Below are 90,000 nucleotides of genomic sequence, written 5' to 3'. Positions count from 1 at the left end.
GGAGCAGAAGATATGACATATACTGCTTTTTATTTAGGATATCCACTTAGACTTTTAGTAACACTCTATATTAAAAAAGGAGCCACATGAAGTGACTCCAATAAATATAATAATAATTAACGTTTTGAGAACTGTGGTGCACGACGAGCTGCTTTAAGTCCGTATTTTTTACGTTCTTTAGCGCGTGAATCACGAGTTAATAATCCGATTGGTTTTAATGTTCCACGGTATTCAGCATCAACTTGTAATAATGCACGTGAAATCCCTAAACGGATAGCTCCTGCTTGTCCTGTTAATCCTCCACCGTTAACATTTACTAAAACATCATATTGATTAGTAGTTTCAGTTAATGTTAATGGTTGCATGATATCTAAACGAGTTGCTGCAGAAGGAATATAATCTTCAAATTCGCGACCGTTGATAATTACTTTACCAGTTCCAGGTACTAAACGTACACGTGCAACTGAACTTTTACGACGACCAGTTCCTAAGTATTGTACTGTCATATAGTGTTACCTCCCTCTTGATTATCCACGAAGTTCGTAAACTTCAGGTTTTTGTGCTGCATGTGGATGCTCAGATCCAGCATAAACAAATAATTTTTTACCCATTGCACGTCCTAAACGTCCTTTTGGTAACATACCTTTTACAGATAATTCTAACATACGCTCAGGTGTTTTCTCGCGCATTTCTTTTGCAGTACGCACTGTTAATCCACCTTGATATCCTGAATGACGGTAGTATAATTTGTTTTCTAATTTATTTCCTGATAATGTGATTTTATCAGCATTGATGATGATTACATAATCTCCACAGTCTACATGTGGTGTGAATGTTGGTTTATGTTTTCCACGTAAAAGTGTTGCAACTTCTGTAGATAAACGCCCTAAAGTTTTATCTGCAGCGTCAACAACATACCATTTACGATCTACTTCATGAGATTTTTGCATAAATGTTGTACGCATTGTCCTGCCTCCTACTTCTTTCGCTATAATTATTTTTCATATTGAAAATTCGCTGGGGCTCGAATTTTCTTGTGAAAATAAAGAAAATGTACCGTTAGATATTTTACCCCATAGTCATACTTTTTTCAAGTGGTTTTAAAAATAATTATTCTTTTTTATACATTTTTTTTTGAATTTTCATCGTTGTCAAAAGAATAACTATCTAAATCCCCCATGCTCCTTAATTCACCTACTGATTATACCATCATAATGGATAGATATGAACAATCAAATTTTGGTTGTAAAAAAAAGAGGTCTTCGACCTCTCAAATTAAAACAATTTTTGTTAAAACATAAACTAAGATAAATCCTGGAATTCCGAGTGTTCCTGTTATAAATGATGTAATGTAATTGAGAGGAACAGATACACTAAAATATACCCCGACGATGTTAAATAGATATAGTGCAAATACCCCTATGATAAATCGTTTAATAAGCCAGCCCATAATTTTCATATGTATGTTATAAAGCCCTTTGACCTTATAACAAGTCACCTCCCTTCATATTGTCCATTTTATGTCTCCTTAAAGAGTGATATAACCTATCTATTTATTTTTTTCATTAGATCATTTATATCTTTACTATTCCATGGTTGTATGCAAAGAGGCTTTCATCAATATCATAGGATATTTATAGGTTAGACATACACATTAGGTGAATCTAGATTCCGGTTAAGATTCGTATTATGTTTTATTATTAAATTCGCTGTCCTATATATGACTTATCTATAAAAAAGGAGTTGTCCCCCGTGACCATTCATTTCTAATCATGGAGAGACAACTCTTCTTAAAACAGTTCCCTTCGACCTTCTAAAGCTCGAATTAACGTTACTTCATCTGCATATTCAATTGAACGTCCCATTTCAAGACCACGGGCAATACGTGTTACTTTGACATCAGTATTTTTTAATAACCGTGCGATATACTGTGACGTAGCATCACCTTCTAGGGTTGCACTTAACGCTAAAATCAATTCCTTAACACTTTCATCTTTTAGGCGTTCTATAAGGGCCGGGATTCCAATGTCTTCTGGACCCATCCCATCTAACGGTGACAGTACACCATTTAATACGTGATAAAGACCCTTAAATCCACGCATTCTTTCGATGGCAATCACATCTTTTGGATCCTGAACGACCGCAATAACTGATCGATCGCGGTGAGTATCCGAGCAAATAATGCATGGATCTGTGTCTGTAATATGGCCACATACAGAACATTTAAATAGTTGGCGTTTGCTATCTATAAGGGCCTTCGCAAAAGTTGTCGCATCATCTTCTTTCATCGTACTAATGACATGGAATGCTAATCTTTCAGCCGTTTTATTTCCTATACCAGGTAACTTACTAAAACTTTCAATTAATTTTGTAATGGGTTGTGGATATTGCATGATTTCTCCTTAGAATAATCCAGGAATATTCATTCCTTTTGTAAATTGTCCCATTGTTGATTCCGTTTTCTCATCAACTTGGCGTAATGCATCATTTAAAGCTAATAAGATGACATCTTCTAACATCTCTACATCTTCAGGATCAACAACAGATGGATTAATATTAATTTTATTAATTTGCTTTGTTCCCGTCGCTTCAACCGTCACCATTCCACCCGCTGCACTTCCTGTAAACACTGATTGTTCAATCTCTTGTTGTGCCTTCATCATATCACGTTGCATTTTTTGAATTTTCTTCATCATCATTGGGTTCATACTCTTCACTACTCCTATTCATCAATTATATTAACTAAATCGGCTCCAAACATTTGAATCATGTTATCTACTAAGCTATCATCTTTAGTTTGTTCTTCATTATTATAATTTATCACATTTTTTAGGTCCTGACTATATTGTTTTAAGCTCGGCTCAATCCCGCTTTTTTTCTGTTCAATATAGCTTTGTCTTTGTTCTAACCAAAATGATTCTGGCATGACACTAAATGAATAGGGGTGTCCAAAAAGATAAGCGACGATTTGCTCCGCCACCTTCTTATTATCTTCCCTCAACAACCTCTTACAGCCAGGTTCATGCTTATAGGTTAAAATAAACCCTTCTTCGGATGCCGCAACAACGTGACCATCCTTTAAAAGTACAATGACATCCCGGTGTTCTGGCATAATTAATGGATTTAGTTGAGTCCACTTTTGTAACACATGATCCCTTGCTTCCCGAGTGGCTTTGGATAAAACTCGCTCAATGGTTAGCATCGTTTGTGGCACATGTTCAGGTAAAATGATGGGATCCGGTTCTTTTGGAAGATGAATTTCAATAGGTTCTGATTTATTAAATAAGTCCATCTTAAATTGTGATTCATTTTTATTAATCCGCGGTTCCCTTAATCCACTACCTCCGGTTGATTCCACCTTTTTAATTAAATTTTTTAAAGTTTTAATCTCAGCTTTTAATTCTTCAATTTGAATCTGATATTCATTCTTGTTATCTACATCCGATGAAGGCTCCTCATCTGCTAAACCAAGTAGCCCAATTTCAAGAATCAGTTCAGGATGATTAGAGTACTTCAATTCTGACTGAATTTTATTTAATTTAAATAGGTATTCTACGATATGAGTTGAAATCAACTGATTTGCAAGTTGTGTAAACGTAGAGTGATTGACTAAACTGTCTGAAACACTCTTTTGTGACTTTTGATAAACAAGGATATCCCGATAAACCATAATCATCCCATCAATAATACGACTTGGTTCTTTTCCAACCTCGATCAGTTCTTTTATCAAGTCAATCGCCGACGAAAAATCACGTTCATAGATAGCGTGAATAAGTTGCAATAATTGATGATTAGAGATCGTCCCGCTAAGCGCATGGACATCTTCTAATAAAATCTTTTGATTCGAATAAGAAATAACCTGGTCTAACAGACTAAGGGCATCTCGCATTCCCCCCTCAGATAATTGGGCAATTAATTTAATAGCCTCTTCGTCGTAATCCATGTTTTGCTGTTTAGTAATTTCAATCAAGTGATCTGTAATTTCTTGAATGGAGATTTGTTTAAAATCAAAACGTTGGCATCGTGAAATAATCGTTGGTGGAATTTTATGTGGTTCAGTTGTCGCTAAAATAAAGATGACATGTTTTGGAGGCTCCTCTAACGTCTTTAGTAGTGCATTAAATGCCCCTGTGGATAGCATGTGAACTTCGTCAATAATATATACTTTATAACGCCCCGTTGTCGGCGCATATTTCACCTTGTCTCTAATTTCACGAATTTCATCCACACCATTGTTACTCGCGGCGTCAATTTCAAAAACGTCAGCATTGGATCCATTCGTAATCGTCTGACAATTTGCACACTCATTACAAGGTTCATCCGTTGGAAAGTGGATACAGTTGACTGCCTTGGCAATAACTTTCGCAATCGATGTCTTTCCCGTTCCCCGTGGACCGCAGAATAAATAAGCGTGTGATAATCGATTATGTTTTAAAGCGTTTTGAATCGTTCTAACAATATGCTTCTGCCCCACAACGTCGCTAAACTTTTGTGGGCGGTAAGCACGATATAGGGCATGATATGACATAAAAAGACTCCTAACTTTCTAGTTTAAAAATAATTTTGATTATATCATACATTATTAACAATGTCTGAGCACTTGTTGCACTTTTCTAAAAATAAAGTAAAGATTTATCCACAACTTGGTACTACACTGGTTATACATTTAATAGAAAAGAAGTTCCTTTTAGATGAAATTAATAACTTACTGTAGTTCCGGAGCTTTAATCGGATTTCTTACCGCCTATCTGAGGCCATTTTCTCCAAATACATTTTGGAGTTTATCTGATATTGTTAATTGTAGGGGATTTTGGATTACTTCTGTTTTTGTGATTATTTATTTGAGTAAAGGTAGGTTACAGGCCAGAATCCATGTGCTTCTCTATCTACTCTTTATGGGTTTGTCCTATTACCCCAGTTTATTTTTAGGGAGCTTTATTAATATCCTTTGTTATTTTGGGGCTCAACTCGTGTTTATCGGAAAACTAGACACCAATTACTCAGCCCTTATAAATGTACTCTCTCTATCAGGATTACTCTTAAAGACGCTCTCTTTAATACCTTCACAAACACACTTTTTACAGCTAGCATTTGATCGATTCTCTCTTATTTTTCTTTACTTCCTGTATAATCACCCCCCTCAAAAGAAAAGGGACAGCGCATTGTGATGGGTTTCAAGTGCTCTTTACTTCTCATCAATCAACTCCCCTTAGGAATTTAATGTCCCCCGCAGATGTCCCTCCAAAGTCGAACCGGTAAACAAGAAAATTCCCGGATATTCTCCTAAATGACATAAAGTGAAATAATTTAAAGTCAATAAAGCCCCTCCTTGATAAACTTTAACATCCTTCTGATAAATTCTCCTTAAACCCGATGCAAACATTTAATCTACTAATACCTCTCCCCGTGTTTAGGTTGAATATTTGACACGTAGTTTTCTAAGATGAAACAATCCTTTATTATATATTCGCCAAAATATTATGATGAAAATCTCCGTCGTCTCCATAATGAAAGGCAGTTCAATTTAATTGAACTGCCTTTCATTATTTAGTTCAGATGGTAACGATGCCCCTTAAGCGCATATAAAACTTCTTCAGCAATATTGGTCACATGGTCCCCCGCACGCTCAATATATTTATTGATTAAAATAGCATACGCAGTTCCGAATACTTTTCCGTCGACCACTTGAATATGAGTAATCAACGAAGCCATCAACTCATTATAAACCTCATCCACCTTTTTATCTAAATCCGCCGCTTCCTTGACTTTTGTTTTATTTTCTTCTTTTAATCCTTCAATAACGAGCGTTAACATTTTAATTACCAATTCTATCATATAAACAAGTTTATCCACATTTTTTTCGTAATGTTCTAATGATTCCTTTTGTTTAATTAAAATAATGTATTCTGCTAAATTTTTCGTATAGTCTGCAATTCTCTCATATTCAGTCGCTAATCTCATAATCATTAAGATTTTTCGTAAATCACTGGCTACAGGCTGTTGACGAATAATAACAATCGTGGCCTCTTCCACGATTTCTTCTGATAAATTATCAATCTTTTGATCCTTTTTAAGAATCGTCAGGGCGATTTCTAGGTCTAATGTCTTTAAAGCTAATAGTGTTTGTTCATAAGCCTGAATAGTCAACTGTGATAATTGATTCACCTCTTGCAGTAGTACCTCGTAATCTGTCTCAAGTCTTGTCTTTTTCATTCCAAATTCCCCCTCTTATCCAAAACGTCCAGTAATATAATCTTCTGTTCGCTTATCCTGTGGATTTGTAAAAACTTTATTCGTATCATCAAATTCAATTAGTTCCCCCATCAGGAAAAATGCCGTCTTATCTGAAATACGTGCCGCTTGTTGCATAGAGTGAGTGACCAATAACAATCGTATACTTCTCTTTTAATTGTTCCATTAACTCCTCTACCTTTTTGGTTGCAATCGGGTCCAGCGCCGATGTCGGCTCATCCATTAGAATTACTTCTGGCTCCATTGCAATCGCTCGCGCGATGCAAAGACGTTGTTGTTGTCCCCCAGACAATCCCATTGCTGATTTGTTTAGCCTATCCTTAACCTCGTCCCATAGCGCAGCCCCACGTAAAGACTTCTCAACGATTTCATCAAGTCGATTTTTATCCTTAACCCCTTGGCATCGTGGACCATACGCAATATTATCATAAATACTCATTGGAAACGGGTTTGGCTTTTGAAAAACCATCCCCACACGCGTTCTTAACTTCATCACATCAATATCTGAATAAATATTTTCTCCATCTAATTGAATCTCCCCAGTAATTTTCGCCGTATCTACAAGATCGTTCATTCGATTTAATGTTCTTAAAAAGGTTGACTTCCCACAACCTGAAGGACCAATTAGGGCCGTTACTTGGTTTGAGGGAATTTCTATATTAATTTGATGTAAGGCCTGAAAGTTTCCATAAAATAAATTTAAATCCGATACACTGAATTTTGGCTTCATCTTTCTTCACACTCCTAGTCATTAACTTTACTAAATTTCTTCGCAACTAATCTCGACAGTATATTAAGGGTAAACACAACAATAAGAATAACAATTCCAATGGCTGCTGCCATTTCGACATTTCCAGATTCCTTGACTTCGATATACGCACGAACAGTGAGTGAAGTCCCTGTTTCAAACAGCGAGAAGCTTCCAGTTGAAGGATTTACCGGTAACTTTGCAAATGTCCCAATTGTAAATAATAAGGCCGCAGATTCCCCGATAATTCGACCAATTGATAAAATAATCCCAACCAAGATTCCCGGAATTGCACTCGGTAAAACAACTTTAGATAAGGTTTGAATTTTATTCGCTCCTAGTCCGTAAGAAGCCTCACGATAACTCATTGGCACAACCTTTAAAGCCTCTTCTGTTGTCCTCATCATCGTCGGTAATAATAAAATTGTAAGGGTTAACCCTCCCGCTAAAATGGACATACCTAAATTCAGGGTATTTACAAACATAAGCATTCCAAACAATCCATAAACAACCGACGGAATTCCTGCTAAGATCTCAGTTGCAAATCGAATGGTATTCACTAACCTTCCTGGTTTTGCATACTCCACTAAATAAATCGCTGCTAAAATTCCAATGGGTGCAGAGAAAAGGAGGGCTACGAACACTAAAAGTAAGGTTGAAATAATCATTGGGAAAATTCCACCCCCGGTAGACATGACTTTCATCACCAACGTATTAGCATCGCCCAAAAATTGAATAACCTCTTCCTTATCCACCGTCTCATCTAATGTTAAGCTTTTTCCCGGAACCTTAATTTGTTGGATGTGGTCTCCCTTATTAATTCTCACCTTCTCATCCGCATTATTAGTTGCCTCTTTTAATGGTGATTCCTTATCAATCCAAACAACCTCGTAATGATCGCCATTTAATTCAAGTGCTGCCCCTAAGTTTTCTAAAAACAGTGCATCCGCTGAAAGGGAAGATGGAGCGATATATACCTGATTACTTTCAAGATTAACGTACTGAGTCTTTGACTCATAGTCATTAAATAAGAAATCTACCGAAATCTTAGACCAACCTTTAGAGAAAATAAAACCAACCACTAAGACTAAGACCCCTACTGAAAAAGTAGCCGCTAGCCAAATAAGCATTGTGCATAACTGATCCTTTATTTTTCGAGACATTAGCAATCACCTCCTTTTTTTTGAATACGCGCTAAAACTAAATTGATAATCATGATAAAGATAAATAAAACAACCGCGGTTGAAAATAACATTTGTTCATGAAGCTTCGCCGCATAACCTTGCTCTAAAGCAATATTTGTTGTCAATAAACGGACGCGGTCAAAAATGGTTGTCGCAATTCCCGACTCAGGATTTCCCGCGACTAAAATAACCGCCATTGTTTCCCCAATCGCACGTCCTACTCCTAAAATGATCCCCGTTAAAATTCCTGATCGCGCAGCGGGTAATGTTACCTTAAAAATGGTTTGTATTTTTGATGCACCTAGCGCTAATGATCCTTCTTTATAACTTTTAGGAACCGCTCGAATCGCCGTCTCAACGACTGCCACAATCGTTGGCAAAATCATAATTGTCAAAACAATAATAACGGCTATTAGAGAATCTCCTGTTGGATATGGTGAAATCTGTTTTACAAGTGGTGTGATCACTGCAAAACCAAACACCCCATATAATACCGATGGGATAGCTGCCAATAACTCAATCGCTGGTCGCACCATTCCCGCAATACGTTTAGGAGCAATTTCAGCAATAAAAACAGCCGTTAATAAGGCAATAGGTACTCCTAGTAAAATGGCACCGAAAGTCGCAAAAATAGAGTTAACAATCATATATCCAATGCCGTATTCTCCACTTTGCGGCGTCCATTTAAGCCCCCTTATAAAATCAATAAATGAGTAGGTTCCATATTCATTCCCACTAAAGAATGGAGCCAACCCCTTCCCAAAAATAAATATAATAATTAATGCGACGCTCAATACAGCAATCAGTGCCGCCAGTAAAAACAACCCATGGAAGAATTTTTCAACGAACACTCTTCGCCTATTTAAACTCATATCCTTTTTCACGTTTCAACGCCTCCACCCAGTTAAATTAAAATTTAACGCTTTTTCTCTACACGGACATTGTAACATCATCCTTCTATTTTTCTTATTTTGTTAACATAAAGTTAACGCTTGTTAACAATTCCTTAACATTTCTAGTTAACAAATAACCCCTGGATTATTTCTACAAAAAAGGAATTACCCCTCGCTGAGTAATTCCTTTTTTAATTATTTTGTTAATACCGACCACTCTGTAATCGTTCCTGTATACACGTCTTTAATTTGCTCCGTTGAAATATCTTCTACATCATTTTCTGGATTTACAACTAATGCAATTCCATCCATACATAAAGTTGTTGTTTGAATTCCTGATTCTAACTCTGAATCTTTAATTTCACGTGAAGCAAATCCTAATTTATAAGTTCCATCAATGGCATTTTTTACCCCAGCACTTGAACCCGTTGCGTTGTATTCATAGGTCACTTTTGGAAATAAGGCACAAAACTCATCTGCCAATGCTTTAACAACAGCCTCCGTCGACGTTGATCCCCCCATCATTAAATTTCCAGATAATTGATTGTATTTTGTCATATCAAAAGCCTCTGCCGCTGATTTATCCACAATAGTTCCATTAGCATCTAAAATTTCTAGTCCCTCTTGTGAAGCAGCAAACTCAATAAATGCACGTTCCACTTCTGTTAAATTTTGATCCATATACACCATTTCAAAAGGTCTAGCTACCGCATATGCTCCACTTAAAACATTTTCCGGCGTCGCCTCTACCCCATCCACTGTTAATCCTTCAATCTTTCCTTCATTTTCTTGTAAGGTAACAAAGGAAATATATCCTAGTGATTGCTCATTTTCTGATACATATGTTGCAACAACTCCATTTCCATCCTTAATTGTTGCACTTTTCGTTAACGGTGTCTGACCTTCGCCATTAAAACCGATAATTTCTTCGAAAGCCTGACGCGTTCCTGACCCCGCCTCACGACTAACGACATCAATTGCCCCTTCCTTCAATGCTGGTGTTTCAACTGATTCGGCAGGTTTTTGCCCCTCGCAAGCAACTACTGTTAAAGATACCGTTGCAACCGCAACTAAAGATAATAATTTTTTCAAATTCATCACGCCTCCATTTACATCTCTTTTGATAGATCCATTGTAATATAAATAAACATGTGAAATATTAATTTTCTGTTAAGAGTTCGTTAAAACTCCATGAACAAAAAAAAGCAACCTCCATTGGTCGACTTTTCCCTGTTAAATAAAGATTTATCAGAAAAAAACCGTAAAGGTTACTTCAAAAGTTTAGGTAACTGAACCGTAAAACAACTTCCCTTATTTAATTCACTCTGCACTTGAATCGCTCCATGATGGGCTTCGATAATGGACGCCACAATAGACAGGCCAAGTCCTGTCCCGCCTGTATGGCGAGACCTTGCTTTATCCACACGATAAAAACGTTCAAAAATATGCGGAAGATCCTCCGGTGGAATACCAATTCCATGGTCAATCACGCTTATCTCTATAAAGGTTGACTTTTCGGATACCTTAATTTGTATTTGCGTCTCATCAGGAGAATAATGAATGGCATTCGTTAAAAGGTTTAAAAAGCAATGCTGTAGCTTCGTATAATCCCCCTCGACCCAATATTTTTTTTCCTCAACAAAATCAATCGTCTGATGCTTAAGATTAGCTATTGTTTGTACATTTTGGATGCAATCATTTAATAGATAGTTTACTTCTAAACGCTGTGTTTGATGTTTAATTTGATCGTGTTCATATCGGTTAATTAATAGAAGATCTTTAACTAATCGTTCAATTCGCAAATTTTCATTTTGAATAATGGTTAAAAACTCTTCACAAATTGCTTGATCTTTTAACCCACCATTTAAAAGAATTTCACTACACCCTTTAATAGCGCTAATCGGAGTCTTTAATTCATGCGAAACGTTACTAAAGAATTCCTTTTGTAAATTTTCGTATTTTTTCAAATCAGAAATATCATAGAATAAAACAACAACCCCATTAAAATCCCCTTGTTCATCAAAGATTGGATGTGCGACTGAACTATAGTACTTATTATGAATCTTAAGTTGCTTTTTTCGAGTTTTTTCACAAATAAGCGCATCCTCGAGAATTTTTCGAATAGGCTCATTTTTTACATCATAAAACGACAGTTTCTTTAACGCAGTCATATGAACCCATTCCTTAAATTGATTGTTCGCGTACTCTAACTCCCCATGAATATTTAAAATAACAATGGGATCTTGAATATTATTAGTAATAATATTCAGAATTTGCATATTCCTTTTATTTCTGAATTCTTGTTGATGAATAAACCGCATCAATTGATTATATTGAACACCGACAACCTCCTGTTGCTCAATCACAAGAGGACGAATACTACTATAATCATTCTTCTCCTGAACTAATAACGCCACCTCATCATATCGCTTCAATTGCTTTAAATAAATCATCGAACGACGATATTGGGAAATCATAACAATCAGTAACATCATTAAAAAGACAAAGGTAATCTGTCCATCATTAGACGTTCCAATATTTACAAAAAGCAAAATTGTACACAATAAATAAAATGAAAGTAATTCATGGCGAGTCTTAATCATTTTTCTCATCCTCTAGCATATATCCAATTCCACGTATGGTTTTAATTTTAATCCCATAAGGTTTTAATTTTTCCCTAATTTTAAAGATGTGAACATCAACAATACGTGTATCTCCATCATACTCATATCCCCAAAGTCGGTCTAATAATAAATTACGTGATAAAGCTTGCCCCTGATGGTGAATTAAAAATTCTAACAATTCGTACTCTTTAAGCGTAAAATCGATAACCTCTTCATTGATTAAGACTTCAAAACGGCGTTGGTCTAAGATTAGTTGTTGATAACTTAAACGTTCTGTACACGCCTTCTGATGATGCATTCCCTTTCTGCGCATAATAGCTTTTACCTTTGAAACTACCTCACGAGACGAAAAGGGCTTAGTCATATAGTCATCGGCTCCAACATCAAGTCCCATTACCCGATCAAATTCATCATCGCGTGCAGATAACATGACAATATAGACTGGATTTTCCTCTTTTCTTAATTCCTTGCATACTGAGAAACCATCCCGTTTAGGTAGCATAACATCTAATATCATCACATCATAGGAATTTCGACGTGCCTTTTGTAGCCCCTCTTCTCCATCTGATGCTAAATCAACTATAAAACCTGACTGCATTAAATCGTATTGTAAAATTCTCTGAATAGAAAGTTCGTCCTCCACTACTAATACCCTTTTTCCCATCACGCATACCTCCAAGGTTCATTTCTTCCCTTTATTCTATCATACACCCAACGAACGGTTTGTTAAAATTCTGTTAAGATACCAAGGTTGAGCTAATAAAAAAAACTCTCCTTTGGTACCCTCACCCACATAAAACTAAATGCTTAAGGCTGCTACATTCCTGTCCTGACCTGGTTCACACCGTCCTATTGAATAAGGGTACCAAAAGAGAGTTTCAATTGATACACATTTAGTATATCAATTAGTCTCTTGCTTGTCAATCTTATTTCGTTTTTTTTTCTGTCTTAATTCTTTAAAAAAAGTCGTGAGTAACTGACCGCACTCCTCTTCCATTACACCAGAAATTACTTCACACTGATGATTGAACTGCTGCTCTTCTAACAAATTATAAATAGTCCCACAGCATCCACCTTTCGGATCCTTTGCGCCATAAACAACTTTCGGAATTCTCGATTGAACAATTGCCCCCGCACACATGGGGCAAGGTTCCAATGTCACATAAAGTGTACATTCTTCCAACCGCCATGACCCTAAAGCTTTATTCGCTTCATGGATTGCCAATAATTCAGCATGGGCTGTAGATAACTGACTTGTTTCACGTAGATTATGCGCTCGCGCTATAATTTTATCATCTTTGACAATAACCGCACCAATTGGTACCTCTCCAATGGTTTGCGCTTTCTTTGATTCTTCAATTGCCTGTTGCATAAACTCAAGATGCTCCATATAATCACCCGTTATTAGTTCTTTTTTAATTTATTCTATGATAAAATAAAGAGGTTATCAAGACTAAGTGATAAAGAAAGTCTGAGGTGAGGATGATGGCTAAAACTTTTATGTTAAACGTGGATAACTTAAGTTCGAATGAGGATGAAAAAAAAATTAGAGATTATTTTGAAACTAATTTAGACGGGGTGGAGAAATTAGATATTAATTTATCTTTAAAATTAATTTCTGTTCATTACAATGAGGGGATTGGATCGCCTAAATATATTTTAGATGCTTTTAATCATCTCGGTTATACCGTTCGCTAAACTTATTTTTACACTTTCGTTACTAGGTTTGAGCTCTCACTTCGTGGGGAAGTAGAGTAAAATCAATGATACTTTAATATCAAAAGAGCAAGAATGACCGTTCCATCATTCTTGCTCTTTTTAATTATTCTTTTTGAAATAGACGTTTCATCTGCTCAAATGTTTCATCACTTATAACATGTTCAATTCGACAGGCATCCTTATCAGCTAGATCATCACTAATCTGAAGGGTCTTTATTAAAAAATCTTTAATCAAACAATGACGTTCATAAATCGCTTTGGCTCGATGATAACCCGCTTCGGTTAAACGAATTTGACCATTTCTTTCAATCAAGATAAATCCTGCTTCCTTTAAGATTCGCATTGCCCGACTAATACTCGGTTTAGAAAAATTCAATTCATTAGCTACATCGATTGAACGAACAAAGCCATTTTTTTCATTTAATAGGTAAATAGTTTCTAAATAATTTTCACCCGATTCTTGTAATTTCATATGCCCCCCTAATTAATAAAATCTAAATATCGTTATAATCTTAGCATAATATTCCTCATTTCTTCAACTTTTATACTTCTTATCAGATGAATAGGTAATGGAATATATCATTATTACTCGACATATACTGAATTATCTCAGTTAGCACTTGCTAACCATTTCCTAATTATGTTAACATAAAAGAAAAGAGCTCGGTTAACACTGTCTAACTCGTAAAAACGAGAAGTGCGTATTAACAGATAAATTCTGTTTATGCACAGGTTAAAATCTTTTCAATCATTTTGTGTCCACTGTAAGAAAAGATTTTCTTCTTAATGATTAGGTATGAATACTTAGACTAACATTAACTTCTAATTCACGTGGACCCCAAAAAGTATTTTAGGAGGAATGAAAATGAAAACTTTAAAGGATGTAAAAATAGGTGAGACAGCCATTGTAACAAAATTAAATGGTATGGGAGCCCTTCGACGTCGAATTATGGATATGGGAATTACAAAGGGAACCTCTATTTATTTAAGAAAAGTAGCTCCACTAGGAGATCCCATCGAGGTCACTGTTCGAGGGTATGAACTATCTTTACGTAAGGAAGACGCCGAAAATATTATCGTTAAATAGTTAATAGCCATTAAAAAAGGGGGAATTTTTATGTCATTGACAATTGCTTTAATCGGGAATCCAAACTGCGGAAAAACAACGATCTTTAATGCTTTGACTGGAAGCAACCAATATGTTGGAAACTGGCCCGGAGTTACTGTAGAAAAAAAGGAAGGAAGAGTACGAGATAACAAAAAAATTAAAATTGTTGATTTACCCGGAATTTACTCTCTATCTCCTTATACACCCGAGGAAATTATTACTCGAAATTTTTTATTGAATGGACATCCGGATGTTATTTTAAATATCATCGATGCGTCTAATATTGAGCGTAATCTTTATTTAACAACACAACTGATGGAGTTAAACATTCCAGTCGTCATCTCTTTAAACATGATGGATTTGGTAAAAAAACAAGGGACTCAAATTAATATTTCAAAACTTATCCACACATTAGGGTGTCCTATTATTGAAACATCTGCGTTAAAACAAACAGGACTAACTGAGTTAATAGAGGCAATAGAAATAACAAAGATGCCACCTAAAATGCCTCTTTTTGATACAAATTTGGAATCTTCCCTAAAAGAAATTCAGAATGAATTAAAAAATATAACCGAAGAACCACTCCAACGATTTTACAGTATCAAATTATTTGAACGAGATGTTCATATGATGAAGCAGTTAGAATTATCCACAGATATTCATCAAAAAATTGAAACGATTATCTCAACACATGAATCTTCATTAGAGGATGACAGTGAAAGTATCCTAACGAATGCACGCTATGAATTTATTGAAAGTATCGTTCAAGAATGTGTTAAAAAAGCAAAAGATTCTCAACTAACCATTTCCCATAAAGTTGATTCTATTTTAACTAATCGATGGCTTGCATTTCCTATATTCGCTCTAATTATGTGGGGAATTTATTATATTTCGGTCACTTCCCTCGGTTCTATCGCCACCGATTGGATTAATGATGTTTTCTTCGGAGAGCTCGTTCAAGGAAACCTCTCTTACTTTTTAAAAAGTATCAATACTGCCGATTGGTTAATCGGTCTTATTGTCGATGGAATGGTTGGCGGAGTAGGCGCTGTTTTAGGCTTCGTCCCTCAAATTATAATTTTATTTCTCCTTATTTCTATTCTAGAAGACTGTGGATATATGGCCCGCGTTGCCTTTATTATGGATCGCCTTTTTAGAAAATTCGGGTTATCTGGAAAATCATTCATTCCTATGTTAATTGGATCAGGATGTAGCGTTCCTGCAATTATGGCGAGCCGTACGATTGAAAATGAAAAAGATCGCCGAATGACAATTATCTTAACCCCATTCATTCCTTGTGGGGCTAAGTTGCCTGTTTTCGCCCTTATCGCCGGGGCCTTTTTCCCAACGAAGTCTTGGATTGCTCCATCGATGTACTTTTTAGGAATAGCAATGATTATTTTCTCAGGAATCCTTTTAAAACAAACTCCTTTATTCAAAGGGAATCCAACTCCATTTCTGATGGAACTGCCACCTTATCACCTGCCAGCACTAAAAAATGTGTTGTTACATATGTGGGATCGAGCAAAGGGATTTATCTATAAAGCTGGGACTGTTATTTTTGTTGCCTCAGGTTTCGTTTGGTTCTTACAATCCTTTAACTGGTCATTCGAGATGGTTGATGCAAGAGATAGTATTTTAGCCTCTATCGGTCACGCAATTGCCCCTATTTTTGCTCCACTTGGATTTGGTAATTGGCAAGCAACAGTTGCAACAATGACAGGATTTTTAGCAAAAGAAAATGTAGTTGCTACCTTCGGAATTTTATTTGGCCTTGGTGATGCGATGACGGAAGAGTCGACTGAATTAATAAACAGTTTACCTACTCTTTTCACTCCCTTAAGCGCCTACTCATTTATGGCCTTTACACTCCTAGCCGCTCCATGTTTTGCTGCTATCGGCGCTATTAAACGAGAAATGATGTCGTGGAAATGGACATTAACAGCTATTTTATATCAGACTGGTCTAGCTTATGTTGTTTCATTCATTATTTATCAAGGGGGAATTTTCTTATTAAGACATCAAATTTCTTTAGCTACCTTAGTCATTTCCTTGATTTTACTCGTTATTTTCCTTTTAATTATTAAAAAGCTCATTCGTAATCAGACATCTGGTGGATGTGGTTGCGGATGCAACGGTTGCAAAAAGATATCAAATTGTCGTAAATAAACAAAAAGCCTTCTCCAGATTTCGAGAAGGCTTTTTGTTTCCTCTTTATAGACACGATCGATTTCTTTTTTTATAATAGGTGAATTTAAATAACAGATAGCCCATAAATGTTCCCAAAGTATTTAAAATCAAATCATCCACGTCTGCACTTCGATAGACATAACCTAAGGATAAACTTAATAAAAATTGAACCGCTTCAACACACAAGGACGTGAAGAATCCGCACCAAACAACAGATTGAACGCTCATTTTTTTACTCCAGATAATGGGGACGAGAAAGCCAAGGGGGATAAATAATAAAACATTTAAGAATAGATGCATCAGGGATAAAATTCCTATGTCACCCATTTCGTTAAACGAACGAAGGAGTGTGCTAAACGGAATGAAATTATGATACTGCTCCATCCCATATCGAATACTATCCTCAATTAATTCTCGCTGAATTGGAAATGGGAAAAATACAATTCCAATCAGCGCAATCACATAACAAACAAAAAGAGTTAACCGTGTTAGCTTTTGTCTTGAATAACTCTTATACTTCTTCGTCATGACAAGAAAGAATAAGTATCCTATCAATAAAATAATCGTTGGAAAAAATGCTGTAACCAAATAAATTTCCTCCCTATAACTAATTATAAACGACAACTTTACCTACCATTGACTCGATGCCTGATGTTTTCCATAAATCGTCAGTTTACCGTGCAAATTCCCCCTTATTGTATGGTCTAGCTCATTTTTCTAAACAAAAAACCTTCACAATTAATTGTGAAGGTTTTTTTACCCTACTACTAAGCGTTTATAGTTTGCGACAAAGAATAAAAAAAAATCACACACTTGTGTGAATTATTATCTTTTTATGGCGGAGGAAGAGGGATTCGAACCCCCGCGACGCTTTCACGCCCTGTCGGTTTTCAAGACCGATCCCTTCAGCCGGACTTGGGTATTCCTCCGTATCAACAATATTAATTATACATGCGTACAATCATATTGTCAACATTTTATCTAAACTTTTTTTATTATTTTAAATTTAATGTCGTTGGGCGATCTTTTACTTCATGGCAATGGCGACAACGAGGTTCATAAGCCTCTTTCGCACCTACTTGAATAATAGGATCAAAGTACGAAGCAGGTTTTCCATCGATTAATCGTTGTGATCTTGTCGCTGATGCCCCACATACACTACAAATTGAAGTTAATTTAGTAACAAACTCAGCCTTCGTTAATAAAGCTGGCATATTTCCAAACGGTTCCCCTCGGAAATCTTTATCTAATCCCGCTACAATGACACGAATTCCACGATCAGCTAAGTGTTCAATAACCTCCACAATATTTTCCCCGAAAAATTGAACCTCATCAATAGCAACAGCATAGGTATCTTCTTTAATATAATCAAAAATCTCAATTGGATGCTCAATCGCAATTGACGGCATTTTCAATCCACTATGTGAAACGACTTCATCATCACTATAACGATTATCAATAACTGGTTTAAATAAACAATATGAACGTCGCGCAAAGTCTAAACGCTTTAAACGACGGATTAACTCCTCAGTCTTTCCAGCATACATGCTACCACAAATGGCTTCTACCCAGCCTTCCTGTCTGATATCATACATTTTATCAAAACCACCTTTCATCTTCCTTTTAAAGCAACTTGTCCATTATATCAAACCTCGCCTTTAAGATTCAAGATGTCCCTTTAATTTTCAAATTATTTCCCGGGTATTAAAAAAGAGATAAAATCAACGAAGATTTTATCTCGTTCTCTTATAAACACGTTTTTTTTCCACGGATAGCGATGCGATTTAAGTGAGGAATTAAGGTCACCTCAGCCCCCATTGGTAAAGTGATCATTGGTCGACAATGGCCACTCGGTATATGATGAGCCACCGGCTTTTTATAATCTTTAAAGGTGCGCTCAAGTAATTGTTGTGTTTCTTCTTTATCATGAACGTTAAAGTCACCTAAAATAATCCCTTCTGCTTCCTCCAACTTCCCACTCTGGCTTAACTGCGTTAATAGCCGATCCACCGAATAGGTCGGTTCATCAACTTCCTCGATAAATAAAATTTTCCCTCGCGTTTCAATTTCATAGGGGGTCCCCAATGTCGTACAAATCATTGTTAAATTTCCACCCACTAGTGTCCCAGAAACAGGACGTAAGGTCTCATTGTAGTAAGGAACATCGATAATATCAAAAGTTGTCTCACCCATAATTGTTTCCAAACAGTGACAGGTTGTCAATTCGTCATTTAAAAGTAGGTCTTTAATCATCGGTCCGTGATAAGTCATGAGTTGGTGAGATTGATTAAAGAATAGATGTAAATACGTCACATCGCTATATCCGATAAATGGTTTTGGATAATTTTCAAATTTAAAGTCTTTAAAATACGGAACAATTCGGGCTGATCCGTAACCACCTCTCATACACAAAATAGCGTCAACTCCATCGTCAGCGAACATCATCATAATATCTTCAGCACGCTCCTTATCTGAATGGCCCGCCAAATAATTAATTCGCTCAAAGCAACTTGGAGTCACAATAACTTCAAACCCCATTCGTTGTAACAATTCTTCCCCCTGAAAAATAATGTCTGAATCAAGCGGCCCAGCTGGAGCCACAATCGCTATCGTTCCACCCTTTTTTAATGGTTTTGGTTCAATCATCTTTTCTCCCCCAATTATTAACTATGATAATAGATGAAGTGTCGCTAAAACCTGCAAACAAACCCCTACTTTGATTGCATCCTCATCAATATCAAATGTATTTTCATGTAACATCCCCTGGATTCCCTTTTGTGGATTTGCAGTTCCTAAATTATAAAAACACGATGGGACGGCCTCAGCAAAATAAGCAAAATCCTCGACACCTAGACTCGGATGTTCCATCATGATAACATTGTCGTCCCCTACGACCTGTTTAGCAACATGAGCAACTGCATCCGTGATTGCATGTGCATTAATAAGCGGTGCGTATCCTTCCTCTAAGTAAACATCAGCTATTCCTCCGAATGCCTCTGCGGTATGAATCGCAACTTCTGTCAAACGTTTTTTCATGAAGGCACGCGTCGTTTGATCAAGCGTTCTTAATGTCCCCCTAATTTTAACTTGATCACAAACAACATTCCCCGCTGTTCCTCCTTCTATCATTCCTAAGCTTAAAACTGCAGACTCAAATGGTGAAAGATTGCGACTAACTAAACTCTGTAATGCAGTTACAACATGAGATGCAATTAAAATAGCGTCAATTCCATCCTGTGGGTAAGCCCCATGTGCCTGTTTACCATGAATGTTTAAAAAAATCGTATCGCTCGCCGCATGACATTTCCCATAATGAAAGCCTACCTCACCAACATTCAAAGTTGGGCGAACATGAAGTCCGAGAACGTGATTCACATGTGGATGTTCTAAGCACCCCGCTTGAATCATCTGTTTCGCACCGCCTACTGTCTCCTCCGCAGGTTGAAAAAATAATTTAACATTCCCTTTAAAATCATGTTGTAATTGTTTCAGAATATAGGCTGCTCCTAGTAAAATAGTCGTATGCACATCGTGACCACACGCATGCATTTTACCAGGAACTAAAGAAGCATATGAGGCCCCCGTTTTTTCATCAATCGGTAATGCATCCATATCTGCCCTTAATCCAATTGTTTTATCCCCATATTCACCTTCGATCAATCCCACGATAGCAGTTTCACCAATCAATTGGGAAACTGTAATTCCCCACTCATTCAAATAGTCTAAGACGATCTGTGAAGTTCGATATTCTTCCAAACCTAGTTCAGGATGTTGATGTAAATCACGACGAATAGCCACAAGTTGTGGGTAAATGGTATCAACCATTTCTTTTACTTTTTGATACATCCTAAATCCCCCTTATCTATGATAAGATACTCCATTATATGAATGAAGCCTTCAAAACATTACACCCAAATAATCCTTTTATCCACATAAAAAAAGTAGAAAATATCCGCTGTATTTTCTACTTTACGCTCATATTAAAAATTATTTATGCTCTAGTTGCCCAGTATAACATCGAATGGCCTCGGATAAAAAGGTCGTCGCTCCCTGTTTAACTGCCTGATCATAATAAGCAATAAATCGCTCATCCGCTAAATACATCATTGCTAATCCAGCATGCGCCTCTTTACTATAACTTGACCACGTATACTCCAACCATTGACGATGAAGTTGGGCGACTTCTAACCCTTGTTGTCCACAAGGATTCCCCGATTCCATGGCGTGAGCTAACTTATCTAAAATCTCTTCCTCTAAGTCCTTCATTTGATGAAATGATTTTTCATCTAAGTTATTAAATTTTTGGTACGATTGATTAATTACATCCTCACCGTATGTTTGACGAATTTCTTTTCCATACTGTTGTTCATTTTCCTCTAATAGTTGTCTTTTTAGTCCTTTAAATTTTTCACCATCTGACATTTTAATCTCTCCTTTTTTAGCAGCTAATGTTGATACAATATTTTCAATCATTAACTCCAGTTCATCTTTTTGTTCGAGAAGCTTATGATAATGATTTTCCAGCGCTTTAAGTTCATCATAATTCGGATCGAGTAAGATGGATTTAATCTCATGTATACTTATCCCCAACGCTCGATAGAATAAAATTTGTTGTAGCCTATCTACCTCTGCCTCTGAATAAATCCGGTATCCTGTTGGACTGATCCGACTAGGAGATAACAACTTCACCTCATCATAATAGCGAAGTGTTCGTGTACTAATTCCAGCTAGATCGGCAAGTTGACGAATACTATATTCCATCAAAATCATCTCCTTCCTAAACCTATCATATGGGTTGACGTAACGTGAATGTCAACTGTATTTTATTAAAAATAAATAAAAAAAACACCACACATAAGGTGGTGTTTTAAAATCAAAACTATTTTGCATTGATTCCGTATTTTTTGTTGAAACGTTCGATACGTCCATCAGCTTGAGCGAATTTTTGACGTCCTGTGTAGAATGGATGACAGTTTGAGCAAGTGTCAACACGAATTTCTTTCTTAACAGATCCGCTTTCGAACTCGTTCCCGCAAGTTGTACATACGACATTAATACGGTTGTATTGTGGATGAATTCCTTGTTTCATTCTAGTTCACTCCTTCGGCCCTGATTAATTCTTTAATCAGAGAAAGTCTATATAACAATAGAATTATACTAAATTTAAGGAATAGACGCAATAAAATTTTTTATGTTTTCTCAAATTAAAATTTAACAATTGTTATAAAATTAGACAATTCATACAGATTTATTATTCTGTAACATCTTCTCGCCAAACCTTGGCTCCAATATTATTTAACTTATCCTCGATATTTGAATAACCACGATCGATATGGTAAGTGTTTCCGATTTCTGTCACACCATCAGCAATCAGTCCAGCAATCACTAATGACGCACCTGCACGTAAATCAGTCGCTTTTACACGAGCGCCCGATAACTTAGACGGTCCCTGAACAATAGCTGAATTTCCTTGAACCTTAATATTAGCTCCCATTTTATTTAACTCAAAACAATTTTTAAAGCGGTCGGAATAAATTGTATCTGTTACCATCCCAACCCCTGTAGCTTGAGTTAGTAATGTCACTAAAGGTTGTTGTAAATCAGTCGCTAATCCCGGATATGTACTTGTTTTGAAGTCTACAGCTTTCATTTCTTTACGTCCACGTACAATAACATGATCTGTATGCACTTCAATATCGACACCCATCTCACGTAATTTTGCAATTAAAGCCTCTAAATGATGGGGAATGATATTGTCAATTTTAACTTCATCTCCAGCAACTGCCGCCAATGTAATATAAGTTCCTGCCTCGATTCGGTCAGGAATAATAGCATGACGTGTTCCATGAAGTTCTGTTACACCCTGAATTCGAATCTCACCTGTTCCAGCTCCTTTAATATTAGCCCCCATGCTATTTAAAAGGTTGGCTAAGTCAATAATTTCTGGTTCTTTTGCGGCATTTTCAATTACCGTCATTCCCTCAGCTTTAACAGCAGCCAACATAATATTAATCGTTGCCCCAACTGATGCAAAGTCTAAATATATTTTAGCACCTGTTAATTTTTCAGCTTTTAAATGGATAGATCCCGCTTCTTGCGTGATTGTCGCCCCTAATGCTTCAAAGCCTTTTAAATGCAAATCAATTGGACGTGGCCCCAAATAGCATCCTCCAGGCATCCCAATCACAGCTTCTTTAAACTTTCCAAGTAAAGCTCCCATAAAATAATATGAAGCTCGTAATTTATTTACAGCACCTTCTACTAACGGTGTATTGATCAAATGAGTTGGATCTATCGTTAATTCGTCATTATCTATTTCATATTTACCATTTAATTGTTCAATCATCATTCCTAGATGTTCAACATCCACAATCTGTGGAACACCTTCTAAAATAACTGAAGAATCCGCTAAAATGGCCGCAGGAATTAAAGCAACTGTACTATTTTTAGCACTATCAATTCGGACTGTTCCCTTTAACGGGCGCCCTCCTTCTATTTTAATCACTTCCATCGACGCTCTTCCTTTCTGTTTGTACACGAATACCTATTGTATTATATCAAACTTTAGCCTAAGTTGTGAAAGATATTTTATTGTTTTATAGTCTTCAGGACATAATTTATATTAAAATTAATAAAACTTACGTTATCCCAATACAATTCGACAATAAATACCTTTTTTTATTAGAATTTTTTCGAATTTTATCTCTTTTTTAGACATAAAAAAAGGTCCTTCTTCTTCTGTTTATTCTTTTGGGATTAAAAATATCCCCTTTTAGTTGAATTTAATAAAATTAATTAGGTTAATTCGCCCTATTTTTCTATGTCATTCTTACGCCCCAAAAAGGAAGTCCCCCCCACTTATAAAGGACAAATAGACATGTCATTATTTAGTTGATACTGAAACAACTAAAAAAAGGTTCTATAATATTTAGTGTTGCTGATTAAGCAGCACTTTTTTCATAGGATAAAAAAAAGAGACTTCAAGTCTCAATCCTGTTACAATGTTATCGACTAAAACAATATTGAAAGGATAAGATTTAATGTCTCACTCATATTTTACTAGAAAACTTTTAAATATTAAAGATAAAAATATTACATTTTCAGAAGATTATCTTGAGGAAGTGAAGTTGAACGGAATTACTAGCTTTATCTTTAAAGGTATTCTTACGTATCAACCGACTCATTGTCAAAAATGCGGAACCCTATTTGATTCAAAATTTAAGAAGCATGGATTTAAAACCTCTCGAATTGTCATTCCAAAAGTCTCTCTTCACGATACCTACTTAGACCTAAAAAAACAGCGTTATTATTGTGGGCATTGCCAGTCTACTTTTACACTAAGTACTTCAATTGTTGAAAAGAACTGTTACATTTCTTATCATACGAAACACGCCATTGCTTTAGAGGCCCAAAATAAAATTTCTGAATGTGATATCGCACGTCGCCATCAGGTCTCTCATTCAACCGTCAATCGAATCATCCATAGCTTTTATGAATCTCAAACCTTAAACCTTAATTATTTACCTGAAAATCTCTGTTTTGATGAATTTAAATCCGTTAAGTCTGAAGTAGTACCTGTCAAGTAGACAGTTAATAAAAAGCGAATTTATGCGGTATGAAGTCTATATTCAACTGGACTCATACCGTATTTATTTTGAATACGTTTTGTATTATAATAGTGGATGTAGTTTGATAAGGATTGTTTAACTTCCTCTAAGGTTTGTGGTGAACTAAAGAATGGCATCTCTGCTTTGAGGTGGCGGAAGAAGTTTTCAATACAGGCATTATCCCAGCAGTTGCCTCTGCGGGACATTGACTGTATGAGTCCTATATCAGCTACTTTTTTTATGTAATTTTTATTAGTAAACTGATAGCCTTGATCGGTATGAAGAATCGCGTTTTCTTCTAAAGGAAGTTGTTTCAACTGATCAAGTACTCGATAAACTTGCGCCATATTTTGAGATTCACAACTATCGTAAGCAACAATTTCCTGATTATACACATCTTTTACCGCACATAAATAGGCCCATTTAGGATAAGGGGCTTTAACTTTGATATAGGTAATGTCCATACATAACTTTTGAAGAGGTTTGGTGGCGTGAAATTCGCGATTTAAAACATTAGAAATATTCCCGTGAGGTTGCGGGCGACGTTTGAATTTAGGCTTAGGCAGAACACAAATTAAATGATATTTATGCATGATACGACGAATACATTTATGATTAACGATCCATCCGTATTGGTTAAGGAGTGCCTGTTTAATTCTTCTCACACCATAAGTACCATTCGATTCGTTAAACACCTCTAAAATTAGATGATAAAGCTCCTCATCACGATTAGTTTTAGACGTAGGGCAGCTTTTCTCCCACTTATAGTATCCGGCTCGTGAAACAGAAGTAAGTCTAAATAAGACAGACAAAGAAAACTCCTTTGAATACTCCTGAATGAATTCAAATTGTTGTTGCTTATTTAACACCCCCTTTTTTTCTCGATTGACTTTTTTAATAATAAATTTTGAGCACGTAAATATTCGACCTCTTCTTCGAGACTCATAAATTTTGTTTTAGGACGCCCCGTGGCTTTTTTACCACGCCCGTCAATAAAAGCTGCTTCTCCCTTTTCATGGAAATCTTTCGCCCAAACATAAATCCGTTTGGGATCTTGAATTTTCAATTGTTCACAAATAGAGGAACAAGATTGCCCCTTCAAATAGAGCTGCACCGCTTGAGATTTTAACTGTGCGGAATAAGTAAAATTACGATTAATACGTTTTGATTGCATAAGAAAAGTACCTCCTTAGTAGACCTTAAAGCGATTCTATCATAACTGATGATAGTGTCGCTTTTATTTTTTTGTCTACCATGAAGGTACTATACCAAGTCTGCTGAGGGGCATATGTCTTTTATTTTTTGCGATGCTGACTCAAAACAAATCATCGATATCGTTGAAGATCGTCGTTTAAACTCCCTTCAAGCTTATTTTAAACGATACACAAAGGAAGCACGTCATCGAGTAAAAAATATTGTGATTGATATGTACGCTCCTTACATCAGCCTCATTAAGGATCTTTTTCCTCATGCCCAAATTATCATTGATAAATTTCATCTCGTTCAACATCTCTCTCGTGCACTGAACAAAACTCGAATCCGATTCATGAAAAAGTTCAAAAAGCATGGTCGTAAATTCAAACGTTATTGGCGCTTATTTTTAAAATCTCACGCTTTACTTAATACCACCACTTATCGATCAGTTTACTGCTTTAAACAACCCATGCGTGAAATTGATATCTTAAACTTTCTACTTGATTTATCTCCTGAATTAAAAGCAACCTATGATTTATATCAAGAGTTACTTTTCGCTCTTCAGACAAAAAACTTAAAACGATTTAATCATTTACTCGAAACGGAACATCCGCTTGTTTCTCCTGAGTTTCAAACGGCTTTCCAAACCTTTAAAACTTATCAATCCTATATTAAAAATACACTCTCAACTCATTACACAAATGGTCCCATCGAAGGAATTAATAATAAAATTAAGGTCATTAAGCGTATTGCCTTTGGATATCGTAGTTTCTATCACTTTAAATCTCGTATTCTCATGGTTCAAAATCTAACAAAGCCTAAAACGAAAATCCTAGCAGCATAGCTACTAGGATTTCGATTTGAATTTTCGTTGTAACAGGTTACAAATTAATCAGCAACACTATTTGACAAAGAACCTAAAAAAAGAAACTAGCTTAACAACGTAAGCTAGTTTCTTCAAAGAGGTGTGTAATCGTAACTATTAATTTAAGGCTTTCTAAACTAAGAGCCTCATGTTTAGTATGGACAAACTTTATTTTCTAACTCTTAAATCATCTCATTTCAGCGATGTTTTAGGTTAATTGAAGTTGTCGATAAATCTGGCCGTCCAATGTCTTGACCTCAAAATGATTATCTTCTAAAATTGCATAAGTCTGTGGATGATTCTCCTTAGGTAAAGTAGCCGATCCAGGATTTAAATAATAAATTCCTTCCTTCTCTTTTAAAATGGGAATGTGGATATGTCCGAATACTAGTGCATCTCCTTTTTGTAAAAACTGAGAAAGTTTGTTCTCGCTATAGAGATGTCCATGGGTAATCATTAATTTTCTATCCTCTAAGGGAATAAAATTATAGTCTGCCATCATCGGAAACTGTAAAACCATTTGATCGACCTCACTATCACAGTTTCCTCGAATAGCTATAATCTGATGTTTTATCTGATTTAATAGTTCGATAACCTTTTGTGGATTATATTCTTTAGGAAGAGGATTACGTGGGCCATGATATAATAAATCCCCCAGTAATACGAGGTAATCCGCTCGCTCATCCTTAAATCGGTCAATGACTTTTTGAGTCCAATAATAAGATCCGTGAAGATCCGAAGCAAACATTAATTTCATTTTATCACTCCTAAAATGTATGTGAATATCTAGTGATTGTTTTAACACTCAGTGAAAAATATTCCATCTCCACTAGGATACGTTTCCTTGCTTTATTCCTATATATGCTCTTTAATTAGGCGACAGTTAAATGTTATTGACACTATAACAACTAATCCAAACTGATAGGGTATTTTCTTTAAGTTTTATCTCATCTAGAGCACTAATTTTTACGATGCTTAATAATTGCATCCGTCGTTTTTAACCTTCTGCTTAATGACTCGTTATACGTCTGTTTAATAATCTCCGTATAGATTAAATCTAACATAAAAATTTGAGGTATTTTAGAAGTGATGGATCCAGTTTCAAATAAGGTTTCCGTAGAATGATATTCTAAATTAATATGTGAGATTCTTTTCAACGTGTTGTCCCCATCCGCAGTAATAGAAATAATAGTTACCCCCTGTTCTTTAGCCAGTTGAATAGTTTGAATCAACTCTTCAGTTTCACCCGAGTTGGAAATAGCAATAATAACATCCTGTGGCCCCATAATAGAAGCTAGCATTAACATCATATGACCATCACTCACGGAAAGGGTATTCAATCCAATTCGTATGAGTTTATAGTGAAAATCCATGGCAATAACCCCTGAATGACCAATTCCCATAATATATATTCTCCGACCATCCAAAATGGCGTTCTTACATTTTAGCATCACATCGGAATCCAAATCATCCATCGTTTTTTGTAACACTCCCATCGTTGAATGCAACAGATTTGAGGCAGTGTCAAATATACTTTCATCACAACTGATATTAGAATGGACAATCCCCTTTTCTTCAGAAGTGGACAATTCCTGTGCAAATGTTATTTTAAAGGATTGGAAGTTGTTAAATCCTAACTTTTTTACAAATCGCGTTACCGTTGCCTCCGCAATTCCAGATTCCCTGGCAATTTCAGAAATAGATTTAAAAACAAATTTTTCTTTATTTTTTCGTACATAATCTATTAAAATTCCATCTGATTTTGTTACTTTAAACTGTGGATGCTCTAACTGTTCTAAAATCGCCATCTCTATCACCACTCGAATTTTTTAATACAAGTATACCATAGTTTCTCTAGCCCTGACAGATTTAATACTGATAAAGTACATCTAACATCTCCGTTAGATTGTCGGCCTTCATGCAGATAATTAACGTTAATTTCTGCTCATAAGATAGAGGATGGTTTTTAAAATTCTTCTCTTATGCAGACCCTAATCACTTTTTTTCTAAAACTCTCACTTTCGGATTAAACATATAGATAATCTTAGACCTATCATCAATAAATGATTAAATGATGGTTCCCCTTATACAGTAAGAAGAAAAAGATTTTTTATTTAAACTGATCACCCTAACTTTTTGATTCGGATAAGATCACGTATACCGATTTCTCTCCTAATAATTTTTCTAAAGAAAAAATTATTTACTTTGATGACCCCTAAAAGGATATACAAGAAGTTTCAATTGAGTCAAAAAAAAACAATGAAGTAGGTACCATTAAGTAACCACTCCATTGTTTTTCTTAATCCTTCCGTTTCCCCCCGGAGGGATTAAGACTAAAACTTATATGAAAACTCCCTATGTTTACCATTTAAAATTGAAACAAATTATAACAAGCTCATATAACGACGTAATTCCCATTCATGAACCGATAAACGATACTCGTCATACTCCGCATGTTTAGCAGCAACAAATTTTTCAAAAATATGATGACCAAGTGCAGCTTTAACCACTTCATCGTCTTCTAATAATTGAAGAGCCTCAGATAATGAACCTGGTAAAGATGTAATGTGGTGTGCATCTAATTCCTCTTGGTTCATTTCAAAAATATTTTCCTCCACTGATGCTGGTGGTGTTAATTTATTTTTAACTCCGTCTAATCCTGAAGCTAAAATTGCAGCTAGGGCTAAGTATGGATTTGCCGATGGGTCAACTGAACGAACTTCTAAGCGAGTTCCAAGTCCTCGAGATGCAGGTACACGTACTAACGGTGAACGGTTCGATGGTGACCAAGCCACATAAACAGGTGCTTCATATCCTGGAACTAAACGTTTGTACGAATTAACCGTCGGATTGGATACAGCCGTAAAGTTACGCACATGCGTTAAAATTCCGGCTAGAAAATGATAGGCTGTTTCACTTAACTGTAATTCACCTTCTGGATTATAGAAAGCATTTGTTCCATCTTCATGGAATAAAGAAACGTTACAATGCATTCCTGACCCATTAATTCCCGCAATTGGTTTCGGCATAAATGTCGCATATAGTCCGTGTTTACGGGCAATCGACTTAACAACAAGTTTAAATGTTTGAATTTTATCACATGCTGATAAAACATCGTCATATTTAAAATCAATCTCATGTTGTCCCGGCGCTACCTCATGATGAGAGGCCTCAATTTCAAATCCTAATTTTTCAAGTTCAATGACGATATCTCGGCGGCAATTTTCAGCTAAATCTAATGGAGCAAAGTCGAAATATCCACCATTATCATTTAACTCACGAGTTGGTAATCCATTCTCATCTAACTTGAATAAGAAGAACTCTGCCTCTGGACCTAAGTTAAATTGGGCGAATCCTAATGCCTTCATCTCATCTAACACACGACGTAAATTAGATCGGGGATCCCCTGCAAATGGTGTTCCGTCAACATTATAGACATCACAAATTAAACGAGCAATTTTAGCTTCCCCTGGCGTCCAAGGGAAAATTAACCATGTATTTAAATCTGGATGTAAGTACATATCGCTTTCTTGGATTCGAGCAAATCCTTCAATCGAAGAACCGTCAAACATCATTTGATTATTCAACGCTTTCCCTAATTGTGATAATGGAATTTCAACATTCTTTACCGTTCCGAATAGGTCTGTAAACATTAAGCGAATAAAGTTAACTCCCTCTTCAGTTGCAATACGCAAAATTTCTTCTTTTGTTAAAGTTGCCATTTAAAACTCCTCCTCATCATTTTCATGATAATTATTCTCTCAACTTCATTTGTTTTCCCATGACGGATAATGAACTTCCAATGACTAGGATGTTAATCTTATCTACTTTGATCAAAACTAACAAAAAAGGGGTTCACTAAACTAGTGCCTATAAAAACGCACCGTTTAACGAACCCCATTGTTCATCATCTTATTATTCGATTACTACTTCTTAAAGACGCCCTTGTCTATATTTCCATTATATGAAAGTTATCCTCGAAAATCAACCTTTTTTCTCACTTTTTTTAAAATTATTTCTGCTACCTCTAATTTACTTATCCGAAGTTCCATACTCCTTTTTTGAATATACCGATGGGCCTCATCTTCACTCATCCGCTCATTTTGCTGTAAAGCCCGTTTGGCTAAACGAATCGTTTTTTCCTCTTTTTGAAGTTTCTCTAGATGGTTAACCTTCGATTCTAATTGCCTTACTGTTTGTCCATACTTAACTAAAACACGTAACATCGTTAAAAGGACAACGGGCTGTACAGGTTTCTCGCAAAACTCAAAATAGGGATCTTGACGGTAATAAAACTTCTGATAAGACATACCGACTAATAAAACGGCTTGACGTTGTTGAATTAGAATCTCTACGAGTGAGATAACACTCATTCCTGGTAACTCTTCATCGACAATCACAACTGCGGGTGCTAATGCCTTGCAGCGACGAATCAAATCATATCCATTTGATGCCATCCCGACAACTTCATATCCTGAACTCGTAACCTGGGATCTAATACTTGAAACTAATTTTTCCGATTGCGAGGCAATCATAATACGTTCTCCCATGAATTCACCCTTTTCTTAATCAATAACCCTTTTTTCACCTCTTGAGATAAGGTTATCCTTATTTTTCTCATTCTCTAGATAATCATTTATCTACTATTATCATGCCTTCCCTTGAATTTATTGTCAATAGTTTCCATAAATTTGCAATCATTATTCTAGACTTCTTTGATGAAAAAAAGGAATCGTGCATACGATTCCTAACACACTATTTTGTTAGCCAGCTTTCATCACTTGGATTTTGACGCCATGCCGTTAATTTTTCCACTGACTCTTTTGAGATTTCTCCCATTTCCACCGCTACTTCAACTAATGTTTGATAATTACAAAGAGAAACATTTTTACACGCTGCTGCCTCTAAATTTTTTAATCCAGTTTCAAGCTCATATGAGAAGATTGAAACGATTCCTAAAACATCGCATCCTAATTCTCGTAATACCTCAACCGCTTCAATTGAAGATTTTCCTGTAGAAATTAAATCTTCAACAACAACAACTTTCATCCCCTTTTCAACTAACCCTTCAACTTGATTTCCTCGTCCGTGCTTTTTAGCCGATGAACGAACATATCCCATTGGTAAATCTAATTTATCTGCCATAATAGCCGCATGTGGAATCCCTGCTGTTGCCGTTCCCATTAACATTTCACAATCTGGATAATATTGTTTAACAAGATCACATAAGCCTGCTTCAATATCACGACGAACTTGTGGATAAGATAAAGTTAAACGATTATCACAATAAATTGGTGATTTAATTCCTGATGTCCATGTAAATGGTGTTTCTGGGCGCAATAATACCGCGTGAATTTCTAATAAATGTTTCGCAATTGTACGTTTCATAAATAATCTCTCCTCTATGTTTTGTATAAAAATATACCGATAGTTTCTCTAAGCAATGCCCTATATTATTTAAATTTATTTAATGCTTTGAGCTCCTCTTTATCCTAAGAACTCCTCTTTAATTTGACGATACGTAGCTACTGGATGAACAGATTTCGTAATTGAACGACCAACAACAATGTAGTTTGACCCAAGTTCCTTAGCCTTTGTTGGAGTAACAACTCGTTTTTGGTCATCTAAACTATCACTTGCTTGACGAATCCCTGGCGTACAAGTAATAAAGTCTTCACCTAATTTATCATGGATTTCTTTTGTTTCTAATGCAGAGCAGACAATTCCGTCTAATCCTGCCTCTTTTGTTAACTGAGCATATTTTAAAACCGTGTTTGGTAATGTCTCACTAATTAGGATTTGTTGTTGCATCACTTCCTCTGTGGTCGATGTTAACTGAGTGACTGCAATACATAGTGGTCGTTTTGCACCAGGAGCAGTTCCTTCATTTAAACCTTCAACCGCCGCCTTCATCATCGGAAGTGTCCCGGCTGCATGAACATTCACCATGTCAACCCCAAGCTTAGCTAAATTTTTCATCGCACTTTTAACAGTATTCGGGATATCATGTAACTTTAAGTCTAAGAAAATTTTATGGTTCTTTTCTTTTAAGTATTTAATAATTTGAGGCCCCTCTGCATAAAACAGTTCCATCCCTACTTTAACATATAAAGATTCATCAAATTGTTCAATAAATTGACGTGTTTCCTCAAAATCTTTAAAATCTAATGCAATAATAACTGCCTTCTCCATCTAATAGACCTCCTCATACTTCCGATATCACATTAACTTTATATCAAACTCATATCATCACTCTAATTCTAAGAACAGTCAAAGCCTTTTTACGGCTTTCTAACAAAAAAATCCTCTTTTAGCTTTTACATCTAGGCTAAAAGAGGATACACGAATTCCATAAAATGATGGTTTACTTCTTTATTAACGTGTTCTTCTCAGCCTCACAGGACCGAATTAAAGCTATCTTCATTATTATAAAATATTTGACTTTTTGTGTCAATAACTATCTCTTTCTATTTGTTCTACGTTATCCACAACTCCATTAAAAAAGAGAAACCTATTGACTAGACTTCTCTCCTATTTATTTTATAAACCAAATACAATATTCATTTTATGCATTAATTGATTCGCCTCTTCTTGGCTACTAATTGGATGATACTTAAAAATATTTAATGTTTTTAATTGGGCTTCATTAACAAGACGATCGATGGGTCCACAGGCTTCTAAATTTCTTTGAAATTTTTCCTCTAACTCTGCAATTCTAAATAAAATATGATTCATATCTTCCACGTCCCTTTCTCCTAACGAATTACCTTAGTATTGGATAGTTACCTGAATTCTATTCATCAATTTATTACTTTTATAAAAAAAATCTTGTTTGATTCATTTCTCGATGGATGGAGGAAGAATGTAAGTACTCAAAGACTCCGTTTATAGATAGTAACTTCTGTCCCCTTACACACCACTTAGTAAAATAAAAAATATAGTAAAACCTCAGTATAATAAAGTCGAACATGGATAGAAGCTTTAACTAAAGTGGGTTTATCCGCTAATACAATTGCTAAGAGCCTTAGACGCCCTTTATCGACCATGACTCGTGAAATGAAATGCTGGTCAGTAGAGAAGTATATGACACACTCGAAATGTTAGTATTTTCTATACTGATTTTCGATAACGTCAATACCTTGCAAGATATTAAACCATCAAACATCTGAAAAATCATTTGAACGCTACTTCGATCACATTTACCACATAAGTTCACAGTTCACCTATACCGATTTCACCAATTTTTCATTTAATGTTAGTATTGGGTTATTAAAATTAAAATAGGGAGGGACCTATTATAAATAAAAAATGATTATATTAAATGATGTTTATAAATTTCCAACTGCGATCATTGAAGACAATTCATCCTCTCTAACACTAAAATTGAAATACGATAGTCGAAAATATTCTGATTTTAGAAATTTTTGTGGCAGAAGTTTTTTTCAACAATCCGATATATCCATAAAATCAGATAAAAAGTGCTATACCACTCTGATTGAAAGCTCCTCATTCAGTTTAGGATCAATAGATTATAACGAAAAGGAAGAGATACAACAGTTCAATCCATTGGCAGAGGCAATCATCCGTTTTAAAAAAGAAACACTTCAATCCATCGCGAAGATAAAGAGCAAAGAAAAAAGAGCCTTTTATTTAGACTCTTTTTCTTTGATTTATTTATTAACATTAATTTCATTGCTTAAAAAATAACACCCGATAAAGTAATTTTCATCGCTTCTCTTAAAACATGCCCCTTCAGATTTTATCCTTGATGTGCAAATCCTGTTGCATCGCTTAATTTTTCAAATCCATATTTATCTAATACTTCTGGTAGGCGATCGATAATATCCACACAAGCATAAGGATTGATAAAATTCGCCGTTCCAACAGCCACCGCACTTGCCCCGGCATAGAAAAATTCTAGGACGTCTTCTGCTGTTTCAATCCCTCCCATCCCGATAATTGGGATATTCACTGCTTTATAGACGTCATGAATCATACGAAGGGCCACCGGTTTAATCGCTGGACCTGACAGTCCACCCGTTCCATTTGCTAAAATAGGTTTTCCTGTCTTCATATCAAAGCGCATTCCAAGTAACGTATTAATCATCGTAATTCCATCGGCACCCGCTTCCTCAACGGCCTTTGCGATCTCTACGACATTCGTGACATTTGGGGATAACTTAATATAAACTGGAACAGTCGAAACTTCTTTAATCGCTCTCGTTAGCTGTGCAGCAACTGTTGCATCGGTTCCGAAAGCAATTCCACCTTCTTTAACATTCGGACATGAAATATTAATTTCTAAAGCGGCAACATTTTTAGCTCGCGAGATTTTCTTAGCGACTGCCACATACTCTTCTAATGTTTTTCCTGCCACATTAGCGATAATCGGTAGATCATATTGTTCTAAAAAGGGTAATTCATGCTCCATAATCTTATCCACACCTGGATTTTGCAAACCAATCGCATTTAACATTCCACCCGGTGTCTCAGCGACGCGTGGCGTTGGATTTCCAACACGGGCCTCTTCAGTGGCCGCCTTGATCATAATTGATCCTAAACGTGACAAATCATAGTATTCAGCAAATTCTCGCCCAAATCCGAAACATCCTGACGCTGGGATGACTGGGTTTTTCAAACTTAATCCCGGTAATTCAACGGCTAAACGATTCATTATAATGCAACCTCCCCAAGTTTAAAGACTGGACCTTCTTTACATACACGTGCCATTTTGCCATTATTAAGTTGACATACACATGCATAACATGCACCGATCCCACATGCCATTCGTTCCTCAAATGATAAATATCCTTTTTTAGTTTGCCCAAACTGACGATCAATCGCCTGTAACATCACTTTAGGACCGCAACCAAAGACCTGATCAAATGCTATATTTTTATTTAAAATTAACTCCACAACATTACCGTGATAACCATAACTTCCATCCATTGTTGCAATATGAACATCGGCATATTGACTAAATTGTTCCTCGTAAAAAACGTCTTGCTTTGAAGCAAATCCTAATACGGCAATAACTTTATTCCCTTTAGCATGCAAACGTTTGGCCGTTTCATACATCGGTGGAACTCCAATCCCACCACCTACTAACACAACTGTTTCATCATCCAAAACCTCTGAAAGATCAAAACCAGTTCCTAACGGACCTAACACATCTACTTGCTCTCCTGATTGTTTTAAAGAAAGTAACCTCGTTCCTTCTCCTTCAGCACGATAAATAAGGGTTACCTGCTTTAAATCTTGATTAATTTCACAAATAGAAATAGGGCGGCGTAATAAGGGATAGGCCACTTCGTTAACCTTAATATTTACGAACTGCCCTGCCTGAAACATTCCCTGAACTAATTCACCACTCAATACTAACTCGTAAACATTTTTTGCAATTAATGTTTGACGTACAATCGTCATCCTCTGTACTTTACGCATGGGTAGCCTCCTACGGTTAAAAATCTATCTTAATCTCCTACACAAGACGATGTAAAAGTGCATTTCTATACTCTTTCATTCACCTGTATATACGTAGATGAGTATCCTCCACGCTTGATTAGAGCGTGAAGCATACTCATTTTTAAACTTAAACATTATTTGGATTGTGACTATTAAATAGCGGCATCAATAGCGAAGCTCATTGACTCAAGAACTTTATATACAGCGCGTGCTGTATCTAATGACGTTAAACATGGAATGTTATTTTCTACAGCCTCGCGACGAATTAAAAATCCATCTGTAATTCTGTCTTTCTTACTTACTGAGAACGTATTAATAACAAATTGAACCTGTTGCCCACGAATGACATCAAGTACAGTCTTTCCTTCTTCACCTATTTTGGCGATAGAAACAGCCTTAATTCCATTTTCCTTTAAGAACTCACATGTTCCTTTTGTAGAAATTAATTCGTAACCAATCTCAGTTAATTGACGAGCAAGTTCAACTGACTCTTCCTTATCTTTATTTCCAATTGTAAATAAAATGCGTCCATGAGTCGGCATCTTCATTCCCGCTGCCACTAACGCTTTGTAAAGTGCCTTTTCAAGCGTACGATCCTTTCCAATTGCCTCCCCTGTTGATTTCATTTCAGGGCCTAATGAAATATCAACTTTTCTCAATTTAGAGAATGAGAAGACAGGTGCCTTAACATAAACACCTTCCGCATGTGGATGGTATCCTGTTCCATATCCTTGTTCAATTAAGGATTGTCCTAAAATCGCCTTTGTCGCAATATTTGCCATTGGTACATTTGTAATCTTACTTAAAAACGGAACGGTACGAGATGAACGAGGGTTGACCTCTAACACAAAAACCTCTTCGTCTTTCGTGACAACAAACTGAATATTTAAAAGTCCGATAATCGTTAATCCACGTGCAATTCTTGTCGTATAGTCGATGAGTTTATCCATCACTTCTTTTGATAAGGTCTGAGGTGGATAAACGGCCATCGAGTCACCTGAATGGACACCCGCACGTTCAATATGTTCCATAATCCCCGGAATATATACATTTTCACCGTCAGAAATCGCGTCAACTTCGACTTCTTTTCCAGTTAAATATCGGTCAATTAAAATTGGATTATCTCCGTTTTCTTTTAATGCCTCTTTCATATAGCGTTCAATTTCTACATCATTATCAATGATTTCCATTGCACGTCCACCTAATACATAAGACGGACGAAGTAACACAGGATATCCGATACGATTCGCAATTTCTTTTGCGCCTTCTACTGATTGACACGTCGCTCCAAGCGGTTGAGGTACCTCTAAATCCTTTAATAATTTTTCAAATTGATCACGATCTTCCGCACGATCAATATTTTCTAATGATGTTCCTAAAATTTTAATTCCACGTTCTTGTAATTTTGATGCTAAGTTAATCGCTGTTTGTCCTCCAAACTGAACGATAACCCCTTCTGGTTTTTCTAAATCAATAACATGCATTACGTCTTCAATTGTTAATGGCTCAAAGTATAATTTGTCCGAAATTGAGAAATCAGTTGAAACCGTTTCTGGATTGTTATTAATAATAATTGCTTCATAACCTGCTTGTTGAATAGCCATCACGCAGTGTACCGTTGCATAGTCAAATTCAACCCCTTGTCCAATACGAATAGGACCTGATCCAAGAACAACTACGCTTGGTTTATCTGTACGATGTGATTCATTTGCTGTTTCATAGGTTCCATAATAATACGGTGTTTTTGATTCAAACTCGGCACTACATGTATCAACCATTTTATAAACTGGAATTAATCCATTTTCTTTACGGAATTGATAAACATTTAATTCTTGCGTATTCCAGTAATTTGCAATGGTAATATCGGCAAACCCCATTTTTTTAGCTTGACGTAAAATATCTAAATTCCATGCGTTTTCTTTAATGATTGCTTCAAAATCGATAATTCCTTTTAACTTCGTTAAGAAAAATAAATCAATTTTTGTTACCTGATGAATCTCTTCAATTGATGTTTTGCGGCGAATCAATTCGCTAATCACGAATAAACGCTCATCGTCTGCATGCTTTGTTCGTTGCCATAATACGTCATTTTCTTCATTTTTTAAAGCTGATAATTCCACGTGATAAACTTTTGTTTCAAGTGAACGTACAGCTTTTAATAATGACTCTTCGAAGTTACGTCCAATTGCCATAACTTCCCCTGTCGCCTTCATCTGTGTTCCTAATCGACGATTCGCTGAGTTAAATTTATCAAATGGCCAACGTGGGATTTTAGCGACAACATAATCTAATGCAGGCTCAAAGCATGCGTAAGAAACTCCTGTTACAGGGTTGATAATTTCATCTAATGTCAGACCCACCGCAATCTTTGCCGCAATCTTTGCAATTGGATAACCAGTTGCCTTCGATGCTAACGCTGATGAGCGTGAAACACGTGGATTTACTTCGATTACATAGTAATTAAAGCTATTTGGATCTAATGCTAACTGAACGTTACATCCTCCCTCAATTCCTAATGCACGAATAATAGTTAACGAAACATGGCGGAGCATATGATACTCACGATCGGCTAATGTTTGGGAAGGAGCTACAACGATTGAATCTCCCGTATGAATTCCAACTGGATCAAAGTTTTCCATGTTACAAACAACAATCGCGTTATCATTTTTATCGCGCATTACTTCATACTCAATCTCTTTATATCCAGCAATTGATTTTTCAATTAAACATTGTGTCACAGGTGATAAATTTAATCCATTTTCAACCGTTGCACGTAGGCTGGCCTCATCTTCTACAATTCCTCCTCCAGTTCCTCCTAGCGTAAACGCTGGACGAACAATTAATGGATAACCAATCTCGTTAGCGAAATCAATCGCCTCATCAATCGTATTAACGATGACTGATTCTGGAATCGGTTGATTTAATTCATACATCAAATCACGGAACATATCGCGATCCTCTGCCTTTTTAATTGCTTTTAAATCAGTACCTAAAATTTCAACACCACATTCAGATAAAATTCCATCTTCAGCCAATTCCACGACTAAGTTTAACCCTGTTTGTCCACCTAACGATGGTAACACCGCATCTGGTCGTTCTTTGCGAATAATCTTACTTAAAAATTCTTTTGTTAAAGGTTCCATGTAAACCTTATCAGCAATTTCCGTATCCGTCATAATAGTGGCTGGATTTGAGTTTACTAAAATAACTTCATATCCTTCCTCTTTTAATGATTGGCACGCTTGAGTTCCAGCGTAATCAAATTCTGCAGCTTGTCCGATAATAATTGGACCTGATCCGATAACTAAAATACGATGAATATCTGTACGTTTTGGCATAGGGATTCCTCCTAATTCTCTCTTATCTCTTAGATGTCACAACATTTTTTATGTAAAAATAACTAGTTTAAATTTTCAATAAAACGATCAAATAAATAACTTGCATCATCTGGTCCTGGAGATGCTTCCGGATGATACTGTACCGTAAAGGCTTTATAATGTTTGTGTTCAAGACCTTCAACCGTATTATCATTTAATGCTACGTGCGTAACATTTAATGGTGTATTTTCAATCGACTCTTTACAAACCTCATATCCATGATTTTGCGAAGTAATATGAACTTTATTTGTTTTTAGATCTTTAACAGGGTGGTTACATCCACGATGCCCAAATTTCATCTTCTTCGTATCCGCCCCATTTGCTAAGGCAAATAATTGGTGCCCTAGACAAATTCCCATTAAAGGATATTTTTCTTGGATTTCACGAATCATTGGTAACGCCTCAACCACATCTTTTGGATCACCAGGTCCATTACTTAAAACAACGCCATCTGGATTAAGTTGGTCAATTTGTGAAGCCGTTGTATTAAAAGGAACAACGATCACTTCACATCCACGTGCCGTTAAATCGCGGATAATTCCTTTTTTCACTCCGAAATCAACTAAAACAACGCGGTGTCCTTTACCTGGAGCTGAATAGACCATTTTGGTTGAAACATGTTCCACATGTCGGTTTAAAACTGGGATAGTGGCCAATTTTTCTAATACTTCTTCATCACTCATGCTAATATCTGCAATCATCCCTCTAATCGCACCATGCTCACGAATCTTAATTGTTAACGCTCGCGTATCTACATTACATAAACCTGGAACCTTCTTCGCTTTTAATAACTCGTCTAATGTTTTTGATGCGCGCCAGTTTGATGGAACCTCGCAATACTCTTTTACAATCAAGGCTGAAGCTGACGGAGAAAATGACTCAAAGTCTTGATCATTGATTCCATAGTTCCCGATTAGTGGATATGTCATCGTCACCATTTGTCCAAAATATGAAGGATCAGACAAAATCTCTTGATAACCTGTCATTCCGGTATTAAAAACTACCTCTCCAGCTACTGGGTCTAAACATCCGAAAGCCGTTCCTAAAAATACTGTTCCGTCTTCTAAAACAAGTTTACGATTGTACATTAATTATCCCTCCTATAAATTCATCGCCTGATAAACTATTTTTCCGTCTACTAATGTCATCACTGGCCAACCTGATACGCAATATCCCGTAAATGGAGTATTTTTTCCTTTAGAGACAAAGTGTTGCGGATCAATTTTCATTTCTTTTTCCAAATCAATGATCGTCAAGTCAGCTATCGCACCCACCTCTAACTTTCCGTAAGGTAAATTAAAGATATCTGCTGGCTTTCGACTCATACAATTAACTAACTGGTTTAAGGTCATGATTCCCGTTTTAACGAAATGCGTGTACATGAGTGGGAATGCTGTTTCTAATCCAACAATTCCAAATGGAGCTTCATAAAGATTTCTAGCTTTTTCATCTTCATGGTGAGGGGCATGATCAGTTGCAATCACATCAATTGTCCCATCGAGTAATCCTTCAACACACGCTAATCGATCGCGTTCTGAGCGAAGTGGTGGATTCATTTTATAATTAGTATCGTCATTTTTGATATCCATGTCACAAAGTAATAGATGATGTGGCGAAACTTCCGCGGTTACATGAATTCCTTGTTGTTTTGCAAAGCGAACCAGTTCCACACTCTCCTTTGTACTAATGTGACAAATATGATAATGAACGCCTGTCGCCTGTGCTAACATAATGTCCCGAGCAATTTGCGCGGATTCACTAACCGATAAAATTCCTTTATGGCCGTTTTTCTTGGCGTATTCACCGTCGTGTAAGTATCCACCGAATAATAAACTATCATCCTCACAGTGAGCGACAATGGGTTTGTTCACCTCTTTCGCTCGCTTCATTGCTTGATACATCACCCCAGCCTCTTGGATTCCACGTCCATCATCAGAAAATCCTAAAATATTCATGTTAGCAAGTGTCTCAACATCTACAATTTCTTCACCACGTTCACCAATGGTAATGGCTGCATAAGGAAAAACCCTAACTTTAGCCGACTTATCTAACAAATCGTTAATGTATGTCACATGTTCAACCGAATCTGGAACAGGAATCGTATTTGCCATCGCAGCAATGGTTGTAAATCCACCTTTAGCTGCAGCTAATGTCCCTGTTTCAATCGTTTCTTTTCTCTCATACCCCGGTTCCCTTAAATGAACATGCACATCCACTAATCCCGGAGAGACGAAGGCACCCGCTAAATCATAAACCTCTGCCTCGTCGCATTCAATTCCTATTTCCATCTTTAAAATTTTTCCATCATTGATTAAAAAATCGCTCTTAATTAAATCATTTTCTTCACTTACAAAATATCCGTTTTTTAAAAGAATCATCTATGACACTCCCTACTCCGTTAAATTAATTTATACGATTGGCCTTCATATAAGTATTAGTTAAAAACGTATTTCTCATCCTAATGTTTCTTATTTTTTAATGATCGATGTAAGCAAGCCATCCTAATGAATACTCCATTACTCATCTGTTTGAAAATTCGACTACGATTACACTCAACAACTTCATCGGCAATCTCAACCCCACGATTAAACGGTGCTGGGTGCATAATAATCGCTCCCTCTTTCATTCGTTTTTCACGTTCTACCGTTAAACCATATTTTTGATGATATTCATCCTTTGTTAAGACCATTGTTCCATCATGGCGTTCATGCTGTACTCGCAGTAACATCACAATATCCATGTCTTCTAATACCTTATCTAATTCTTCCCAATCGTATCCCGGCTCTTGAAATTGTGCAGGAGCAACCAGATGAACATCCATCCCAAGACGTGTCATTACTTCAATATTCGTATGCGCAACACGCGAATGCGCGATATCTCCAACAATCGCAATCTTTAATCCCTCAAAGCGTCCATATTCTTGATAGATTGTTAGTAAATCTAACAGAGATTGAGTTGGATGGTTCCCACTTCCATCTCCTCCATTAAGGATCGGAATGTCGATTTTTCCAATCAATTCATCAAAGTAATTGTTTTGAGGATGACGAATGACGACAGCGTCAACTCCTATAGCCTCAAATGTCTTAACTGTATCGTACAATGTCTCTCCCTTTTGTACACTGGAAGTTTGTGCACTAAAATCCATTGTATTTAATCCTAATTTTTTTTCAGCCATCAAGAAAGAATACTGTGTTCGTGTGCTAGGCTCAAAGAAAAGGTTAGCCACTACGCCACCACTTAACGAACAGGTTGTTTCACCATTTGCTAAACGATTTGCTACCTGCAAAATCTCTAATATTTCATCAATTGTAAGATCTGATAACCGTGTTAAATGCTTAATTTTTTTCACTTTCATCACCTGTTTTTACAAATTTATCTATATTTTTTATGAAATTTGGTATAAAAAAATCAGCATAAAAGCTGACCTTTTATATTGTCCTAAATAGATGTCACTTTTTCATTTTTCGTCGGTTTAGTGAACTGATTTACTAAATCTTCATCAGTTACTTCTAATTCAGTTTTACAAGAACTTTGTCCGTAAGAAGCTTCTTTATCTGGTAAGATTAAATGTAAGATAACACCGATAATTGCAGCTAGTGCCATTCCAGATAAAGTTATCTTTCCAATGTTAATTGTTAATCCACCGATTCCTACAATTAAGATGACCGCTCCAATAATCAAGTTTCGTTGACGACCAAAATCGATTTGATTATTAATTAACACACGAACTCCAGATGAAGCAATAACCCCAAATAGAAGGATACTTACCCCACCCATGACAGCACCTGGAATAGTTTGTACTAGCGCTGTAAACTTTCCGATAAATCCTAAACAGAAGGCTGTAACCGCTGCTCCACCAATCACCCATACTGAAGCAACTTTAGTTAAACCAATCACTCCTGTATTCTCACCATACGTTGTATTAGCAGGTCCACCGATGAATCCGGCACAGAATGTAGCCACTCCATCACCAATCAGTGTTCGGTGTAATCCTGGGCTCTTTGTTAAATCGCGTCCGACAATCGATCCTAAAACTAAATGATCCCCAATATGTTCTGTGATAGTTACAATAGCTACTGGAATCATAATTGATGCAACTTCTAAATTAAAAACGGGTGTTGAGTGTAAGAAGGCAAACGATGGAATTTCAAAGAAGTTCGCCTGGTGTACAGCACTAAAATCAACCACTCCTGAGATAATAGCTACTAAATACCCAACAACAATTCCACTAAAAATAGGAAGCAACTGTAACAATCCCTTTGTGTAAGCTGAAACTAAAACCGCGGTTAATAACGTAACTAACGCAATTAAAATATGTTCAGACGCCATATTAACTGCCGTCCCAGCTAAACTCAACCCAATAACCATAATGGTAGGTCCAATAACAACAGGTGGTAATAACTTATTTAACCAGTCCGTTCCAATAAATTTAATTATGATCGCAATGACGAGATAGACAATCCCAACCATCATTAAACCACCCATAACTGCCCCATAATTCGCACCACTTATCATTTCACCTTGTGCATTTAAAGTAGCCCCTAGAGCCAAAGCAGAAGTAATCGGTGCAATATACGCAAAGGATGATCCTAAATAAACTGGTGATTTCCCCTTTGTCACAAATAAGTAAAACATCGTCCCAATTCCTGATGAAATTAATGCTAAACTAACCGGTAATCCCGTTAACATTGGAACGAGCACCGTTGAACCAAACATTGCCAACACATGTTGAATACTTAATGCAATCCAATGTGCAACCTTTGGCTTTTCATGAACATCTAATATCAGTTTCTTCTCCATTATCGTACCTCCTAAGATACCCGCTTAGATAAGCCTAAAAAGTTGTTCGATTCACCGTTCAATAAAACAAAAAATCCTCTCTTAGCTTTATTAGGTAGGCTAAAAGAGGATACACGAATTCCCTAGTTGGGTAATAGATTCTATTATCTTTTAAACGTGTCTTCTCAGCCTCACGGGACCGAATTAAAGCTTTCACAAGTATTATAGAAGATTAGGTAATAAAAGTCAATGTCTATTCATGTAGAAATTTAAATTTTCTATCTCACCTTTTTACGACATTTAACTAAGAGAGGCTAAACTTAGGCTTCTCCATTCCATTCATTTAGAAATTGTTCTACAAAAACCTCCATAAAACGATGACGATTATTAGCTATCTCCTTCGCCGTTTCCGTATTCATTAAGTCTTTAAGTTTAAATAATTTTTCATAAAAGTGATTAATAACCGTCCCCTGGTGTCGACGATACTCCAATTCGTTTTCAAACGTCATAACCGGAAGTTTATCATCATGCATCTTAGCTCCTTTTGCTCCACCATACATAAATGTTCTTCCCACACCTATTGCCCCAATGGCATCAAGACGATCCGCATCTTGAACAATCTTTGCTTCAAGATTTTTTAGCGGTTGCGCATGTCCGCCTTTAAAAGAAATATTTTGAATAATATATTGAATAGATCCTATCTCCTCCTGACTGCAACCCATTGCCTTTAAAACATCAATAAGCTTTTTCTCTTGTTCTTCAACATCGTCAAACAATTTTGGGTCAATAACATCGTGTACAAGTGCAGCAATAAGGACGATTCGTTCATCTCCGCCCTCCACACTTAAAATAGCTTTCGCATTATGGTACACCCTCAGTGCGTGATCAAGACTATGACCACTTGTATCTTGTGAGAGTTCCCCTTCTAAAAATGAAATAAGTTTCGGATAAATCTCCTTCATTTTAATCTTTCCTTTCTCTTGAACGCTGTTTTTTTATAATAGTAGTATTCCATAAGTTAGTCGCGTGGTGCAATAAAAATAATCTTATCACATCTTTTAAAACTAAACACACGCATATAAAAAAAGAGGGAGCGGTCCCTCTTTTATATATAATAAGGATAATAACCTACAAACAATTATTAATAACTAATAACAATGATCGATAATTTGGAATAATATCATCTTCTCCTAAAGCCGTTAAAAAATGTGATAGTACCGGTTTACATTGAGAGAGTACGGGTTGTTCAAGCTGTTCTGGCAGAACATTTAGACAAATATCTTTAACAGCATCACCCGTCCATTCACTCGGAATTTGATCCCGGATGGTGTACATAGCTAACACAAATGTCTGTGTAATTAAACGATACTGCGCCTGGGCTTGCTCACTTAAATTATTTAAAGCATTTTGAAGTGTTAACGTATCGGTAATTTGATCCGCAAAAGATACTAATTTATCAATATCACTTTGTTCACTCTCAATCACCTTTACATTAGACGATGTCGCATTTTGTAATTCTTCAAAAATATATTCTGCAAACTCATGGGCTCGCGTAACGTGAGAGTCAATCGACAACTTAACATCAATTTGTTTACATATATCCTCTAATAGGGCGTATGTATCCTCATCTTCAGCTATAATTTCACATGGACGAATTTTCAATTCAAGAAACTGTTTAGCTAGCTCGGTCACCGTATCCGAAAGATATAAAGCCGCCGTCTCTTGTACGTCTAAATAAAACAATTGCCCCTCTTCAGAATCAACTAAGGCGGTGACTAACATAAAGAATGGTTGACCGGATCCAATTTCAACAACAGGATTAGGTAAATAAAATTGAATGGCCTCCAACGTAATTAATAATTTCGGAAGTTTCTTTAAACGATAAGCTAATAAATCATTTTGAAAAATTGTTTTTTTAGGTGACGGTGATTTTTTATATAAATGAGAATCGACAAAAGTTCCTTTCCAACCTTCATCTTCGCTAAAATATCTCAAATAATACTTACTATCATAAACTTCTGGAACTTGTAAATTATTCGTCAACTCTAGTCTAGCAACAACAACTGCTTGTTCTAAAGCTTTTGTTAAAAAACGGCACTGCCACGAATCGGTTAAATACCAGGAATAAATTCCCGGATGATGATAACGAAACTGAGGACATTTCGTCTCTCCTTTCAACTGATAGCCTAAAAACTCTGCCTGTTCCTCATCGTGCTCCGTTAATGCACTATAATCGACAAAATTAACGACTAAACAGTTTTTTTTAACTTCCGCTTTCATAAAAATATGATCCATATAGGCAAGACTAGCCTTATCGTATAAATAACGATAAGATTGATACCCTGACTCTCCTAAATAAACTGATAAAGAAAAATATTCCCCCATCATTCCCATAATACTACAAAATCCATCTATATCTCTCTCGTCATCATGAATGATAAAAACTTGAGAGGCATACATCCATTTCCACGGTTGCAACTTCTTAAAAGCAATTGCCGCTTCGTACAATCTATGTAACTCAAAATTCGTAGCAATCCCCATGACAAATCATCCTCTCTACTTCCATTTTAACCCCTTCTACTTAAATAATATGTCATTACGTAGAGAATCATGTTAAATTTAAGCAATTTCACTTTTAAGTTGAATTTCACATAATTTTTATTGAATTAGACTCTATTTTAACTTATAATACCCTTATTGTTAGTATTTTATAGCATTATTTGGTTTATAATATTGTTTATATGTCTATTATTTAGCAATATACAAAATACACATTAGGGGAAAGAAGGAATTTTCGTTGAAAAAGAAGTTAAGTTTAGTATTATGTTTTGTGCTAGTCGCCGGACTATTATCTGGGTGTGCTATCTCATCAGAACCCATCACAACAGAAACGGCATCGGGATTATGGGATAAGGTATTCGTCTTACCGCTTGCTAGCTTTATTACCTTACTCTATAAGTTATTATCTAACAACTTAGGATTCGCTATTATCTTAGCAACAGCTATTGTACGTTTAGTCTTAATGCCACTTTATGCAAAGTCAAATAAATCAATGGCTGTCATGCAAGAAATTCAGCCGCAAATGCAACGCATTCAAAAGAAATATGAAAATAAAAAGGATCAAGCTTCACAAGTCAAAATGCAGCAAGAAATGATGGAGCTTTATAAAAAATATAATTATAACCCAATGGCAGGATGCTTACTTCCATTCTTACAAATGCCAGTTTTCTTAGCATTCTATCAAGCTATTTCTCGTCATCCACTCATTCATAACGCTGCTGCTGCTGAATTCTTTGGAATCAACTTAGGGGCTACTGCAACAGTACCAAATTATATCTTAGCCTTTGTTGTAGCGGGATTAACAGTTTATTCACAACGTTTAATGAATAAGAGCATGGCTGCTAGTATGAATGGTCAACAAAATCAAACAAATAATATGATGATGAAAATTATGACTTACTATTTTCCATTTGCCATGTTCTCTATTACAATCGGAACACCATTTGCATTTGGTCTTTATTTCTTAACAGGATCAATTATGACAATTATTCAATCTTTAATCTTCAAGCGTCCAAATGCCAAAAAATAAAAAAAGATATCTTGCTAAGCAAGATATCTTTTTTTTATAAATAGCATCGTCTAACACATTGCTCAATGATTTCATAATTAGAATTTTTTTCGGCTTCTCCTACAATATTCAAGTAATGTGACAAAACTTCAGGAACGAGTTGAAGCTCCTCTTCCCCTAATAAACTAGGCAGCACCTCTTTACAAGCAAGCTCTACATTTTCTATACTCCAATGGTCTGGCAACTCATGAAAATGCCCTAACATGACGACATGAAATAACTCTACAATATTTTCAAATTGATTTTTTCCTTTATCTGTTAATTCACGACTTAATACATCACTCGATAAAATACGTTGACAGATTTCTTTACTTGTTGATAAAACCACGTCTATTTCTCGCTCAAATTCATCTTCTTTCACAAATGTAGATAGTTGACGGTCCACCATCATTAAATCATCAGCAAACTGATTTGCCACTTTTAACTCTTGAACGCGTAATAAATTAATCTTCGTTTGACCCGCAAAATCTTTAAATTGCCTCATGACTGCATCACAATCGGTAACGAAAGCTTTTGGCCTAAACTCTAATTCATGAAGTAGCGTTTTAGCGACCTGTGATAAAATTTGCTCTTGATTTTCCCGACTAGGTGAGGACATTTCAACAAAAATTAACTGTTTAGTTTCCTGTTCTAAAATGACTGTCACCAGCGGAGCGTAACCGCGAGATTCGTGAGAGTCTTCCATTATACGTGGCATCAAAAACTGAGTAACCTCAAATACTAAATTGGTTTGCGGTAACTTCGAAATACGATAAGCCTCCAATTCATTTTGATAAGGTACCTCTTCTTCGTTTAATTGCTTCAAAAAGGTTGCTAGGGAAACTTTTAAAGTTTTCCATCGTCCTGCTGGATCCTTTAATCTCATGAGAATTTGATTCTCTTCTAATGAAAATGAGGGCGTTTCCTTAATTAAATTAACTAACTCTAAAACTTGATTTAAGACTGTTTCTAGAAAATTTACTTGCCACTCATTACTGATACTGCGATTAACAAACCCATATTGACAATCATAAAATTGAGTATCATCTTGGTTAAAAATCACAGATAGGCATGTTTCCTTCGATAAAATATTCCCTGTACTCTGTATTGAGGATTGCGAGTCATCTAATTCAAGTCCCTCATTATAATGACGTAATCCCTCTAGCCCCATATAAACCTTTAATCCTACCCTAGCAGTATTTTTTCCTTGAATAGAACAAAATCCCATTACATGTGTCACCGGATCCTCAATCGCAAATAACTGATATTCGCTAATAACCTCCCACGGTTTTAAATCTTTAAATAATTCCACTGTACGATATAAAGAATTCATTTTTAATTCAGTTGCCTTCATCCCAATCAATCCTTCCCGCCATATCATTTTATTTATTATGGTATAAAATTCCCTTTTTTACACAGTCTATAAAAAAATAATAGTATTTTAAAGATAGACGATCCCCCTATCTTCCTATTTATTCTATTGAAAGAATACAAATATCCGGGCTTCCCCATACATCATTTGAATTTGGGGGTTCCCTTATTAATAGCACTCAATCAAACATCTTTTAAAAATAAAAGAGCATCTCACTTGTGAATTTATTTATTTTTAGGTATTTTATACTTATGAAATAAATATTTTTTTCACAAACGGGTATTTATTTCTTTAATCTTATTATGATGAAATATTGGAGGGAGTTTATGATTCAATCTGTCAATTTAACAAATGATATTTTTTGGTTAGGTATTTTAGATCCTCACTTAGATGTATTCGATATCATCATGGAAACAAAATACGGAACAACCTATAACTCTTACTTGGTTCAAACGACGGAAGGAGCCATTTTGGTTGAAACGGTCAAGGAAAAGTTCTTTGATGCCTATTTACAAAAAATTGAAGAAAAAATCGGGGATTTAAATCAAATTAAATACATTATTACCAACCATACCGAACCCGATCACGCTGGATCTATTGGAAAACTCATTAACCGTATCCCTCATTTAACTGTTATTGGTTCTAAAACGGCGATTACCTACTTAAAAGATATTTTAAATATAGATTTTAACTATCAAACCACAGAAGAACTTAAGTCGTTCAAATTAGGTAATAAAACATTTGAATTTATTAAAGCACCTTTCTTACATTGGCCAGACTCCATCTACACGTATATGCCAGATGAGCACGTCTTATTTACTTGTGATTCATTCGGCTCTCACTATAGCCCAAAATCGGGAATTAAATTATCAGAAGTACCTCAATCGGAAGAAGCGGCTTATCAAGATGCTCTACTGTATTACTACACGGCCATTTTTTCACCGTTTAAGCCTTATGTTCTTAAAGCCATCGATAAAATCAAAGACTTAAAATTATCGATGGTCTGTACAGGGCACGGACCTGTTTTGGATACCCGAATTGATGAAATTATTTCAACTTATCAACAATGGTCAACACCCGCAACTAAAAAAGAGGTCAAAAAGGTTGTTATTCCTTATGTTTCTGCCTATGGATATACAGGTGAGCTTGCGGAAGCTATTATGAAAGGAATTCATGAAGTAGACTCTACAATTGAAATTCTCCCTTATAATCTCGATTTATTAAACTATCCACAGAAAAAGGATGAAATCCTTCATCACTTTGCTGATGCCGATGGAATCTTATTTGGAACATGTACAATCAATGGCGATGCATTACCGATTATTTGGGATTTATCCATTAATCTAAATCCTATCGTACATGGTGGAAAAATTGTCTCTGCCTTTGGTTCATACGGTTGGAGTGGCGAAGGTGTAGATAATATTATGGATCGTTTACACCAACTTCGAATGAAAGTAATTGATGGATTTAAAATAAAATTCCGTGCCTCAAAAAGCGAAACAGAGGCTGCAATTGAATTTGGTAAGCTCTTTGCTAACTGTCTATTAACAGACACGGTTCCGGAACGTAAAAAGGAAACTTCAATAGCTTTAAATGTTGAAGAATTAAATCCAAGTGGTAAGGTTGTCTTATGGCGTTGTATCGTTTGTGGAGAAGTTTATCCGGGTGTATTACCTCCAGAAATTTGCCCTGCTTGTGGAGTGGGATCTGATTTATTTGAACTCTATGAAGAAGAAGTCATTAACTTTAAATCAACAGCTAATGAAAAATTCGTCATTATCGGTGGAGGGGTCGCAGCGATGACGGCGGCAAACACAATCCGTCAACGCAACGAGGTTGCCTCAATTACGATGATTAGTTCAGAGTCTAGTTATCCTTATTACCGTCCCTCTCTATCTGATTTAATTGTGCACGATCTTGCAGATGAGGAATTTAATTTAAATGCCAAGGAGTGGTATTCAAATCATAATATCCATCTCTTACTTAACTCAACTGTAACGACTTTAAATGCAGATGAACGCACATTAGTTCTTGAAAACGGAGAAACAATCGCCTACGATAAATTAATTTTAGCAACAGGGTCCTCAAACTTTATCCCACCAATTAAAAACGCTGATGCTTTAGGTGTATTTTCTATTAAATATAAAACAGATGCACTTGCACTTCGCGAGTATGCGCAACACAAAAAGTCCGCGGTTATTATTGGCGGAGGGGTGCTAGGTCTTGAAGCCGCTGATGCTTTACAGGAATTAGGACTTAAGGTTACCATTGTAGAAGTTAGTGATCGCCTAATGAAAACACAATTAGATAGCGATGCTTCTCATTTTATTCAACATATCCTATCTCAAAAGGGGATTGAAATAAGAACTGAGGCGAAGGTAGAAGAAATCCTTACAAACGATCAAAAGGTGGTAGGCGTTAAATTAGCTAATGAAACACTTAATACTGACGTTGTTGTCATTAGTGCAGGGGTTCGTGCAAATACACAACTAGCTTCTCAAGCTAACCTGGAAGTCAACCGTGGGATTGTTGTCAATGATCAAATGCAAACATCTAACCCGAATATTTACGCTTGCGGTGATGTCGCCGAGTTTGAAGGGATCTCTACAAACCTATGGTCTCCTGCTATTGAACAGGCCAAAGTAGCAGGAAGCAACGCTGTTGGTGATTCAAAAACATTCCAAAATGTATGTGAACCACTATCTCTTGTTGCCTTTGATACAGAAGTATTCGCAGTTGGTAAATACCCAAATGAAAACTTAGATACCTTTCAAACCCTTGTGGATAAAAATCCTGAGACAGGACAATTTAAAAAATTATATTTTAAAGATAACCAACTAATCTACGGTATTCTATTTAAGGATATTTCTAAAGCAAGTGTGCTATTAAATGGTGTACGAAACAAAGATAACTATCAAACAGTTGTCTCAAAACTTTATCGTTAAAGAGAAAAAGTGACTATCTTCCATCAGATAGTCACTTTTTAATTTTCTATTAAATTTCAAAAATGAAAGATTATCACTTTCGAAATAAACGAAATCCCGCTAATAAACAAATGAAAAACAGAATAATTAAATTTCCCCATTCTAATAAAAGTCCCCAATTCCCTCCATAAATCATCTCAGGCGATGCATTATACTCATCACAATATATCGCTAAATTATAAAACAAAACCATTGAAATAACTAAGGAAATTACGCTTAGTAAAAATATCGTCCTATTTACTAATTTCATCAGTATCACCCTTAACCTTTCCCAAACTAAAAAATTCGCTATCAATCGGATGAGATAATTTGCTCAATCGGGGGAAGTAAGATCATAACCTAACAAATTGACCAAAAATTCTATCCTTTTAGATACTTTTTAAGTGTACCACATTTTATAAAAAAAACTATAAATTGTTAAATAGGTGGGTTTTTTTAAGACAATAAAACAGAAGTTTATCTGATAACTGATTTTATTTCCTTTCTTTCCTCAAAGAAAATAAGCTTTATTCCCCTTTCATCGACCAATCCTTTCTCGCTTTCTATCCTAAAAAAACTCGTAAAATTTTAACCATACTCATTATGGCACTTTCTACGAGCTTTATCTTATTTATTATCGAACAAGTTAATCCAAAGAATTACCTCAAAACCTTTTATCCCCTGTATCATCAATCGTTTTAATGACCCTAGCAGGAACCCCCGCGACCACAGTATTTGCTAAAACATCCTTTGTGACAACAGCCCCCGCTGCAACAACTGCATTTTCCCCAATCGTTACCCCCGGAACAACAGTGGCCCCTGTAGCAATCCAAGCATTTCTTTTCACCACAATCGGTTTAGACACCGTTGCGTGACGTTTTCGAGGAGTCAATGGATGATTAATCGTTATTAAATTAACTTTAGGCCCAATGAGAACATCATCCTCTAATATAATTCCCCCACGATCCATAAATGTACATCCATGATTCACGAAAACATTTTTACCGATTTTAATGTTCTTCCCAAAATCCGTGTAAAACGGAAGCCGAATACGAAAGGTTGGATCCACTACGCACCCAGTTAATTGCGAAAATAGATTACGAATTTCTTCATCAGTATGGTAATTACCATTTAGCTCAAATAATATCTTTTGCACCTCATCTATTCGTTCTCTAATCTTATAGTACCCCTCATCCTGATGCGTAATTTCTTCGCCGGCCCGATCACGTTCAAAAATATTGCGACTTTTCATCATAATCCCTCCATTAAACCGCATAGTTAATGTAAACGAGAGGGGACGAGTACTAACTATCTAACCCTTCTCTCCTTTGAGTTGACTTTCTAAAGTACTGCTTAAGTGTTTCTATATCATAATCATGAATAGCTTTTTTAATAAGATCTAACTCTAGTTCAAAGTTGTTAATGGCCTTTAATAAATTGTCCTTATTTCCTAAAAAAAGCTCACTCCATAAATCCTCATTAATATTTGCAATGCGTGTTAGCTCTCTATAACTATCCCCGATAAAGCTCCCCGTGTCACGTCCCTCCTCATCACTATTTATTAAAGCAACAGCAATAGCATGCGGAAGTTGAGATGTGAAACCGATCATCTCATCATGAAAAGAGGGAGTGATACGCCTTACTTTTTTGAATCCCATTTCATAAGCAAGACCCTCAATTAATTCAATATTTTTTTCTTTATTCTTCTTTGTGGGCGTAATTAAATAATTAGCCCCTTTAAACACCTGATGTGATGCAAAATCAATTCCCTTTTTCTCTCGTCCGGCCATCGGATGACCGAATACAAAATCAATTTCTTCAGGCAGCATTGCTAGTATATCCTCGATAAACATCCCCTTAATTCCTGTTGCATCCGTAATCACGCACCCTGGCTTTAAATGCTGAAGATGATTTTGAATAAAAGACCTCATGAGTTGTGGATAAATGGCTAGGATAACTAAATCCGCATCTCTAAGCAGTCGATCACCCACCGTTTGTCCCTCCCTAATAATCCCCATCTCTCTCGCCTTTTGTAGCGTTTGAGCGTTTGTATCTATCCCATAAACCTCTCGATACCCTGCCTCCTTAAGTGCCATCGCAAACGAACCCCCAATAACACCTAATCCTACGATCACAATTTTCATTGCAAATCTCCCCTTTATTTTAAGAATTCAATGATTTCTTTTATGAATGTTATCCTCTGGTAAATTAGCATTTATCTCGAACTTTTAAGCACGTCTAAATCCTCTATCTATTATATGGATTTTTGTCTTAAGAATATGACTTAATTTTTTATACCCTGTTGCGAAAAAAAAGAGCCCTTAGACTCTTTTTTAAAACTTACTTTCATAATCATAAATTAAACGCAGGATAGCTTCCATATCATGTACCATTGGCATCCGTGGATTCGCCGGTGTACATTGATCCTCATAAGCATTCATTGCCATACGATGAACCGATTCTTCCCATGCCTCTTGATCGATACCTTGAGATTTAATATTTGCAGGAATTCCAACTTTCTTACATAATTCTTCACAGGCATCTGCAAACATTTGAACACCTTCTTCTGGTGTTTGAGGATTTAGGCCAATTAATTGAGCTAGCTCCATATATTTAATATCTGCTTTATAATTTTCAATTTTTGGCCAAATATTTAATTTTGTTGGAATCGTTCCATTATAACGAATCACATGTGGTAAAAGAATACCGTTTGTACGCCCATGAGGTACATGCCACTCGCCACCAATTTTATGTGCTAATGAGTGATTCATTCCAAGGAAAGCATTAGCAAACGCCATTCCTGCAATTGTCCCAGCATTATGCATTTTTTCACGCGCTTCTGGATCATTTTTACCATTCTTAACTGAGCGTTCTAAATAATCAAACACTAATTTAACAGCTTGTTTCGCTAATCCATCAGTAAAATCAGAAGCTAAAATTGAGACATATGCCTCAATCGCATGCGTCAATACATCAATCCCTGTATCGGCAGCAATTGAAGCCGGCATCGTTTTAGCGAATTCTGGGTCAACAATCGCCACTGTTGGAGTTAAAGAATAATCCGTTAATGGATACTTTTTATTTTCTGATTTATCTGTAATAACAGCAAACGGTGTCACTTCAGATCCCGTCCCTGATGTCGTTGGAATACAGATTAATCGGGCTTTTTTCCCTAACTCAGGAAATTTAAAGGCACGTTTACGAATATCCATAAACTTCTGTTTAATGTCATCAAAGTTTACTTCTGGGTGCTCATACATCAACCACATCACCTTAGCCGCATCCATTGAAGATCCCCCACCTAAGGCAATAATTGTATCAGGCTGGAACTTTCTCATCAATTCAACACCCGCATTAACTGTCTCAATGCTTGGATCTGGTTCAACATCAAAGAATAATTCCAAATCTACCTTATTACGACGACGCTTAATAACATCCTCAACTTTATCCACATAGCCTAAATTATACATTCCACGATCTGTGACAATCATCGCCTTCTCCATCTCTTTCATGTCACGTAAATAGCGAATAGAATTACGCTCAAAGTAAATTTTAGGAGGTAATTTCATCCACTGCATATTGTTATTTCGACGACCAATCCGTTTAATATTTAATAAATTCACCGCACTCACATTGTTTGAAACAGAGTTATGGCCATAAGACCCACATCCTAACGTTAATGATGGAATAAAGGCATTATAAACTGATCCAATTCCCCCAAATGTTGAAGGTGCATTTTCAATCACCCGAATCGCTTTACATTTTAGTCCAAATTGTACAGAAATATTATGGTCTTGTGTATGAATAGCTGCCGAATGTCCTAATCCGTTAAATTCCACCATAGCAGCTGATTTAGCAAGTCCATCTTCTGTCGATGTCGCCTTTAAAACCGCTAATACTGGGGATAATTTTTCACGTGTCAATGGTTCATTTGGACCAACCTCTTGACAAATGACACAAATAATTTGGGTATCTTCAGGAACATTAAATCCTGATTGCTCTGCAATCCACGAAGCTGGCTTTCCAACTACAGCGGGATTCAAACGAGCTTGTGAAACATTTTCACCGTAAGCTTGGCAGCCAAACATATAATTTTCTAATTTTGCTTTTTCTTCATCATTCGCAAAATACACTTTAAAACGACTCATCTCTTCAATAAATGCATCATAAATTTCATGATCCACAATCGCTGCTTGCTCAGATGCACAAATCATCCCATTATCAAATGATTTTGATAAAACAATGTCGTTAACCGCACGCTTTAACACACATGTTTTTTCAACATAAGCAGGCACATTCCCTGCTCCAACCCCAAGTGCTGGTTTTCCACATGAATAAGCAGCCTTAACCATGGAATTTCCTCCAGTTGCTAAAATAGTCGCAACCCCTGGATGATTCATTAAACTAGTTGTCGCATACATTGAGCGCATCCCTAACCACTGAATACAGTTAGCTGGTGCCCCCGCTTTAATTGCTGCATCTCTAATTACCGTTGCTGCCTGAACCGAACATTCATACGCCGATGGATGAAAAGAGAAAATAATCGGATTTCTCGTTTTTAAGGCAATTAACGATTTAAAAATAACCGTAGATGTCGGATTAGTTGTTGGAATAATTCCACAGACAACCCCAACTGGTTCAGCAATCTCAGTAATTCCTGTTAAAGCATCCTCATTAATAATTCCTACCGTTTTTAAATGACGAAGATTATTTGTGACATATTCACAGGCAAATAAATTTTTTACTGCCTTATCCTCAAAAACACCACGTCCCGTTTCTTTAACGGCCGCTTCGGCTAATACACCATGTTGATCAAGTCCAGCTACTGAACATTTAGCCACTATGTAATCCACTTGCTCTTGATTAAATGTTTCAAAATCATCTAACGCTTTTAATGCCTTTTGAACTAACTCATCAACATGGCTATCAATTTCTTCATTTGTCCATGTCACCTTATTTTCTTCACTCATTTAATCTATTCCTCCCCAACTAAACAATACAATCATATACATTACGGTATATTAAACAAAGCGAATAAATATGACTGTCAAAAAGAAAAAAGGAACAATATTTAAAACGTTGATTCGCTTAATAAAAGAAAATTATTGATTCATGAAGATTGCTCTATCTCCATCAAGATATCACATCATTTTATTTTAAAGATACGCCATAAAAAAAAGAAGCAAATGATTCTCACTTGCTTCTTTGTCTTATCCCTCAATATCGCTCTTCTACTTCGGTTTATCCACCATAATCAGCTGTGTCAATTTTCATTTCACCGTTAACATCTTTAAAATAGAGATTCAAATCTGATGAATATAATAATTGGTCTGTTTCTTTAGACTTCATATCGTATTTAACATGGACGCGATATAAATCGTCTTGTGGTTTAATTTCCATCTTCGTAACCTCGTAATTAGGTACCTCTTTTTCATTCTCTAATTGATAAACAGTTAAATACTCGATTAAGTCACCTTTAACCGCGCTATCATCCGTAAAGTAACTATTTAATGCCTCTAATTCTGACTCATTCGTATAATCAGATAAATCATTTATCTCCTTAAAAAATTTCTCAGTCGTTGATTCAAGTTCTGTTGAAACTTTTGAATCAATATTTGAACAACCTACCATAAAAAATGAAAACAATACACCGAGTAAAGCAACCCTCTTTAACATCCTATCTCTCCTATCACCTTAAAATAAATTAATTGTTCCAGTAAAATTAAATAATGAATGAACGGTAGTATGCCGTAAAAAACTAAATATTTTTCTCTGTTAATTTCATCCCTCAAATTTTACTTCCTATTAACCTTACTACATTTTCCAAATAGAAACAATATTTTTTCCTAAACGGTCATTTTTTACTCATAAACGGTCAAAAAGAACCTATTCCATTAGGATTTCATAGAACTTTTTTATTAAAGACTAAGGCATTTATACAGACTAATTAAAACCTAATTATCTAACCAAAAATTTGATTTCATTTGTAGATATTTCTTCGCCACCTTCACTTAAGTTTTACTCTCCTCTTCTCATCGAAAGCTTCATTTGCTTTGGATGTTTCTACATAATACAAGGGCTCCTTCTTTCAAAACATAAAATATTGAGACTTCAAATCAATACTTCCTTCATTTTCGACAAAAAAACACCAATAAATGAAATTATTATTTTTAAATTCTGCAGAGTAAATGGTATAATTTTGGTGTATAAGGGGGATGAATAAATGACTAAATATGTGATTCTTTCAAAAAAAAATTGGGTAGAATTCATCGCAACTATGGTAGCCGATTGGATTAAACGTAACATTGTAATAGATGATTTAGAATATTTAAAAATAAAATTAGGGATTGAAGTTATACTAATTAACCTTTTAAAAGGAACCGTAATTTATGGTTTAGCCTTTGTACTAAATACCTTTTATTTAACCCTCATTTTGCACACTTCCTATCTTTTTTTAAGAGTTAAATCTCATGGTCTCCATGCAAAAACAAGTTTAAATTGTTCAACTATTAGTATTGTTTTATTTGTTCTACTTCCTTATTTCTCACGTCATTTTATATTCAGCAATCATTTTATTATAATTAGTTTTATGGTTTCTTTTTTATGTTTAAATCGTTATGCACCTGCGGATACCGAAAAACAACCCTTAATTAATAGACAAAGAAGAGAAAAATTACGTAAACAATCCTTAATTCATTGCCTAATTCTTTTCTTCATCACCTTAATGATTAAAAATCCTGACATTAAAAAGATGATCACTTTAGGAATCCTCAGTCAAATTATTTTTACTTTACCCCTGACCTATAAAATTTTAAAAAGGAGCTATAACAACTATGAAAAATATACAGAAACATTTGATGAATAAACTTAGGCAAGAAACCGCTAAATCGTTAGGAAAAGTCGCATCAAAAGTAGGGGATAAAGCCATTGATACTACCTGTATCGGATTTGCTTATGAGCCTGATATCCCTCAAGCATTATTGACTCGGCGAGTAAATCAAAAATTGGAGGAGACTATTTAATGACTCTTTATTTTATTCTCTTTTTACAATTAGTAACATTACTAACAGGAGCCAGTATTTTATCCCCTCAAAAAATAGCTATAAAGGATTTCATTATTTGGTTATTAATCATTACTATAATTGGACTCCCTCTTTATAATGTCATTGGATTTTTTGCGATCTTTGTCGTTATTTTATTTTTAATTATCTCGCTATCCTTGAAGACTAAGCAAGTGTTTACTAATATTCTATCAGTATGTGTCCCATTAATTATAATAGTGGTAACTGATTACTTTTCACAAATCATGGAAATGTATGTCCTTAAGAAGTAAGCACGTAATAATAACACGGATACAAAAATAGCTACCAATCCTGTAAACTAAAAGTACAGAGTTGGTAGCTTTTATCTTATATTGTTACTGACAAATCTCTTGGACTGTTTTCGCCCATGGCAAAAAGTCCACCAATACGCCTGGATTTCGTATGAAGTCCGTATTAGGTAGTTTTTGAAAAAGATAAGTGAGATATTTGGATGGATTTAGACTGTTTGCCTTGGCTGTCTCCAGGATTGTGTATGCCATCGCATTAGCAGTCGCACCCTTCATACTGGTTGAAAAAAGGTAGTTTTTACGACCAATCGCGATGGGGCGAATCGCTTGTTCAGCTAGATTATTCGAGGCTTCAAGATTTCCATCATCTAAAAAGCGCAAAAGCTCTACCTTTTGATTGAGGGCATACATCACCGCTGTTTGAAGTTTTCCTTTCATCACATAGAAGGATTCGAGCCACTTGAAAAATTCTTCGATGACTGGTTTGATGATCAGTTGGCGCTGTTTTTGACGTTGCTCAGGAGATAAATCTTTAATCGTCTTTTCAAAACGAAAGATTTGATCGCAGTATTCGACTGCCTTTTTTGCCTTACCGTTATTTCCAGGTATCTCAAAAAACTTTCTTCTGACATGAGCCCAACATCCAACTAATTTCACGTTGGGAATATTTTTATAGCCGGAGTACCCATCACAGTGAAGATAACCTTTAAATCCTTCTAAGATAGTGGTTGCCACCGCGCGTTCACGTGTTAGATCAGCGTGGTAATAAGCTACAGGATGTTGGGCATTTTTGATGGTTCTAAATAACCAAATCCTTGATTGAGAGGTGGCAGGTTTTCCATCCGCTCGATTTAAAATTTGATACGGTGTTTCATCTGCGTGTAAAACGGTCTGTTGAACTAGTTCATCTCTCAATCGCTCATAAATCGGAAGTAACCAATCATAAGAGGTAGTGATTATCCAATTTGAGAGCGTCTTATCACTCACACTTAATCCATAGCGTGCCCATTCTGATACTTGTCGATAACAAGGAATACTTAAGACGTATTTTTGATGAAAAACTTCAGCTAACATACTCGCTCCGGCAAAGCTTCTTTGAATCGGAGCTTTTGGAGTTTCGGCACAACGAATCGGTTTAGCTTCGATCGATGCATCATGACAATCACATGCATACGCGTAGCTAATGTATCGCTTTTTATATAATCGGGCTGGAACGAAACAAACTTCGTCACGAATGATCTTTTTTCCTATCTGTTTCATTTCGTTTCCACAATTTGTACATAAGCAGTCTTCTCCATGTAATTGACAATGGATTTCCTCAATTGGTAAGTCCTTGATTAATTCTGCCTTCCTTCCCTTTTGTTTTTTACGTCGATAGGTTATTTCTTCGACGGTTTGGTCTTCAGTTGTCTCTGTCTCTTCAAAAAATTATCTGGATTAAATAATGAAATTTGGCCGTCGGCTACTTTAGTCTTTTCACTCGAAGATCCAAATAGCTTTTTATTTAGGTACTGAATTTGTTCAGTTAGTTGGCGAACTTGTTCCAGAAGTGCCTTATTTTGTTCCATTAATTGTTGTTCAAGTTCTGTCATCAAATTCACCTGCTTTCAAAAAGGTTTCGTGTTAAGATTAGTATACCTAATCTTACAACTTATGAAAATAGAAATAAGAGATTTTTGTCGAAAATCCCTTATTTCTATTAGTATAAACATCCTGTTTTAGCAGGTTTAATGGCTTTGGGTTGTTGAATGGATAACCCCTCTAATAACCAACGGAGTTCTTGGGCCGTTAATTTCTTAACTTCATCTTGATCTTTAGGCCATTGTAAATTTCCATTTTCAATTCGTTTGTACAATAACATAAATCCCTCACGATCCCAGTACAAAGCTTTATATCGATCCTTTTTTCTTCCACAAAACAAGAAGATAGCATCATTAAATAAATCTAAGTTGTATTTATCCGAGACGACACTAGCTAAACCGTCAATCCCACAACGCATATCAGTATGGCCACAAACGATAAAGATATTTTGAACCGTAGTAAAATCAACGAGCATACTTAGACATCTCCGCTAGAACAGTATGTAAGATATATTTGTTCACACCATTGTAAAACGTGACTTCAGCATCCTTAATTTTAAAGTGACAAACAGGTGTATTTTTATTAGTCTCAGATACTGAATGAGACTTTAAATTAGAGTCACTCAATGCGACTGGAACTATAATAGGATTTTCTTTCATAAAAAATAGACCTCCTTTACTTTGATAGCTACAGTATAGCTCAAAGTTGAAGGTCATAATAGACATGTTTATATTACGTGCTTACCTTAAGAAGGTTTTAAATTCTTTTATTGTACATTATGATAGGCTCCTTACGGTAGAGCTTCTCGCTAGTATGCTAAGTATCTTAATTTGTTGTTTTATTAAATCTTTAATCGGAAAATTCCGTCAATTTCTAACGCTAGATAGAAAATATCAGAGTCTAATTCTTAGCTTTCTTTTACTAACCCTCGTTATTTTTTATTTTAATATCTTTCTTGGACAAATCCAGGGATTTAGTCCAAAACATCTTATCCTTACAGGTTTATTATTTTTCATTTATGCCGTGTTATTAGGTTTGGTCGTTATGACTTTAATCTATATCTTAAACAAGGATGCCAAGATGAAACAGGAACGTATATTAAATCAACAACTACATGAGTATACTCTTCAAATTGAACAACTCTATACTAACTTAAATAGTTTCCGTCATGATTATCTCAATATTTTATTGAGTTTAGAGGAAGGGATTCGTCAAGAAAATATTGAAATTATAAAAGATGTCTATCAAAGCATTATCCAACCCACTAAGCAGCTGGTCAAAGGTAATGACTATATTTTAGGACAGCTACATAAGATTCAAGTAGTCGAAATTAAAAGTCTACTCACTGCCAAAATTATTAAATCTCAAAACAGTGGCATTGAGGTTCGATTAGAAATAGAAGATCCGATTAATTCAATTTACATGGATACCTTTTCATTTTATAGAGTTTTCTCTATCTTATTAGATAATGCAATCGAAGGAGCCAGTACGACAAACCATCCCTATATCTCCATTATCATGATTCAAGATAGAGATGCCCAACAAATACAGATTGAAAATAATTGTGAGGACAGGAAAATAGATTTACAAACTATCTATACCAAAGGCTATTCTTCTAAAGGAAAAGATAGAGGGATTGGCTTATATAATGTCCACCAACTCTTAGAAGAGAACAAATACATTAGACTAGAAACATCGTACGAATCAGGAGTATTTATTCAAACGTTAATATTACAAAACGAGGAGCGATAAAACGTGGACATTTTTGTTTTAGAGGATAACCCTATTCAAAGAAGCCGTTTAGAAAAAATCATTAATGAGTTAATAAAAAAGAATAATATTCCCTGCCAACGTCTCTTTTCAACAGCTAGCCCGGATAAATTGCTCGATGAGTTAACATCAATGGGGAATTATCACCTCTATTTTTTAGATTTGGAAATTAATGACTATACTAAAAAAGGTTTAGAAATTGCTCAACTCATTCGTGCGAAAGACCCGTATGGAACGATTGTATTTGTAACCACGCATCCAGAATTGGCTCCTAAGACATTCGAATATAAAGTCTCCGCACTAGATTTCATTACGAAAGATCAAGATAATTTAATGTTTAAAAAAAATATTGAAGAATGTTTAAAAATTGCGAGTGAATATTTAAACAAGCCAATAAGTGAGGATTCATTTATATTTAAAAATCAGTATACAAAATTCCAACTACCCTTTTCAGACATCTTATATTTTGAAACAGCTCAGGTTGCTCATAAAATTAATTTAATAACTCCTAAAAAAACAACACATTTTTATGGGCGTTTAAGTGAACTTGAAAAAAGTGACGAGCGACTTTTCCGTTGTCATCGCTCTTTTGTCGTAAATGTATCTAACATCACTCATATTGATAAAAAGAATAAAATAGTTTATCTTAAAGGTAACTATCATTGTCTCGTTTCACGGAGGTATTTAAAAGAACTTGAAGAAAAAATAAGGGAGATTGAAAAAAGATAGACTGGCATTTGAAATATGAAATAATCTTCATATTCTTATTCACATATACACCCTTTAATAATCTAATTTATTTTTTTAGAGCTCTATTGACATCTCTGAATATAGTCAAATGAACTAGATGATTAGGCTTAGATCCCTTACGAGGACTGGGCTTTTTTTAAAGTGCCAGATTGTAATATTAATTAAGTGCGCCCCATAAAAAAGCTCATAAATCGAATCTTTATTATAAAATGAAGTTACCCCAATAATAAAGCGCTGGACTAATCACAAAATTAAAACATTTATAAACAACCAATAACCAATGTGTTAAATTCCCCACACTACTAAACGAAAAACAACACTCATCATTGAATGTTGTTTTTTTCTATGCTCATAACAGGTTGTACAATCAAGGATACATCTTCTTAGATCTTTTGTAAGCACGTAATAATAACACGGATACAAAAATAGCTACCAATCCTGTAAACTAAAAGTACAGAGTTGGTAGCTTTTATCTTATATTGTTACTGACAAATCTCTTGGACTGTTTTCGCCCATGGCAAAAAGTCCACCAATACGCCTGGATTTCGTATGAAGTCCGTATTAGGTAGTTTTTGAAAAAGATAAGTGAGATATTTGGATGGATTTAGACTGTTTGCCTTGGCTGTCTCCAGGATTGTGTATGCCATCGCATTAGCAGTCGCACCCTTCATACTGGTTGAAAAAAGGTAGTTTTTACGACCAATCGCGATGGGGCGAATCGCTTGTTCAGCTAGATTATTCGAGGCTTCAAGATTTCCATCATCTAAAAAGCGCAAAAGCTCTACCTTTTGATTGAGGGCATACATCACCGCTGTTTGAAGTTTTCCTTTCATCACATAGAAGGATTCGAGCCACTTGAAAAATTCTTCGATGACTGGTTTGATGATCAGTTGGCGCTGTTTTTGACGTTGCTCAGGAGATAAATCTTTAATCGTCTTTTCAAAACGAAAGATTTGATCGCAGTATTCGACTGCCTTTTTTGCCTTACCGTTATTTCCAGGTATCTCAAAAAACTTTCTTCTGACATGAGCCCAACATCCAACTAATTTCACGTTGGGAATATTTTTATAGCCGGAGTACCCATCACAGTGAAGATAACCTTTAAATCCTTCTAAGATAGTGGTTGCCACCGCGCGTTCACGTGTTAGATCAGCGTGGTAATAAGCTACAGGATGTTGGGCATTTTTGATGGTTCTAAATAACCAAATCCTTGATTGAGAGGTGGCAGGTTTTCCATCCGCTCGATTTAAAATTTGATACGGTGTTTCATCTGCGTGTAAAACGGTCTGTTGAACTAGTTCATCTCTCAATCGCTCATAAATCGGAAGTAACCAATCATAAGAGGTAGTGATTATCCAATTTGAGAGCGTCTTATCACTCACACTTAATCCATAGCGTGCCCATTCTGATACTTGTCGATAACAAGGAATACTTAAGACGTATTTTTGATGAAAAACTTCAGCTAACATACTCGCTCCGGCAAAGCTTCTTTGAATCGGAGCTTTTGGAGTTTCGGCACAACGAATCGGTTTAGCTTCGATCGATGCATCATGACAATCACATGCATACGCGTAGCTAATGTATCGCTTTTTATATAATCGGGCTGGAACGAAACAAACTTCGTCACGAATGATCTTTTTTCCTATCTGTTTCATTTCGTTTCCACAATTTGTACATAAGCAGTCTTCTCCATGTAATTGACAATGGATTTCCTCAATTGGTAAGTCCTTGATTAATTCTGCCTTCCTTCCCTTTTGTTTTTTACGTCGATAGGTTATTTCTTCGACGGTTTGGTCTTCAGTTGTCTCTGTCTCTTCAAAAAATTATCTGGATTAAATAATGAAATTTGGCCGTCGGCTACTTTAGTCTTTTCACTCGAAGATCCAAATAGCTTTTTATTTAGGTACTGAATTTGTTCAGTTAGTTGGCGAACTTGTTCCAGAAGTGCCTTATTTTGTTCCATTAATTGTTGTTCAAGTTCTGTCATCAAATTCACCTGCTTTCAAAAAGGTTTCGTGTTAAGATTAGTATACCTAATCTTACAACTTATGAAAATAGAAATAAGAGATTTTTGTCGAAAATCCCTTATTTCTATTAGTATAAACATCCTGTTTTAGCAGGTTTAATGGCTTTGGGTTGTTGAATGGATAACCCCTCTAATAACCAACGGAGTTCTTGGGCCGTTAATTTCTTAACTTCATCTTGATCTTTAGGCCATTGTAAATTTCCATTTTCAATTCGTTTGTACAATAACATAAATCCCTCACGATCCCAGTACAAAGCTTTATATCGATCCTTTTTTCTTCCACAAAACAAGAAGATAGCATCATTAAATAAATCTAAGTTGTATTTATCCGAGACGACACTAGCTAAACCGTCAATCCCACAACGCATATCAGTATGGCCACAAACGATAAAGATATTTTGAACCGTAGTAAAATCAACGAGCATACTTAGACATCTCCGCTAGAACAGTATGTAAGATATATTTGTTCACACCATTGTAAAACGTGACTTCAGCATCCTTAATTTTAAAGTGACAAACAGGTGTATTTTTATTAGTCTCAGATACTGAATGAGACTTTAAATTAGAGTCACTCAATGCGACTGGAACTATAATAGGATTTTCTTTCATAAAAAATAGACCTCCTTTACTTTGATAGCTACAGTATAGCTCAAAGTTGAAGGTCATAATAGACATGTTTATATTACGTGCTTACGATCTTTTAAACCATATAATAGAAAAACTGTTCATAAATTTATCAAAAAATCTAATCTTCTTTTAAAAATGTTGTATTTGCAACAAAATTATTATAGAATATGTCTATACTGGAGGTTTAAAGTATGAAAGATATCTTAAGAGAAATCGGGATGATTGCCCGTTCACTTGATTCTATTAGCAATATTGAATTTAAAGAGTATGATTTGACAAAGGGGCAATATCTCTATCTCGTTCGCATCTGTGAAAACCCCGGAATCATTCTAGAAAAACTGTCAGAATTAATTAAAGTTGATCGGACAACAGCCGCCCGTGCCATACAAAAGTTAGAAGCTAATCACCTCATTGAAAAAAAGGCAGATCCGATCAATAAAAAAATTAAATGCCTATTTCCAACAGAAAAAGGCCAAAATATCTACCCACTTATTATGAAAGAACATCACTATTCAACTCAAATAGCAGTTAACGGTCTATCAGAAAAGGAACAATTACTACTCGCGACACTCCTTCATCGGGTTAGAAAAAATGTTGAAGTAAGCTGGGAACACGTTAAAAAAGGAAAAAAACGAGAATATTAATAAACTGAGCAAGAAGGGAGAAAACTTATGTCAATTCACCTACAAAAAATCACTAAAAATAACGTTCAAGACTTACAAGAGGTGAGTATTCAAACCTTTACAGAAACATTCAAAGATAATAATTCTGAAAAAAGTCTAAATGATTATCTCAATACGGCCTATGAACTTACAAAATTAGAAAAAGAATTAGAAAATCCTCATTCAGAATTTTACTTTGCTTACTTTAATAACGAACTTGCAGGTTATCTAAAAATAAATATTAACGACGCTCAATCAGAAAAAATGGGGGAAAACGCTCTTGAAGTGGAGCGTATCTATATTAAAAAATCATTTAAACGCCGAGGTATTGGTCGTCATTTAATCGAAACAGCTGAACAATTAGCAAAAAAATATCAGAAAAATTTAATGTGGCTCGGAGTTTGGGAATACAATCCTAAAGCAATCGCCTTTTACGAAACATTAGGATTTAAAGTAATCGGTGCCCACTCCTTTTTCATGGGAGAAGAAGAACAAACCGATCTAATCATGAGTAAACAACTATAAAAAGCGTAGAAACCATATTCTATGGTTATCTACGCTTTTTCTTCTCACCCTATACAGCTATCTGATTAAAATTGACGATTTAGGTCATAAATACCCCTATAAATTGTAATTTAATTATTTCATTTTCTTTTCAAAACGGAACATTCCCTCAAAATAATCACCCATAGGAATATCGTCCGAATCGTTCGGATCTTTATGCCACTTGTTGAAAAATTCAACTATATGAAAACCACATTTGTTTACATAAAAGTGAATATTACGCTTTTCAAAGTATGGGGTGCAAGTTTCCCACACGTTTGTCTCAGGGTGTAACTTCTCTATTGCTTTCCAGATAGCCTGACCTATTCCTTTGCTTTGAATGCCGTTCTTTACATACAAAAAATCTAAATAATTGTGTTGTGTTTTTTTGTCTATCACTACAATAGCACCACCCACAAGTTCACCACCGACAACAGCTTCATAAGCCACAGAACCTTCTGCATTTAAGGAGCGGTCTATATGCGATTCGGGTAAAATCTGCTCATTTATTGCGCCGAAGCCTTCGACCGCACTTTGTTGAAAAGCTATTTGCATATCTTCTTTAAATTGAACAGTATGTTCAGACTGTAATATTCTTAATTCAAAATTCATTGTGCTACTCCTCGATAAATTGTAATTTTTTCCCTTATTATACTCTTTAATTGTTAAAAAATCTACTCGATAAAAGGAAATGACTGTATAACATTACTCGCATAGCACAACTTGACTTTAGATGAATATCAATTCTGCATTGACAAACGCTCTTACCCTCGCTGTAATATTATCTATTTTCTACACTCACAGCATTTGTGTGACATTCTCCTTTTCACCAAACTGTTTTTATCTGGGCCGTGTCCAACTTATCGCCAATAGTCTACAATCTTTTCGTCAAGAACTGCAACCTCTTTTTCCCGTTGTTTGAAATCAAAAACAGACAAATACTTTTCGTTCATATCCTTTTATCCCACTTGATACCGTATCATTCGATAACGGTGGCAAGCTATCTTTTTCGACTTATACCTATTGCGACTACTCCATATTGCTACGAATTCTATCCTTGAAACCTTGTACAGCAACCGCTTATCGTTCCCGATATTGATAACGACCTCAGACTTATGCACATATTGTTTACATTAAAAAATCTTTACAGCTTGAAAGCCGAAACATACAGAAACGGTAAAATTATAACAGCACATTCTGTCGAATAGAGTTATACCTATCTAAAGTATGATGCAACATAGACGTGCGCAAAAATTCCTTCACAGAAAACATGCAACGGTTAAAGCATTTGATGACAAACTCAAAAAATATAATGGGGTAAGACAAAAAGAGCTATCAGAGTTTCAAAAACTCTAATAGCTCTTTCCTTATTCTTATGATAATTCAAATGACCAAAAATCTTGGTTTATGTTTTTTTAGAGGTGTAAAATTACTCCCACTCAATTGTTGCAGGCGGTTTTGAAGTAATATCATACACCACGCGGTTAACATGTGCCACTTCGTTTACAATACGAACTGAGATTTTTTCTAATACTTCAAATGGGATGCGTGCCCAATCAGATGTCATTCCATCGATTGATGTTACAGCACGAACAACAATCGTGTAATCATAAGTACGCTCATCTCCCATGACACCAACCGATTTAATATTCGGTAATGCCGTGAAATATTGCCAAACATCTCGTTCTAAGCCTGCCTTCTTAATCTCTTCACGTAAAATAAAATCCGAATCACGAACAATTTCTAATTTTTCTTCTGTCACTTCACCAAGAACGCGAATTCCAAGTCCTGGTCCTGGGAATGGTTGACGGAAGACAATTTCCTCAGGTAAACCAAGTTCTAATCCTAATTGACGAACTTCATCTTTGAACAACGTATTTAATGGTTCGATTAATTCAAACTCCATATCCTCAGGTAATCCCCCAACGTTATGATGCGATTTAATCGTTTGTGCCGTATCTGTTCCTGACTCAATAATATCTGTATATAACGTTCCTTGCGCTAAGAATTTCATATCTTTCAATTTAGCAGACTCTTCATCAAAGCAATAAACGAACTCATTTCCAATAATTTTACGTTTTTGCTCAGGATCAGAGACACCTTTTAATTTGCTTAAGAAACGGTCCTGTGCATCAATTTTAATAAAGTTCATATTGAATTTTCCGTCAAATGTTTCAACAACACTCTCTGCTTCACCTTTACGAAGCAATCCATGATCAACAAACATACATGTTAATTGATCACCGATCGCACGATGGATAAGCGCTGCAACAACTGAAGAGTCAACCCCTCCACTTAAAGCACATAAAACATTGTCGTTTCCAACTTGCTCACGGATTTTTTGAACTTGTTCTTCAATAAAGTTTTTCATTGACCAATTCGCTTGTGCACCACAAACATCGAAAATAAAGTTACGTAACATGTCTGTCCCATAAACTGAGTGTTGAACTTCTGGATGGAACTGCACAAGATAAATATTTCGTTCCTCACAAGAAGCAGCTGCGATTGGACATGAATCACTACTTGCATCCACAACAAAACCTTCTGGTAATTTTGTTACATGATACCCATGACTCATCCAAACCACTTGTTCTTGAGGGGTATTTGTAAATAACTTACTATTATTTTTTACAATAATCTCAGCTTTTCCATATTCACGTTGTTCTGCACGTTCAACAGTTCCACCATGCATATGCGTCGTTAACTGCATCCCATAACAAATTCCTAAAATCGGTAAACCTAATTTGAAAATTTCTGGGTCTACAGTAAAAGCACCTTCCTGCGTTACACTATTTGGACTTCCACTAAAGATAATCCCTTTTACATTAGGCATTTTTTTAATCTCTTCGGCCGTTAATTTATGTGATTTTAATTCACTATAAACTCCAAATTCTCGAATTCGTCGTGCAATTAATTGGTTATATTGACTCCCGAAATCAAGAACAATCACTTGATCATGTTGCATACCCTTCACCTCTTTTACTTCGTTCTTTAAAAAAATTATAGGCAAAAACCTATAATTTTCTTATTTCCATTATATAGTATAAAATTCTTTTTTTCCACATTAATTCGACAAAATAAACTGGTAATTTAAGCGAGGACAAAATGAATGAAGAAAATAACCATTAATGCCCACATTACAGGATGTACTTCTTTTTGGCGACGAGCCGCTAACATCATAATTGGGTATAAAACAAACCCTGATGCGATCCCCTCTGCAATTGAATAACCTAACACCATCATAATGATTGTAACGAATGATGGAATTGAAGTCTCTAGGTTTTTCCATTCAATATCCCCTAGTGATGAAGCCATTAAAATTCCTACCGTGATTAAGGCTGGTGCCGTTACCGCTGATGTAACAACAGATAACAATCCTGAACAGAATAACATCAGTAAGAAACATAACGCTGTAAAGACAGATGTTAATCCTGTACGTCCTCCCGCTTCAACACCTGTTAGTGATTCAACAAATGAAGTCGTTGAAGATGTTCCAAGAACTGATCCAATAACAGTGGCACTTGAGTCAGCTAATAAAGCTTTATCTCCATTAACTAAATGTCCCTTTTGGTCAACTAATCCTGCACGAGTCCCAACCGCAACTAAAGTTCCGGCAGTATCGAAGAAGTCAACGAATAAAAATGAGAAAATAACTGGAATCATTTCAACCGTAAAAATACTTGGTAATGCCTCAAATAATGCCCCAAATGTTGGTTTTAAAGATGGGATTGGTGCAATAATTTGTGTTGGTAAAGCTACAACACCTAAAAGAATCCCTACAACAGCTGTAACAATCATTCCAATAAAAATGGCAGCTGGTGTCTTACGAACTAATAAAACTAAAGTAACAATTAATCCGATAACGGTAATTAAAACGTTAGGATCTGTTAAATTTCCGATTCCTACTAACGTTGCATCGTTATTAACGATAATCCCTGAATTTTGGAATCCTAAAAATGCGATAAAAAATCCAATTCCTGTTCCTACTGCGTGTTTTAAAGCAGTTGGAATACTATTAATAATTAATTCTCGTAAACCAGTAGCTGATAAAATAATAAATAAAATTCCTGAAACAAAAATTCCAGCTAATGCCTGTTGCCAGCTATATCCCATCATAAGAACTACAGTATACGCGAAAAAAGCATTCATTCCCATTCCCGGTGCTAATGCAACTGGGAAATTTGCATAAAGTCCCATAATTAAAGTCCCAATTGTTGCCGCTAAAATAGTAGCTGTAAATACCGCCCCAGTATCCATTCCAGCTGCACCCAATGTATTGGGATTAACAAAGATAATGTATGCCATTGATAAAAAAGTAGTTAATCCAGCAATAAATTCCTTTGAAACCGTAGTTCCACGCTCTTCCAATTTGAAGAATTTGTTCATAAGGTTACTCCTCCTAATTATTCATTCTTCTCCCGATTTTGTTTAAATGATGAAACAAATTGTGCATTATATGAATTCCTACTCCAATAGTAATTTTTAAATGCCCGCCTTCACAATTATCTCAATCATTTAAACAAAAAAAGACTTTCAGTATCCATTACTGAAAGTCTCCACAGTGGAATGACTAAACGTGATAAACTATGGCCAATTTATCCTGTTTTGCTAATTACCACCCGTAGTCTACTCATTTACGGTGAGTAGGTAGAGACTTTCGGACCCTATTTCCGATGATATACGAGAGAAAAGATTAAATTTACTTCTTAAATATACGTTCATTTCTTAAAAAAGTCAATCCTATTTACACAAATTCTTCACATTAGTTTAGATTTTTTATTAAAAAATGAAAATAATTCCTTTTCCTTTCATTTTTAAACGCATTAAAAAAGGATGAAGAAACCACACGCTCTCATTTCTTCATCCTTTTCCAAAAATATACTAATAAATAACCGATTATTTTTATCGCCGTAATAAATGAATACGCTATTGTCACACCCAACGTATTCATCAATAAGTCGTCCACATTAAATCCTCTATAGGCATACCCTGTTACATAATCATACATCAGTTGTAAACATTCAATTGTTAAGGATACTAAAAAGCCGACCCCTGTCACTTTAAAAATTCCCCACTTTCGCTTTTGAAAAACAGTAGGTAAGTAAAAGCTTAGCGGCATTAACATAATGAAATTCCCCAACGTAGTAATATGAAACAAATTATTCCATTTCATAAAATCAAATAATTGAAAATTGTGACGACGTTCAGATACAATTCCACAACTAACCCCTTTCCTTAGCAGTTCAAGATAATGAGCATTAATAGGCATAGGAAAAAAGGTTAAGCGAATAACATTTAATACATAAAAAACAAAAGAAGTGACTATCATAAAGTGAAACAGTGATTTATATTGAATCCGACGATAATAAATAATCATGATTCCTAAAGTCAAAATCACTGTCATCAGTAGGTTGAAGTTTAGTACTGATATCCTTTCTAACTGATCAATCTGATTCGCTAAATCGGATAAATTATGACACCCTACTACAGCCTCCTTCATGATATTCACTCCCTATTAATTAATCTTATTTTACTCGTACCACTTGTGTCCTTACGACCATATCATGTAATGTACACAGTTCTTGTTTACGAATGCATTGATAAGCCAATAGGATCCCATTAAATAATACAATAAATCCTCGTGTTAATGAAGATAATAAAAACTTCATCATAAAATCGCGTTGGAAATACTGCTTTAATGTCATTTCTTTCCCATCTGCTCTAAGCTCTTTGATCTTCATTAGTTTCTTTCCAACTGTTTGCCCTGGCATTTTTACTGGAACATAAACAAAGTAAATCCAAACGTAAAGAAGTTGAAGTGCCACCATGGCCAATAATCCATTTAACTGTAATGGATTCTCTATACTTACTGAAAAAGCACTCATAATAAAACCAAAATTACCAAAAAAGATAACGACTAACATCAATGCATCAATTAAAAATGCGACCCCTCGTCTGAATAAAAGATTAAACATTACTAACATCCCTCTCCTATAATTGCCGAAATTAAATTACTCCCTTATTATACATGAGATAATATAGAGTGTAAATTAAGTTATTTTATCTTTCACTGCTTTTATACTGAAAGCGAGGAGGGCTAGTTTTTTAAATATTTATAAAGAAAAGAGGAATGCTTATGTCATTCGACCAATCCTATTTTTATAGCCTGGTTAAGGATATTTTAACGACTCCTAGCCCAAGTGGCTATACACATCATGTTATTGAAAAAATAGCCCAATATAGCAGCGAATTGGGTCTTTCTCACCATAAAACCAATAAAGGTAATCTTATAATTGAATTTCCGGGAATCCACCCCAACCAAACACTTGCGTTGGCAGCCCACGTCGATACTTTGGGACTTATGGTTCGTTCTATTAACCATGACGGAACACTAAACTTAACCTCAATTGGTGGAAATCAAATGATGACATTACAAGGAGAATACTGTCAAATTCATACCCGAAATAATACCACTTATACGGGAACAATTCTTAGCACCACCCCGTCCGCTCACGTCTATAAGGAATGTACACAAACAGGACAGACTATTGATGAGCTTATGGTTAGAATCGATGAAAAGGCGGAGAGTAAAGACGACGTTATTAATCTAGGTATACAAAATGGTGATTTCATATCAATTGACCCCAAAACAGTCATCACCAAAAGTGGATTTATTAAATCTCGGCATATTGACGACAAAGTAAGTGTTTCGATTATTCTAACAGTCTTTAAGTATTTGAAAGACAACAACTTAAAGCCTCGACATACGATTAAACTTATTATCTCTACTTATGAAGAAGTGGGACATGGAGCCTCTTATATTCCAAATGATGTCAGTCGCTTACTTGTCGTTGATATGGGGTGTGTAGGTAAAGATTTATCATGTACCGAGTATGATGTTTCCATCTGTGCTAAAGATTCATCTGGCCCCTATGACTATAATATGGTTTCCGAGCTCCTCACTTTGTCTAAAAAACACCAAATAAACCACGCAATCGACATATACCCTTTCTATGGTTCCGATGCCTCAGCTGCTCTTCGCGCTGGGCACGATATAAAGGCGGCCTTAATCGGACCTGGGGTACATGCTTCACACGGAGTCGAACGAACCCATATTGAAGGATGTCTCAACACAATGAAATTAATCTTCGCCTACTTAACAGAAATTCAATTTTAATAGTTAAAAGGAGACCATCCTATCTAAGATGGTCTCCTTTTATTAGAGGACTCCTATCCTCCATTTTTTATTCAACTACCAATTTTGCAGACTTATCCCCATGTAAATAAGCTTGATAACGATTAATAATATCCATCATTTCCTGACGCGTCTTAACCGTTGTAATTAGACGTTTAACATGAGTTGCACCCTCTAATCCTTTAATATACCATGCCATATGCGATCTCATCTCAAGTAGGGCGACCTTTTCACATTTTAAATCAATTAATCTATCCATATGGTCAATAGCTAAGCGTAGCTTTTCATCTGCTGACGGTTCTTCAATTAACTCATCTGTTTTTAAATAGTGTACAATTTGCTTCATAAGCCATGGATTTCCAAGGGCAGCACGACCAATCATAATACCATCTACCCCAGACTCCTCTAACACCTTTTTAGCGACTTCTGGAGAATTAATATCTCCATTACCTATAACAGGAATCGTTTTAATTGCCTCTTTAACATCTTTAATAATTCCCCAGTCTGCTTTTCCTTCGTACATTTGCGAACGTGTGCGTCCGTGGACAGCAACAGCACTCGCCCCTGCTTGTTCAATTTTCAATGCATTCTCAATCGCATAAATATGCTCTTTATCCCATCCTGTACGCATTTTTACGGTTACAGGCTTTTTACAAACATCTACAACGCTTGCGACAATATCATAGATTTTTTCTGGTTCTAATAACAAACGTGCTCCCGCTTCATTTTTAGTCACCTTAGGAACTGGACATCCCATATTAATATCAATAATGTCGCAATCACAATTCGCATCAACATATTTAGCTGCCTCAATAAACGTTTCCTTATCTGCACCAAAAATTTGCATCGATAATGGACGCTCTGCCGGATCAACATATAGCATATCTAACGTTTTTTTATTTTGATACACAACAGCCTTATCACTTACCATTTCTGCATAAATTAATCCCGTTCCCATTTCTTTAATAATCGTACGAAATGCGGCATTACAAACACCAGCCATTGGTGCTAAAACAACAGGATTATCAATTTCAATTTCACGGATTTTAAAACTCATTGTTTCATCACTCTCCCTTTCAAAGGACTCTATATTTTTATAAACGAACATATCTTTAATTCTCATATCCTTACCTTAAACGATAGTCGCCAAGGCTTTGATTCCCCTACCACTTAAAAATCAGCTGTAGCTTCCTTTAGTAGGGCTTTAAAGGAGTTGAACATCTAACAACTTCTTTAGATATCTATTTAAAAGCACTAAAATTATCGACATAAAATCTCAAATCATTATACCGTATCCCGTTTAAAACTTCAAGTCACGTCTATTGATTCACTCTAGACGTCGCATATTAAAAGGAGGATTTATCCAATCCTCCTTTTGTATTTTTGTATGCAAACCGTTATCCCTTCCAAATAACAAAAGCCATATACGCTACATAAAGTGAAATTAATATAACTCCTTCTACTTTATTAATCTTACGTTTAGACACCGCAAATCCATAGGCAATTAGTGAGGTGATCAACATCAAGAACATGTCGAAAAATACGGACGTATTAATCGTAATCTCGTGAATAGTTGATGAAATTCCAAGAACAAAAAACACATTGAATATATTTGAACCAATTACATTTCCAAGTGCAATATCACTCTCACCTTTACGAGCGGCCACAACGGAAGTCACTAATTCTGGTAAGGATGTCCCAATAGCTACAATTGTTAAACCTACCATACTTTGACTCATTCCGAATGTTAGGGCAATGGCTGACGCCGCATCAACGACCCAATCCCCACCAAGGACAATTCCAACAATACCAATTAAACATAATCCAATACTTTTAGGCATTGAATATACCTTAATCTCTTCTTCTGTCTCAGCCTCAACGCCATTCTTACGAGAAGTTAACGCTAATTCAATCAGATAATACATAAAGATAGCCATCAATAACAACAACATAATTCCATCTGCTTGTGTCAAGACATTATCAGGATAATTATGATATTTCGAATCATATCCTAAAAGAATTAAAACAAATGTCCCTAAAATCGCAAATGGGAATTCCTTCGCGATGATAGATCGCTTAACCTTTAACGGACAGATAAAAGCGGAAACTCCAACTACCACTAATAAATTAAACATATTAGATCCGATAACATTTCCTACTGTAATATCATTTGCACCAGCAAAGGCCCCTGTAATACTTACCGCTGCCTCTGGAGCACTCGTACCAAATGCTACAATCGTTAATCCGATAATCAAGCTCGGTATTTTCAATGTTTTAGCAATCGACGACGCCCCTCCTACGAACCAATCCGCCCCTTTTATTAACAAAATAAAACCAACAATCAACATGATATAACTCATTCATTTCACATCCTTTTTATTATCGATTTAAGAAAATGCTTAATCCGATAAGAATTAAAATAATCCCACCGACAATCTCAGCATAATTATTCAGATATTTTCCAATCTTCTTCCCAAGTAAAACACCGATATAACTGACGATAAATGTAATAATACCGATGATGGTAATAGCTAGAACAATATTAACATCAAAAAAGGCAAAGGTAACTCCCACGACCAATGCATCTATACTTGTTGCAATGGCCAAGATTGTTAAAGATTTTACACTTAATAAGCCTTGATTTTCCTCCTCCTCTCCATCGTGAGAAAATGCCTCATAGAGCATCTTTCCCCCAATCGCCCCCAATAAGATAAGGGCAATCCAAGGTGTAAATGTTTGAATGTACTTCGCAAAACTTTGACCACAAATCCAACCGATTAAGGGCATCAAAGCCTGAAAGCCACCAAAAAATACAGCGACTTTTGCTGCCTGACGTGAATTAGAACGCTTAAGACTCATTCCCTTCGCAATAGAAACCGTAAAAGCATCCATGGCCAAGCTAACCGCAATAAAAATCAACGTTAAAATTCCCATCCAAAACCCTCCTTTCTATAACCTCTTTAATCCAAGTCGTATGAAAGCAATAAAAAAACGAGATTCATACATAACAAAAAAGTTATGTATGAGTCTCGTCATTTAATATTAAGCCAGAAATTAATTTCGCGATTGTTGACCTAATCACATCAAAGATGCTAACTACTCCCTCATTCTTAAACAGGTTTTAATTAATAACGAGATTAGTATACTATATTCATAGGTTATATTTCAAGAACGACATTCCAATTTTTGAAATGTAATCTTATTATTTACAAACTATTAAAAATTAAACCAAGAATTATAAATTAAAACTCTATTAACACGTAAAAATAAACTTTTTAAAGGGAGATTTATCTTTTAACAACCGGACGACGTAAATCTAACTTTTTCGTCTACTTAAATATGTATAATAAAAAAATCATAGGGGGGTGAGGCTATGAGCCGTTATCAAAAAAGGCAACAAAAAATTTGGCTTAATCTAATCAAGATGAATCTTTTATCTCTAATCATCGGTGGTAGTATTTTTTATTATTATGAAACACAAACAGTGATTGAGACGCTCAATAAAAAAATTAACCAACAAAACCAAACCATTAATCAACAACATCATGCACAAACATCACTAATTAATGCTAATCACTCTTTACAAGAACAATTAGAATTAGCTCTGCAAACAAAGGCAACATTAGAAAATGAGGCGACGTCTCAAGAAGATCAACTCGTTGCATTAAATGAACAAAATGAACAATTAAACCAAAACATTAGCAGCCTAAGTAAACAACTAGAGGACTTAACAAAGTTAAACGAACAGTATATCTCTGAAAGGCCTCTTAGTGTAAATGAATTAGAAGTTAAATATCGAAACCTCCTTGGCGAGGCCCAGAGCAAAGCAGGCGAATTGGAAAATGCTAAAAATGATGTTCAAAAGGAAAGGGATGAAATACAAAACTACTATAATACCCTTAACGAGCATTTTTACGTAAAAGATGATTTAAAGGTTAAATTAGTTGAAACGCGAACAACCGATCAGCATTACTGGTTAGCAGAAGTTGTCGCCTCAAACGAAACACCACTTAAGGGGGCCATGGCAAATAATACTTATAATGGGGAGCGAGAAACCATTTCCTCAATGGCCAAACGTTTAAATGCCATTCTTGCTATTAATGCATCTGGATTTTATGCTAAAACAAATCGTCCGATGGGGGCTGTTGTACGCAATGGAGAGTTAATTAGTCTAGACACCTCTTATACTGAAGAAATTTTATCCTTAAAATCAGATGGCGATTTAACTTTTACAACGATTAATACAGAAGAGGAATTTAAAAACGCTGATATTCAGCAGACATTCACGTTCGGTCCTATTTTAATTCGTGACGGAAAACCTCTTGAAATAAAGGATACTAGTTATCACCCAAGAACGGCAATCGGACAATTAGATGATAATAGATACGTCCTACTTGTTGCTGAGGGACGTATGGAAGGGGCAAAGGGAATGAGCCTTCAAGAGGCTCAACAAATCTTTTTAAATTTAGGTTGTGAAACTGCATATAATTTGGATGGTGGAGGTTCAACAAGTCTTTACTTCCAGGGAAAACTTATCAACACTCCTTCAGACGGAAATGAACGGTCTGTGGTAGATATGATTTACTTTTAAAAGGGAGGTTTTATCTTCAAAGATAAAACCTCCCTTTTAAATTCATCTTAACTTCACTCTATTGAGCCTATCTGCAAGAAAATCACATCTAGACAATATTATCATGCTACTACTAAGTTACTCTCCTAGAGAGTGAGATACTTTTTTAATTGCCATCGCATTAAACTTTTTACTCCATTCGTGGGCTTGCTTTCCTTTAATCTTGTACTGAGGATTAATTTCAGCTAAAGGAATCATCACAAAATCCCTATCAGTCATATATGGATGAGGAACAACTAATCTCTCTGTCATAATATTTTCTTTTCCATAAAGTAGTATATCTACATCAATAACACGCGGACCCCATTTCATCTCACGAATACGACCAAGATCGCTTTCAATTAACTGACAAACCTCTAATAATTCAAATGGGTTTAAAGAAGTTTCGATTTCTACCACGAGATTCATAAAAAGATCCTGTTCCTTATATCCCCACGGTTCCGTTTCATAGAGGGATGAAACACGAGTTATTCCAATCCCCTCATGACGATTTAATAGTTGAAGAGCATCATATAAATATTTTTTTTTATCTCCTATATTAGATCCAAGCCCTAAGTAGGCAATCTGCATCCCTATCACTCCTATCTTGTAACTAAAAGACTGACAGCGGCCGTTCCATTAAAGTTTGTAATAGGCGGTTGCATCTTTCTTACTTCAACTTTTACGTTCTCAATCGTGCGGTAAGTTTGAATTAAACTATTTCCAATTCGATACGCTAACGTTTCCAACAAGTCCACATGTTCACCGTACATAATATCTTCAATAATAGCATAAGCATCTGCATAGTTAATCGTTAAATTTAAAGCATCTGATGCGCCAGCTCTAGCAACACAATTTGTCTTCATCCAAACATCGACCTTAAACTTCTGATCAAATTCATATTCATGGGGACACGCACCATGTCTTGTTACAAATATCATATCATTTAACATAATTTGTTCCATTTTTAACACTCCTCTTTCTATTAGCCAATCAATGCTTCCATTACCCGGGCTGCACGAGCATTTTCAAGGACATCATGCACTCGAACAATATTTATATTCTTACTTACCGCAAAGCAAGTGGCTGCCATTGTTCCCTCTGCTCTTTGATTTACTCCTAACCCACCTAATAAATGACCAATTGTTCCTTTTTTACTTACACCTAGTAAAATGGGATACCCCAAGTCGTGTAGCTCTGTAATTCGTCGTAATAATTCAATATTTCCCTCAACGGTTTTGGCAAAACCAATCCCTGGATCAATAATTATTTTATCTTGGTTCACCCCTGCAGCTTTTACTAACTCAATACTCTCCATCATTTCTTTCTTCACGGTTAAAACGATATCCTCATACTCAGTCAATGACCCGCTAACCGCTGTTATACAATTTGTTTTCTCTAAATTTGGTTTACGATTATGCATCAAAATAACATAGGCACCTGTTTGTGCCATCACCTCAGGCATTAATGGATCAAATTTGGCTCCACCGATATCATTAATTATTGTTGCACCCGCTAGGACGGCTTGCCTTGCCACCTCAGCCTTATACGTATCAATAGAAATAGGAACGTCAATTTCAGTAACTAGTCGTTTAATAACCGGAATAACTCGACTTAACTCCTCCTCTAAACGAACAATACTAGAACCCGGACGTGTTGACTCACCCCCAACATCAATAATATCAGCACCATCTAAAACCATTTGTTTAGCTCTTTCCACAATTTCATCAAGCTGTGAATAACTCCCACCATCGGAAAAACTATCCGGCGTAATATTTAAAATACCCATAATTAACGGCTTCTTTTGATTAAATAACATAGTAATCTCCCCTGTTTTTCTATTTAACTTATTTATAAGTATAAGTCATATCAAACGTCAAGTAAATACAAAAAAAGTCGTGTTCTCCAATCACACGACTTTTTCTCTTTTATTTAATTAGCGTTCTCTAACGCTTTAAAGAAGCCTTTAGGATGTTTACAAACAGGACACATAGCCGGCGCTGCTACTCCGAAATGGATATGTCCACAGACTTGACATTCCCACGCAATAGGAGTTGCACGCTTAAACATTGTATCATCTTCAAATTCCTTGGCTAATGTAGCGAAACGTTGGCGATGAGTTTCTTCAATCTTTCCAATAAAATTAAAAGATGCCGCAATCTGTGGAAATCCTTCATCTTTAGCAACTTGAGCAAATGCCGGATAAACCTCTTCATGCTCGTGTGCCTCTGCACGCACCGATGCCATTAAATTTTGCATCGTATTCTCTTGATATAAGTCTACGGGATAATTCGCATCAATTTGAATTTCCTCTCCATTAAATTCATCCATCAAATGTTGAAAAAATATCTTCGCATGCATCTTTTCCTGTTCCGCTGTTAATTTAAAGACATCAGCAACTAATGGATATCCTTGCTTTCTAGCAATACTCTCATAAAAATTATACCTATTGCGTGCTTGAGACTCCCCTGCGAATGCTCGCATTAAATTTTTATGTGTTTCAGTTCCCTTTAACGTTGCCATTCTATCTAACCTCCATTAAGCTTTGAAATATAATTTTATTGTGGAGGATTAGATTTAAAATATTCTAACAAACTAAAAGTTAGGTTTAATTTGCAACCTTTTATGCTAGAACTTATGTTATCTCCTTTATTATTTTTACGTTTTATTTCTTATTTTCCTTTTTCTTGTAAATATTTGCAAATTAATATTAATTGAGAATTAAATTCTTTAACGTAAGGCGACGTCGTATCCATTTTAGGATATAAATAGATAATCTCGTCCTCAAACATCAAACTGAGTTGACTTTCTTGATTAGATATAAGATATTGACTTTTAATTAAATGATTTAAGTCTCTTGTTATCATCGATACGGTTTCAGCGTCGTAACTCAACCTAATCAACTGATAGTCCGAAGTAAAAATATAAAGGATTAAAGATTTATCCCTACAATATAAATTTTTAGGATAAATGACGGTTTTATGATCAAAAACAAGACATTCATCAATAACCTTTAACAGGTAAATAAGAGCTACAGATTCGGAGTCAATATATCGCATTGAATTTTCCCTTAATTGATTAATGGTAATCATAAAAACCCTCCTTTCACAACAAGATATGTCTTAAAAGGAGGAAAAAGAACACTAGACAATAATTCTTAATAAATAATTATAAATAATGAGCTGTTCCTGATCAATTGGGGTCATAATCATTTCTCTTAAAGTATAAGGAACTTTCACTGCATCACGGATAAACTTCATTCGTTGTTTAGCGACTGCCTCGTAGAATTCCTCTTTATTATGCGTTCTTAAGTAATTTTTTAATGGTAATCCTAACTCTTTTAACTGTGGATACTCTTCATAATAAAAGGTAACTAAATCTATTGTTGCAACGTGAGCTCTATCATATTTCATATTTTTAGGATTAAGGAGTTGGGTATAGTAATAATTAAGTTCTGTTACTTTGCTTACATCTTCTCCGTCTTTTGCTAGACGTTTAGCTGACTGACTCATATATTTTTGACTCTGCAAGCTACGAATAAGATGTCGGGATTCTCGAAAATGAGTATTTGTTACATCCTGCGCCATTAACCAGTTATATACACTATAAAAATTAGCTAACTCTAAATACCCTAATCTTGCTAACGACGTCGCAATACGACTTCTCAAATGGCATCGTGCCTTTTGATCCTCCTCATTTTGATATAAAAAGATATACACACTTAATCTTAGCTTTAAGGGTAGATAATCGAGTGGTGTTGTTGGGTACACTCTAAATTTTCCCTGATATATCCATGCTATCCTTTGTATTAAAAATTTATTTAACTCCTCCAATTGGCCATTGTCTTCCACTAATAGCTTATGAAATTCCGAATTAAAAAATTTTTCTAATTCTGTAAAGCGAGTATTTGCTAAAGACATGTACCACTCTGGTAAGACATCTGCACCCTTTAACATCTGATAAGTATATAAATACTTAATATTAAATAAGTAACTCCTACTTTTCAAATCTGCATGTAGCCTCTTAAAACTGTTTAATCGTGTTACACTTGGTTCCTTTTGATATTGATTGAAAAACATTTCAGCACGGTGAATAGCTTTTTGAAATTTCATACTCATCCCTCCATCAGCTAACAGTATCCCTAATATACTATATGCACCGACCCCACCCTTTTTGTTATCTCAATTTAAAAAATAAAAAAAACCTTACAGCTATTAGCTACAAGGTCACTTTATTTCGACGTTAACTTTCTTCTCTATATTTAAAGTGAGACACGCTCTCCTTCCAAACGTGGAAGGATCTCTTTCAACAAATAATCCCTTACCTGTTGCCCAAGGTCTTCACGCTCTAGCGCAAAGTCAATCGTCGCTTTAATGAATCCAAATTTATCTCCAACATCATATCGCTTTCCTTGAAAATCATAGGCATATACCGCCTGACGATCCATTAATCGATCAATAGCATCCGTTAATTGAATTTCACCCCCTGTACCAGGCTCTTGGTCTTCTAACATTTCAAAAATTTCAGGTGTAAGTACATATCTTCCCATAATAGCCAAATCTGAAGGTGCTTCATCAATCCGTGGCTTTTCAACCATTCCTGTTAACTTTACCATTCTAGAATCACCGTTAAACCTTTGAGACTCAGCAGGGTGTACAATCCCGTACTTATAAACTTCCTCATGAGGAACCCTCTGTACTCCCATAATAGAACATCCAATTTTATTATATGCTTGTACAAGTTGCTTTGTAGCCGGATTTTCATCATTGACTACCACATCGTCACCTAATAAGACAACAAAAGGTTCATCTTTAATAAAGGTTTTAGCACATAAAATGGCATGTCCTAATCCCTTTGCCTCCTTTTGACGAACGTAATGAATTTGAACTAAATTAGAAATCTCTTTCACCATCTCTAACATTTCTAATTTTCCCTTTTTCTCTAGTGTATCTTCTAATTCATATGATTTATCAAAATGGTCCTCAATTGGTCGTTTCATAGAACTTGTTACAATTAAAATTTCCTCAATTCCGGATGCAACCGCCTCTTCAACAATATATTGAATGGTCGGTTTATCCACAAGAGGCAACATTTCTTTGGGCTGTGCCTTAGTTGCAGGCAAAAACCTTGTTCCCAACCCTGCCGCTGGAATAACCGCCTTCCTTACTGGTTTCCGCATGAATTCATCTCCATTTCCAAATATCCCATTAATTATATATCTATTATATTATAAATAGTTTTTCCAAATTTTATAACAACAATGTAGGAGGAAATTAGAAAGTTTTTACTAATGCTTTCCCTCACAAAATCAGAAAACGTTCATACACTAAATTAGGTAGTAAATCTACCGAGATTAAATGAGGTGAATTATTTATGTGTGGAAATGGAAATTGTTGTTTTATTTTAGTTTTATTTATCTTATTAGCTATCATTGCTTGCTGCTGTAACGGTGGATTCTAAGCCAAGAATATAAATTTTTTAAGGGTGGTCTAGACGGACCTCCCTTTTTTATTTTATACTCCGCTATCCATCATCGGTATAAAAAGAGTACATCCACTTGCTATTACTCTCTCACAAAATACGTTATTTTTCATACATTAAATTAGGTAGTAATTCTACCAAGACTAAATGAGGTGAACAATCTATGTGTGGAAATGGAAATTGTTGTTTTATTTTAGTTTTATTTATCTTATTAGCTATCATTGCTTGCTGCTGTAACGGCGGATTCTAAGATAAAAAAATAATAACAAAAGGGACCTTATACTAGGTCCCTTTTTCTCTTACCTCATTCATTAAAAAACAACTTCTTTGTAATCACCCTATCAGTATTCATTTTATTTAACTTGAATAAAGATACACGCTTATTGAAGATTAATAGTCTCTTTAAAACCTTACATAAAATTATCCTTGCATCTGCTCAACAACAAACAGGATCCATCGCTCGGACAGTAGCATTACAAAAACTATCATTTACGAAGGAGTATAGTTAATATCCTGATATTCCTACGAATTTTCACGAAAATTACTAGTCCCCTTGTTAGATAAATCTAATAATTTATGTTGCGCACATGCATAACGGGCGCTATCTATCTTATCAACCTTGCTATAATAATAATAAGCCATTTCAAAGTCTTGATTTTTTTCTGCCTCTTGTCCCTGGGTAAACTGAGATTTAGATATCATTACACGTTCTATTATTTCCATTTCTCTTTTTAAGGATGATAGGGGAATTTGGGCATAAGCTTTTTTATAACTTAAAAGTGCCCCCCTTAAATCATCATTTACAAATGATACCTCCGCATTTAACTTATATCTGTATACCTCAACACATCTTGGAACTAGGTTCACACCTATAATAGCCAGAGAAAAAAGAAAAATAAATAATTTATATCGCCATAATTTTTTCATACCTTTTAACCTTACTATCTAGTTCGCCTTTCTAAGCATCGAATTTATATTTCTATCTCTTAACTGTAGACAATTGGATGACTATATCGATAGACTTTAAAACTCCTATTAATCAAAATTCCCCCAAATCTTTCAATACGTCCCTGTAAAAAGTTTCTAAACTTCGAAATTCCTGATTTAAAGAGTTGATACTTAACGTCCTGAAACTCAGGATCACTTAAAATAAATCCAATAAAGTCATCTACATTATCCACTCTCATCAATGACTCGTAATCCCCCACGGTAATTTGTCTAAATGTTTGATTCAGAAATCTTTCCGCAGACGTTACAGAATTATAATAATACTGATTATCTAAAGACTTTTCTCTTAATGACTGATCAAATTCTGCAAGTAATCGATAGACCGAGGCATAGTAGTCCTCAACTATCTTGATATAATAAAAAACTCCATCATCTTTTAATGCCCTTATTCCCTCTAAAAAAAAATCCATTTGTTTTTCTTCACTACGTAAATCCAAATTACTAGAATAAACAATATCGGCTGTTTTACTCTCTATCTCTAAACCTTTTCCACGGTTTAGCATGATATTTATATCTGGTGGGTTTACCAACATGCGTTTAATTCGTAAAATATTTTCTAATTGTTCATCGACTAAATATAATTGTTGAAATCGACGGCTTGGATAAAACCCACTTGTCCAATAAGATAACGATAAACATCCTAATTTAACAACAACCTCATTCCCATTCATATCACTATTGTACGTTAACCAAATATCACAATTATGATTGATGCCGTAGCGTTCAAACATATACATCAAGTCATATTTAATCGATGGATAAAAAAATTCTCGTGATTCCATTTTCTTTAATGAGTTCACGACATGTTTTTCAACATTACAAATCGCATAAGGTATCACTTCCCATCCCCCTTCCTAACATTCATTATTTATAAACACCATTATCCACATTAATTAATCATCTATGTGGATAACTTAGATTCTATTTTTATCAGTTTAATAAGCATTTTATTGATAAAATATAAATTTATCCACAGAGCTGTGTATAATTATATTATAACATAATGTGGAAACAAATAAACAAATTTAATATCATTTTTTACATAATATTATCGATTTTTGAAACTTTACCATTGTTTAAATGTCCATTTTTGTCTTTTTTTATGTTGTTCCTTTACTTTCTAATAACTTATCTACTATTCTATCCTTTAAAAATACTTTCATCTACCTTCTATCAAATAAGTATAGCCCGTACTAGGAAGATAGATTTTTATTATAGAAATGGACTTATATATATTAATATCTCCTTCCTAATTAATTTTAATTCCTCATATAACCCCTCTTATCCGCATATAGTGGTATAAAAAGACTTACATCTAATGAAGGAGGATAATTATGAAATTTCAACTTGTTGATCCATCCTATTGTGTGACGACTGATTTAACCTACCACAAATATGCGATATCTGAAGGAATACATGCCCTTTATCCTAATGCATCTATTAACATCCATAGGTACTATTTTGAAATAGAAGATGAATCATCTCAAATTCTTGCGAATCTACCGTTAATTAATGAAGAAATTGCTGCAAGAGATCCTTACTTAAAGTCCCTATTTGAAAATTCTCCGATAGAAAAAGACAATGAGGTTTTACTATCACCTCTCTTATTCAAAAATGCATAAATTTAATACCACGTCTTCTAGGTTGACATAAGAAATATAATTTTTCTTACTAGTCGACCTTTTTTATAATAAAAAAAAGGATCAAATAGTTTAGAAAACTCTCTGATCCCTTTTGATATCATTATCCATGATAAATAAAAAAAACACCCCAAAGGATGTTAATTGGCTATTTGGAGCGGGTGAAGAGAATCGAACTCTCACAGTCAGCTTGGAAGGCTGAAGTTCTACCATTAAACTACACCCGCATTTATTTATGGCCTAGCGACGTCCTACTCTCGCACTTGCGTACTACCCTCGGCGCTAAGGAGCTTAACTTCTGTGTTCGGTATGGGAACAGGTGTGCCCTCCTTGCCCTTATCACTAGACCTTCTGTCAGATCTTATCAATCTCACAAAACTAGATATCTTCTGCTTACTTCCTTATTAGTTAAGTCCTCGATCGATTAGTATCAGTCCGCTTCATCTGTCACCAAACTTCCACTCCTGACCTATCTACCTCGTCGTCTTCAAGGGATCTTACTTCTTTCGAATGGGAAATCTCATCTTGAGGGGGGCTTCACGCTTAGATGCTTTCAGCGTTTATCCCTTCCACACGTAGCTACCCAGCTATGCTCCTGGCAGAACAACTGGTACACCAGCGGTGTGTCCATCCCGGTCCTCTCGTACTAAGGACAGCTCCTCTCAAATTTCCTACGCCCACGACGGATAGGGACCGAACTGTCTCACGACGTTCTGAACCCAGCTCGCGTACCGCTTTAATGGGCGAACAGCCCAACCCTTGGGACCGACTACAGCCCCAGGATGCGATGAGCCGACATCGAGGTGCCAAACCTCCCCGTCGATGTGAACTCTTGGGGGAGATCAGCCTGTTATCCCCGGGGTAGCTTTTATCCGTTGAGCGACGGCCCTTCCATTCGGTACCGCCGGATCACTAAGCCCGACTTTCGTCCCTGCTCGACTTGTTGGTCTCGCAGTCAAGCTCCCTTCTGCCTTTACACTCTTCGAATGATTTCCAACCATTCTGAGGGAACCTTTGGGCGCCTCCGTTACTCTTTGGGAGGCGACCGCCCCAGTCAAACTGCCCACCTGACACTGTCCCCTGACCAGCTCATGGCCACGGGTTAGAACCCCAGTAACACAAGGGTAGTATCCCAACAGCGACTCCTCCAAGACTGGCGTCCTGGTCTCTTCGTCTCCTACCTATCCTGTACATGTGTCACCAGTGCTCAATATCAAGCTACAGTAAAGCTCCACGGGGTCTTTCCGTCCTGTCGCGGGTAACCTGCATCTTCACAGGTACTATGATTTCACCGAGTCTCTTGTTGAGACAGCGCCCAGATCGTTACGCCTTTCGTGCGGGTCGGAACTTACCCGACAAGGAATTTCGCTACCTTAGGACCGTTATAGTTACGGCCGCCGTTTACTGGGGCTTCAATTCAAAGCTTCGCTTGCGCTAACCTCTCCTCTTAACCTTCCAGCACCGGGCAGGCGTCAGCCCCTATACATCACCTTGCGGTTTAGCAGAGACCTGTGTTTTTGATAAACAGTCGCCTGGGCCTTTTCACTGCGGCTTGCTTTCACAAGCACCCCTTCTCCCGAAGTTACGGGGTCATTTTGCCGAGTTCCTTAACAAGAGTTCTCTCGCTCATCTTAGGATTCTCTCCTCGCCTACCTGTGTCGGTTATCGGTACGGGCACCTAATAAATTATCCCTAGAAGCTTTTCTTGGAAGCGTGACATCAGCTGACTTCACCCTTTCGGGCTTTCGGCATCACAGCTCAATGTTTCGCCATGCGGATTTGCCTACATGACCACCTCACTGCTTACACGTGAATCCATTCACACGCTCAACTTAGCCTTCTCCGTCACTCCTTCAGTTTATTAAGTGGTACAGGAATCTCTACCTGTTGTCCATCGGCTACGCCTTTCGGCCTCACCTTAGGTCCCGACTTACCCAGGGCGGACGAGCCTTCCCCTGGAAACCTTAGGCTTTCGATGGATAGGATTCTCACCTATCTTTCGCTACTCACACCGGCATTCTCACTTCTAACCGCTCCACAGCTCCTTCCGGTACTGCTTCTCCGCTGTTAGAACGCTCTCCTACCACTGACACTTCGTGTCAATCCGCAGCTTCGGCGGTCCGTTTAGCCCCGGTACATTTTCGGCGCAGAGTCACTCGACTAGTGAGCTATTACGCACTCTTTAAAGGATGGCTGCTTCTAAGCCAACCTCCTAGTTGTCTGTGCATCTCCACATCCTTTTCCACTTAACGGACACTTGGGGGCCTTAGCTGGCGGTCTGGGCTCTTTCCCTTTTGACCATGGACCTTATCACCCACAGTCTGACTCCCGATCATATCTATCTGGCATTCGGAGTTTGATTGAGATCAGTACCCCGAGGTGGGGCCATCACCCATTCAGTGCTCTACCTCCAGTAGACTCTTATCGAGGCTAGCCCTAAAGCTATTTCGGAGAGAACCAGCTATATCCGTGTTCGATTGGAATTTCACCCCTAGCCACAAGTCATCCAAGCACTTTTCAACGTGCCCTGGTTCGGCCCTCCAGTCAGTGTTACCTGACCTTCAGCCTGCTCATGGCTAGCTCACACGGTTTCGGGTCTACAACATCGTACTCCTCGCCCTATTCAGACTCGCTTTCGCTTCGGCTCCGTCTCTTCAACTTAACCTTGCACGATATCGTAACTCGCCGGTTCATTCTACAAAAGGCACGCCATCACCCTTTAACGGGCTCTGACTAGTTGTAGGCACACGGTTTCAGGTTCTCTTTCACTCCCCTTCCGGGGTTCTTTTCACCTTTCCCTCACGGTACTGGTTCACTATCGGTCACTAGGT

Annotated in this window: 84 protein-coding genes, 2 tRNA genes, 2 rRNA genes, 1 other RNA gene, 1 pseudogene and 1 riboswitch (1 of these 91 running past the window's edge); of the genes and pseudogenes, 16 read left to right on the top strand and 74 right to left on the bottom strand. The window is 36.0% G+C overall.

Going from position 1 to position 90,000, the window contains the following annotated elements:
• Positions 1-116: 116 nt before the first annotated feature.
• The 14 genes and pseudogenes from rpsI to tadA all read right to left on the bottom strand — a co-directional run bounded on the left by rpsI (position 117) and on the right by tadA (position 13,091).
• Positions 117-506 (bottom strand): 30S ribosomal protein S9, encoded by a 390-nt coding sequence (rpsI, locus tag VXM77_RS01490; protein ID WP_055244296.1) that lies wholly within the window; start codon positions 504-506, stop codon positions 117-119.
• Positions 507-527: 21 nt separating this feature from the next.
• Positions 528-965 (bottom strand): 50S ribosomal protein L13, encoded by a 438-nt coding sequence (rplM, locus tag VXM77_RS01485; protein ID WP_161832930.1) that lies wholly within the window; start codon positions 963-965, stop codon positions 528-530.
• A gap of 825 nt (positions 966-1,790) precedes the next feature.
• Entirely contained in the window at positions 1,791-2,393 is a 603-nt protein-coding gene (gene recR / locus VXM77_RS01480) for a recombination mediator RecR (protein ID WP_161832370.1), read from the bottom strand.
• 9 nt (positions 2,394-2,402) lie between these two features.
• Positions 2,403-2,708: a YbaB/EbfC family nucleoid-associated protein gene (locus VXM77_RS01475; RefSeq protein ID WP_161832371.1), complete on the bottom strand. Its 306-nt coding sequence runs from the start codon at positions 2,706-2,708 to the stop codon at positions 2,403-2,405.
• A 14-nt stretch (positions 2,709-2,722) separates the two neighbouring features.
• Positions 2,723-4,528, bottom strand: a complete 1,806-nt coding sequence (gene dnaX, locus VXM77_RS01470; protein WP_338506737.1) for a DNA polymerase III subunit gamma/tau — start codon at positions 4,526-4,528, stop codon at positions 2,723-2,725.
• Positions 4,529-5,547: 1,019 nt separating this feature from the next.
• On the bottom strand, positions 5,548-6,213 hold the full coding sequence (phoU, locus tag VXM77_RS01465) for a phosphate signaling complex protein PhoU (RefSeq protein WP_161832374.1): 666 nt from the start codon (positions 6,211-6,213) through the stop codon (positions 5,548-5,550).
• A 15-nt stretch (positions 6,214-6,228) separates the two neighbouring features.
• A pseudogene (gene pstB / locus VXM77_RS01460) lies at positions 6,229-6,982 on the bottom strand (phosphate ABC transporter ATP-binding protein PstB).
• A 14-nt stretch (positions 6,983-6,996) separates the two neighbouring features.
• On the bottom strand, positions 6,997-8,163 hold the full coding sequence (gene pstA, locus VXM77_RS01455) for a phosphate ABC transporter permease PstA (protein WP_262950971.1): 1,167 nt from the start codon (positions 8,161-8,163) through the stop codon (positions 6,997-6,999).
• A complete protein-coding gene (pstC, locus tag VXM77_RS01450; protein WP_161832377.1) occupies positions 8,163-9,068 on the bottom strand; it encodes a phosphate ABC transporter permease subunit PstC in 906 nt (301 codons plus the stop codon). Before pstC ends, pstA begins: the two co-directional genes overlap by 1 nt.
• A 204-nt stretch (positions 9,069-9,272) precedes the next feature.
• Positions 9,273-10,175: a substrate-binding domain-containing protein gene (locus tag VXM77_RS01445; RefSeq protein ID WP_262950972.1), complete on the bottom strand. Its 903-nt coding sequence runs from the start codon at positions 10,173-10,175 to the stop codon at positions 9,273-9,275.
• Between the two features lie 170 nt (positions 10,176-10,345).
• The gene (locus tag VXM77_RS01440; protein WP_262950974.1) at positions 10,346-11,680 is read right to left on the bottom strand and encodes an ATP-binding protein; all 1,335 of its coding nucleotides are present in this window, start codon (positions 11,678-11,680) and stop codon (positions 10,346-10,348) included.
• The gene (locus VXM77_RS01435) at positions 11,673-12,365 is read right to left on the bottom strand and encodes a response regulator transcription factor (protein WP_161832379.1); all 693 of its coding nucleotides are present in this window, start codon (positions 12,363-12,365) and stop codon (positions 11,673-11,675) included. Before VXM77_RS01435 ends, VXM77_RS01440 begins: the two co-directional genes overlap by 8 nt.
• 109 nt (positions 12,366-12,474) lie before the next feature.
• Positions 12,475-12,570, bottom strand: an RNA gene (ffs, locus tag VXM77_RS01430) — signal recognition particle sRNA small type.
• Between the two features lie 32 nt (positions 12,571-12,602).
• Positions 12,603-13,091 carry a tRNA adenosine(34) deaminase TadA gene (tadA, locus tag VXM77_RS01425; protein ID WP_262950978.1) on the bottom strand — a complete coding sequence of 163 codons (489 nt, stop codon included), beginning with the start codon at positions 13,089-13,091 and terminating at the stop codon, positions 12,603-12,605.
• 95 nt (positions 13,092-13,186) lie between these two features.
• Here tadA and VXM77_RS01420 point away from each other — a divergent pair, with 95 nt between their 5' ends.
• The gene (locus VXM77_RS01420; protein ID WP_161832381.1) at positions 13,187-13,399 is read left to right on the top strand and encodes a heavy metal-associated domain-containing protein; all 213 of its coding nucleotides are present in this window, start codon (positions 13,187-13,189) and stop codon (positions 13,397-13,399) included.
• 124 nt (positions 13,400-13,523) lie between these two features.
• Here the strand turns inward: VXM77_RS01420 and VXM77_RS01415 are convergent, their stop codons facing one another.
• The gene (locus VXM77_RS01415; protein WP_262950980.1) at positions 13,524-13,892 is read right to left on the bottom strand and encodes a metal-dependent transcriptional regulator; all 369 of its coding nucleotides are present in this window, start codon (positions 13,890-13,892) and stop codon (positions 13,524-13,526) included.
• A 393-nt stretch (positions 13,893-14,285) separates the two neighbouring features.
• Between VXM77_RS01415 and VXM77_RS01410 the strand changes: the two genes are divergently transcribed.
• Positions 14,286-14,507, top strand: a complete 222-nt coding sequence (locus VXM77_RS01410; RefSeq protein ID WP_262950982.1) for a ferrous iron transport protein A — start codon at positions 14,286-14,288, stop codon at positions 14,505-14,507.
• 30 nt (positions 14,508-14,537) lie between these two features.
• A complete protein-coding gene (gene feoB, locus VXM77_RS01405) occupies positions 14,538-16,697 on the top strand; it encodes a ferrous iron transport protein B (RefSeq protein WP_262951110.1) in 2,160 nt (719 codons plus the stop codon).
• 45 nt (positions 16,698-16,742) lie between these two features.
• Here feoB and VXM77_RS01400 read toward each other — a convergent pair whose 3' ends face one another.
• The 8 genes from VXM77_RS01400 to VXM77_RS01365 form a co-directional block, all read right to left on the bottom strand.
• Positions 16,743-17,306, bottom strand: coding sequence for a VanZ family protein (locus VXM77_RS01400; RefSeq protein WP_161832385.1), 564 nt, complete (start codon positions 17,304-17,306; stop codon positions 16,743-16,745).
• Between the two features lie 248 nt (positions 17,307-17,554).
• Positions 17,555-17,647, bottom strand: a tRNA-Ser gene (locus VXM77_RS01395).
• A gap of 66 nt (positions 17,648-17,713) precedes the next feature.
• Complete coding sequence (locus tag VXM77_RS01390; protein WP_161832386.1) at positions 17,714-18,313, bottom strand: thymidine kinase; 600 nt, start codon at positions 18,311-18,313, stop codon at positions 17,714-17,716.
• 151 nt (positions 18,314-18,464) lie between these two features.
• On the bottom strand, positions 18,465-19,364 hold the full coding sequence (locus tag VXM77_RS01385) for an LD-carboxypeptidase (protein WP_262951107.1): 900 nt from the start codon (positions 19,362-19,364) through the stop codon (positions 18,465-18,467).
• Between the two features lie 21 nt (positions 19,365-19,385).
• Positions 19,386-20,564, bottom strand: coding sequence for a M20 family metallopeptidase (locus VXM77_RS01380; protein ID WP_338506728.1), 1,179 nt, complete (start codon positions 20,562-20,564; stop codon positions 19,386-19,388).
• A 141-nt stretch (positions 20,565-20,705) separates the two neighbouring features.
• The gene (locus VXM77_RS01375) at positions 20,706-21,479 is read right to left on the bottom strand and encodes a MerR family transcriptional regulator (RefSeq protein ID WP_262951105.1); all 774 of its coding nucleotides are present in this window, start codon (positions 21,477-21,479) and stop codon (positions 20,706-20,708) included.
• Between the two features lie 118 nt (positions 21,480-21,597).
• Positions 21,598-21,807, bottom strand: coding sequence for a 50S ribosomal protein L31 (rpmE, locus tag VXM77_RS01370; protein ID WP_161832390.1), 210 nt, complete (start codon positions 21,805-21,807; stop codon positions 21,598-21,600).
• A gap of 162 nt (positions 21,808-21,969) precedes the next feature.
• The gene (locus VXM77_RS01365; protein WP_161832391.1) at positions 21,970-23,229 is read right to left on the bottom strand and encodes a UDP-N-acetylglucosamine 1-carboxyvinyltransferase; all 1,260 of its coding nucleotides are present in this window, start codon (positions 23,227-23,229) and stop codon (positions 21,970-21,972) included.
• Positions 23,230-23,758: 529 nt separating this feature from the next.
• On the opposite strand from VXM77_RS01365, the gene VXM77_RS01360 reads away from it, so the two are divergent.
• Complete coding sequence (locus tag VXM77_RS01360) at positions 23,759-24,304, top strand: helix-turn-helix domain-containing protein (protein ID WP_338506724.1); 546 nt, start codon at positions 23,759-23,761, stop codon at positions 24,302-24,304.
• Between the two features lie 20 nt (positions 24,305-24,324).
• Here the strand turns inward: VXM77_RS01360 and VXM77_RS01355 are convergent, their stop codons facing one another.
• On the bottom strand, positions 24,325-25,194 hold the full coding sequence (locus VXM77_RS01355; protein WP_262953589.1) for an IS3 family transposase: 870 nt from the start codon (positions 25,192-25,194) through the stop codon (positions 24,325-24,327).
• On the bottom strand, positions 25,188-25,499 hold the full coding sequence (locus VXM77_RS01350) for a helix-turn-helix domain-containing protein (RefSeq protein ID WP_262953588.1): 312 nt from the start codon (positions 25,497-25,499) through the stop codon (positions 25,188-25,190). Before VXM77_RS01350 ends, VXM77_RS01355 begins: the two co-directional genes overlap by 7 nt.
• A 114-nt stretch (positions 25,500-25,613) precedes the next feature.
• Between VXM77_RS01350 and VXM77_RS01345 the strand changes: the two genes are divergently transcribed.
• Positions 25,614-26,363 (top strand): ISL3 family transposase, encoded by a 750-nt coding sequence (locus VXM77_RS01345; protein ID WP_338506721.1) that lies wholly within the window; start codon positions 25,614-25,616, stop codon positions 26,361-26,363.
• Between the two features lie 229 nt (positions 26,364-26,592).
• Here VXM77_RS01345 and yfcE read toward each other — a convergent pair whose 3' ends face one another.
• The 16 genes from yfcE to VXM77_RS01265 form a co-directional block, all read right to left on the bottom strand.
• Positions 26,593-27,141, bottom strand: coding sequence for a phosphodiesterase (gene yfcE / locus VXM77_RS01340; RefSeq protein ID WP_161832392.1), 549 nt, complete (start codon positions 27,139-27,141; stop codon positions 26,593-26,595).
• 202 nt (positions 27,142-27,343) lie between these two features.
• Positions 27,344-28,192 (bottom strand): MurR/RpiR family transcriptional regulator, encoded by an 849-nt coding sequence (locus VXM77_RS01335; RefSeq protein WP_161832393.1) that lies wholly within the window; start codon positions 28,190-28,192, stop codon positions 27,344-27,346.
• A gap of 576 nt (positions 28,193-28,768) precedes the next feature.
• Positions 28,769-30,106 (bottom strand): type I glutamate--ammonia ligase, encoded by a 1,338-nt coding sequence (gene glnA / locus VXM77_RS01330; RefSeq protein ID WP_161832394.1) that lies wholly within the window; start codon positions 30,104-30,106, stop codon positions 28,769-28,771.
• A 249-nt stretch (positions 30,107-30,355) separates the two neighbouring features.
• Positions 30,356-30,934: an ANTAR domain-containing protein gene (locus VXM77_RS01325; protein WP_338506717.1), complete on the bottom strand. Its 579-nt coding sequence runs from the start codon at positions 30,932-30,934 to the stop codon at positions 30,356-30,358.
• Positions 30,935-31,139: 205 nt separating this feature from the next.
• Positions 31,140-31,772: an orotate phosphoribosyltransferase gene (gene pyrE, locus VXM77_RS01320; RefSeq protein WP_161832396.1), complete on the bottom strand. Its 633-nt coding sequence runs from the start codon at positions 31,770-31,772 to the stop codon at positions 31,140-31,142.
• Between the two features lie 99 nt (positions 31,773-31,871).
• Positions 31,872-32,576, bottom strand: coding sequence for an orotidine-5'-phosphate decarboxylase (gene pyrF / locus VXM77_RS01315; protein WP_161832397.1), 705 nt, complete (start codon positions 32,574-32,576; stop codon positions 31,872-31,874).
• A gap of 348 nt (positions 32,577-32,924) precedes the next feature.
• Positions 32,925-33,128 (bottom strand): hypothetical protein, encoded by a 204-nt coding sequence (locus tag VXM77_RS01310; protein ID WP_161832263.1) that lies wholly within the window; start codon positions 33,126-33,128, stop codon positions 32,925-32,927.
• A 1,015-nt stretch (positions 33,129-34,143) separates the two neighbouring features.
• Positions 34,144-35,058, bottom strand: coding sequence for a dihydroorotate dehydrogenase (locus VXM77_RS01305; protein WP_161832262.1), 915 nt, complete (start codon positions 35,056-35,058; stop codon positions 34,144-34,146).
• Positions 35,058-35,828 carry a dihydroorotate dehydrogenase electron transfer subunit gene (locus VXM77_RS01300; RefSeq protein ID WP_161832261.1) on the bottom strand — a complete coding sequence of 257 codons (771 nt, stop codon included), beginning with the start codon at positions 35,826-35,828 and terminating at the stop codon, positions 35,058-35,060. Before VXM77_RS01300 ends, VXM77_RS01305 begins: the two co-directional genes overlap by 1 nt.
• 173 nt (positions 35,829-36,001) lie before the next feature.
• A complete protein-coding gene (carB, locus tag VXM77_RS01295) occupies positions 36,002-39,187 on the bottom strand; it encodes a carbamoyl-phosphate synthase large subunit (RefSeq protein ID WP_262950870.1) in 3,186 nt (1,061 codons plus the stop codon).
• A 62-nt stretch (positions 39,188-39,249) separates the two neighbouring features.
• Complete coding sequence (locus tag VXM77_RS01290; protein ID WP_161832259.1) at positions 39,250-40,314, bottom strand: carbamoyl phosphate synthase small subunit; 1,065 nt, start codon at positions 40,312-40,314, stop codon at positions 39,250-39,252.
• A gap of 12 nt (positions 40,315-40,326) precedes the next feature.
• Positions 40,327-41,604: a dihydroorotase gene (locus VXM77_RS01285; protein WP_262950868.1), complete on the bottom strand. Its 1,278-nt coding sequence runs from the start codon at positions 41,602-41,604 to the stop codon at positions 40,327-40,329.
• 80 nt (positions 41,605-41,684) lie between these two features.
• Positions 41,685-42,575, bottom strand: a complete 891-nt coding sequence (locus tag VXM77_RS01280) for an aspartate carbamoyltransferase catalytic subunit (protein ID WP_338506712.1) — start codon at positions 42,573-42,575, stop codon at positions 41,685-41,687.
• An 89-nt stretch (positions 42,576-42,664) separates the two neighbouring features.
• Positions 42,665-44,026: a solute carrier family 23 protein gene (locus VXM77_RS01275; protein WP_262950867.1), complete on the bottom strand. Its 1,362-nt coding sequence runs from the start codon at positions 44,024-44,026 to the stop codon at positions 42,665-42,667.
• 299 nt (positions 44,027-44,325) lie between these two features.
• Positions 44,326-44,967, bottom strand: coding sequence for an HD domain-containing protein (locus tag VXM77_RS01270; RefSeq protein WP_262950866.1), 642 nt, complete (start codon positions 44,965-44,967; stop codon positions 44,326-44,328).
• A 166-nt stretch (positions 44,968-45,133) separates the two neighbouring features.
• Complete coding sequence (locus VXM77_RS01265; RefSeq protein ID WP_161832254.1) at positions 45,134-46,546, bottom strand: hypothetical protein; 1,413 nt, start codon at positions 46,544-46,546, stop codon at positions 45,134-45,136.
• Positions 46,547-46,802: 256 nt separating this feature from the next.
• On the opposite strand from VXM77_RS01265, the gene VXM77_RS01260 reads away from it, so the two are divergent.
• Entirely contained in the window at positions 46,803-47,594 is a 792-nt protein-coding gene (locus VXM77_RS01260; RefSeq protein WP_161832253.1) for a YidC/Oxa1 family membrane protein insertase, read from the top strand.
• A gap of 34 nt (positions 47,595-47,628) precedes the next feature.
• Here the strand turns inward: VXM77_RS01260 and VXM77_RS01255 are convergent, their stop codons facing one another.
• Positions 47,629-48,966, bottom strand: a complete 1,338-nt coding sequence (locus tag VXM77_RS01255) for a hypothetical protein (RefSeq protein WP_338506708.1) — start codon at positions 48,964-48,966, stop codon at positions 47,629-47,631.
• Positions 48,967-49,310: 344 nt separating this feature from the next.
• Here VXM77_RS01255 and VXM77_RS01250 point away from each other — a divergent pair, with 344 nt between their 5' ends.
• The gene (locus VXM77_RS01250; RefSeq protein ID WP_262953864.1) at positions 49,311-51,929 is read left to right on the top strand and encodes an FAD-dependent oxidoreductase; all 2,619 of its coding nucleotides are present in this window, start codon (positions 49,311-49,313) and stop codon (positions 51,927-51,929) included.
• A 682-nt stretch (positions 51,930-52,611) separates the two neighbouring features.
• Here VXM77_RS01250 and VXM77_RS01245 read toward each other — a convergent pair.
• From VXM77_RS01245 to VXM77_RS01230, 4 genes are all read right to left on the bottom strand, one after another.
• Positions 52,612-53,202, bottom strand: a complete 591-nt coding sequence (locus tag VXM77_RS01245) for a DapH/DapD/GlmU-related protein (RefSeq protein ID WP_338506705.1) — start codon at positions 53,200-53,202, stop codon at positions 52,612-52,614.
• Between the two features lie 49 nt (positions 53,203-53,251).
• Entirely contained in the window at positions 53,252-54,091 is an 840-nt protein-coding gene (locus VXM77_RS01240; RefSeq protein ID WP_262950864.1) for a prephenate dehydrogenase, read from the bottom strand.
• A gap of 189 nt (positions 54,092-54,280) precedes the next feature.
• Positions 54,281-56,917, bottom strand: a complete 2,637-nt coding sequence (gene adhE, locus VXM77_RS01235) for a bifunctional acetaldehyde-CoA/alcohol dehydrogenase (RefSeq protein WP_338506701.1) — start codon at positions 56,915-56,917, stop codon at positions 54,281-54,283.
• A gap of 271 nt (positions 56,918-57,188) precedes the next feature.
• Complete coding sequence (locus VXM77_RS01230; RefSeq protein ID WP_161832247.1) at positions 57,189-57,623, bottom strand: hypothetical protein; 435 nt, start codon at positions 57,621-57,623, stop codon at positions 57,189-57,191.
• 547 nt (positions 57,624-58,170) lie between these two features.
• On the opposite strand from VXM77_RS01230, the gene VXM77_RS01225 reads away from it, so the two are divergent.
• The gene (locus VXM77_RS01225; RefSeq protein ID WP_161832246.1) at positions 58,171-58,812 is read left to right on the top strand and encodes an accessory gene regulator B family protein; all 642 of its coding nucleotides are present in this window, start codon (positions 58,171-58,173) and stop codon (positions 58,810-58,812) included.
• Positions 58,781-58,969, top strand: coding sequence for a cyclic lactone autoinducer peptide (locus tag VXM77_RS01220; RefSeq protein ID WP_161832245.1), 189 nt, complete (start codon positions 58,781-58,783; stop codon positions 58,967-58,969). The genes VXM77_RS01225 and VXM77_RS01220 overlap by 32 nt, the downstream gene beginning before the upstream one ends.
• A gap of 395 nt (positions 58,970-59,364) precedes the next feature.
• Here VXM77_RS01220 and VXM77_RS01215 read toward each other — a convergent pair whose 3' ends face one another.
• The 4 genes from VXM77_RS01215 to VXM77_RS01200 all read right to left on the bottom strand — a co-directional run bounded on the left by VXM77_RS01215 (position 59,365) and on the right by VXM77_RS01200 (position 61,517).
• On the bottom strand, positions 59,365-60,660 hold the full coding sequence (locus tag VXM77_RS01215; protein ID WP_338507421.1) for an IS66 family transposase: 1,296 nt from the start codon (positions 60,658-60,660) through the stop codon (positions 59,365-59,367).
• On the bottom strand, positions 60,657-60,869 hold the full coding sequence (locus VXM77_RS01210) for a hypothetical protein (protein WP_338505928.1): 213 nt from the start codon (positions 60,867-60,869) through the stop codon (positions 60,657-60,659). The genes VXM77_RS01215 and VXM77_RS01210 overlap by 4 nt, the downstream gene beginning before the upstream one ends.
• Positions 60,870-60,976: 107 nt before the next feature.
• Positions 60,977-61,333, bottom strand: coding sequence for an IS66 family insertion sequence element accessory protein TnpB (tnpB, locus tag VXM77_RS01205; RefSeq protein WP_338505925.1), 357 nt, complete (start codon positions 61,331-61,333; stop codon positions 60,977-60,979).
• Positions 61,323-61,517, bottom strand: coding sequence for a hypothetical protein (locus VXM77_RS01200; protein ID WP_338505923.1), 195 nt, complete (start codon positions 61,515-61,517; stop codon positions 61,323-61,325). The genes tnpB (VXM77_RS01205) and VXM77_RS01200 overlap by 11 nt, the downstream gene beginning before the upstream one ends.
• A 421-nt stretch (positions 61,518-61,938) precedes the next feature.
• Here VXM77_RS01200 and VXM77_RS01195 point away from each other — a divergent pair, with 421 nt between their 5' ends.
• Together VXM77_RS01195 and VXM77_RS01190 are read left to right on the top strand one after the other, a co-directional pair.
• Positions 61,939-62,610, top strand: a complete 672-nt coding sequence (locus VXM77_RS01195; RefSeq protein WP_338506696.1) for a GHKL domain-containing protein — start codon at positions 61,939-61,941, stop codon at positions 62,608-62,610.
• A gap of 3 nt (positions 62,611-62,613) precedes the next feature.
• Positions 62,614-63,357, top strand: coding sequence for a LytTR family DNA-binding domain-containing protein (locus VXM77_RS01190; RefSeq protein WP_161832243.1), 744 nt, complete (start codon positions 62,614-62,616; stop codon positions 63,355-63,357).
• Between the two features lie 503 nt (positions 63,358-63,860).
• Here VXM77_RS01190 and VXM77_RS01185 read toward each other — a convergent pair.
• The 4 genes from VXM77_RS01185 to VXM77_RS01170 form a co-directional block, all read right to left on the bottom strand.
• Positions 63,861-65,156 carry an IS66 family transposase gene (locus tag VXM77_RS01185; protein WP_338507421.1) on the bottom strand — a complete coding sequence of 432 codons (1,296 nt, stop codon included), beginning with the start codon at positions 65,154-65,156 and terminating at the stop codon, positions 63,861-63,863.
• Positions 65,153-65,365, bottom strand: coding sequence for a hypothetical protein (locus VXM77_RS01180; RefSeq protein ID WP_338505928.1), 213 nt, complete (start codon positions 65,363-65,365; stop codon positions 65,153-65,155). Before VXM77_RS01180 ends, VXM77_RS01185 begins: the two co-directional genes overlap by 4 nt.
• A 107-nt stretch (positions 65,366-65,472) precedes the next feature.
• A complete protein-coding gene (tnpB, locus tag VXM77_RS01175; protein WP_338505925.1) occupies positions 65,473-65,829 on the bottom strand; it encodes an IS66 family insertion sequence element accessory protein TnpB in 357 nt (118 codons plus the stop codon).
• Entirely contained in the window at positions 65,819-66,013 is a 195-nt protein-coding gene (locus VXM77_RS01170; protein WP_338505923.1) for a hypothetical protein, read from the bottom strand. Before VXM77_RS01170 ends, tnpB (VXM77_RS01175) begins: the two co-directional genes overlap by 11 nt.
• Before the next feature lie 209 nt (positions 66,014-66,222).
• Here VXM77_RS01170 and VXM77_RS01165 point away from each other — a divergent pair, with 209 nt between their 5' ends.
• Complete coding sequence (locus VXM77_RS01165) at positions 66,223-66,675, top strand: MarR family transcriptional regulator (protein WP_161832242.1); 453 nt, start codon at positions 66,223-66,225, stop codon at positions 66,673-66,675.
• Between the two features lie 27 nt (positions 66,676-66,702).
• Positions 66,703-67,218, top strand: a complete 516-nt coding sequence (locus VXM77_RS01160; protein WP_161832241.1) for a GNAT family N-acetyltransferase — start codon at positions 66,703-66,705, stop codon at positions 67,216-67,218.
• Between the two features lie 114 nt (positions 67,219-67,332).
• Here the strand turns inward: VXM77_RS01160 and VXM77_RS01155 are convergent, their stop codons facing one another.
• The 5 genes from VXM77_RS01155 to VXM77_RS01135 form a co-directional block, all read right to left on the bottom strand.
• A complete protein-coding gene (locus VXM77_RS01155) occupies positions 67,333-67,848 on the bottom strand; it encodes a GNAT family N-acetyltransferase (protein ID WP_161832240.1) in 516 nt (171 codons plus the stop codon).
• Positions 67,849-68,665: 817 nt separating this feature from the next.
• Complete coding sequence (gene guaA, locus VXM77_RS01150) at positions 68,666-70,201, bottom strand: glutamine-hydrolyzing GMP synthase (protein ID WP_338506691.1); 1,536 nt, start codon at positions 70,199-70,201, stop codon at positions 68,666-68,668.
• A gap of 125 nt (positions 70,202-70,326) precedes the next feature.
• Complete coding sequence (locus VXM77_RS01145) at positions 70,327-71,622, bottom strand: NCS2 family permease (RefSeq protein WP_161832562.1); 1,296 nt, start codon at positions 71,620-71,622, stop codon at positions 70,327-70,329.
• A 216-nt stretch (positions 71,623-71,838) separates the two neighbouring features.
• Positions 71,839-71,940, bottom strand: a riboswitch (purine riboswitch).
• A gap of 148 nt (positions 71,941-72,088) precedes the next feature.
• Positions 72,089-72,736 carry a VanZ family protein gene (locus VXM77_RS01140; RefSeq protein WP_161832563.1) on the bottom strand — a complete coding sequence of 216 codons (648 nt, stop codon included), beginning with the start codon at positions 72,734-72,736 and terminating at the stop codon, positions 72,089-72,091.
• Positions 72,737-72,761: 25 nt separating this feature from the next.
• A complete protein-coding gene (locus VXM77_RS01135) occupies positions 72,762-73,211 on the bottom strand; it encodes an RDD family protein (protein WP_161832564.1) in 450 nt (149 codons plus the stop codon).
• A gap of 161 nt (positions 73,212-73,372) precedes the next feature.
• Here VXM77_RS01135 and VXM77_RS01130 point away from each other — a divergent pair, with 161 nt between their 5' ends.
• Complete coding sequence (locus VXM77_RS01130) at positions 73,373-74,413, top strand: M42 family metallopeptidase (RefSeq protein ID WP_338506687.1); 1,041 nt, start codon at positions 73,373-73,375, stop codon at positions 74,411-74,413.
• Positions 74,414-74,480: 67 nt separating this feature from the next.
• Here VXM77_RS01130 and dusB read toward each other — a convergent pair whose 3' ends face one another.
• The 3 genes from dusB to VXM77_RS01115 all read right to left on the bottom strand — a co-directional run bounded on the left by dusB (position 74,481) and on the right by VXM77_RS01115 (position 77,365).
• Positions 74,481-75,488 carry a tRNA dihydrouridine synthase DusB gene (gene dusB / locus VXM77_RS01125; protein WP_161832566.1) on the bottom strand — a complete coding sequence of 336 codons (1,008 nt, stop codon included), beginning with the start codon at positions 75,486-75,488 and terminating at the stop codon, positions 74,481-74,483.
• A 340-nt stretch (positions 75,489-75,828) separates the two neighbouring features.
• A complete protein-coding gene (locus VXM77_RS01120) occupies positions 75,829-76,791 on the bottom strand; it encodes a calcium/sodium antiporter (RefSeq protein WP_161832567.1) in 963 nt (320 codons plus the stop codon).
• Positions 76,792-76,810: 19 nt separating this feature from the next.
• A complete protein-coding gene (locus VXM77_RS01115) occupies positions 76,811-77,365 on the bottom strand; it encodes a manganese efflux pump MntP family protein (protein ID WP_338506684.1) in 555 nt (184 codons plus the stop codon).
• Positions 77,366-77,804: 439 nt separating this feature from the next.
• Between VXM77_RS01115 and VXM77_RS01110 the strand changes: the two genes are divergently transcribed.
• Positions 77,805-79,022, top strand: a complete 1,218-nt coding sequence (locus VXM77_RS01110) for a phosphodiester glycosidase family protein (RefSeq protein WP_338506682.1) — start codon at positions 77,805-77,807, stop codon at positions 79,020-79,022.
• A gap of 117 nt (positions 79,023-79,139) precedes the next feature.
• Here VXM77_RS01110 and folK read toward each other — a convergent pair whose 3' ends face one another.
• The 9 genes from folK to VXM77_RS01065 form a co-directional block, all read right to left on the bottom strand.
• Positions 79,140-79,631, bottom strand: coding sequence for a 2-amino-4-hydroxy-6-hydroxymethyldihydropteridine diphosphokinase (gene folK, locus VXM77_RS01105; protein WP_338506680.1), 492 nt, complete (start codon positions 79,629-79,631; stop codon positions 79,140-79,142).
• Between the two features lie 11 nt (positions 79,632-79,642).
• Positions 79,643-80,005: a dihydroneopterin aldolase gene (gene folB, locus VXM77_RS01100; RefSeq protein ID WP_161832571.1), complete on the bottom strand. Its 363-nt coding sequence runs from the start codon at positions 80,003-80,005 to the stop codon at positions 79,643-79,645.
• 20 nt (positions 80,006-80,025) lie between these two features.
• Complete coding sequence (gene folP / locus VXM77_RS01095) at positions 80,026-80,859, bottom strand: dihydropteroate synthase (RefSeq protein ID WP_338506678.1); 834 nt, start codon at positions 80,857-80,859, stop codon at positions 80,026-80,028.
• A gap of 113 nt (positions 80,860-80,972) precedes the next feature.
• Entirely contained in the window at positions 80,973-81,563 is a 591-nt protein-coding gene (gene rbr, locus VXM77_RS01090; RefSeq protein WP_161832573.1) for a rubrerythrin, read from the bottom strand.
• Positions 81,564-81,712: 149 nt separating this feature from the next.
• Positions 81,713-82,132: a DUF3908 family protein gene (locus VXM77_RS01085; RefSeq protein WP_338506675.1), complete on the bottom strand. Its 420-nt coding sequence runs from the start codon at positions 82,130-82,132 to the stop codon at positions 81,713-81,715.
• Positions 82,133-82,183: 51 nt separating this feature from the next.
• Positions 82,184-83,152: a hypothetical protein gene (locus tag VXM77_RS01080; protein WP_338506673.1), complete on the bottom strand. Its 969-nt coding sequence runs from the start codon at positions 83,150-83,152 to the stop codon at positions 82,184-82,186.
• 149 nt (positions 83,153-83,301) lie between these two features.
• Positions 83,302-84,219 carry a UTP--glucose-1-phosphate uridylyltransferase GalU gene (gene galU, locus VXM77_RS01075; protein ID WP_161832576.1) on the bottom strand — a complete coding sequence of 306 codons (918 nt, stop codon included), beginning with the start codon at positions 84,217-84,219 and terminating at the stop codon, positions 83,302-83,304.
• An 824-nt stretch (positions 84,220-85,043) separates the two neighbouring features.
• A complete protein-coding gene (locus VXM77_RS01070; RefSeq protein WP_161832577.1) occupies positions 85,044-85,448 on the bottom strand; it encodes a hypothetical protein in 405 nt (134 codons plus the stop codon).
• Positions 85,449-85,507: 59 nt separating this feature from the next.
• On the bottom strand, positions 85,508-86,368 hold the full coding sequence (locus VXM77_RS01065; protein ID WP_338506671.1) for a hypothetical protein: 861 nt from the start codon (positions 86,366-86,368) through the stop codon (positions 85,508-85,510).
• 495 nt (positions 86,369-86,863) lie between these two features.
• Between VXM77_RS01065 and VXM77_RS01060 the strand changes: the two genes are divergently transcribed.
• Positions 86,864-87,151: a hypothetical protein gene (locus tag VXM77_RS01060; RefSeq protein WP_161832579.1), complete on the top strand. Its 288-nt coding sequence runs from the start codon at positions 86,864-86,866 to the stop codon at positions 87,149-87,151.
• A gap of 171 nt (positions 87,152-87,322) precedes the next feature.
• Here VXM77_RS01060 and VXM77_RS01055 read toward each other — a convergent pair.
• The 3 genes from VXM77_RS01055 to VXM77_RS01045 form a co-directional block, all read right to left on the bottom strand.
• Positions 87,323-87,396: transfer RNA gene (locus VXM77_RS01055), tRNA-Gly, on the bottom strand.
• 11 nt (positions 87,397-87,407) lie between these two features.
• Positions 87,408-87,516, bottom strand: a 5S ribosomal RNA gene (rrf, locus tag VXM77_RS01050).
• A 57-nt stretch (positions 87,517-87,573) separates the two neighbouring features.
• Positions 87,574-90,000 (bottom strand): 23S ribosomal RNA (locus VXM77_RS01045) (it continues 467 nt past the right edge of the window).

The sequence above is a fragment of the Turicibacter sp. KK003 genome, assembly GCF_037014675.1.
Taxonomy (GTDB): Bacteria; Bacillota_I; Bacilli_A; order MOL361; family Turicibacteraceae; genus Turicibacter; species Turicibacter faecis.
Note: the sequence above shows the minus strand (reverse complement) of the source record. Positions and strands in the feature narration are given on the sequence as shown.

What these genes read in the sequence shown, in the direction of transcription:
- rpsI (WP_055244296.1), bottom strand. Translation starts at nt 506, where the DNA reads ATGACAGTACAATACTTAGGAACTGGTCGTCGTAAAAGTTCAGTTGCA.
- rplM (WP_161832930.1), bottom strand. Translation starts at nt 965, where the DNA reads ATGCGTACAACATTTATGCAAAAATCTCATGAAGTAGATCGTAAATGG.
- recR (WP_161832370.1), bottom strand. Translation starts at nt 2,393, where the DNA reads ATGCAATATCCACAACCCATTACAAAATTAATTGAAAGTTTTAGTAAG.
- VXM77_RS01475 (WP_161832371.1), bottom strand. Translation starts at nt 2,708, where the DNA reads ATGAACCCAATGATGATGAAGAAAATTCAAAAAATGCAACGTGATATG.
- dnaX (WP_338506737.1), bottom strand. Translation starts at nt 4,528, where the DNA reads ATGTCATATCATGCCCTATATCGTGCTTACCGCCCACAAAAGTTTAGC.
- phoU (WP_161832374.1), bottom strand. Translation starts at nt 6,213, where the DNA reads ATGAAAAAGACAAGACTTGAGACAGATTACGAGGTACTACTGCAAGAG.
- pstA (WP_262950971.1), bottom strand. Translation starts at nt 8,163, where the DNA reads ATGTCTCGAAAAATAAAGGATCAGTTATGCACAATGCTTATTTGGCTA.
- VXM77_RS01445 (WP_262950972.1), bottom strand. Translation starts at nt 10,175, where the DNA reads ATGAATTTGAAAAAATTATTATCTTTAGTTGCGGTTGCAACGGTATCT.
- VXM77_RS01440 (WP_262950974.1), bottom strand. Translation starts at nt 11,680, where the DNA reads ATGATTAAGACTCGCCATGAATTACTTTCATTTTATTTATTGTGTACA.
- VXM77_RS01435 (WP_161832379.1), bottom strand. Translation starts at nt 12,365, where the DNA reads ATGGGAAAAAGGGTATTAGTAGTGGAGGACGAACTTTCTATTCAGAGA.
- tadA (WP_262950978.1), bottom strand. Translation starts at nt 13,091, where the DNA reads ATGGAGCATCTTGAGTTTATGCAACAGGCAATTGAAGAATCAAAGAAA.
- VXM77_RS01420 (WP_161832381.1), top strand. Translation starts at nt 13,187, where the DNA reads ATGGCTAAAACTTTTATGTTAAACGTGGATAACTTAAGTTCGAATGAG.
- VXM77_RS01415 (WP_262950980.1), bottom strand. Translation starts at nt 13,892, where the DNA reads ATGAAATTACAAGAATCGGGTGAAAATTATTTAGAAACTATTTACCTA.
- VXM77_RS01410 (WP_262950982.1), top strand. Translation starts at nt 14,286, where the DNA reads ATGAAAACTTTAAAGGATGTAAAAATAGGTGAGACAGCCATTGTAACA.
- feoB (WP_262951110.1), top strand. Translation starts at nt 14,538, where the DNA reads ATGTCATTGACAATTGCTTTAATCGGGAATCCAAACTGCGGAAAAACA.
- VXM77_RS01390 (WP_161832386.1), bottom strand. Translation starts at nt 18,313, where the DNA reads ATGTATGATATCAGACAGGAAGGCTGGGTAGAAGCCATTTGTGGTAGC.
- VXM77_RS01385 (WP_262951107.1), bottom strand. Translation starts at nt 19,364, where the DNA reads ATGATTGAACCAAAACCATTAAAAAAGGGTGGAACGATAGCGATTGTG.
- VXM77_RS01380 (WP_338506728.1), bottom strand. Translation starts at nt 20,564, where the DNA reads ATGTATCAAAAAGTAAAAGAAATGGTTGATACCATTTACCCACAACTT.
- VXM77_RS01375 (WP_262951105.1), bottom strand. Translation starts at nt 21,479, where the DNA reads ATGGAATATAGTATTCGTCAACTTGCCGATCTAGCTGGAATTAGTACA.
- rpmE (WP_161832390.1), bottom strand. Translation starts at nt 21,807, where the DNA reads ATGAAACAAGGAATTCATCCACAATACAACCGTATTAATGTCGTATGT.
- VXM77_RS01365 (WP_161832391.1), bottom strand. Translation starts at nt 23,229, where the DNA reads ATGGAAGTGATTAAAATAGAAGGAGGGCGCCCGTTAAAGGGAACAGTC.
- VXM77_RS01360 (WP_338506724.1), top strand. Translation starts at nt 23,759, where the DNA reads ATGTCTCACTCATATTTTACTAGAAAACTTTTAAATATTAAAGATAAA.
- VXM77_RS01350 (WP_262953588.1), bottom strand. Translation starts at nt 25,499, where the DNA reads ATGCAATCAAAACGTATTAATCGTAATTTTACTTATTCCGCACAGTTA.
- VXM77_RS01345 (WP_338506721.1), top strand. Translation starts at nt 25,614, where the DNA reads ATGTCTTTTATTTTTTGCGATGCTGACTCAAAACAAATCATCGATATC.
- yfcE (WP_161832392.1), bottom strand. Translation starts at nt 27,141, where the DNA reads ATGAAATTAATGTTTGCTTCGGATCTTCACGGATCTTATTATTGGACT.
- VXM77_RS01335 (WP_161832393.1), bottom strand. Translation starts at nt 28,192, where the DNA reads ATGGCGATTTTAGAACAGTTAGAGCATCCACAGTTTAAAGTAACAAAA.
- glnA (WP_161832394.1), bottom strand. Translation starts at nt 30,106, where the DNA reads ATGGCAACTTTAACAAAAGAAGAAATTTTGCGTATTGCAACTGAAGAG.
- VXM77_RS01325 (WP_338506717.1), bottom strand. Translation starts at nt 30,934, where the DNA reads ATGGGAGAACGTATTATGATTGCCTCGCAATCGGAAAAATTAGTTTCA.
- pyrE (WP_161832396.1), bottom strand. Translation starts at nt 31,772, where the DNA reads ATGAAACGTACAATTGCGAAACATTTATTAGAAATTCACGCGGTATTA.
- pyrF (WP_161832397.1), bottom strand. Translation starts at nt 32,576, where the DNA reads ATGGAGAAGGCAGTTATTATTGCATTAGATTTTAAAGATTTTGAGGAA.
- VXM77_RS01305 (WP_161832262.1), bottom strand. Translation starts at nt 35,058, where the DNA reads ATGAATCGTTTAGCCGTTGAATTACCGGGATTAAGTTTGAAAAACCCA.
- VXM77_RS01300 (WP_161832261.1), bottom strand. Translation starts at nt 35,828, where the DNA reads ATGCGTAAAGTACAGAGGATGACGATTGTACGTCAAACATTAATTGCA.
- carB (WP_262950870.1), bottom strand. Translation starts at nt 39,187, where the DNA reads ATGCCAAAACGTACAGATATTCATCGTATTTTAGTTATCGGATCAGGT.
- VXM77_RS01290 (WP_161832259.1), bottom strand. Translation starts at nt 40,314, where the DNA reads ATGTACAATCGTAAACTTGTTTTAGAAGACGGAACAGTATTTTTAGGA.
- VXM77_RS01285 (WP_262950868.1), bottom strand. Translation starts at nt 41,604, where the DNA reads ATGATTCTTTTAAAAAACGGATATTTTGTAAGTGAAGAAAATGATTTA.
- VXM77_RS01275 (WP_262950867.1), bottom strand. Translation starts at nt 44,026, where the DNA reads ATGGAGAAGAAACTGATATTAGATGTTCATGAAAAGCCAAAGGTTGCA.
- VXM77_RS01270 (WP_262950866.1), bottom strand. Translation starts at nt 44,967, where the DNA reads ATGAAGGAGATTTATCCGAAACTTATTTCATTTTTAGAAGGGGAACTC.
- VXM77_RS01265 (WP_161832254.1), bottom strand. Translation starts at nt 46,546, where the DNA reads ATGGGGATTGCTACGAATTTTGAGTTACATAGATTGTACGAAGCGGCA.
- VXM77_RS01255 (WP_338506708.1), bottom strand. Translation starts at nt 48,966, where the DNA reads ATGAAGGCAACTGAATTAAAAATGAATTCTTTATATCGTACAGTGGAA.
- VXM77_RS01250 (WP_262953864.1), top strand. Translation starts at nt 49,311, where the DNA reads ATGATTCAATCTGTCAATTTAACAAATGATATTTTTTGGTTAGGTATT.
- VXM77_RS01245 (WP_338506705.1), bottom strand. Translation starts at nt 53,202, where the DNA reads ATGATGAAAAGTCGCAATATTTTTGAACGTGATCGGGCCGGCGAAGAA.
- VXM77_RS01240 (WP_262950864.1), bottom strand. Translation starts at nt 54,091, where the DNA reads ATGAAAATTGTGATCGTAGGATTAGGTGTTATTGGGGGTTCGTTTGCG.
- adhE (WP_338506701.1), bottom strand. Translation starts at nt 56,917, where the DNA reads ATGAGTGAAGAAAATAAGGTGACATGGACAAATGAAGAAATTGATAGC.
- VXM77_RS01230 (WP_161832247.1), bottom strand. Translation starts at nt 57,623, where the DNA reads ATGTTAAAGAGGGTTGCTTTACTCGGTGTATTGTTTTCATTTTTTATG.
- VXM77_RS01225 (WP_161832246.1), top strand. Translation starts at nt 58,171, where the DNA reads ATGACTAAATATGTGATTCTTTCAAAAAAAAATTGGGTAGAATTCATC.
- VXM77_RS01220 (WP_161832245.1), top strand. Translation starts at nt 58,781, where the DNA reads ATGAAAAATATACAGAAACATTTGATGAATAAACTTAGGCAAGAAACC.
- VXM77_RS01210 (WP_338505928.1), bottom strand. Translation starts at nt 60,869, where the DNA reads ATGACAGAACTTGAACAACAATTAATGGAACAAAATAAGGCACTTCTG.
- tnpB (WP_338505925.1), bottom strand. Translation starts at nt 61,333, where the DNA reads ATGCTCGTTGATTTTACTACGGTTCAAAATATCTTTATCGTTTGTGGC.
- VXM77_RS01200 (WP_338505923.1), bottom strand. Translation starts at nt 61,517, where the DNA reads ATGAAAGAAAATCCTATTATAGTTCCAGTCGCATTGAGTGACTCTAAT.
- VXM77_RS01195 (WP_338506696.1), top strand. Translation starts at nt 61,939, where the DNA reads ATGAAACAGGAACGTATATTAAATCAACAACTACATGAGTATACTCTT.
- VXM77_RS01180 (WP_338505928.1), bottom strand. Translation starts at nt 65,365, where the DNA reads ATGACAGAACTTGAACAACAATTAATGGAACAAAATAAGGCACTTCTG.
- tnpB (WP_338505925.1), bottom strand. Translation starts at nt 65,829, where the DNA reads ATGCTCGTTGATTTTACTACGGTTCAAAATATCTTTATCGTTTGTGGC.
- VXM77_RS01170 (WP_338505923.1), bottom strand. Translation starts at nt 66,013, where the DNA reads ATGAAAGAAAATCCTATTATAGTTCCAGTCGCATTGAGTGACTCTAAT.
- VXM77_RS01165 (WP_161832242.1), top strand. Translation starts at nt 66,223, where the DNA reads ATGAAAGATATCTTAAGAGAAATCGGGATGATTGCCCGTTCACTTGAT.
- VXM77_RS01160 (WP_161832241.1), top strand. Translation starts at nt 66,703, where the DNA reads ATGTCAATTCACCTACAAAAAATCACTAAAAATAACGTTCAAGACTTA.
- VXM77_RS01155 (WP_161832240.1), bottom strand. Translation starts at nt 67,848, where the DNA reads ATGAATTTTGAATTAAGAATATTACAGTCTGAACATACTGTTCAATTT.
- guaA (WP_338506691.1), bottom strand. Translation starts at nt 70,201, where the DNA reads ATGCAACATGATCAAGTGATTGTTCTTGATTTCGGGAGTCAATATAAC.
- VXM77_RS01145 (WP_161832562.1), bottom strand. Translation starts at nt 71,622, where the DNA reads ATGAACAAATTCTTCAAATTGGAAGAGCGTGGAACTACGGTTTCAAAG.
- VXM77_RS01140 (WP_161832563.1), bottom strand. Translation starts at nt 72,736, where the DNA reads ATGAAGGAGGCTGTAGTAGGGTGTCATAATTTATCCGATTTAGCGAAT.
- VXM77_RS01135 (WP_161832564.1), bottom strand. Translation starts at nt 73,211, where the DNA reads ATGTTTAATCTTTTATTCAGACGAGGGGTCGCATTTTTAATTGATGCA.
- VXM77_RS01130 (WP_338506687.1), top strand. Translation starts at nt 73,373, where the DNA reads ATGTCATTCGACCAATCCTATTTTTATAGCCTGGTTAAGGATATTTTA.
- dusB (WP_161832566.1), bottom strand. Translation starts at nt 75,488, where the DNA reads ATGAGTTTTAAAATCCGTGAAATTGAAATTGATAATCCTGTTGTTTTA.
- VXM77_RS01120 (WP_161832567.1), bottom strand. Translation starts at nt 76,791, where the DNA reads ATGAGTTATATCATGTTGATTGTTGGTTTTATTTTGTTAATAAAAGGG.
- VXM77_RS01115 (WP_338506684.1), bottom strand. Translation starts at nt 77,365, where the DNA reads ATGGGAATTTTAACGTTGATTTTTATTGCGGTTAGCTTGGCCATGGAT.
- VXM77_RS01110 (WP_338506682.1), top strand. Translation starts at nt 77,805, where the DNA reads ATGAGCCGTTATCAAAAAAGGCAACAAAAAATTTGGCTTAATCTAATC.
- folK (WP_338506680.1), bottom strand. Translation starts at nt 79,631, where the DNA reads ATGCAGATTGCCTACTTAGGGCTTGGATCTAATATAGGAGATAAAAAA.
- folB (WP_161832571.1), bottom strand. Translation starts at nt 80,005, where the DNA reads ATGGAACAAATTATGTTAAATGATATGATATTTGTAACAAGACATGGT.
- folP (WP_338506678.1), bottom strand. Translation starts at nt 80,859, where the DNA reads ATGTTATTTAATCAAAAGAAGCCGTTAATTATGGGTATTTTAAATATT.
- rbr (WP_161832573.1), bottom strand. Translation starts at nt 81,563, where the DNA reads ATGGCAACGTTAAAGGGAACTGAAACACATAAAAATTTAATGCGAGCA.
- VXM77_RS01085 (WP_338506675.1), bottom strand. Translation starts at nt 82,132, where the DNA reads ATGATTACCATTAATCAATTAAGGGAAAATTCAATGCGATATATTGAC.
- VXM77_RS01080 (WP_338506673.1), bottom strand. Translation starts at nt 83,152, where the DNA reads ATGAAATTTCAAAAAGCTATTCACCGTGCTGAAATGTTTTTCAATCAA.
- galU (WP_161832576.1), bottom strand. Translation starts at nt 84,219, where the DNA reads ATGCGGAAACCAGTAAGGAAGGCGGTTATTCCAGCGGCAGGGTTGGGA.
- VXM77_RS01070 (WP_161832577.1), bottom strand. Translation starts at nt 85,448, where the DNA reads ATGAAAAAATTATGGCGATATAAATTATTTATTTTTCTTTTTTCTCTG.
- VXM77_RS01060 (WP_161832579.1), top strand. Translation starts at nt 86,864, where the DNA reads ATGAAATTTCAACTTGTTGATCCATCCTATTGTGTGACGACTGATTTA.